The 114023-nt window shown below is 65.8% G+C and carries 98 protein-coding genes, 1 tRNA gene and 1 pseudogene (1 of these 100 only partly in view); 69 read left to right on the top strand and 31 right to left on the bottom strand.

Annotation, left to right across the window (positions count from 1 at the left end; all coding sequences use genetic code 11):
• Positions 1-3868, bottom strand: partial view of an MBG domain-containing protein gene (locus AC6RV7_RS04785; RefSeq protein WP_500092764.1) — the 5' portion only. Its footprint begins 701 nt before the window's first position; the window shows 3868 of its 4569 coding nt (coding positions 1-3868); it begins with the start codon at positions 3866-3868; its stop codon lies beyond the left edge, outside the window.
• Between the two features lie 148 nt (positions 3869-4016).
• Between AC6RV7_RS04785 and AC6RV7_RS04780 the strand changes: the two genes are divergently transcribed.
• The 7 genes from AC6RV7_RS04780 (at position 4017) to AC6RV7_RS04750 (ending at position 19654) form a co-directional block, all read left to right on the top strand.
• Complete coding sequence (locus tag AC6RV7_RS04780) at positions 4017-7919, top strand: ATP-binding protein (protein WP_500092763.1); 3903 nt, start codon at positions 4017-4019, stop codon at positions 7917-7919.
• Positions 7916-8821, top strand: coding sequence for a response regulator (locus AC6RV7_RS04775; RefSeq protein WP_500092762.1), 906 nt, complete (start codon positions 7916-7918; stop codon positions 8819-8821). The genes AC6RV7_RS04780 and AC6RV7_RS04775 overlap by 4 nt, the downstream gene beginning before the upstream one ends.
• Positions 8822-9346: 525 nt before the next feature.
• Positions 9347-13357 (top strand): immunoglobulin domain-containing protein, encoded by a 4011-nt coding sequence (locus tag AC6RV7_RS04770; RefSeq protein WP_500092761.1) that lies wholly within the window; start codon positions 9347-9349, stop codon positions 13355-13357.
• Positions 13358-13485: 128 nt separating this feature from the next.
• Positions 13486-14832, top strand: a complete 1347-nt coding sequence (locus AC6RV7_RS04765; protein WP_500092760.1) for an FAD-dependent thymidylate synthase — start codon at positions 13486-13488, stop codon at positions 14830-14832.
• Positions 14833-14997: 165 nt separating this feature from the next.
• Positions 14998-15810: an endonuclease/exonuclease/phosphatase family protein gene (locus AC6RV7_RS04760; protein ID WP_500092759.1), complete on the top strand. Its 813-nt coding sequence runs from the start codon at positions 14998-15000 to the stop codon at positions 15808-15810.
• A 26-nt stretch (positions 15811-15836) separates the two neighbouring features.
• A complete protein-coding gene (locus AC6RV7_RS04755) occupies positions 15837-18029 on the top strand; it encodes a cyclic nucleotide-binding domain-containing protein (protein ID WP_500092758.1) in 2193 nt (730 codons plus the stop codon).
• On the top strand, positions 18026-19654 hold the full coding sequence (locus AC6RV7_RS04750) for an FAD-dependent oxidoreductase (RefSeq protein WP_500092757.1): 1629 nt from the start codon (positions 18026-18028) through the stop codon (positions 19652-19654). Before AC6RV7_RS04755 ends, AC6RV7_RS04750 begins: the two co-directional genes overlap by 4 nt.
• A gap of 17 nt (positions 19655-19671) precedes the next feature.
• Here the strand turns inward: AC6RV7_RS04750 and AC6RV7_RS04745 are convergent, their stop codons facing one another.
• The gene (locus AC6RV7_RS04745) at positions 19672-19953 is read right to left on the bottom strand and encodes a hypothetical protein (RefSeq protein WP_500092756.1); all 282 of its coding nucleotides are present in this window, start codon (positions 19951-19953) and stop codon (positions 19672-19674) included.
• Between the two features lie 55 nt (positions 19954-20008).
• On the bottom strand, positions 20009-21649 hold the full coding sequence (locus tag AC6RV7_RS04740; RefSeq protein WP_500092755.1) for a ComEC/Rec2 family competence protein: 1641 nt from the start codon (positions 21647-21649) through the stop codon (positions 20009-20011).
• 140 nt (positions 21650-21789) lie between these two features.
• On the opposite strand from AC6RV7_RS04740, the gene AC6RV7_RS04735 reads away from it, so the two are divergent.
• A complete protein-coding gene (locus AC6RV7_RS04735; protein WP_500092754.1) occupies positions 21790-23142 on the top strand; it encodes a replication-associated recombination protein A in 1353 nt (450 codons plus the stop codon).
• 187 nt (positions 23143-23329) lie between these two features.
• Positions 23330-24355: a YihY/virulence factor BrkB family protein gene (locus AC6RV7_RS04730; protein ID WP_500092753.1), complete on the top strand. Its 1026-nt coding sequence runs from the start codon at positions 23330-23332 to the stop codon at positions 24353-24355.
• Between the two features lie 21 nt (positions 24356-24376).
• On the opposite strand, the gene AC6RV7_RS04725 is transcribed toward AC6RV7_RS04730, so the two are convergent.
• Positions 24377-26173 carry an OPT/YSL family transporter gene (locus AC6RV7_RS04725; protein WP_500092752.1) on the bottom strand — a complete coding sequence of 599 codons (1797 nt, stop codon included), beginning with the start codon at positions 26171-26173 and terminating at the stop codon, positions 24377-24379.
• A 127-nt stretch (positions 26174-26300) separates the two neighbouring features.
• Between AC6RV7_RS04725 and AC6RV7_RS04720 the strand changes: the two genes are divergently transcribed.
• The 5 genes from AC6RV7_RS04720 (at position 26301) to ftsY (ending at position 29925) form a co-directional block, all read left to right on the top strand.
• Positions 26301-26732 (top strand): hypothetical protein, encoded by a 432-nt coding sequence (locus tag AC6RV7_RS04720; protein WP_500092751.1) that lies wholly within the window; start codon positions 26301-26303, stop codon positions 26730-26732.
• Positions 26733-26803: 71 nt separating this feature from the next.
• Complete coding sequence (gene ribB / locus AC6RV7_RS04715; RefSeq protein ID WP_500092750.1) at positions 26804-27907, top strand: 3,4-dihydroxy-2-butanone-4-phosphate synthase; 1104 nt, start codon at positions 26804-26806, stop codon at positions 27905-27907.
• Positions 27908-27986: 79 nt separating this feature from the next.
• The gene (gene ribH, locus AC6RV7_RS04710; RefSeq protein ID WP_500092749.1) at positions 27987-28457 is read left to right on the top strand and encodes a 6,7-dimethyl-8-ribityllumazine synthase; all 471 of its coding nucleotides are present in this window, start codon (positions 27987-27989) and stop codon (positions 28455-28457) included.
• Positions 28454-28897, top strand: a complete 444-nt coding sequence (nusB, locus tag AC6RV7_RS04705) for a transcription antitermination factor NusB (RefSeq protein ID WP_500092748.1) — start codon at positions 28454-28456, stop codon at positions 28895-28897. Before ribH ends, nusB begins: the two co-directional genes overlap by 4 nt.
• A 65-nt stretch (positions 28898-28962) precedes the next feature.
• Positions 28963-29925 carry a signal recognition particle-docking protein FtsY gene (ftsY, locus tag AC6RV7_RS04700; protein WP_500092747.1) on the top strand — a complete coding sequence of 321 codons (963 nt, stop codon included), beginning with the start codon at positions 28963-28965 and terminating at the stop codon, positions 29923-29925.
• Positions 29926-29938: 13 nt separating this feature from the next.
• On the opposite strand, the gene AC6RV7_RS04695 is transcribed toward ftsY, so the two are convergent.
• The 4 genes from AC6RV7_RS04695 to modA all read right to left on the bottom strand — a co-directional run bounded on the left by AC6RV7_RS04695 (position 29939) and on the right by modA (position 34057).
• Positions 29939-31996, bottom strand: a complete 2058-nt coding sequence (locus AC6RV7_RS04695; protein WP_500092746.1) for a TonB-dependent receptor — start codon at positions 31994-31996, stop codon at positions 29939-29941.
• Positions 31997-32125: 129 nt separating this feature from the next.
• Positions 32126-32458, bottom strand: a complete 333-nt coding sequence (locus AC6RV7_RS04690; RefSeq protein ID WP_500092745.1) for a hypothetical protein — start codon at positions 32456-32458, stop codon at positions 32126-32128.
• A 49-nt stretch (positions 32459-32507) separates the two neighbouring features.
• Positions 32508-33209 carry a molybdate ABC transporter permease subunit gene (modB, locus tag AC6RV7_RS04685; protein ID WP_500092744.1) on the bottom strand — a complete coding sequence of 234 codons (702 nt, stop codon included), beginning with the start codon at positions 33207-33209 and terminating at the stop codon, positions 32508-32510.
• A gap of 65 nt (positions 33210-33274) precedes the next feature.
• Complete coding sequence (gene modA, locus AC6RV7_RS04680; RefSeq protein ID WP_500092743.1) at positions 33275-34057, bottom strand: molybdate ABC transporter substrate-binding protein; 783 nt, start codon at positions 34055-34057, stop codon at positions 33275-33277.
• A gap of 293 nt (positions 34058-34350) precedes the next feature.
• Between modA and AC6RV7_RS04675 the strand changes: the two genes are divergently transcribed.
• Positions 34351-35433, top strand: coding sequence for a DUF481 domain-containing protein (locus AC6RV7_RS04675; RefSeq protein ID WP_500092742.1), 1083 nt, complete (start codon positions 34351-34353; stop codon positions 35431-35433).
• Between the two features lie 22 nt (positions 35434-35455).
• Here the strand turns inward: AC6RV7_RS04675 and AC6RV7_RS04670 are convergent, their stop codons facing one another.
• The 4 genes from AC6RV7_RS04670 to AC6RV7_RS04655 form a co-directional block, all read right to left on the bottom strand.
• Positions 35456-36520, bottom strand: coding sequence for a WD40 repeat domain-containing protein (locus tag AC6RV7_RS04670; protein ID WP_500092741.1), 1065 nt, complete (start codon positions 36518-36520; stop codon positions 35456-35458).
• A 63-nt stretch (positions 36521-36583) separates the two neighbouring features.
• On the bottom strand, positions 36584-37540 hold the full coding sequence (locus AC6RV7_RS04665; RefSeq protein WP_500092740.1) for a DNA/RNA non-specific endonuclease: 957 nt from the start codon (positions 37538-37540) through the stop codon (positions 36584-36586).
• A gap of 89 nt (positions 37541-37629) precedes the next feature.
• Positions 37630-38841 (bottom strand): glycosyltransferase family 61 protein, encoded by a 1212-nt coding sequence (locus AC6RV7_RS04660; RefSeq protein WP_500092739.1) that lies wholly within the window; start codon positions 38839-38841, stop codon positions 37630-37632.
• Positions 38842-38928: 87 nt separating this feature from the next.
• Positions 38929-39231: a hypothetical protein gene (locus AC6RV7_RS04655; protein WP_500092738.1), complete on the bottom strand. Its 303-nt coding sequence runs from the start codon at positions 39229-39231 to the stop codon at positions 38929-38931.
• Between the two features lie 105 nt (positions 39232-39336).
• Here AC6RV7_RS04655 and AC6RV7_RS04650 point away from each other — a divergent pair, with 105 nt between their 5' ends.
• Positions 39337-41472, top strand: coding sequence for a prolyl oligopeptidase family serine peptidase (locus tag AC6RV7_RS04650; protein ID WP_500092737.1), 2136 nt, complete (start codon positions 39337-39339; stop codon positions 41470-41472).
• Positions 41473-41518: 46 nt separating this feature from the next.
• Here the strand turns inward: AC6RV7_RS04650 and ppnP are convergent, their stop codons facing one another.
• Positions 41519-41845, bottom strand: a complete 327-nt coding sequence (gene ppnP, locus AC6RV7_RS04645) for a pyrimidine/purine nucleoside phosphorylase (protein WP_500092736.1) — start codon at positions 41843-41845, stop codon at positions 41519-41521.
• 274 nt (positions 41846-42119) lie between these two features.
• Complete coding sequence (gene holA / locus AC6RV7_RS04640) at positions 42120-43238, bottom strand: DNA polymerase III subunit delta (RefSeq protein WP_500092735.1); 1119 nt, start codon at positions 43236-43238, stop codon at positions 42120-42122.
• 144 nt (positions 43239-43382) lie between these two features.
• On the opposite strand from holA, the gene AC6RV7_RS04635 reads away from it, so the two are divergent.
• From AC6RV7_RS04635 to AC6RV7_RS04555, 17 genes are all read left to right on the top strand, one after another.
• Positions 43383-45413, top strand: a complete 2031-nt coding sequence (locus AC6RV7_RS04635; RefSeq protein ID WP_500092734.1) for an LTA synthase family protein — start codon at positions 43383-43385, stop codon at positions 45411-45413.
• A gap of 38 nt (positions 45414-45451) precedes the next feature.
• Entirely contained in the window at positions 45452-46003 is a 552-nt protein-coding gene (locus tag AC6RV7_RS04630; protein ID WP_500092733.1) for a YceI family protein, read from the top strand.
• Positions 46004-46016: 13 nt separating this feature from the next.
• A complete protein-coding gene (locus AC6RV7_RS04625; RefSeq protein ID WP_500092732.1) occupies positions 46017-46913 on the top strand; it encodes a polyprenyl synthetase family protein in 897 nt (298 codons plus the stop codon).
• Between the two features lie 78 nt (positions 46914-46991).
• Positions 46992-48131 carry an ABC transporter permease gene (locus AC6RV7_RS04620; protein ID WP_500092731.1) on the top strand — a complete coding sequence of 380 codons (1140 nt, stop codon included), beginning with the start codon at positions 46992-46994 and terminating at the stop codon, positions 48129-48131.
• Positions 48124-48801, top strand: a complete 678-nt coding sequence (locus AC6RV7_RS04615; protein ID WP_500092730.1) for an ABC transporter ATP-binding protein — start codon at positions 48124-48126, stop codon at positions 48799-48801. The genes AC6RV7_RS04620 and AC6RV7_RS04615 overlap by 8 nt, the downstream gene beginning before the upstream one ends.
• Complete coding sequence (locus AC6RV7_RS04610; RefSeq protein WP_500092729.1) at positions 48798-50027, top strand: hypothetical protein; 1230 nt, start codon at positions 48798-48800, stop codon at positions 50025-50027. The genes AC6RV7_RS04615 and AC6RV7_RS04610 overlap by 4 nt, the downstream gene beginning before the upstream one ends.
• Positions 50024-50419: a hypothetical protein gene (locus AC6RV7_RS04605; RefSeq protein ID WP_500092728.1), complete on the top strand. Its 396-nt coding sequence runs from the start codon at positions 50024-50026 to the stop codon at positions 50417-50419. The genes AC6RV7_RS04610 and AC6RV7_RS04605 overlap by 4 nt, the downstream gene beginning before the upstream one ends.
• Positions 50412-52235 carry a cbb3-type cytochrome c oxidase subunit II gene (locus tag AC6RV7_RS04600; protein WP_500092727.1) on the top strand — a complete coding sequence of 608 codons (1824 nt, stop codon included), beginning with the start codon at positions 50412-50414 and terminating at the stop codon, positions 52233-52235. The genes AC6RV7_RS04605 and AC6RV7_RS04600 overlap by 8 nt, the downstream gene beginning before the upstream one ends.
• On the top strand, positions 52232-52897 hold the full coding sequence (locus AC6RV7_RS04595) for a response regulator transcription factor (RefSeq protein WP_500092726.1): 666 nt from the start codon (positions 52232-52234) through the stop codon (positions 52895-52897). The genes AC6RV7_RS04600 and AC6RV7_RS04595 overlap by 4 nt, the downstream gene beginning before the upstream one ends.
• A gap of 2 nt (positions 52898-52899) precedes the next feature.
• Entirely contained in the window at positions 52900-54288 is a 1389-nt protein-coding gene (locus AC6RV7_RS04590; RefSeq protein WP_500092725.1) for a sensor histidine kinase, read from the top strand.
• A 4-nt stretch (positions 54289-54292) separates the two neighbouring features.
• A complete protein-coding gene (locus AC6RV7_RS04585) occupies positions 54293-56041 on the top strand; it encodes an ArnT family glycosyltransferase (RefSeq protein WP_500092724.1) in 1749 nt (582 codons plus the stop codon).
• The gene (locus AC6RV7_RS04580) at positions 56038-57207 is read left to right on the top strand and encodes a DegT/DnrJ/EryC1/StrS family aminotransferase (protein ID WP_500092723.1); all 1170 of its coding nucleotides are present in this window, start codon (positions 56038-56040) and stop codon (positions 57205-57207) included. Before AC6RV7_RS04585 ends, AC6RV7_RS04580 begins: the two co-directional genes overlap by 4 nt.
• Before the next feature lie 58 nt (positions 57208-57265).
• Entirely contained in the window at positions 57266-58207 is a 942-nt protein-coding gene (locus AC6RV7_RS04575; RefSeq protein ID WP_500092722.1) for a glycosyltransferase, read from the top strand.
• Positions 58207-58869 (top strand): CHASE3 domain-containing protein, encoded by a 663-nt coding sequence (locus tag AC6RV7_RS04570; protein WP_500092721.1) that lies wholly within the window; start codon positions 58207-58209, stop codon positions 58867-58869. Before AC6RV7_RS04575 ends, AC6RV7_RS04570 begins: the two co-directional genes overlap by 1 nt.
• Positions 58866-59795 carry a formyltransferase gene (locus tag AC6RV7_RS04565; RefSeq protein WP_500092720.1) on the top strand — a complete coding sequence of 310 codons (930 nt, stop codon included), beginning with the start codon at positions 58866-58868 and terminating at the stop codon, positions 59793-59795. The genes AC6RV7_RS04570 and AC6RV7_RS04565 overlap by 4 nt, the downstream gene beginning before the upstream one ends.
• 83 nt (positions 59796-59878) lie before the next feature.
• Positions 59879-60916, top strand: coding sequence for a bifunctional UDP-4-keto-pentose/UDP-xylose synthase (locus AC6RV7_RS04560; protein ID WP_500092719.1), 1038 nt, complete (start codon positions 59879-59881; stop codon positions 60914-60916).
• Positions 60917-61002: 86 nt separating this feature from the next.
• Positions 61003-61902 carry a polysaccharide deacetylase family protein gene (locus tag AC6RV7_RS04555; RefSeq protein WP_500092718.1) on the top strand — a complete coding sequence of 300 codons (900 nt, stop codon included), beginning with the start codon at positions 61003-61005 and terminating at the stop codon, positions 61900-61902.
• 87 nt (positions 61903-61989) lie between these two features.
• Here AC6RV7_RS04555 and AC6RV7_RS04550 read toward each other — a convergent pair whose 3' ends face one another.
• On the bottom strand, positions 61990-62802 hold the full coding sequence (locus tag AC6RV7_RS04550; RefSeq protein ID WP_500092717.1) for a hypothetical protein: 813 nt from the start codon (positions 62800-62802) through the stop codon (positions 61990-61992).
• 108 nt (positions 62803-62910) lie between these two features.
• On the opposite strand from AC6RV7_RS04550, the gene AC6RV7_RS04545 reads away from it, so the two are divergent.
• Complete coding sequence (locus AC6RV7_RS04545) at positions 62911-63219, top strand: hypothetical protein (RefSeq protein WP_500092716.1); 309 nt, start codon at positions 62911-62913, stop codon at positions 63217-63219.
• A 167-nt stretch (positions 63220-63386) separates the two neighbouring features.
• Here the strand turns inward: AC6RV7_RS04545 and AC6RV7_RS04540 are convergent, their stop codons facing one another.
• The 5 genes from AC6RV7_RS04540 to AC6RV7_RS04520 form a co-directional block, all read right to left on the bottom strand.
• Complete coding sequence (locus AC6RV7_RS04540; protein WP_500092715.1) at positions 63387-64124, bottom strand: SDR family NAD(P)-dependent oxidoreductase; 738 nt, start codon at positions 64122-64124, stop codon at positions 63387-63389.
• On the bottom strand, positions 64121-65440 hold the full coding sequence (locus AC6RV7_RS04535; RefSeq protein ID WP_500092714.1) for a family 1 glycosylhydrolase: 1320 nt from the start codon (positions 65438-65440) through the stop codon (positions 64121-64123). Before AC6RV7_RS04535 ends, AC6RV7_RS04540 begins: the two co-directional genes overlap by 4 nt.
• A 161-nt stretch (positions 65441-65601) precedes the next feature.
• Positions 65602-66084 carry a GNAT family N-acetyltransferase gene (locus AC6RV7_RS04530; RefSeq protein WP_500092713.1) on the bottom strand — a complete coding sequence of 161 codons (483 nt, stop codon included), beginning with the start codon at positions 66082-66084 and terminating at the stop codon, positions 65602-65604.
• A gap of 85 nt (positions 66085-66169) precedes the next feature.
• Positions 66170-67246: a type IV pilus twitching motility protein PilT gene (locus AC6RV7_RS04525; protein WP_500092712.1), complete on the bottom strand. Its 1077-nt coding sequence runs from the start codon at positions 67244-67246 to the stop codon at positions 66170-66172.
• Positions 67247-67310: 64 nt separating this feature from the next.
• On the bottom strand, positions 67311-68720 hold the full coding sequence (locus AC6RV7_RS04520) for a type IV pilus twitching motility protein PilT (protein ID WP_500092711.1): 1410 nt from the start codon (positions 68718-68720) through the stop codon (positions 67311-67313).
• A gap of 109 nt (positions 68721-68829) precedes the next feature.
• Between AC6RV7_RS04520 and AC6RV7_RS04515 the strand changes: the two genes are divergently transcribed.
• The gene (locus AC6RV7_RS04515) at positions 68830-69237 is read left to right on the top strand and encodes a DUF3568 family protein (RefSeq protein ID WP_500092710.1); all 408 of its coding nucleotides are present in this window, start codon (positions 68830-68832) and stop codon (positions 69235-69237) included.
• A gap of 35 nt (positions 69238-69272) precedes the next feature.
• On the opposite strand, the gene AC6RV7_RS04510 is transcribed toward AC6RV7_RS04515, so the two are convergent.
• A complete protein-coding gene (locus AC6RV7_RS04510; RefSeq protein ID WP_500092709.1) occupies positions 69273-70052 on the bottom strand; it encodes a VOC family protein in 780 nt (259 codons plus the stop codon).
• A gap of 81 nt (positions 70053-70133) precedes the next feature.
• Complete coding sequence (locus AC6RV7_RS04505) at positions 70134-70568, bottom strand: Rrf2 family transcriptional regulator (protein WP_500092708.1); 435 nt, start codon at positions 70566-70568, stop codon at positions 70134-70136.
• 531 nt (positions 70569-71099) lie between these two features.
• On the opposite strand from AC6RV7_RS04505, the gene AC6RV7_RS04500 reads away from it, so the two are divergent.
• Complete coding sequence (locus tag AC6RV7_RS04500) at positions 71100-72314, top strand: DEAD/DEAH box helicase (RefSeq protein WP_500093008.1); 1215 nt, start codon at positions 71100-71102, stop codon at positions 72312-72314.
• Positions 72315-72358: 44 nt separating this feature from the next.
• Here AC6RV7_RS04500 and AC6RV7_RS04495 read toward each other — a convergent pair whose 3' ends face one another.
• Positions 72359-72982, bottom strand: coding sequence for an aquaporin (locus AC6RV7_RS04495; RefSeq protein ID WP_500092707.1), 624 nt, complete (start codon positions 72980-72982; stop codon positions 72359-72361).
• A gap of 126 nt (positions 72983-73108) precedes the next feature.
• On the opposite strand from AC6RV7_RS04495, the gene AC6RV7_RS04490 reads away from it, so the two are divergent.
• The 11 genes from AC6RV7_RS04490 (at position 73109) to AC6RV7_RS04440 (ending at position 83156) form a co-directional block, all read left to right on the top strand.
• Positions 73109-73915: an arsenite methyltransferase gene (locus AC6RV7_RS04490; RefSeq protein ID WP_500092706.1), complete on the top strand. Its 807-nt coding sequence runs from the start codon at positions 73109-73111 to the stop codon at positions 73913-73915.
• 7 nt (positions 73916-73922) lie between these two features.
• Entirely contained in the window at positions 73923-74387 is a 465-nt protein-coding gene (gene arsN2, locus AC6RV7_RS04485) for an arsenic resistance N-acetyltransferase ArsN2 (protein WP_500092705.1), read from the top strand.
• On the top strand, positions 74339-74950 hold the full coding sequence (locus tag AC6RV7_RS04480; RefSeq protein WP_500092704.1) for a sigma-70 family RNA polymerase sigma factor: 612 nt from the start codon (positions 74339-74341) through the stop codon (positions 74948-74950). Before arsN2 ends, AC6RV7_RS04480 begins: the two co-directional genes overlap by 49 nt.
• Positions 74951-74993: 43 nt before the next feature.
• Positions 74994-75404, top strand: a complete 411-nt coding sequence (locus tag AC6RV7_RS04475) for an ArsR/SmtB family transcription factor (RefSeq protein ID WP_500092703.1) — start codon at positions 74994-74996, stop codon at positions 75402-75404.
• Positions 75401-75910, top strand: coding sequence for an arsenate reductase ArsC (locus tag AC6RV7_RS04470; protein WP_500092702.1), 510 nt, complete (start codon positions 75401-75403; stop codon positions 75908-75910). The genes AC6RV7_RS04475 and AC6RV7_RS04470 overlap by 4 nt, the downstream gene beginning before the upstream one ends.
• A 3-nt stretch (positions 75911-75913) precedes the next feature.
• On the top strand, positions 75914-76963 hold the full coding sequence (gene arsB / locus AC6RV7_RS04465; protein ID WP_500092701.1) for an ACR3 family arsenite efflux transporter: 1050 nt from the start codon (positions 75914-75916) through the stop codon (positions 76961-76963).
• A 103-nt stretch (positions 76964-77066) separates the two neighbouring features.
• Positions 77067-77663, top strand: a complete 597-nt coding sequence (locus AC6RV7_RS04460) for an HAD family hydrolase (protein ID WP_500092700.1) — start codon at positions 77067-77069, stop codon at positions 77661-77663.
• 40 nt (positions 77664-77703) lie between these two features.
• On the top strand, positions 77704-78792 hold the full coding sequence (hisC, locus tag AC6RV7_RS04455; RefSeq protein WP_500092699.1) for a histidinol-phosphate transaminase: 1089 nt from the start codon (positions 77704-77706) through the stop codon (positions 78790-78792).
• Between the two features lie 291 nt (positions 78793-79083).
• The gene (locus AC6RV7_RS04450) at positions 79084-80262 is read left to right on the top strand and encodes an outer membrane beta-barrel protein (RefSeq protein WP_500092698.1); all 1179 of its coding nucleotides are present in this window, start codon (positions 79084-79086) and stop codon (positions 80260-80262) included.
• Positions 80263-80331: 69 nt separating this feature from the next.
• The gene (locus tag AC6RV7_RS04445) at positions 80332-80937 is read left to right on the top strand and encodes a polysaccharide biosynthesis/export family protein (protein WP_500092697.1); all 606 of its coding nucleotides are present in this window, start codon (positions 80332-80334) and stop codon (positions 80935-80937) included.
• Positions 80938-80954: 17 nt separating this feature from the next.
• Positions 80955-83156 (top strand): GumC family protein, encoded by a 2202-nt coding sequence (locus AC6RV7_RS04440; protein WP_500092696.1) that lies wholly within the window; start codon positions 80955-80957, stop codon positions 83154-83156.
• Positions 83157-83191: 35 nt separating this feature from the next.
• Here AC6RV7_RS04440 and AC6RV7_RS04435 read toward each other — a convergent pair whose 3' ends face one another.
• Positions 83192-84190, bottom strand: coding sequence for an L-threonylcarbamoyladenylate synthase (locus AC6RV7_RS04435; RefSeq protein WP_500092695.1), 999 nt, complete (start codon positions 84188-84190; stop codon positions 83192-83194).
• A 60-nt stretch (positions 84191-84250) separates the two neighbouring features.
• Positions 84251-84445: a 30S ribosomal protein S18 gene (gene rpsR / locus AC6RV7_RS04430; RefSeq protein ID WP_500092694.1), complete on the bottom strand. Its 195-nt coding sequence runs from the start codon at positions 84443-84445 to the stop codon at positions 84251-84253.
• Positions 84446-84546: 101 nt separating this feature from the next.
• On the opposite strand from rpsR, the gene AC6RV7_RS04425 reads away from it, so the two are divergent.
• From AC6RV7_RS04425 to AC6RV7_RS04345, 17 genes and pseudogenes are all read left to right on the top strand, one after another.
• Positions 84547-84622, top strand: a tRNA-Arg gene (locus tag AC6RV7_RS04425).
• An 88-nt stretch (positions 84623-84710) separates the two neighbouring features.
• The gene (gspG, locus tag AC6RV7_RS04420) at positions 84711-85169 is read left to right on the top strand and encodes a type II secretion system major pseudopilin GspG (protein WP_500092693.1); all 459 of its coding nucleotides are present in this window, start codon (positions 84711-84713) and stop codon (positions 85167-85169) included.
• Positions 85170-85172: 3 nt separating this feature from the next.
• Complete coding sequence (locus AC6RV7_RS04415; RefSeq protein ID WP_500092692.1) at positions 85173-85682, top strand: prepilin-type N-terminal cleavage/methylation domain-containing protein; 510 nt, start codon at positions 85173-85175, stop codon at positions 85680-85682.
• Entirely contained in the window at positions 85679-86140 is a 462-nt protein-coding gene (locus tag AC6RV7_RS04410) for a prepilin-type N-terminal cleavage/methylation domain-containing protein (RefSeq protein WP_500092691.1), read from the top strand. The genes AC6RV7_RS04415 and AC6RV7_RS04410 overlap by 4 nt, the downstream gene beginning before the upstream one ends.
• A gap of 8 nt (positions 86141-86148) precedes the next feature.
• Positions 86149-86832 carry a prepilin-type N-terminal cleavage/methylation domain-containing protein gene (locus tag AC6RV7_RS04405; protein WP_500092690.1) on the top strand — a complete coding sequence of 228 codons (684 nt, stop codon included), beginning with the start codon at positions 86149-86151 and terminating at the stop codon, positions 86830-86832.
• On the top strand, positions 86832-87983 hold the full coding sequence (locus tag AC6RV7_RS04400) for a type II secretion system minor pseudopilin (RefSeq protein WP_500092689.1): 1152 nt from the start codon (positions 86832-86834) through the stop codon (positions 87981-87983). The genes AC6RV7_RS04405 and AC6RV7_RS04400 overlap by 1 nt, the downstream gene beginning before the upstream one ends.
• On the top strand, positions 87980-89122 hold the full coding sequence (locus AC6RV7_RS04395; RefSeq protein WP_500092688.1) for a hypothetical protein: 1143 nt from the start codon (positions 87980-87982) through the stop codon (positions 89120-89122). The genes AC6RV7_RS04400 and AC6RV7_RS04395 overlap by 4 nt, the downstream gene beginning before the upstream one ends.
• On the top strand, positions 89119-89649 hold the full coding sequence (locus AC6RV7_RS04390) for a GspMb/PilO family protein (protein ID WP_500092687.1): 531 nt from the start codon (positions 89119-89121) through the stop codon (positions 89647-89649). The genes AC6RV7_RS04395 and AC6RV7_RS04390 overlap by 4 nt, the downstream gene beginning before the upstream one ends.
• Before the next feature lie 122 nt (positions 89650-89771).
• Positions 89772-90950 (top strand): DUF3570 domain-containing protein, encoded by a 1179-nt coding sequence (locus AC6RV7_RS04385; RefSeq protein WP_500092686.1) that lies wholly within the window; start codon positions 89772-89774, stop codon positions 90948-90950.
• Between the two features lie 6 nt (positions 90951-90956).
• Positions 90957-91928 (top strand): FAD:protein FMN transferase, encoded by a 972-nt coding sequence (locus tag AC6RV7_RS04380; protein ID WP_500092685.1) that lies wholly within the window; start codon positions 90957-90959, stop codon positions 91926-91928.
• Complete coding sequence (locus AC6RV7_RS04375) at positions 91915-92421, top strand: TlpA family protein disulfide reductase (protein ID WP_500092684.1); 507 nt, start codon at positions 91915-91917, stop codon at positions 92419-92421. The genes AC6RV7_RS04380 and AC6RV7_RS04375 overlap by 14 nt, the downstream gene beginning before the upstream one ends.
• A 4-nt stretch (positions 92422-92425) precedes the next feature.
• On the top strand, positions 92426-92665 hold the full coding sequence (locus AC6RV7_RS04370) for a DUF4266 domain-containing protein (protein WP_500092683.1): 240 nt from the start codon (positions 92426-92428) through the stop codon (positions 92663-92665).
• A gap of 57 nt (positions 92666-92722) precedes the next feature.
• Entirely contained in the window at positions 92723-93403 is a 681-nt protein-coding gene (locus AC6RV7_RS04365) for a response regulator transcription factor (RefSeq protein WP_500092682.1), read from the top strand.
• On the top strand, positions 93400-94053 hold the full coding sequence (locus tag AC6RV7_RS04360) for a carboxypeptidase regulatory-like domain-containing protein (protein ID WP_500092681.1): 654 nt from the start codon (positions 93400-93402) through the stop codon (positions 94051-94053). Before AC6RV7_RS04365 ends, AC6RV7_RS04360 begins: the two co-directional genes overlap by 4 nt.
• A gap of 30 nt (positions 94054-94083) precedes the next feature.
• The gene (locus tag AC6RV7_RS04355; RefSeq protein WP_500092680.1) at positions 94084-95877 is read left to right on the top strand and encodes a sensor histidine kinase; all 1794 of its coding nucleotides are present in this window, start codon (positions 94084-94086) and stop codon (positions 95875-95877) included.
• Positions 95878-95890: 13 nt separating this feature from the next.
• Positions 95891-97138 (top strand): hypothetical protein, encoded by a 1248-nt coding sequence (locus tag AC6RV7_RS04350; RefSeq protein WP_500092679.1) that lies wholly within the window; start codon positions 95891-95893, stop codon positions 97136-97138.
• Between the two features lie 127 nt (positions 97139-97265).
• Positions 97266-97973, top strand: a pseudogene (locus AC6RV7_RS04345) (immunoglobulin domain-containing protein); the annotation flags it as partial.
• A gap of 990 nt (positions 97974-98963) precedes the next feature.
• Here the strand turns inward: AC6RV7_RS04345 and AC6RV7_RS04340 are convergent.
• From AC6RV7_RS04340 to AC6RV7_RS04330, 3 genes are read right to left on the bottom strand one after another with little or no spacing between them, the layout of a single operon-like run.
• A complete protein-coding gene (locus AC6RV7_RS04340) occupies positions 98964-100229 on the bottom strand; it encodes a type II secretion system F family protein (RefSeq protein ID WP_500092678.1) in 1266 nt (421 codons plus the stop codon).
• A 22-nt stretch (positions 100230-100251) separates the two neighbouring features.
• Positions 100252-101988 (bottom strand): GspE/PulE family protein, encoded by a 1737-nt coding sequence (locus AC6RV7_RS04335; protein WP_500092677.1) that lies wholly within the window; start codon positions 101986-101988, stop codon positions 100252-100254.
• A 31-nt stretch (positions 101989-102019) separates the two neighbouring features.
• Complete coding sequence (locus AC6RV7_RS04330) at positions 102020-104011, bottom strand: secretin GspD/PilQ domain-containing protein (protein ID WP_500092676.1); 1992 nt, start codon at positions 104009-104011, stop codon at positions 102020-102022.
• A 194-nt stretch (positions 104012-104205) separates the two neighbouring features.
• Between AC6RV7_RS04330 and aroC the strand changes: the two genes are divergently transcribed.
• From aroC to AC6RV7_RS04315, 3 genes are all read left to right on the top strand, one after another.
• Complete coding sequence (aroC, locus tag AC6RV7_RS04325) at positions 104206-105312, top strand: chorismate synthase (RefSeq protein ID WP_500092675.1); 1107 nt, start codon at positions 104206-104208, stop codon at positions 105310-105312.
• Between the two features lie 73 nt (positions 105313-105385).
• Positions 105386-106171 carry a hypothetical protein gene (locus tag AC6RV7_RS04320; protein WP_500092674.1) on the top strand — a complete coding sequence of 262 codons (786 nt, stop codon included), beginning with the start codon at positions 105386-105388 and terminating at the stop codon, positions 106169-106171.
• Positions 106172-106236: 65 nt separating this feature from the next.
• Positions 106237-107553 carry a thymidine phosphorylase gene (locus tag AC6RV7_RS04315; RefSeq protein ID WP_500092673.1) on the top strand — a complete coding sequence of 439 codons (1317 nt, stop codon included), beginning with the start codon at positions 106237-106239 and terminating at the stop codon, positions 107551-107553.
• A gap of 52 nt (positions 107554-107605) precedes the next feature.
• Here AC6RV7_RS04315 and AC6RV7_RS04310 read toward each other — a convergent pair whose 3' ends face one another.
• Together AC6RV7_RS04310 and AC6RV7_RS04305 are read right to left on the bottom strand one after the other, a co-directional pair.
• A complete protein-coding gene (locus AC6RV7_RS04310; protein WP_500092672.1) occupies positions 107606-109483 on the bottom strand; it encodes an ABC transporter ATP-binding protein in 1878 nt (625 codons plus the stop codon).
• Between the two features lie 201 nt (positions 109484-109684).
• The gene (locus AC6RV7_RS04305) at positions 109685-110584 is read right to left on the bottom strand and encodes a DMT family transporter (RefSeq protein ID WP_500092671.1); all 900 of its coding nucleotides are present in this window, start codon (positions 110582-110584) and stop codon (positions 109685-109687) included.
• 98 nt (positions 110585-110682) lie between these two features.
• On the opposite strand from AC6RV7_RS04305, the gene AC6RV7_RS04300 reads away from it, so the two are divergent.
• Entirely contained in the window at positions 110683-111729 is a 1047-nt protein-coding gene (locus tag AC6RV7_RS04300; protein ID WP_500092670.1) for a deoxyhypusine synthase family protein, read from the top strand.
• Positions 111730-111757: 28 nt separating this feature from the next.
• Positions 111758-112648, top strand: coding sequence for a DNA-formamidopyrimidine glycosylase family protein (locus tag AC6RV7_RS04295; RefSeq protein ID WP_500092669.1), 891 nt, complete (start codon positions 111758-111760; stop codon positions 112646-112648).
• Between the two features lie 64 nt (positions 112649-112712).
• Here AC6RV7_RS04295 and AC6RV7_RS04290 read toward each other — a convergent pair whose 3' ends face one another.
• Entirely contained in the window at positions 112713-113954 is a 1242-nt protein-coding gene (locus tag AC6RV7_RS04290) for a pyrophosphate--fructose-6-phosphate 1-phosphotransferase (protein ID WP_500092668.1), read from the bottom strand.
• Positions 113955-114023: the final 69 nt, after the last annotated feature.

Here is a 114023-nt window from a genome sequence, read left to right as displayed (position 1 = left end):
GCGATGAGTTGAGCCTGAGCGTGCCGTCCACCAGCGAAATATCATAGACCGCCTGCGGATGGCCGGAGGTGAGGGGGTCGAATTCGAGGACGGGGCGGATCACATAATCGCCGGCGGGGGTGCGCGACGAGAGGCTCACGGGCGTGAGCGTGGGGATGCCGTCCTTCATCGATTTCTGATAAACCTGATATCGGATCTCGAATGGGGGACCGCCCGCCACCGTGCTGCCGGTCAACGTGCTCGTGAATGGCGGGATGACTCCCGTCAGGGTCGCGAGATCGTTCGCGGTGATGGTGAGCGGCCGGCGCGTAACGGTCACGGAGCCGTTGACGACCTCCGTCACCACGTAGTTCTGGGCGGTCCCGGTGCTGATGAAGCCGATCTCGTAATTGCCCGGCGACGGACTGGGGGGAAATTCGCGCCCGAGTCTGACGCCGCTCAGCACCGCTGCCGTATCCGTGCCGACCAAGCCACTGACGGAGTAGCTCAAGGTCGGGAGGGGATCGCCATAGTAGAGGGTCACGTGTTCGCCGTGCAACGTGAGCGGGGCGGGGGCGATGGTGAGTTGGCCCGGCACGGTGCGAGTGATCTCGTAATTCTGCGCGGTGCCGGCGGCGGTGACGTCGAAAGAATAAGTGCCCGCGGGGGTTCCCGTGAAGAAGGCCTCGCCGAACGCGATGGTAATGCCCGCGAGCTCCGCCGCCGCTGGGGCTCCGTTGGGACCCGTCACCGTATAGCCCAAGGCGGGAATGGGACTGCCATAGACCGCGGTGAGGTTGCGGCCTTCCAGCGTGAGCGGCGCGCGACCCACCGTAAGCGCCGTGGCATTGGTCGGCGCCTGCGCGAACACGTAGTTGCCACGATTGACCGACAATCCGGAGCCGTTGATGGCGTAGGCGCCGACATTGCTGGTGGTGGTGGCGGGTGAGGCCCACACCAGCGTGCCGCTTGTGGCACTGGCGAGCGTTTCGCCGTTGACGAAGCCGGTCACGCTGCCGCTGAAGAGCGGATTCGTGAGGCCGTAAATCCGCGAAGCTGCGTCGGCGACGTAGGTGAGCGTTGCCGGCGTGATCGTGAGGGTCGCGGGAACGGTCGTGATCGCGTAGTTCGGCACGCCGCTCGCGCCGCTGGCGCCAATCTCGTAGTCGCCGACCGGCGAGGTGGCGGTTGCAGTGGTGCCCCAGGCATAACCGGTCAGCACCGCGGGCGTATCGCCGTTGCGAAACCCGGTGAACGTCGGGATGAACTCCGGGTTCGCGGCGCCGTAAGTGCGCGTGGCGTTGACGAAGGCGACGGTGAGCGGGGCCCGGTCGATCGTGAGTCTGGAGTAGTTGGCCAGCGCATCCTGGAAAACGTAATTGCCGAAGTTCGCGGTCAGGCCGCCGCCGAGGATGGCATATTCTCCTGCGTTGCTGGCGGTCGTGGCGGAAGACGTGAAGGTCAGCGTGCCATTCGTCGCGGTGGCCAGCGTGTCGCCGGCGACGAAGCCCGTCACCGTGCCGCTGAACGCTGGATTGGCGTCACCGTAGAGGCGGCTCGCGGGATTCGCGACGTAGGTCAACGTCACCGGGTCGATGCGCAGCGTGCCGTTAACGTAGACGAGGGAGTGCGTCGCGGACGCCGCCCCCGACGGCACGATGGTGTAGGTGCCGACATTCGTGTGCCCGCCTTCCTGAATGCTGAACGTCGGCAGCATCGTGAGATCGGAAGCCGTGCCGCCGGCATAGGAAGCGGTGAAGGTCGGATCGGCTTCGCCGTAGAGCTTGATAAAATCGTTGGCCGAGATCGTGAGCGTGAGCGTCGGTCCGCCGCCGGTGGCATGGTAGAGCACCAGCGTGACCGCGGCGTTCGGGTCGTTCGGATAGCCCACCCCGTCGACTTGCGTGTAGCCGGTCAGGCCGCCGAGCGTGAAGGCGCCGTCGACGGCCGAAGTATAGAGCAGCTTGCGGCCCGTCCCCGCGAGCAGGTCGGCGCCCGCTTCGTTGATGAGCACGCCTCCAGTCGAAGCGAGTTTCGTGCTGCCGGAAGCGGTGATGACGCTGACATCGGTGTTGTCGTTGCGCATCGTCAGGTCGCCGGCGGAGGAGAACGTGACCTCGTTCGCGGCGCCGATCATCGCGGAAACCGCCATCGCGGTCCCGCTGTGCACGGCGACGTTGCCCGTGAAGTCGATCGCCTGTGGATCGGCCGAGTCCGTGTTGAGGACGAACTGGGCGATGGCGTTGGCTGGATTCGTGGCCGTGAACGACGTCTTCGGGCCGAAGCCATCGAAAACCAACGCCGCGGTTGAAACCGGACCGCTCAAGGTGGTGATGGGGAAGCTCGCAACGCGGATGCGCGACGCGGCGATCGTGGCGCCCGCCGCGGTGGTCAGGCTCGTGCCGGCGGCGCTGCCCCCGTGGAAAAATGTCAGCGTGCCGTTCGCCACGTTGGCGAGGGAGACGGTCGCGTTGATCGCGATCGTGCTGGCGGAGAAACTCAGTCCGACGCCCGGCGTGCCACCGGCGGCCACCACGACCGGTGCGTTCACCGTGAGGGTGTCCGCCGCGCTCAGATGGACGCTGTTGTTCGCCAACAAAGCGACGAGATTGTCGGCGCCAAAGTCATGATCTCCCGGGTCGGCGGCCTCGGACCAGGTGACCGGCGGGCCGTTCACGAGTCCTGGAGGTTCCGCCGTGGTGCCGGCGACGATCGTGATATTGTCCGGATCGAGCAGCAAGGTCCCGCGTCGGCCGGCGGCCGCGGAAAGATCGGACGTGCCGGCGAAGGCGAGGGTGCGTTTGCCCGAGACCTCCGCGAAACCGCCATCGCCGCCCGCCCCGCCGCCGCGCGCCGACAATGCGCCGGAATACCGCGTCGTGTGGTCGGCCCATACAATCACGCGGCCGCCGTTGGCGGAGGCTGCGGCGGCATCGGCATCGAGTGACGCCGTGGCGGCGATCCGCGTGTTGGCGGCATTCGCGACCGCGGTGTTTTTTCCCTGATAATCGCCCCCGACGAGAATCTCGCCCCCTGCGCCGTCGGCGTCGCGGGCGATGGCGGAACCGGCGACCGCAACATTGCCGCCCGCCGCGGTGAGCAGGATGCGACCGTCGGGCCGGCGCTCGATGCCCGTGGCCTTGATCACCCCGGAGTGGTTGACCGCGAGATCGTAGAGACTGCCACCGGCGGCCTCGAGCTGCGCCTGCGCCGCGGCGATGACGCCGGAATTATCGACGCCCACGTTCGCGGCGGCCTCGGCGGATGCGCGGGACAGATTCGTCTTGATCACGAAGGTCGGTGCGTCCGGCGAAGCGAGATAAACGTCCGTGCCCGCGCCGAGGCCCGCCGTGCCGTTGGCCGCGGAGATATCGCCGGCGTTTTTCACGGTGTGCGCGAGCAGCAGCACGTTGCCTTCGCGGGCGGTGATCTGGCCGAGGTTGACGATGCCCGCGGTGGAATCGCCCTTGAGCGTCAGCGCGCCAGCTTTCAGGAAGTCCGCGTCCGCGACATCGAGCGTCGACGCGAGAAACGCCGCCGTGTCGATCGTCGCGCCGGCGCCGACGAGGATGCCGTTGCGGTTGATGAGAAAGAGCCCTCCGTCGGCCTTCAGCGCGCCGAGCAACCGGGACGGATCATTGCCGACCACACGCGCGAGCATCGCGGCGTCGGCGCCGTTTTGCGCGATGTGCAGTAGCTCGCCGCGGCCGAGGTTGAAGGACTCCCAGTTCATGATCGCGTGGCGGGACGCCTGCGTGAGCGTCATCGCGCCGCCGGCTTGCGCGACGGAGACCTCGCCCGCGATCACCCGGCCTCCGGTCGGCAGGGCGTAGCCATGAGGCAGCACCGCGAGAAAACAAGCAGCCGAAAACGCCGTCGGAAATGCCACGGCGTCGCAAAGACGCCGGAGAGAGCAACGCGGGACCATGGCCCGTTTTAACAGCTGGTGGCAAAACCCGCCATCGCCCTAACGGGTGAGGCCGCGCACCGCGCGGTTGCATCCCGTCCCCGGAACGCTCTGCTCGCAACGCTCCGCCATGCTGCGCCTCTCCCGCCCGCTCCGTGTCGTTCGTGCGCTTGCGCTGCTCTCGCTCGCATGGTCCGCCGTCGCGCAAGCGGCCACGCGAGACGAAGTCGGCCGGCCGATCCTGCGCGAACTTACCGCGGCGGAGTTTCCGACCTCGCAGCCGGTTTACCACGGAGCGCGCGGACCCGATGGTGTCCTTTATTTCGCGTCGTCGAGCCGCATCCTCGAATACGATGGCCATCGTGTGCGCGAGATTGACGTGCCCGACACGATGCGCGGCGGATTGCTCAACAGCATCGCCGTCGACGCCGCGGGCCGGGTGTTCTTTGTCACCAGCAATCACATCGGCCTGGCCGAGCGCGATGCTCGCGGCGAATGGGCGACGCGCGTGGTGAGCGGCACTCTCCAGATTCCGGCTCGCGAATTCGGCGGCATCGAAGGACCGGCGATCAGCGACCGCGGCGTTTGTTTTGCCAGCACCCGGCACGTCGCGCGCTGGGATGCGGGGCAATGGACCGTTCTCGCGATGCCCGAGGGCCGCGACGCGAAAGCCTGCCTCAGCGATGGCCGCGTGGCGCTTGTTCAAAGCAACGACCACCAGCTCTTCCGCGTCGACGCCGACACCCTGGTCCCCGTCGCTGAACTCCGCGGGGTCTCCGCGCGCGCAAAAATGATTTTCCTCGATCGCCTGCCCGACGGCCGGCTCCGCGTGGTGCTCAACGACGGATCGGTCCTCGCGATCGAAGGCGATTCCACGTTGAAACTCGCGCAAACGCCGCGCGCGCTCTCGGCGGCAGGGTTGCCCAACGGCGCGCTCGCCGTCGCCACGGCGAATGAAGGACTGTTCTTTTACGATGCCGGCGGCGACGCGTGGGCCACGCTCGGCCTGGAGGAGGGATTGCCTTCCTCCCGCTCGCCGCGGCTCCTCGCCGGAGAAGACGGTCGACTCTGGGTGGCGAGCGCATCGGCCCTCGCATTGATCGACGGGCTGCCCGCGGCCACCCGCTTCGATCGGACAACGGGACTGCGCGGCGCGCCGATCGGCGCAGTCGTCCGCTACGACGGCGTGATGCATGTCGCCAGCGACGACGGCATTTATCGCAGCGAGTTCACCGCCAACGGCGGCGTTCGCTTTCGCCGGATCGCCGGACTCGAAGGCGGCTCCAGGAGCCTCCTGCGCGCCGGTGGCGCCCTTCTCGCCGGCGGCCGTGACGGCATCTACGCGTTGCGCGGCGAAGCGTTCGTCCGCATCGCGAGCACCTCCCAACCGGTGAACATCCTTGCCGCCGCACCGGACGACCCGCGCTACGTTTATTATGGCACGAATCAAGGAGTCGGCCGTCTCCGCCACGCCGATGAAACCTGGGAAGATGACGGCCTCCACGACCAGCTCGCCGAAGCGTGGTCGCTCGCACCGCTCGCCGGCGATGTCCTTTGGATCGGGCGGGCGCGACGAACTCTGCTCCGCGCCGTCCCGGCCTCTCAAAACCAGACGCCACCCGCTCCCGACGGCACGGAGATGAGCATGACCAGCCTCCTCACCAGCCGGCGGGCGAACGCATTCTCGCGGGCCTTTTCGTTGCAGGAATTTGAAAGTGGCATCGCGCTCCCCTCCGGGATCAATCGCCTGCAGATCGTTCGCTGGGGGCAGGACGCCTTGCTCGTTTCTGAAGCGGGACTGCACCGTTTCGATCCCGTTGCCCAAAACTTCAGCGCGCTGCCCCAGCAGGATTGGGCGCACGGATATCACGCGGCGCACCTGACCCCGATTTCTCCCGACCGTGCGTGGGTGGCGTTACGGCTAGCCGCCGGCGATGACTCCGACGCCTGGCCGTGGCGGGTGGTGGAGATCTCGCGGGAGGGCGCGCTCATCCGCCAGCTTCCGGCGAGTGTCCTCTCCGGCATCGAAGGGATCGCCGCCCTTTTTTATGAACGCACCGCCGCGGATGAGGTGCTCTGGGTCGGCGGACGCGAGGGTTTGCTCCGCGTCGATCTCACCCGGCTGCCGTTGCCGGCTCCGGCACCCCACGTCGTGCTTCATCCCGGGCCGAGCGACTTCTTTGTCCACGATGGCAGTTCGTTTCCGGCCGACGCGCGAACGCTGCGTTTCGAGTTCAGCGTGCCAGCGGCCGCGGGCCGGCGCATCGCGTATCAAACGCGGCTCGGCGCGTCCGACGCGCCCTGGTCCGAGTTCTCCGGTCAACACGCGGTCGAGCTGCCGCGGCCGCCGCCCGGCGGGCATGTGTTCACGGTGCGCGCGCGCAATGCCGACGGAGTCATCGGGCCGGAAACATCGTTGGCGTTCACGATCCCGCCGCCGTGGTGGCGGACGCCTTGGGCGTGGCTCGGCTATGCCGCCGCCGCCGCCGCCGCGATCGCCGGGCTGCTCCGCTGGCGCCTGCGGGCGATTCGCCGGCGCAATGTCGTTCTCGAGCATCTGGTCACCGAGCGGACGGAGAAACTCCGCGCGAGCGAGCAGGGCCTCCTGCAGGCGAAGGAGTCCGCCGAGGCCGCGAATCGCGCGAAGAGCACGTTTCTGGCAAACATGAGCCACGAGCTGCGCACGCCGTTGAACGCGATCCTCGGATACGCGCAGATCATGCACCGCGAGAGCGCCGGCGACCCGCGCAATGCGCGCCGGCTCGAACTCGTGACGCGCAGCGGCGAACACCTGCTCCAGCTCATCAACGACCTGCTGGACCTCTCCCGCATCGAGGCCGGTCGCATCGATCTGCAATTGAGACCTTGCGCCCTGCGTCGCCTGGTGGCGGAACTCGCCGAACAATTCCAGGCGCGGGCCGCGCAAAAGGGGCTCGGTTTCGATCATCACCAACCCACCCCGCTGCCCGAGTGGGTGCTCGCCGACGAGCACCGGCTCCGCCAGGTCCTCACGAACCTCCTCGGCAACGCGATCAAGTTCACCGAGACCGGCGAAGTGGCGCTGGCGGCCGCCGCGCAGCCGTCGAACGGCGCGGTCCGTTTCGAGGTGCGCGACACCGGGATCGGGATCGCCGGCGAGGATCTGCCGAGAATCTTTGCGCCTTTCCAGCAGGCGGCGTCGGCGGCGCTCGCTGCCCAGGGCGCCGGCCTGGGCCTCGCGATCAGCGAGCGGCTCGTCAACCTCATGGGCGGCCGGCTCCACGTTGAAAGCCAGCCCGGCGCCGGCACGCGTTTCTGGTTCGAGGTGCAGTTGCCGCCGAGCGATCCGCCCGCGCTCGCGTCCGACGCGCCGCGCATCGTCACCGGATATCGCGGACCGCGCCGACGCGTGCTCGTCGTCGATGACGAAGCGAACAATCGCGAACTCCTGCGCGACCTGCTGGGCGGGCTCGGCTTCGGCGTGGTCGAGGCCGACGGCGGCCTCCAGGCCCTCGCAGCGTGCGAGCATGAGTCGTTCGATCTTGCGCTCGTCGATCTGCGCATGCCCGCGATCGACGGGCTCACGCTGATCCCGCGACTCGCTGCCGCGGCGCATCCGCCCCAGCGCGTGGTCGCGCTCTCCGCGAGTGTGTTTCCCATCGATCGCACCCAGGCGGTCGCCGCCGGCGCGGACGATTTTCTGCCGAAGCCGATTCACGAACCGACGCTCTTCGCGGCGCTCGAGCGTTTGTTGGGCCTCGAATGGACACACGCCAGCGGGAGGCCAGAGCCTGCGCCGCGCGGCTCGAACGCGCCCTGGGAACAGCTGCCGCTTCCTTCGCGCCCGGCGTTGACGGAACTGCTCGCGCTCATTGACGGTGGCGACGTCCTCGGACTCGAGGAAAAGCTCCGCGCGCTGCGGGCCAGCGATCCGGCGAGCGCGCCTTTCCTCGACCGCCTCGCCGCGCTGGCGGCCAATTATCAGATGGCGACGTTAAGCGAAGTTGTTCGCCATGCCACCGCGCGCGAATCTGTTTCGAGCTCCACGAAATGAAAACGATTCTGCTCGTCGATGACAACCCGGCCAACCTCGGCGTGCTGATCGAGCTGTTGCGGAATTCCGGTTACCAGCTGCGCGTGGCGGAGAGCGGCGAGCGGGCGCTGGTGCAGTTGCGGCACACGCCGGTCGACATCGTGCTGCTCGACGTGATGATGCCCGGTATCGACGGATTGGAGACATGCCGGCGCCTGAAGGCCGATCCGGCGTGGGCGGATCTGCCGGTGATCTTCATGACGGCGCTCGACGACGTGGTCGACAAAGTCGCGGGCTTCGCCGCCGGCGCGGTCGACTACATTCCGAAGCCGCTCCAGCCGGAGGAGGTGCTCGCGCGTGTGCGGACGCACCTGCGTCTGCGCGAGTTGCAGACGGAGCTCGAGGAGCGCAATGAGCAACTCGACGCCGCGATCCGTCTGCGACTCTCCGCCGAACAGGCATTGTCCGATTCGCTTGATCGCGCCGTGATCGTGGTCGATCGCCATGACGGGGTGGTCTTCTGCACGAAGGCGGCGTCGCGACTGCTGGCCCGCCATTTTCCCGGTGCCTCCGTGGATCGCGTGCCCGCGGGCCTGCGCCTCGCGCCCGCGAACGGCATCCCGCTGCGTGTGGTCCCGGTGCTACCGTCGAACGGCAGCGACTTCCAGCTCCTCGCGCTCGAGCCGACCCGGCCGGCGCCGCGCGCCGCCGATCTCGAGTCGCTCGGGCTGACGCCGCGCGAGGCGGAGGTGCTGTTCTGGATCGCACAAGGGAAGAGCAACCCGGAAGTCGCGGTGATCCTCGAAACATCGATCAACACCATCAAGTCGCATTCCCAGCGGATTTTCGAAAAACTCGGCGTCGAAACGCGGACGGCCGCAGCGCTGACCGCGGCGAAACGGCTCGGCCAGCCGCTGGGTTGAATGTGATGCGCAGCGCGTATCACCGAAGGCAGGCAGGCTCGGAGGCCTGCCGCCGCTACGCGAGCCCGACGGACGAACGTCCGGCTCAACCAAAGGTTGGCCCCGGGCTATTCCCGTCTTGCGACTTCGGCGGGTCTTTGCGGCCATGACGTCGCATGAGAGGCGGAAAGTCCGTCGAGGGGGACATCGGTTTAAGAATTTGAAGCCAATGTCGGGCCGCAAAGAGGCACAAACGACGCAAGAGCAGAAGATACAGCCAGTTATTTTGGGCGCTTTATGCCTTTTTGCAGCTATAGCTTGATTGATCTGCTCTGGAAACTGATCTGCCCGGAAAGATGCGGGGGGGGAATTGTCGCCGGTCAGGCTGCCGCCGCAATCAGTGAACTGCCAGCCGTAGGCCGCGCAGATGGCAGCGGCGGTGGTGGCGGCATAAGTGGAGCCGCTTCGCCGTTTGTGCAGATTTGATGCCCTCGGCGGATCGAGGTCATTGCTTGCAGTAAGGTGGCGATAGCGTTGGATTCTCGCATGTTCGCAGCCTTTGTTCGTTCGTGCCGGTTGTTCCGGTTCTATTACGGGTTATGCGCTGCGGCGCTCCCTTTGTCGGCGCAGACAGGACTCGATCTATGGACCGCGCGCAGCGGCCCGGGACCTGAGAGCGCACTCCGTGATGTCGTCGGCAGCGGCCAACTTTTTGTTGCCGTGGGTGAGAGAGGGACGATTTTGACGAGTTCCGATGCAGTAAGTTGGACCCTGCGCGATTCCGGTGTGATACAGTCGCTGGACGGTGTAGCTTGGAGCGGCAGTCTTTTCGCTGCCGTTGGAGCGGGAGGCTCGATCGTGACAAGTCCCGATGGTGTCGCGTGGACGAAGCGTGTTTCGGGCACGATTACGGACGATTTCCATGATCTCGCGTGGGGAGGGGGGCAATTTGTGGCGGTTGGACGCTCTTCGGGCGCGGTCTATCCGCATGCAGCGAAGATCATGACGAGCGAGGATGGCGTGAATTGGGTGAACCGCACCGTCGCTTCCACGAGCTATCTGACAGGCGTCGCATGGAACGGCTCATTGTTTGTCGCCGTAGGCCCGATGGGCACGATCTTGACGAGCCCCGATGGTGCGGTTTGGACGGCTCAAGCGTCGCCGGTGCAAAGTCTCGTGGACGTCTTCGCCGGCGGGAGCCGGATGGTGGCGGTCAGCGGCTTCGGCGAGTCCCTGACGAGCACTGACGGCGTGAACTGGACGCGAAGCACGGAGTTTCGCGAGCAGAACCTTCTCGGAGTGGCGTGGACTGGAAGCTATTTTGTCGGAGTTGGCTCGGGTGGTTTGATCCTGTCCAGTGCCGATGGGCTGACGTGGCTTAAAAGGGCATCGGGGACCCAAGAGATGCTTTCCAGCGTCGTGTGGAGCGGCGGGCAGTTGGTTGCTGTTGGGAGCAAGAGCACGATCTTGACGTCTGTTCCGTCGATGGTTGCTCCAACCATCACGCTTCAGCCGCAGAACCAGACCGTGGTGGCGGGCACCGCGGCGAATTTCTCCATCGACGCCAGCGGTCCGGATCGACTCCGCTATCAATGGCAGAAAAACGGCCAGGATATCCCGGGGGCGACAGGCGCCACGCTTACGTTGAACGGAGTTTCTAGCGCGGATATTGCCGGGTATCGCGTCTGGGTCATCAATGGGGCCCACGGTGTTGTCTCACAGTCTGCGACGCTCGCGCTGCAATTCACCGCCGCTCCTATGCCCGCGCCCACCGAGGACTCCCACGTGGTCCAAGGCCTCTCGCTCTACGACATGGTGTGGAACGGCCGGCAGTTTTTGGCGGTGGGCGAGAAAGGGGCGATCATAACCAGTGCAAATGGGATCGCGTGGGACCGACGCCGGTTGAGTGTCGACCACGACCTACGCGGCGTGGCGTGGAGTGGAAGTCTCTTTGTCGTCGTCAGCGAACGAGGACTCCTGCTGACGAGTTCCGACGGAGTCCTGTGGACCGCCCGATCGGTCGGAGGAATCGAACAGCTCCAGGATGTGATCTGGTCGGGCACCCGGTTCGTGGCCGTGGGAGCCGACAAGGACTACTTGGGTGGGGCGCTGGTGGCGACCAGTCCCGACGGATTCCAGTGGACATCTCGGACCGTCGGCGAGGTTGGCAGCTTGTTTTGCTCGGTGGCGCAGGTGGGAAGCCAGCTTGTCGCGGTGGGCTATCCTTATCTTGTGGCAACAAGCCCGGACGGCTTGACTTGGACCTCGCGCAACTTGAGCAGTTCGGGGTCGTTTTCAGCGGTCGCAACGAATGGGCAGGTCCACGTGCTCGCTGGCTCGAATGCAGATGGCTTGCCGAGCCTGTTCACGAGCACAGACGCGATCAATTGGACGGGACAGACTTCGACGCCGGGAGATTTTTACGACGTGGTTTGGGCAGGCTCCCAGTTCGTTGCTGCGGGAGATAACGGCGTTCTCGCCACCAGTTCAGACGGCACGACATGGGTGGCGCGTAGCTCCCGCACGGCGAATTTTCTCTCGGGTATCGCTTGGAACGGATCGCTCTACGTCGCCGTCGGCGGCAGAGGCGCGATTGCAACGAGCCGCGACGGAGCCACATGGATCAGCCAGAGCTCCGCCACTTGGAAAAATCTGGTGTCCGTCGCAACGGGCATGGGAACCATCGTGGCGGTGGGAGAGAACTCGATTGTGACGAGTTCCAACCGCACGCGTTGGAGTAGTCGCGCTGCCGATCCAGCGGCTCGGCTGACGAGCGTCGCACGAAGCAACTGCCTCTTTGTGGCGGTAGGAAAATACGGGACGATCAAGACTAGCGCGGATGGCGAGACATGGACGACCCGGCTTTCGGCCGGGAACTATGATCTCACCGACGTCGTGTGGAGCGGCACTCAGTTTGTCGCGGTCGGCACGACATTTGGGGGACCGGCGCGGATTCTGACCAGTTCGGACGGCCTTACGTGGACGAGCCGGGATGCCCACTCCACCGCGCCGCTCCAAGCCGTCGCCTGGGGTAACGATCGCTTCGTCGCCTTTGGAACGGACGGTGAGGTGCTGACCAGCTCCGATGGGGTCACATGGGTCAGGGAAGCTGCGAGCGTGTATGTTACGAACGCGGCTTGGAGCGGGACCGTGTTTGTCGGCGTGGGGGGCTACGGAAGTGTTGTTACCAGCGCCGATGGAGTTGCTTGGACGAAACAGTCTCTCGCGGAGACCGGCTATTTGAACGACGTGGTGTGGACCGGTTCGCAGTTTGTCGCGGTGGGGGACGTGGGGCGCATCTTCACGAGTCCGGACGGCAGCGTGTGGACGGAGTGTTTTGCAGGCGCGATTCAGGAGACGCTCGACGGAGTTGCCTGGACAGGCACGCACATCGTCGCAGTCGGCGAACGGGGCGGGATCTTCAGCGCGAAGCTTGCCGGGACCGCCCCGGTGATCCTGCAACAGCCGGTTTCGGTCGCCGTGGTATCGGGAGCAAGGATTCAATTGTCGGTGACGGCCTCCAGCCTGGCTGCCCTCTCTTATCAATGGCGGCGAAATGGCATCCCCATCGAAGGCGCGACCGCTGCGAGTTTCGTGATCAACGCCGCCGCGCCGTCCGATATTGGACGTTACGACGTGATCGTCGCCGATGCCCAGGCAAGCCTGCTCTCCCGGGCCGCTACGCTCGGGGTTTCCTCGGACACAAAAGCCATTGGTAGCGGGACCGAGGTGGGGCCGGATATCTTGCATCCGAACGGCAAAACTTTCGACCAAGTCCTGCTCACCGGCGCGACCGGAGCGATCACGGCGGACTGGACCTCGGGCCAGGTAACACGCACGTCGTTCATCGATCTCGACGACGATATTGTTCAGGTGGAGTTCAGTGGCCCCGGCACGCTGTCGCTCGTGCTCGACGCGGCGACGGCGCCGGCGCGACCGGCGAACTACAATCAAACCATCGACTACGTGAAGGGTCACGCGGGCATCATCATCACGGGTGCGGACGAGCGCACGAATGTCTCGGTATTCACCGTCGGCCGAGCCACGGCGTTCGATCCGACGGGCGCGTTCAATTTTCTGCTGCCGATCAGCGCGACCAACGATCCGGCCCAAAACGGCTCGCCGCTTTTCCTGGGGCATGACGCAACGGTTTACGATGGCATCGCTGACATTGCGTATATCGCGATCACGAGCACCAACGGCAAATTTGGCGGTGTCCGCACCGCCAACACGCACTATTTCGCGAACAGAGGGCTCGCGGGCGTTTACGCGCCGAGCGTCGCGTTTACCGGTCCGATTTTTATCGGTGACCTCACCGCATTCGACACCGCTCTGCCGGTGATCGTCACGGGCTCGGTCGCCGACGTGCGCATCACGGGCGGCGACTTGTTACAGGACAATGGCCAGCCAGTCGAGGTGAGTGGCCTGTTGAAATTGAAGTTCACCGATGGCTTGACCTCAGGTGGCGAACATCTGCCGGCGCGGGCGAATCAAGCGAGGTTGGAGGAGGCCGCCGTCGACGTGACGGACGCCATTGTCGAGAACCCCGCGCCTTGATGGTCAGGACCGGCTCGCGGGCGCAGTAAACCCCGATCCAATACGGCCGTGGCAAATGCCGCCTGCCGCCGCCCAATCGATTCCCTTCTTGCGCCTTTGGCGCGGGTTTGCGGCCATGACGTCGCCGCATGAGAATCACCGGACTTGCCCTCGTCCCGCCGCCGACCGCCGCCGATTTGCCCAAAGTCACGCCGGAACTCCTCGCGTCCGTGCTCGCGCGCTATTCGCGCAGCAACGAGGGGATCGAGACGATTCTCTCGAAGGTCGATCTCGCTAACCCCGACGCCTCCATCGATCGCATCCTCAAGTTCGTCGATTACGGTCACGCCTCGATCGGCGGACTGACCGGCGGCCTCGCGATCGCCCTCGACGGCGTCTCGATGTGGCTCGCCTACAAGATCTTTGAAATCGCGACGATGGCCGACGGACAGGAGTCGAGCACCCGCTACATCGCGATGGACGCCTCGAGCCTGCCGACGCCGGCGGAACTCGGCGTCCCTGAAGACCTCGCCGGTCGCTGGCACGAGGTCATGACCGCGGCGTTCGCGTCCTACCATTCCGAATACGCGCGACTCGATGCGCTCGCGACGGCCGACCCGTCGCTCGTGCGCCTGCCGCCGGACGCGAAGCCCGCCGTCGTCACCCGCCTGCGCAAGAACTATGCGCTCGATCGCGCCCGTTACTTCATCCCGTTCGCGACGCGCACCAATCTCGGTCTCGTCCAGTCCTCGCGGATGTGGGCGACGACGGTGAAGCAACTCGACTCGCTGCCGCACCCCGAGGCGCGCGCCGCGGCGAAACTGATCCGCGACGAGCTTCTCAAACAGTCGCCACGGCTCATGCGCCACAGTTTCGCGGAAAAATCCTACACCGCCCAAGCCGAGCAGGAGCTGGCGACGAGCGTGCAGCTCGGGCTCGAGCGTCTGTCCGCCTCGCCGCTCGCGGACGATTGCTGGGTGCATGTCGATCGCGCGACGCCGCCGTGGCTGCCTGAGACGCAGCCGGTCGCCGAGTCGCTGCGCCACCGCACGAATCGCTACGGCTACCAAGGCAGCGCGACGCGTCGCATGCGGGTGGCGTTCGCCTGGAACAATCTCGCCCTCGCCGAGCTTCGCGATCTCAACCGCCATCGCACCGGCCACCGTTACACGCCTGTGATCCAGGCTGGCTTTTACCTGCCGCCCGAGATCCAGCACGCGAGCCACGCCGCGCTGCTGAATTCGCAGCTGGAGCTGACGCGCGAGCTGTTGCGGCGCGGTTCGCCGGCCTACGTCTACTCGCTCCTGCTCGGGGCGCAGACGCCGTTCGAGCACAGCACGCACGCCGACAAGTTCATCTACGAAGCCGAGCTGCGCACGGGTATGGGCGCGCATTTCCGCTACGCCGAACATTTGAGCGCCGCGTTGAAAGGTTTCTTCGCGCAAGTGCCCGAAGCGCGCGACTGGGTCGTCGAGGGCACCGCGGAGCCGGAGTAAGACGGGGCGGAACGCGCGACTTTACACGTCGCTGACAGGAATGAGGTTGCGGCACGTTCCGGCAGGGGCTTGCTTCGGCCTCACGCGCATGAAGTTGTCCGGTTCAATCCTTCCCGCCGTTCCTGACCGTGGCAATTCCCTCCGCGGCGGCTCCGTGGATCGTCCATGGCATCGTGTCGTGAGACCGGCATGAGCACGTTTCGCGTCCTGCAACTCAACATGCAATTCGGCCAGCGGTGGGATGCCGCCGACCCCGATCGCGCGCCGATCGATCTCGAGGCCACGATCGCGGAGATCCAGCGGCACCGGGCCGACATCGTGCTGCTGCAGGAGGTCGAGCAGGCGCAGCCGGGGGGCGCGCAGGTGCATCCGCCTTTCAACTACACGCGGCTCGCCGCCGCCCTGTCCGGCTACGACAGCTGGTTTTCCTATCCGAAGGCGGATCCGCGCGAACTGCCGTTCGGGATCGGCCTCGCGATCTTTTCGCGCACGCCGCTGCGCGATCGCACGCGGCGCGACCTGCCGTCGCCGCCGATCGAGTTCACCTTCGACGGTCGCCGCACCACCCCGACGGATCGCCTGTTGATCGGCGCGCGCACGACGGTGGGTGGCCGCGATATCCAGCTTTTCAATACTCACCTGCTGGCGTTCTTCATGCTCGGAGCCTCGAGCGAGGAGCATCGGGGCCAGCGCGACCTGCTCGCGACGGAGCTTGGGGCGTCGCGGCTGCCGACCTTGCTGACCGGCGATTTCAACGTCAGCCGGCACGGATCGCTCGTCGCGCAGTTGGCGCGGAGCGGTTTCTCGACCGTGCAGGAGCGCGCGGTCACGTGGCGGCGGCGGCCCTACGTGCTCGACCACATCTTCTACAATGCGCCCCTGCGGCCGGTGTGGCATGCGGTCGAGCCCACGCTGGCGAGCGATCATCACGCGCTCGTGGCGGATTTCGAATTTGCGGTTGCTGCCGGGGGCGTTTGAGTCGCGGGCTCTCCAGCCCCGCTCACATGTCCCTTGTTCACGATCCGGTTTCGTCAGCCGGGCTCAGGTCCGGCCGCGTCGCAAAATGGATGGCGCTCGGCACGGCGCTTGCGCTCGTTTCGGCGCCGGTCTTCTGGCAGTTCGGCCATCGGCCGGAGACTCCCGTCGCGGCGGGCACGTGGGCGCTGGTGGTGGTCTCGGCGCTGGCCAACGTCGTCGTCATCGCCTATCACTACACGATCCCGGCGCATCCGAAATTCCTGATGCTGCCGTGGCGGCGGTGGGTGCTCCGCGCGCACATCGTTTCGGGCACGGTGGAGTTGGTCTGCGGATTGATCGCCTGCTTCGGGGACTCGCCCATGGCGGCGCGCGCGATGGCGGTGGCGGCGCTGGGTTTCCATGTTCCCTCCGCGCTCGTGCAGACGGGCATCGTTTTCGGGAGCAGGGCCATCATGGTGCCCTCCTATGTGCTGTGCATCCTGACCCACGCGTTTTGCGCCGGCATGTTGCTGGCGCAGCCCGACTCCCGGATGTGGGCGGTGAATACGTTTCTCGTGTTCAACGTCTACGTCTGGTGCCGCGTTTACTATTATCTTTTCGATCTGCTCAACCTCTTCAGCGCGGAAAAGTATACCATCGCGATCCTCGCCGCCGGCGCGACGATGATCCCCGCGTTGTTCGGGCCGCTCGGCTTTCTGCTGCTGGCCGGCTTCGTCGGAACTTACATCGTCCTTTACCGCGCATTGTTCGCGCGCTCGCCGGCAGCGTATGGGGACTTCGTGCGGGAGCGCCCCCGCGACCGCGCGATTCCGGACGAGACGGCGCCGCGCTGGGAGACCGACGTCGATGAGGAAGGCCGCGCCGGGGAATACTTCGAACTTCTCGATCGCGATGCGGACGGACAGTTGAATCGCGACGAACTCCGGCGGGCGCTCGCGCCGTGGGGGCTTTCCGCGGCGGCCACGGATCTTTTTGCGGATCGCCTGCTCGCGGCCGGCGCGGTGGATCGCGCGGGTTTCGAGACCCAGGTCTGGTCGATCGGCGCCGTGCGCAATCACGGACTGCGGGTGCTCGCGACCGAGCGGGCGGTTTCGGAGCGGGATCAGGCGGAGCTGGTGTTTCGCCATCTCGATGTGAACCGCGACGGCGTGTTGTCGTCGCACGATCTCGATCTGCTGCTCGGAGAATGGGGACTGCCGGCGGCGGAGACGCGACGCTATCTGCGGCGAGCGGCGCCCGGAGCGACGGAGATGGCGTTCGATGGTTTTTTCAAGGGCATGCGTCCGGTCTGGCGCTTCATTTATTACGAGGTGTTTCGCGCGGACTACGCGACGAGTCGCGGCGACATGATCCGGCGATCGGTCTCGGCGCTGGTGGCTTCGCGCAAAACGGATCTGCTGCGCGAAAAGGTGAAGCGGGAGTTGCTGGCGCAGGTCTCGTTCCTGCAATCCGCGAGCGACGAACTGGTGGCGGACCTCGCGGCCTCGCTCGTCACTGAAACACACGACGCGGGCGCGTGCGTGTTTGCCGAGGGTAGCGTGGGGCAGAAATTTTATCTGATCGCGGGCGGGGTCGTTCGCGTGGTCCGCGCCGGCGACACCGTGGCGGAGCTGGGTGTCGGCGGCTGCATGGGCGAGGGGGCGCTGCTGACCGACGAACCGCGGGCGGCGAGCGTCTGGGCGGCGACGGAGACAGTGCTGTTCTCGCTGAGCCGCGGCTCGTTTCTGTATTTGACGGAGAAATACCCGACCGTGCGGGCCGATCTCGAGCGACTCCATCGCGAGCGCTCGACCGCGAACAACCGACTCGCGCTGCAGCGGCGTCTGATCGGCCAGGTGCCGTTTCTGCGCGCGGCGGACGCGGCGCTGCTGGATGAGCTCGCGTCGGCGCTCGTGCCGCTGCGACGTCCGGCGGGCGAGGTGATCGTGCGGGAAGGGGAGCCTGGCGACCGGCTGTTCATCATCGAGGAAGGGACGGTGCGGATCAGCCGCCAGGGCGAGACGCTCGCGCATCTGACGGGTGGCGGATGTTTCGGCGAAGGGGCGCTGCTGTCGGGGGAACGGCGGGGAGCGACCGCGCGCGCCCAGTCGTCGACGCGTTTGCTGGCGCTCGATCGCGACGACTTCGAGCGGATTGCGGCGAAGCATCCGCAGGTGCGAACGCAGCTGCTCGAGCTGCATCGCACCCGCACGCCTTTCAACCCGGCGGAGGTGTCATGAGCCGGCGCATTCCCCGTGTGTTGGTGCTCGGCGGCGGTTATGTGGCGATCCGGCTGGCCCGGCGGTTGCGGACGGCGGTGCGCCGCGGAGAAGTCGAGCTGGTGGTGGTGGACAAACACAATTTCCACACGTTTCACGGCCTCGTGCCCGAGATGCTGGTGGGCAAGATTCAGGCGGCCCAGATCGTGTCGCCGGCGCGCCGGCTGTTTTCGCCAGGACGATTCATCTGCGGCGAAATCGACGCGATCGATCTCGAGCGCAAAACCGTGCAGGTGAGCCGCGCGCTGGACGGTCAGCCGTTGCAGCTATCCTACGATCACCTCGTGTTGAATCTCGGCTCGGTCGACGATCTCACGCGCTACCGCGGAGTGGGCGAGCATACGCTGCGGTTGAAGGATTACGGGGACTGCGTGCGCGTGAGAAATCACCTGCTGCGCATGCTCGAGTTGGCGGAGGCGGAGCCGGATCCGGCGGAGCGCCGTCGCTTGCTGCATTTCGTGGTGGCGGGCGGAAACTACGCGGGCGTGGAAGTGGCGGCTGAGCTGGCGGAGTTTTTGCGTCAGCTGCTGCGGCGCGATTATCCGGCGATTCCGCCGGAGGACGCGCGCGTGTCGCTGGTCCACAGTGGAGCGGATATCCTGCCGGAGCTGGGCCGGCGTTTTCCCGCACTTTCGCGGCATGCGGCGGGCGTGCTGCGGCGGCGAGGTTGCCATCTGGAGCTGGGCCTGCGGCTGACCGCGGCCACGCCGCTTGAAGCCGTGTTGTCGGACGGTCGCCGGCTGCCCACGCGCACGATCATTTCCTGCACCGGGGCGGCGCAGCATCCGCTGCTCGACCGCCTGCCGTTTCCGCGCGATGCGCACGGCCGGCTGGTGGCGGATGCGTTTGGCCGCGTGAGCGTGGAGCAGCAGGTGTGGTCGGCCGGCGATTGCGCAAGCGTGCCGATGAAAACCGGCGGCACCGCCCCGCCGCTCGCGCTGTATGCGATGCAGGGCGGCGCGACGATCGGCGAGAATCTCCTGCGGACGCTGCGCGGTGCGCCGCTGCGGCCGTATGCGTTTACGGGCATGGGCGATTGTTGCGTGCTCGGTTTCGGCCGGGCGGTGGGGCAGCTGTGGGGCGTGCCGTTGAAAGGCCCGCTGGCCTGGCTCGTGTGGCGCGCCTGCATGATCGTGTATCTGCCGGCCTGGTCGAAGCGGGTGCGCACGATGCTCGACTGGCTGACGGTGCCGCTGTTCGGCCGGGATAGCACGAGTGCGGAAGAGGGCGGAAACGTCGGAGTCGCGCGCGAACTCTACGAGACCGGTCAAACGATCGTGCGTCAGGGCGACGTGGGCCGTGCGATGTATCTCATCCAGTCGGGCACGGTCGAGGTGGTGGTGTCGTCAGCCGACGGCGAGCAGCGTCTCGCGGTGCTCGGTCCGGGCGATCACTTCGGCGAGGTTGCCGTTCTGCAGGACGTGCGGCGCACGGCGACCGTCCGCGCGCTCGAACCCGTGGCGGTGCTGCGGATCGCGCGCGACCAATCGCGCCAGTTGTCGTCCGCGTTCAAACCCCTCGCCGAGACCACCCGCGCGCGCATCGCAGTGGTCGCGACCAATCCCGGCGACTCGTCCGGGGCGTGAGCGAGCCGGCGCGTTCGTCAGCCGCGGCGCGCGCGCTCTTTTTCCTCCTCGCGCTCTTCTTCCAGCCGCGCGCGCTCGCTGGCGATTTGCTGCTGGATCTGCTGATATTCGTCGGCCTTCCCGGCGACGAGCGCGTCGTTGAGCTGCTTCTTGAGGAAGATTTCCCGTTCGGCGATTTTGCCCTGATAGATGCGGTCGATCTCGGCGAGTCGCGACTTCTGTGCGTCGGTGAGCTTGCGGCCGCTGTCGGGATCGGACTTGGCGAGGCGTTCCATCGCGAGTTCGTAGGCGCTTTTCATGAGACCGGAGAAAACCATGCGCCGTCCGAAAGACACGAAAGAAAAAGCGCAGCGTTCAGGCGAACTTCACGCCGGCTGCCAGAGCCACTGCCACGATGACGAAGGGCGTCCAGTAGCCGCGGTTCCAGCCTCGCCAGTGCCGCGCGTAACCCAGCGCCATCGCGGCGAGCAAGGCGACCAATGCCACGCTGCCGAGCGCCGGCGGTTGAAACGCGCCCTCGAACCACGCGCCGGGCAAGTCCGCGAACATGCGCACGCCCCCGTCGATCAGCCACAACACGAGGACCGCGGCATGATTGGCGATCACGCTGCCGGCCGTGAATCCCACCAGGCCGCAGACCAGCGAGACGAAACCCGCGAGCAGCGCCAGCGACGTGCCCGGAATCAGCCACAGGTTCACCACGAGTCCGGCCGGCGTGAACAGATTGAAAAACATCAGTCCGGTCACGGCGCTGACGAGCGACGCCGCCATACCGAGCGCGGTCGCGGTGAGCATCGCGCGCCATCCCGCGTCACGGAGGCGGTGGTGCCAGCGCCACGACACCGGGGGCAGATCGCGGAACAGCGCCAGTCGCGCCTGCCAGGTTTCCGCGAGCGGAAGTCCGAGCAGCAGCAGCGCGGCCACGATGCCATAACTCATCTGGAAACTGGCGCTGAAGAGCTGCAGCGGCGCGACCAGCAGCACGAGCAGCGCCGAGGTCGCGAGCGCCGAAAGCGGATTGCGCGGCGTGCGCCAGAGCAGTGACGACTGCACCAGCGCCACCATCCAAAACGCCCGCACGGCCGACGGCACCGTGCCCGTGATATCCACATAAAGCCACAACGCACCGAGCCCGATCGCGAACTGCCCGATGCGCGGCAGGCGCAGCAAGAGCAACAACGCGTGCAGCCCGCCCGCGATCACGGCGATGTGCAGTCCGCTGATCGAAAACACATGCATCGTCCCGCTGCGTCGGAAAAGCGTCTCCTGCTCGTCGGTCAACTCGCTCTGCCGCCCCAGCATCATCGCGCGCAACACGCCGACGAGTTCCGGCTGCTTCTGCTCCACGCCCGCGCCGAGGATTGCCGCGAGCCGGTCCGCCTGGCGCGCGCAGAAGCGTCGATACACGGTGGGCGCCTCCTGTTCCGCCAGCAGGCGTCCGCGGCCGAAGCGGAAGTTGACGCCGGAGTCGGCCAGATAACCATCGAAACTGTTGGCTGGCGGATCCGCCGGCAGCAGTGCGAGCACGCCGATCGCCGAAATCAGCGACGACCGGAGGACGAGCGCGGGCGAATCGGAGGTTCGCTGCAGCGAGAAATAAACCCGTTGTCCCACGAGGTCGCGCAGATGCGCTTCGGTTTGCTCGACTCGCGCGATGCCGCTGACGCGTCCGGCTTCCACCGACGCAAACGTCCGCAGGACCCGCAAACCCAGGCGCGCCTCGCGCGGCGGCAGGCGCTTCCACGCTTCGAGTTTCGGCCGGTGCAGCGCATAACTCGCCCAGCCGGCAAGGAACATGGCCAGCGCGATCAGCGAAACGAAGCCGCGCGGCCGCCACAAACCGGCTCGCAGCGCACCAGCGGCCGCGAGGCCTGCTCCTGTCAGAAGCCAGCCCGCCTGACCGATTCCGATCCGATGCGCGAAGGCCAACCCCGCCATCATCGGCAGCACGAGCCACAGTAGAGGCGCGCGATGGCCAAGACAGCGGGGTTTCATGCAATTCTTTAACCATTTCCTGCGGCAGCTGAACACTGCTTTTTCGCGTTCGCCCTCGCGGGTGTGGGTGGTGTGAAGCGCGGGGCGAACGGCGGTTTGCGTTCCCGAACCGTCGGGTTCATTCGTGCCTGCTCCACCCGATGCCTTCCGCGGATCAACCCGATTTGTTTGCCGACGAAATGCCTCTGCCGTCGGCGTCGACGTCCAGAAAGCCGGCGCACCAGCCGCTCGCCGCACGCATGCGGCCGCGACGGCTGAGCGAGGTCGTAGGCCAGGACCACATTTTGAAGCCGGGCAGCCTGCTGCCGCGCCTCGTGGCGCAGAATCGTTTCGGCTCGCTGATTTTTTACGGGCCGCCGGGTTGTGGAAAAACGAGCATCGCCGAGGCGATTGCCCGCGAAACCAACAGCCGCTTCGTGCGCATCAACGCAGTGATGTCCAACGTCGCCGAGTTGCGCGACATCCTTGCGACCGCGCGGAAGTTGCCGGAGTCCGCCACGATCCTGTTCATCGACGAACTGCATCGCTTCAACAAATCACAGCAGGATCTGCTGCTGCCGGATGTCGAGGAAGGCACCGTCCGGCTGATCGGCGCGACCACGCACAATCCGGGTTTTTACGTAAACCCGCCGCTGCTCTCGCGCAGTCATCTCTTCCGGCTCGAACCGCTGGCGACGAGCGCGGTCGCCGGCGTGTTGAAGCAGGCGCTCGCCGACACCGAGCGGGGGTTGGGGGCCCGTGGCGTCACGGCCGACGACAAAATTCTCGCGGATCTCGCGGTGCTGTGCGGCGGCGACCTGCGTCGCGCGCTCAATGCGCTCGAAGTTCTGGTGCTGGGACTGCCGGAAGGCGCGGAGCTGACCGCGGACGAGCTTGAGATTTTCGCGCGCGAGCGGCGGATTCGTTACGATGCCGACGAGGACGAGCATTACGATACGATCTCGGCGTTCATCAAAAGCTGCCGCGGCAGCGATCCCGATGCGGCGATGTATTGGCTGGCGAAGATGCTCGAGGGCGGCGAGGACCCGCGCTTCATCGCGCGGCGGCTGGTGATTCTCGCAAGCGAGGATGTCGGTCTCGCCGACCCGCAGGCGTTGCCGCTCGCGGTCGCCGCGCATCACGCGGTCGATTTTGTCGGCCTGCCGGAAGCGGAGCTTACGCTCGCGCACGCCACGCTCTATATCGCGACCGCCCCGAAGAGCAACACGGCCACGCTCGCGCTGGGCGAGGCGCATGCGGCGCTGAAATCGCAACCGGTGCAGACGATTCCGTCGGCGCTCCGCAGCAAGAGCGGCCAGGCCAACAAGCGGCTCGGGCAGGGCCAGGGCTACAAGTATTCGCACGACTATCCGGAGAACATCTCGGGCGACGATTACCTCGAGAAACCGCTGACGCTCTACACGCCGAAGCCGGTCGGGTGGGAGGCGAAGATCGCGGACCGGCTCGCCCGCTGGCGGGAGTTGAAGGCGCAAATCCGTAGCGGCTCGGATTAGCGCCGGGCGCGCGGGCGCCGTTGCAGTTTGCCCGTTGCGGGCGGCGACCGCGGCACAATGCAACGGCGGTGTAGTGCCACCGCGGAGACAGACGCGTCGATTTCCGCCTCGCGTTGAGAGGCTTGCTGCGGCGGCGGGATGCCGGCGCCGCCGGGCACAGGCGGTGCTCGGAAGACGCCCAGCCCTAATGAAGAATCAAAACGACTCCGCCCCGCGCGCGAACCGTGAGTCCGGCCGCGGCCGCCACGCCGACAAACCGAGCGAGGTGCCGGCCCGGGGCTGGCTCGACATCCTGTCGCGCACCAAGCAGCAGCTGGCCGAGGACAACCTGTCGATCGTGGCCGCGGGCGTGGCGTTCTACGCGTTTTCCGCCGCGGTGCCGGCGCTGGCTGCGGTGGTTGCGATCTACGCGCTCGTGTCCGACCCACAGCGCGTCAGCGAACAAATCGCGTCCCTGGGGCAGATCGTGCCGGGCGAGGTGATGCCGCTGCTGGAGGAGCAGATGACGCGGCTGACCTCGGACAACCAAACGGCCGGCATCGGGCTCGCCATCAGTCTGGCGATCGCGCTCTACGGCAGTTCGCGCGCGATTCAGGCGATGATCATCGGGCTCAACATCGCGTATGGCGAGCGCGAGAAGCGCGGCTTTTTCAAGCTGAAGCTCGTCTCGCTCGGGCTGACGTTGTTTGCGATTGTCGGCGCGGTGCTGGCGATCGGCCTCGTGGCGGTGCTGCCGTCGTTGTTGAACTTCCTGCCCTTGAGCGGAGATACCTCGGCGCTGCTGGGCTGGCTGCGGTGGCCGGTGCTCGTCCTTGGTTTCATGATCGCGCTGGCCGTGTTGTATCGCTTCGCCCCGAGTCGCAATGAGCCGCAATGGCGCTGGGTGACGTGGGGCGCGGGCGTCGGCACACTGCTCTGGGTGCTCGGTTCGCTGGCGTTCTCGCTCTACGTGGGGAAGTTCGGCAGCTACGACAAAACCTACGGTTCGCTCGGAGCCGTGGTCGTGTTTCTCATGTGGCTGTTTCTCTCCGCGTATGCGATTCTGGTCGGCGCGGAGCTGAACGCCGAAATGGAGCGGCAGACGGTAAAGGATACCACGGATGCACCCCAGGAGCCGATGGGTCAGCGCGGAGCCGTCGCCGCTGACACCGTCGGCCCCTCGCGCGAAGAAAAGACCAAGCCCTCGGCCAAGCCGCAGCAGATCCGCGGCTGATGAGGTTCTCGTCCGGGAAATTTAGAGCACGGTCGAAAGCAATCCGTAGATGCCGACGGTCAAGGCCGCGAGCGAATCGCCGGCGATCAGGCCGCCGCCCACGAGGGACGTCGTGCTCATGTCGGCCGGCAGCTCCGCTTCGCCGGAGGGCGCGTGCACCGTCGCGAGTCGCCGGACGTGCCAGGTGGTGAAGAGCGATCCGATCACGCCGCCTGCCGTCCACCAGAGCACTGTCGGCAGCTCCACGAAACCGCCGAACGAGGACGCGTAAGGACTGCTGAGCAGCACCGCATCGAAGCAGAAATCGAAGGTCCGTCCGCCTTTGCCGCTGGTGACGAACGTCTGGTAGCGACGCGAGCGCTTGATCACCTTGCGCAGGATTTCGATCGCGAGACCGATGCCGATGCCGAGCCAGAGCGCCTGCATCACGTGCGGCTGCGAGTTCGTGATACCCTTGAGCGCGCCGACGATCTTGTAGGTCATCGCCGACTGCCATTGTTGCGCGCCCGGCACGTCCGGATTCGTGAACTGATCCTCGAGCAGCACCGGATACGCGCTCATGAACACCTTCGCGAGCACCACGGCCAGCACCGCGCCGCTCGCGATGCCGATCACCTGGTAGCGAAATTGCACGACGCGATTCGTGCCGAGCCGCCAGCCCGTCGAGCGGTCCTGCTGCATGTCGCCGCCCACACTGCACGCGATGAACAGGATCGCCGCGCACATCAATCCGACCGTCGGCTCCTTCAGCCCGAGCGCCGCGAGGATGAACACCGTCAGCACGAAGGCGCTCGAGATCGGATTCCAATCGGAGATGCCGAGCGAGATGCCGTTGATCAGCACGAACACAAACGACAGCGCGACCGAGATCGTGAGAAAATAAACCGGCTGGTGCAGCACCTGGCTGCCGACGAGCACCACGCCCGCGCCCCAAAACGCGATCCACAGCAACAGGCGGACGGAGTTCACGCGTTTCCATTCCTCGGTCGCCGCCACGGCCACGGCGGGTTGCGCGAAACGTTTCACCGCTTCGATCAGGATCAAAACGATGTCGACCGCCGCCGCGCCGAGGATCGTGCCGAGCGCGATGATGAAACCGATTTTGCGGAACGGTTCGCCCGCTTCGAGCCAGCCGGCCGCGATGAGGTTCGGCGTTTGCCAGATGCCGATCAACGCCACCACGAGCGCCGGCACCGCGATGCGCGCGCCGACGATCAGCCCGGCGCCGACCGTCGAAGCCGACACTCCGATCGCGCCCAGCGTCGCGATCTTCATCGCACCGAAACCCACGACGTAGCCGGAGAACATGCCGCCGCCCAGCTTCGCGACCGAACGGCGCAACAGCACCGGATCGGTGAGCGCACGCAGGATGTTCGCGACCGCGAAGCCCGAGGGATACGACAACTGCATCCGATCGACGAGCACCGGCGTATAGAGCATGCCCAGGCCGACGCCGAACATGCCGATGCACATGAAATACAACATCAGCTGCCATGCCGGCGGTTCCGCGAGTCCCATCCACGCCATCGCCTGCGCCAGCACGCCCATGCCGCACAAGCCCGCCACCGACGCCGCCATCGTCTGCATGTAGTTGGCGCCATGCTTCCCCTCGGGACCATACGGCAGCGTCACGACGCTTCCGAGAATCCCCGCGAGCACCTGGCCGCCGATGAAAAACCCGATGGAGAAATTCATGAACGCCGCCGAGATGCCACCGAGCGGACCCAGCACAAAGATCGCGACCGCCGACAGCATCAAATGGTAGGCCGGCGAGCCGATCGGCGGCAGCCAGCGACGGAAACCGGTATGAGAATTCATAGGCCGTTGTGCGCGGCAAAGCGTGCAGCCCGGCCGTGTCATAACGAGCCTAAATCCTCGTTCGGCGAAACCGCCGTGCGCCTGCGGGTGCTTGCGATCCGCCGGGCGGCCCGACAGGCTGCCGCCCATGAAACTCCTTCGCGCGGGAATGGCGGTCGCGGCGCTGCTGCTGGCCGGTGGTTTGCAGGCGGCGACTCCGAAAGCTCCGGGCAAATCCTCGCCGCCCGCCGCCGAGACGCCGAAGATCAAGGGCCTCGAAATCCCGCGGCCGCAAGGCACGTATCTCGGCCTCGAACTGGTGAACAGCACCTTCGTGCTCTCGTTCTACGACGCGGAGAAAAAGAAAACCGCACCCGACGTGGCGCGCGCGACCTTGCGCTGGCCCGTGAAGTATCAGCCGAGCGACGAGCGGCTCGTGCTCAATCCCGGCGCGGACGGCACCTCGCTGAGCTCCCCCCGCATCATCCGCCCGCCGCACAATTTCCGGCTCTCGATCACGCTCTTTGTCGAGGGCAACGACGACCCGGTCGAAGCTTACAACGTGTCCTACGCTCCGTGAATTTCCGGTCGCAACGCCGCGATTCCCGCAGCCGTTGACACCTTCCGCCGGCTCGCGATCTTCGAACCCCCATGTCCGCCTCTGAGACTTCGCCTTTCGACTCCGTCGAATCCGTCATTGCCGACATCGCGGCCGGCCGGCTCGTGATCGTGACGGATGACGAGAGTCGCGAAAACGAGGGCGACCTCATCATGGCCGCGTCGAAGGCCACCCCCGAAACGGTGAACATGATGATCCGCTACTGCAGCGGCATCGTGTGCGTGCCGACGATCGAGCCGCAACTGCGCCGCCTCGGGCTCGGGCCGATGGTGCAGCGCAACCGCGAGGTGCAGCGCACGGATTTCACGGTCAGCGTCGACGCCGCGGACGGTATCACCACCGGCATCAGCGCGCACGATCGCACGCAGACGATTCGCATCCTCGCCGATCCTGAGGCGCGCCCGGAGCAGCTGGTGCAGCCCGGACATGTCTTCCCGCTGCGTTCGCGCACGGGCGGCGTCCTCGAGCGCGCCGGCCACACGGAAGCCGCCGTCGATCTCGCGCAGATGGCCGGCCTGCATCCGAGCGGCGTGTTGTGCGAGCTGGTGAACGACGACGGCACCGTGCAGCGGCTGCCGCAGTTGATCGAGTTCAAGAATCGTTTCGGCCTGCGGATGATCTCGATCGCGCAGCTGATCGAATACCGCGCGAAACGAGAAAACCTCGTCGAGCTGGTCTGCACGCGACCGTTTGCCTCGGAATTCGGGGAATTTTCGCTGCATGTTTTTCGCAGCAAGCTCGACGGACGCCATCACCTGGCGTTGGTGATGGGCGCGTTGACGGCGGAGCCGACGCTCGTGCGGGTGCACAGTGAGAATTTGCTCGGCGACGTGTTTCGCATGCGCGGCGACGGCTCGCATCATTCGCTCACCGCGGCGCTGGAAGCGGTCGCTCGCGCCGGGCGTGGCGTGGTGCTTTATATGGAGCACGCGAATGGCGGCGCGGAATTGATCCGGCGGCTCGACGCCAAGCCCGGCGAGGCGCCGCCGCCGATGAGCATCCGCGATTACGGCACCGGCGCGCAGATCCTGGCGGCGCTCGGACTGCGCCGCATCCGCTTGATGTCGCGCAGCAATCGCAAGGTTGTGGGCCTCGACGGCTACGGCTTGGAGATTGTCGAGCAGGTGCCGCTTTGACCGTGGCCGGGACCCCGCCCGAAACCGGCGTGGGTTTTGAGTTGCCGAAAACCGCTTTGGCCTCGTCGATAGCCGGTCCATGAGTCTGGCTGCTCCGAGTGAAAAGGTGATCAAGGGTGACGCGTTTCGCGTCGGGATCGTCGCGGCGCGCTTCAACGGCGAGCTCGTCGACGCGCTGCTCGACCGTGTGGTCGCGAAATTGCGCGCCGCCGGCGTGAAGGAAAAAGCGATCGCGGTCGTCCGCGTGCCCGGTTCCCACGAGGTGCCTTGGGCGGCCAGCGAACTGGCGCGCGGTCGCCGCGATGTCGTGATCGGTCTCGGCGTGCTGATCGGCGGCGACACCTCGCATCACGAGATGGTGGGGCAGAGCGTTTCGCATGCTTTGCAGGGCGTGGCACTCGCCACGCGAATCCCGGTCATCAACGGCGTGATCGTGACCAACACCCGCGCCCAGGCCGAGGCCCGCTGCCGCGGCCGGATCGATCGCGGCGCGGAGTTTGCCGCGGCCGCGCTCGAAATGGCCGCGCTGAAGAAATCCCTTTCCCGATGAGCAAGGCCCAATTTGCCCAGCGCCGCGACGGCCGTGTCGCCGCGCTCCAATATCTTTTCGCGTGGAGCATGAACGCTCCGAAGAACCTGACCGAGGACCTGCGGTTGTTCTTCGAGAACATGGAGCATCCGCGCGACCACTACGCGTTCGGCGACGAGCTCATTCACGGCGTGATCGAGCACGTCGAGGAGATCGACGGACGCATCAAGACGCTCGCCCACAACTGGGAGTTCGACCGCATCGCCAAGATCGACCTCGCGATCCTGCGACTCGCGATGTTCGAGATGATCTACCGCAAGGACATCCCGCCGGTCGTCTCGATCAACGAGGCGATCGACCTTTCTAAACAATTCTCCAACGCCGACGCGAAGCGCTTCATCAACGGCATCCTCGACCGCCTGAAGGACCAGGTCGGTCGCGATGCCCGCAAGGCGGAGTAGAATCAGGCCCACGGAACACACGGAATACACGGAAGAAATTTGTTTCCGTGTGATCCGTGTATTCCGTGGGCACACGAGCAATGTTCGGTCTCTTCAAAAAGTTTAAGGAAGGTCTCTCGAAGACCGTCTCGGCGATTGCGACGAAGACGCGCGGCCTGTTCGGCGGGCGCAAGATCGACGCCGCGTCGCTCGAGGAACTCGAGGAAGCGCTCTACACCGCGGACTTCGGCGTCGAGACCACGACGGAAATTCTCGAGGAGATCCGCAAGGCCTACGGCAAGGACAAGGAACTCCAGGGCCAGCAGGCCGCCGAAATCGGCAGCGCCGTGCTCCAGCGCGTGCTCGCCGGCAGCGAAGGCGTGCTGAACGGGAGCGGTGCTGAATCGGCCGCGCCCGCCGCCGACAAAAAGCCCATCGTGATCGCGATGATCGGCGTGAACGGCTCGGGCAAAACCACCACCGCCGCGAAACTCGCCTGGCGGCTCAAGCAGGACGGCAGGTCGGTCACGCTCGCGGCGTGCGACACGTTTCGCGCCGCCGCCGTCGAGCAGCTCAAAACCTGGGGCACGCGCCTCGAACTCGATATCGTCGCGAGCCACACCGGCGCGGACGCCGCCGCGGTGGCGTTCGATGCCTGGAAAACGGCGCACGCGCGCGGACGCGATTATCTGATCGTCGACACCGCCGGCCGGCTGCACACGAAGAGCAACCTCATGGAGGAACTCGCGAAGATCCGCCGCGTGCTGCAGAAAAACGATCCCGACGCGCCGCAACATCGCTGGCTCGTCGTCGACGGTTCGCTCGGCTCCAACTCGATCGAGCAGGCGAGGATCTTTCACCAAAGCTTCGGCCTCACCGGCCTCGTCGTGACGAAGCTCGACGGCACCAGCCGCGGCGGTGCGATCGTGGGCATTTATCGTCAGCTGAAGATTCCGATCTATTTCCTCGGTCTCGGCGAACAGGCCGAAGACCTGCAGCCATTCTCCGCCGAGAACTACGCCAAGGCCGTGTTTGGCCTCGGCGAGTAATCGGCACCTTGGCTCAGAACCGCAGGCGCAAACCGGCGAGCGCCCCGCGTCCGGGCCGTGGCGCAAACTCTTTCAAGAACGACGCGTGCACGCGCGCGTCCGCATCCGTGAGATTGGTCCCGCGCAGAAACGCTTCGTAGCTCGCACCGCCACTCAACCAGCCATAGCTCACGTCGGCGTTGAGCAACGTGTAGCCCGGCGTGGTCGATTCCTCCAGCGCTACGCGTGTCTGCGCCTCGATGCGCCGCACTTCGAACCCGCCGCGAAAACGCCCGCTTTCGTAACGCAACGCCGCGCCGAACCGCCGGGGCGGAGTGCGCGGTAGCGGTTGACCATCGCTCGTTTGTTCGGCGCGCACGAAGTCCGACGTGAGCTGCAAATGAAGCGAGTCGCGGTCGCGTTCGATCAGATGGAAAACCAATTCCGCTTCGCCGCCGTAGAACTTCGCGTCTTTCGCGGTGAATTGATACGGCGTGAGACCTTCCGCATTCAGCTCCGGGGGAATCGCATCGTCGGCGAGGCGTTGTTCGAAAATGAAGCCGTCGAATCGATTCACGAACGCGCTGATCGCGCCGGTGAGAAAGCCGGCGCGCTTGCGCACGCTGAATTCGAGCCCGACGGAACGTTCGGCTGACAGATCGGCACGACCAACTTCCCACGCGCCGGTGCCGCCGTGCGGCCCGTTCGAGAAAAGCTCCTGCGCGGTCGGCAAGCGGTCGGAAACCGAAAGCGAAAGGCCCGCGGACCAATCCTTCGCCGGATAAATCACCACGCCGACCGAGCCGCTCGCGCGCGTACCGCGGCGGGTTTCGCCGGAGCGCGCCGCGTAGCCGTCAACCGGCGGCAAACCGTCGGGCACGTCGCCGAGCCGCAGCGATTGCCGCTCGAGGCGGCCGCCGAACTGCAGCGTCACCGCGCGTCGTTTCCATTCTTGGAGCAGGAAAATCGCCTGCGTCTCGGTGACGGAAGGCGGCGTGGCGACTTCCTCACCGATCGCGGCGAAGTCGCTGCCGCTCGCTTGCGCGCCGAACGTACCGCTCAATCCGTCGCGCCATTCGTGCGGCAGCTCGACGCGACCTTCCCAAGCCCGATTCTCGAACGTCGTGTTCACGGTCGTGTGCTCCGCGATTTCGCGGTGACGGTAATCGCCGAAGCCGAGCTGCGCTTTCATCCCGCGGAAAACGCCGAACGGCTGCGTGAGTTCGCCATGGAGATCGAGCCGCTCCTGGCGCAGTGCGAGGCTGATCGGCTCGCCGACGGGCACGCCGTAATTCGTCTCGTAACGACTCACCGCGAGCCCGACATGACCGGCCCGGCCAAACCACGTCGCGCCCAGCGAACCGCTGCGGGTGTCGACGTCGCTGTTGGGCAGGATTCCGCGCGGCTGATCCGGCGGCGCGTCGGCATCGATGCGGGCGACGCCCGGAATGCGCACGTCGCCGGCGTGTTGTTTCAACGCATTCACCTGCACGGCGAAGTCGCGCGAACCGGCGCTGAGCGCCGCGACGCCGGTCGCTTCATCGACCGCGCCGAAACCGCGCACCTCGAGCGCACCGGAAAACGGTGTCGTGGGCGGGCGTTCGGGGATGCGGTTGTCGACGACATTGACCACGCCACCGATCGCCGAACTGCCGTAAAGCAACGTGGCGGGGCCGCGCAGCACTTCGATGCGCTCGGCGAACAGCGGCTCGATCGCGACCGCGTGATCCGGACTGATGTTCGAGGCATCGAGCGCGCCGATTCCACTTTGGAGCACACGCACGCGATCGCCGCCGAGTCCGCGAATGATCGGCCGGCTCGCGCCTGGACCGTAGGAAGTTGCGTTCACGCCCGGCGTGCCGTCGAGCGTGTCGCCGAGCGTGCTCTGCGCGCGTCGCTGCAGATCGGCGCCGGCGAGGATCGACGAACCTTGGGCGAGATCGAAGGCGGTTTTGTCGTGGAAACCGGCGGAAACGACGAGCCGGTCGAGGCTGATCGCGTCGTCGTGAAACGGCGCCGGCGTGGTGGGCTGGGCTATAGCGAACGTCGCCGAGCCGAGAAGGAAACAGGAGGAACGAGGAAAAAGTGACATGCTGAATTGGGTTGCAGAACGGACGTGACCGCGCGGCGCCCAATCGGCGCACGCCACGGCTAAACGCTTCCGCGCACGCCGGTCGAAAACGGCCGCGGCGCTCACGCGCAAGCTTCGCAAACGATCGACTCAGCCAACCGGCGGCCCGCGTTCCGGCTGACGCAGGTAACGCGGCGGCGACAGAAAAAGTTTCGCCGCCGGCAACACGATCCGGTCGCGCCAGGCGATGGCGGGCGCGGCGATCGCGATCGTCGCGACGGCGCTCGTCATCCCGCTCGCAAACAACACCACCGCGCACGTGTGATTGGTTTCGCCCGCGTGCGCGCCGTCGTGCAGCCGGTCGTGCAGTCCCGGACTGACCGCCGCCGCGCTGAGGAGCAGAATCAGCGCAATGCCCCCGGCCGCGAGCAAGCGGTGGAAGAGCGAAAGCGGCTGAAGGTGATGAAGGGCGGAGGAGATCAAGCGATGGGAGTTGCCGCGAGTGTGCCAGACGCGTCAAGCGCCCGCGCGGTCAGCGCCGCCGGCGTTGCAGAAACGTGACCAGCAACAGCAGCAAAAAGGAGAGCACGAGGAGTGTCGCCGCGAACGCGTGCGCCTGCGCATAGTCGAGTTTCTGCACCTCGTCGTAGAGCGCGATGCTCGCCACGCGGGTGACGCCCGGGATCGATCCGCCGATCATGAGCACGACCCCGAACTCGCCGAGCGTGTGCGCGAACCCGAGCGTCAATCCGGCGGCGATCCCGCGCCACGCGAGCGGCAGGTGGAGGCGCAGCCACACGCGACGCGGCGTGGCGCCGAGTGCGGCGCCGGCGTCGAGCAACTCGGACGGCACGCTGCGCAACGCCGCTTGAAACGGCTGCACCGCGAACGGCAGCGAATAGAACACGGACGCGATCACCAGGCCGGTGAACGAAAATGCCAGCGGCCAGCCGGTCAGCGCGTTCCACCAGCTCCCGGGCGGATGCTGCGGCGAAAACGCCGCCAGCAGATAAAAGCCGATCACCGTGGGCGGCAGCACGATCGGGAGCGTGACGAGCGTTTCGATGAACGGTGCGAAGCGCCAGCGCGTCCGGTTCAGCCAGTGGGCGAGCGGCAGGCCGAGCAATCCGAGCACCAGCGTCGTGATCGCCGCGAGTCGCAGCGTGAGCGCGAGCGACTGCCAGAGCGGCGCGGAGAGACCGAGAAACGTGGAGGCGGGTTCGGACAAGCTCATGCAGCTAAATCGCCGGCGAGGTCCGCGGCCAGCCGGCAGTTGCGCATCGCTGGCGTGGCGCCGGTTCAGCGTGCCGACGGCACGTCGTAGCCGTAGCGTTGAAAAATCTCCCGCGCGCGCTCGCTTCCGAGAAACGCGAGGTAGCGCGCCGCCGCGGGATTATTGGCGCCGCGCGAGGTGAGGACGGCGCCATGCGCGAGCGGCTCGTGCCAGGCCGCCGGCACCTCGAGCCAGGCGCCGCGGTTTTTGAGTTTGGGCGAGAGCACGAGGGAGAGCGCGACGAAGCCCGCGTCGGCATTGCCCGTTTCGACGAATTGCGCGGTTTGCGAAATGCTTTCGCCGACGACGAGCTTGGGGTGGGCGGTTTCCCACAGGCCGAGCGCGACGAGAGTCTGTTTCGCCGCGCGACCGTAGGGGGCGGTGTCGATGTGGGCGATCGCGAGTTTGCGGACGGCCCGCGAACGGACGAGCGCAGCGATGCGCGTCGCCGGATCCGCGTCGGGCACGTCCGGGAGGAGAACGGGCCGCGTGGTCCAGAGCACCAGCCGGCCGATCGCGAAAATTTTGAAAGTCGCCGCCTCCGCGACGCCGGCGGCGATCAGCGACTGCGGGTAGTCGGTGTCGGCGGAGAGAAACACATCGAACGGCGCGCCGTGTGTGATCTGCGCGACCAGATTGCCCGATGCGCCGGTGGCAACGGTGAGGCGCGTGTCGGGCTCCTCCGCGCGAAACGCGGCGTTCAGGTCCTCGATGACGAAGACGAGATTGGCCGCGGCCGCGATCGAGACCGCGTCTTTCGCGCGGCTACCCGCGGGCGTCAGCGCGACGGCAAGAGCGAGCAGCGACATGAAAACGCGCATGCGCTCAGCGTGAGTTCGGCGATGCGCGGCTCAAGGGCATACGCATAAGTTCGGCGCACGGAGTCGCGATAAAGGGAAATAAAAATCCCCATTCCCAAAACGGAGACTTCCCTCGCTGGAGAAATTTCTGCACGGTGCCCGCTGCATCGCTTGCAACTGACGCGCGGGTCCCCGCGTCGCGGTTCGCGACCTCGACGTCGCTCCGCGGGAGGGAGGCGGTGCGGGCCTGCATGCTGCATAATTTCCTGAAACCGCTAACATTCTCCGACGTCGAACGGCGGGTGAGCTCCTGCCGAACGATCCGCAAGCTTCTCGGACTGTGGTTGATAGCAGGGATATGCGGCGCGGCGACGGTGACGCGCGCCGACGAGTCCTCGGATCCCTTGTTCGCGCCGGCGACCGATCACGCCTCGGCGCATGCGCCGAAACCGCCGCCCGCGCCGGCGTTCGATGAACTGGTCTTTGCGGACGGCGACCGGGTGCGCGGTCATTTCGTGGAAAAGATCGGCGACACCGTCGTGTTTCAATCCGAGCGCTTCGGGCTGCTGCACGTGTCGGCCGCCGACGCGGAAGTCATCCTCGCGAAAATGCCGGAGCCGGAGCTCGCGCCGGTCGTGGATGTGGAAGGCGGCACCGGCACGGTGACGGTCGAGCACGGACCGTTCTCGCCGCGCGAGATGGCACGCCAGTTGAAGCAGTTTTTCGGTTCGTGGCACGGGCGCTTCGCGGTGAGTGCCGAGGCGCTGCAGGATGCGCGCGATCGCAGCACGGTTTCGGTGGAGGCCCGGTTGCAGCGGAAGTGGAAGAGCGACGAGGTGCAGCTGAATGCACGCTACGATTATGGCTCGGTCGACGAGGTCGTGAGCACCGACATGATCCGCGGTGACGGCGTGTGGCGGCACGATTTCCCGGGCAAATTCTTTGGCGTTTACCGGCCCACGCTCGAGTGGAACCGCGCCTACTATCGCGGCGGCCTGCCGGCCGACTACCTGCTGCTCCAGCAGGAGGTCGGCGCGGGCATCAACGTCTTCAACAAGGAAACCCGCAAACTCCGCGCCGGCGTCTCGGAGAACATGTTCAACACCTGGGTCGTGAACGGCGGCGACCAGCTTTCGCAAACGGTCGAGTCGATGTTCGCGGAGTTCGAGGCGAAGCTGCCGTGGCGGATTTCGCTCACGAATCGCGGCGTGTGGTATTACTCGCTCTCCGACCAGTCGGACGGCTGGGAAAACCGTTTCGAGATCAACAAGAAGCTGACCGAGACACTGACCATCGGCGCGCGTCACGAGATCCGTTACAACAATCCCGACGTCCGCGTATCCGATTACCAACGACTGCGCGTGCTCTTCGGCTTCGACTTCTGACGTTGCCCGGCGCCCGCCACGGTCACGCCTCGCATTTCAGGACGAAGACGTGGCCCTTTTCGGTGCCGATCGCGAGCTGGGCGTCGTCGGGGGACCAGACCAGTTTCGTCGCGGCGGCCGGCATCCGCACGGTCGCGCGCAGCGGCTGTTTGCGGTCGGGACTCCAGAGCTGCACGACGCCGTCGTTGCTCGCGCTCGCGAGCAGTCCGTGCGTGCGCTGAAACGCCACCGCGCAGATCGGCGCGTCGTGCGGAAACATCTGCGGCTCGCGGCCCTCGGGGCCCTCGCCGCTGCAATCCCACACGCAGGCGTCACGCCCGCCGCCGGTCGCCAGCCAGCGCGACGTGTGATCGAAGGAGAGGTATTTCACCTTTCCTTCGTAGCCGCTCATGTGGAGCTCGATGTCGGTCTCGGGAATCCACAGGTGCACCGACGGATCCTGGTTGCCGGAAACGAGCCATTTGTTGTCGGGCGACCAGGCCAGCGCGGCGATGCCGTTGCTGTAGGGAAACTCCTTCTGCACGACGAAGTCGTCCGCGTCCCACAGGCAAACGCCGCCAAAATACGCCGCCGCGATACACCCGCCCGCCGGTTGCGCGGCGAGGGCGGAAATCGTTTTCGGCGCAGCCTTGAACGTGTGCGCGACCGACGCATCGGGCCGCAGCGCGACCAGGTCTTTGCCGGCGGAAGCGAAGAGGAGCTGAGAGCCGAGAGCCGAGAGCTGAGAGCCGGAGGGCTGCGGGCGCCAGGCGAGATGTTCGACCCAGGCGGAGCCGAGCGACGCGGACGCGGTGTGCTGGCCGGCGGCGGCGTCCCAGAATTTCACGGCGCCGTCTTGGCCGCCGGTGGCTAGGACGAGTCCAGAGCCGGGAGCCGAGAGCGAGGAGCTGGAAGCCGGCTGCCAGGCGAGGCAATTGGTGCCGTCGGTGTGGCCGGGCAGCTCGTGCTGACGCGCGCCTTCCCTGGCATCGAAAATCGCCACCGGTCCGGACGCGCTCGCGGCTGCGATCTCGGCGCCGGTCGGCGACCAGGCGAGATCGATCACGTAATCATCCAGTTGTGCGGCCCAGTGCTTGGTCAGGTTCATCGAAGAAAAGCGATCGTCTCACAAAGAGCGCGAAGCCGTCCGCCTGCAAGTGCAGGCGCCGCCTCACCACACGCGCGCGGCACGGACGCGCTCGATTTCGTTTTCCGACACATCGTCGAGCTCCGGCAGGAAATCGAGCTGTGTGCGGCGTTCGATCTCGTCGATCGTCGTCAGGAATCGCGCGACGTCGTTGCTTGGCGCCGCATCCTGGGGAATGAGCAGCGCGAACGTGCGCAGTTTCCCCTCATGTTCGTCGACGAGGATTGCGAAGAACGCTTCCGGCACCAACACGCCGCCAGGCAGGCGCGGCGGATTCGCGCCGAACACCGGCCCGACGATCGCCCAAACCTCCGCGTAACGCGCCGGGTAGCTGGTCGCGATTTTCATCTCGAGTTCCTTCCACAGACCCGCGTTGAGCGCGTGGAGCTGCGGCGTGATGTTGGACATCAGAAACGTTTCGGCCTGCGCGTCGGCCCCGTAATGGATCGCGATCGCGTAGTTCGGCGCCAGATGGCCGCGATCGTAACCGCTGTTCGTATAGGCGTCGGGCGACACGCGCGCCGTCGTGCGCCGATCGACCTCGAATTTCTCCGGTCGCGGGGGCGTCGCGGGAATGTTCTCCAGGTCCGCCACGCGATAGGCGACCCATGCCGGGTTCCCGCGCGCGTCGCTGTAGCCCACGACGTAGCCGCGATTCTTCAAAATCCGCAGTGCTCCGTTGGCGTCGGCCGAACGATCGAGCGGCACGCCGCCGTAGAGCAGCGATTTGTCGCCGGTGGCGATCCGCCCGGCCGCGGCGTCGCGGTAGTAAAGCTCCCAAAGGTCGCGCGCGAGATCGAGCGGCGAGATCTGCTTTTTGCGCTCGAACGTGTTTGCGACAAGCCGCCGGACGTCGGCCTGGCGCTCCGTGGGTTGCACCAGATACCAGCCGCCGATCGCGACGGCGAGGATCAGGTTGAGCCAGAGAAAAAAGGGGGCGAAGGAAGAGGAGCGACGGGAGCGCTTCGAGCGGCGGGCCATGTGCGGCTACGATTCGCATCGCGCGGCCACGAACAAGCCTCGGTTTGAAAAATGCTCCCGCCTCGCCGGCGCGACGATGAGCGGGGCGCTCAGCTCGCGCGCTCCAGCAGCGCGTCGAGTGCGCGATCGAGATCGCCAGGAGGCAGGTCGAAAAGCGCTTTCGGTTGCGGGCTGAAGGACGTCAACCGCTGTTTCCGCGAGCGGCCGATCAGCGCGCCATATGGCATGCCGCCGCCGACGCATTGCGTGAAGTAAAACCAGCGGTTGTAGTGCTCGGAAATCTCCGTCGGCATCAGCTCGAGCACGCGCGTGCCCGGCGCGCAGAAAACCAGATTCGCCAGGCTCGCGCCGTGCACGCCGACGACGTGACTCGCCTCGCCGAGCCGGCGCCGCAGATCCGGCGTCTTCACCGGATCGATCGTTTCGAAACCCAGTGCTGCCAGCTTCGCATCGAGCTCGGCCTCATTGCTCGGATGACGATTGCCTCGGCGTGGAAAATAGAGGCGCCGCGTTTTCGGGCCCGGCGGCGGCGGAAATAGCTGGCGGTAAAACTCCACGACCCACGACGGCGTGCAGGCGAGCGGCCCGGGGAACGACGGTTGGATCAATCGCTCGCAGCGAAACTGTTCGCGTCGGCCGATGCGCAGGATCTTGTCGCGCGGCACGCCGACGGCGTCGACGATCTCCTCCGTCATCGGACTGCTGAAGCGCGGAAACAGGATGCGGTCGAAATCGTCCCACGTGTAGCCCGCGCGACGCACCAGCTCGACGCGGCTGATCGAGTCGATGACGAAATGAAAGAAGTTCGTGACGGCGTGCGCGCTGCAAAGATTGAGCGTGCGACCGGGCAGCCGCTGCACCGGATGCAGCTTCACAATGTGATAGACGCGCGACTGGCGATTGTGACCGATGAAACAAAAATCGCCGAGAAACGTGTCGCCCGGACCGACGACCCACGCGTTTTCATCGAGCACGCGGCCGTCGGGGATTTCGGCGACGCCCGCTTCGGGCCAGGTGATTTCACGGCCTCGTGCGAGCGCGTTGGCGGGATCGTTGCAGAAAAACGGCGGCGGCAGCACCTGCACGCGCTCCGGAAAAACCCGGCGCCAAGCGACCCCGGGTCGCTGGCGAAACTCAGTCCAGCGCGCGGCGCGTCGGGGCGGACCGAACTGGGCGGAAGTTCCCGGCAGCAAGCGCAGCGCCGTGGGCGGCACGAGCGCCCACAGCAGCGGCATCGTCTGATAGCGCAAGCGGTTGATGCGCTCTCGGAGACGCGATCGGTTCGTAACGAGAGTGCTCATTCGGTGCCACAGGTCCTTCGGTGGCTGACATGGAGCGCCAGCCCGCCGTTTGGTTCCACCGGCATCGGCGGCGAAATTTCGCCCGGCTCAACCGCCGTCGTGTTCTTCGGGGTCGCACCCGCAGGTCGGTTCCGGGACATGCCGATCCGTCACGCCATGGCCCGTCGAGGCGGCAGCCTTGGCGAGCGATTCGCACCAGCGCTCCCACCAGGTCGCCCGCTGCCCGCCGCGCAGATCATGCGTGAGCGTGAAGAAGTTGCGCGCGACAAACTCGAGAAACGCGTCGGGATCCACCACTCGCAAGTCGCCGTTCGCGGACGCGAGCAAGGCGCGTTCCTCTATCTCAAAATGGAGTTTGCCGTTCTCGCGGCGGATCGAACCGGGCTGCATCTGCGAGATTACCCGGGACCGTGTCCGCGTGCAAACGCCGGCCGGCGAATCGTGCCTCTCGTGATTCGGCGTGCGCCCGGACGCCACGCAGGTATTTGTCCGCGCATGCCAATTTCAAGGGGAGTTCGTCGCGCCGCCGCCGTCTGGCTGTGGGTTTGGAGTGGAGCCTGGATGGAGGTTCAGGCTGCGACACCGGTGGAGTCGGACGATCGCTACCGCTGGTTGGAGCAGATCGACGGCGAACGAGCGCTCGCGTGGGTGCACGCGCGCAACGAACGCACCGCCGAGCGGCTCACGGCGCGGCCGGACTATGCGGGACTTTATCGCGACGCGCTGGCGGTCCTGAATTCCGCGTCACGAATCCCGGAGGTCGCGGCGCACGGCGGTCAGTTGTATCATTTGTGGCAGGACGAGGCGCATCCGCGCGGACTTTTCCGTCGCACCACGGCGGCGGAGCTCGCGAAGGCGGAGCCGCGTTGGGAAACGGTGCTCGACGTCGACGCCATCGCGGCGACCGAGGGCCGGCCGTGGGCGTTTGGCGAAACCGTGTGGCGGCAGCCGGACGAGACGCGCTGCCTGATCCAGCTCTCTCCGGGCGGAAGCGACGCCGCGGAGGTTCGCGAGTTCGACGTGACGAGGCGCGCCTTCGTGCCCGGTGGTTTCGTGCTGCCGGTGGCGAAGTCGCGGGTCGCCTGGTGCGACGCCGATTCGCTGTATGTCGGCACGGATTTCGGACCAGGCTCGCTCACGGAATCGGGTTATCCGCGCGTCTTGAAACGGTGGCGTCGCGGCACGCCGCTGGCGGATGCGAGGACGATTCATGAAGGCAGCGCGAAAAGCGTGTGGGTGCTGGCAAACCGCTTCGGCTCGGGCGATGACGCGGTGCACGTGCTGACGGAGGCGGAGACGTTTTGGACGGCGCGGTATTTTCAAATCGACGGCGACGCGGTGCGGCCGCTCGCCATTCCGGCGACGGCGAAAGTTGTGGATGCGTTTCGCGGCCGGCTCGTGATCGCGTTGCGCGAAGATTGGGCGGTTGCAGGGAAGACGTTTCCCGCCGGCGCCATCGTGCTCGCCGAGCCGGCGTTGCTTCGCGGCGACGAGGGTGCGATCGATCTGCTGGTCGCGAACACGGACAGCGTGATCGTGCAGGAAGCGCATGTGGGGAAGCGCGCGATCTTCGTGAGCATGCTCGATAACGTGCGCGGACGGCTGGATCGGTTGACGCCGACGGCGGAAGGATGGACACGCGAGACGATCGCGTTTCCCGAGAATGGCGCGTTGAGCGTGATCAGTCTGGACGACGCGACGGGCGACGCGTGGGTGAAATTCGAAACGTTCACGACGCCGCCGACTTTGTATCGGGTGCCGGCGGGGACGACGTCGCCGGTGGCGTTGAAGCAGCAGGCGCCGACGTTCGCGGGCGAGAACTTCGAGACGCGTCAGTTCTGGTGCACGTCCGCCGACGGCACGCGCGTGCCGTATTTTGTCGTCGCGCGAAAAGGAGTGCGTCACGACGGCCGCAATCCCGTGTGGATGTTCTCGTATGGCGGATTCGAAAACTCGCTCACGCCGTCCTATTCGGGGTCCTACGAAGACCTGCACGGCGTGTATGGGAAACTGTGGCTCGAGCGCGGCGGCGTGTTCGTGCTCGCGAATATCCGCGGCGGCGGCGAGTTCGGTCCGCAGTGGCATCTCGGCGCGTTGAAGGAAAACCACGTCAAATGCTTCGAAGATTTCGAGGCCGTCGCCCGCGACCTGGTTGCGCGAAAAATCACCTCGCCGACGCGGCTCGGTATCGAGGGCCGCAGCAACGGCGGACTGCTCGTTGCCGCAACGATGCTGCGGCATCCGGAACTTTACGGTGCGGTCGTTTGCGGGAATCCGCTGCTCGACATGCAGCGTTATCACCGGCTGCTGGCGGGGGCGAGTTGGATGGCGGAATACGGCGATCCCGACGTGCCCGCGGAGTGGGCGTATCTCAGCCGCTATTCACCGTATCAAAACGTGAGTCCCGGCCGGAAGCTGCCGCCGATCCTGTTTTATACGACGACGCGCGACGATCGCGTGCATCCGGGCCACGCGCGCAAGATGGCCGCGAAGATGGACGCGCTCGGCTACGACGTGGACTATTACGAAAACACCGAAGGCGGCCATCACGGCAGCGTGACGAGCGAGCAGCTCGCCACGCGCGTGGCGCTAACGTTCGCGTTTCTCTGGGAGAAACTTGGCGCGGACTGAGCGCGGTGCGCGGATGCAGCGGATGCTGCCGTGCGCCGAGGAAAACTTACAGGAACGAGCAGATGTATTCGCAGATGCCGCTCGTGACCTCGATGTCGAAGCCGGAATTGCCCGGGACATCGAAGTGCTGGCCAGCGGCGTAGTCGCGCGTTTCGGCGGAGCCGTCGATCTTCACGCGGCACGAGCCGGCGATGATCTCCATGCGCTCGGGCGCGCCGGTGCCGAAGTGAAACGCGCCCGGATAAATCAGGCCGAGCGTCTTCTTGGTGTTATCGGCGAGCAGCACCGTGTGGCTGACGACTTTGCCGTCAAAATAGATGTTGGCCTTCGTGACGACGGTGACGTTCGTGAACTGAGCGGGGAGGGAGGACATGCGAGCCCGAGCCTCGACGCCGGCGCTGCGTCCCGCAAGACCGGACCCACCCTCCGCACCACCGAGCGGACCGGACAGAGTGTCATACATTATATGACACTCTGCTTGGGACGCGACGTGGGGTGGGGTTGCGGAAAAAGGAGGCGATTGCGTTTGTGCGTCGCTTGCGGAATGGAGCAAGCGGATGCGGCGGGCGGTTTGGGCCGGGCGAAGGATGCGCCGAGCTTGTCGTCGAGCCCGCGCCGACGACCGCGGGCGGTGCGCCAAGCGCACGTCAGGCGGCCAGGCAGCGCGTCGCCATCTCGCGGAGGACTTCCTCCTGCTCTCCGGGACGCTGGATCAACTGCTCGAAGGCGGCGATGAACTCCTGCTGGTTGTCGATCAACCGGCGCAGCGGCGGCAGCTTTCCGCCGGTTGCCAGTTTGCCGACATACCAGGGATTTTGCGTGAAGAGGTTGAACGAGCTCTTCTCGGTCGCACCGGTGAACTTCGCGCCGTGGAGCGACGCCGCTTTCGGCAGGCCGTCGAGTCCGCGCGGGCCGAGGCGCACGGCGCCGGCGTCGATCAGGGCGCGGACCTGCAACAGGATGCGGTTGCGGTTCTGCAGCGCGGCGAGGATCGGACGGGCGGCGTTCGGCTCGGCGAAGAACTGCCGCTCGAGCGCAGCGAGGGTCCATTGCAGATTGCCACTGAAAAATGCCTCCGCCGCCTCGAAGAAATCGCCCTCGGCAACGTTCGGCGTGAGCTCGGCGACGTGCGCCTCCTCGATCGTGACGGCGGCAGCTTTGGCGTCGCCCGGCGGCAGCGCGTAGGTGGCGAGCTTGTGCACCTCTTCGACGAGCAGGCGGGTGTTCGCGCCTACTTTGGCGAGCAACATCCGGGTCGCGTCGGGTGTGATCGTGGCGCCAAGTTTTTTCGCTTCCGCGAGCACCACGCCTTCGAGCGCGGAGCCGTCGCCGTCGTCGGCGGCCACCAGCGTGAAATCGGCGTTTTTTTCGCACCATTTCGGAAACGCGCGGCGGCGGTCGACGGGCGCGGCGGTGATCAGGACCGCGGTTTCGGCCGGATCGATTTTCGCCAGGATTTCCTGCAGGTCTTCGACGAGCTTGAGCGTGCCCTCCGCGCGGCCGGTGACGGTGTCGGCGAGGAAATTGACGTCTTTCAGCCACACGACGCGCCGGCCGCCGAACATCGAGACGGTCTGGACGGCGTCGCGGAAGCGGTTCACCGCGTCGGCGACCTCGCTCATGTTGCCGGCGAAGCCGCTCAGGACCTCGCGCGAAAACTCGTCCGGCACCTCGGCGGCGAGCGCGGCGAATTTCTCCGCGCCGAGCCGGCCGACGAGGAAGTCGTCGGGGCCGCAGATGAACGTGAAGTTTTTCGCGGGCGCCATGGTCACGGCGATTTGGGGAAGAGCAGGCGGCGAGCGCGACAAAAATCTGGAGCGGCGCACGGGGTGGTTTGTGAACGTTTTTTCATCCCACGTTCATGAGCCGTTCATTCGCGGAGGGTAGCGTTGTCTCACGCTGTTCTCATCGTGAAACTTCCTCCCATCCTGACCCGGACGCTCGAGCGGCGTCACGGGGGCGTAGTGTTGTTCGTCGCTCTGTTTGTCGGCGTGGCATTTCTGCTGCGGGTCGCGTTGCTGCTCAAGGCGCGCTGGCTGGTCTCCATCGACGCGAGTTTGCTGGCGGCCTTCGGCTGGGGCCTCGTGTTCGATCTGGGCGCGGCGCTGCTGTGGTCGCTGCCGTTGATCGTGCTGCTGACGATTCTGCCGCAGCGGTTCTTTCGCTGGCGCATCGGGCGTGGACTCGCGTATGCGGGGTTCTTTGCGGTGCTTTACGTGCTGCTCTTTGGCACGATGGCGGAGTGGCTGTTTTGGGATGAGTATGGTGTCCGCTTCAATTTCATCGCGGTGGACTACCTCGTCTACACGAAGGAGGTGATCGGCAACATTCGCGAATCGTATCCCTTGCCGGCGATTTTCGCGGGCTTGTTTGTCGCGACGGCGGTGGGCTTCGCCGGCTTGTTGCGCACGGGATGGATCGGGCGCTGGCTCGAGAGCGAACACGAGCCGTTCTGGCCGCGGCTGCGCGCGGGCGGCGCCGGACTGGCAGTCGTGGCGATCGCGATGCTCGGGCTCGAGGCCCGGCAGTTGCCGGCGTTTGCCAACAACTACAACCGCGAGCTGGCGAAGGACGGCGTGTGGTCGCTCTTCGCCGCGTTTCGCGACAACGAGCTCGATTACGATCAGTTCTATCCGACGCTGCCGGTCGACGAAGCGTTTCACCGCGTGCGCCAGGAACTGGCGGAGCACGGCGGGCGCGAGGCGACGTCTGCGTCGGTGGCGAACTCGCCCGCGCCTCGCGACACGCTGCATTTCGTTTCCAATGACGGCCCCGAGCTGCACCCGAATGTCATTCAAATCACGGTCGAGAGCCTGAGCGCGGATTTCGTGAGCGTCTTCAATCGCGCGTCGCACCTCACGCCGAACCTGCAGGCACTCACGGAGAAGAGCCTCGTCTTCGACAACCTTTACGCGACCGGCACGCGCACGGATCGCGGGATGGAAGCGCTGACGCTTGCGCTGCCGCCGACGCCGGGCCGCTCACTCATCAAACGGCCGCGCAACGAGCATCTGTTCACGCTCGGCTCGGTGTTTCGCAGCCGCGGCTACGACACGGCGTTCCTTTACGGAGGCTTCGGCTACTTCGACAACATGAACTATTTCTTCGGCAACAACGGCTATCGTGTGATCGACCGCGCGGCCGTCGGGCGCGAAGACGTGACGTTCGCCAATGTCTGGGGCGCGTGCGACGAGGATCTGTATCGCTGGACGATGCGCGAGGCGGATCGCGAGCACGCCGCGGGCAAGCCGTTTCATTTCTTCGTGATGACGACGTCGAATCACCGGCCCTACACGTATCCGGAGGGCCGCATCGACCTGCCGCCAAAGATCAGCGGACGCGCCGGCGCGGTGAAATACACCGACTTCGCGATCGGCCAGTTTCTGCGCGAGGCGGAGACGAAGCCGTGGTTCAAGAACACCGTGTTTGTGATCGTCGCGGATCACTGCGCGTCGGTCGCCGGCCGGACGACGCTGCCGGTGGAGAATTATCACATCCCGCTGTTCATCTACGCGCCCGGCGGACAGATCGCGCCGGGTCACGTGCGCGAGCTGATGAGCCAGGTCGATTACGCGCCGACGTTGCTCGGCTTGCTGAACTGGAGCTACGCGAGCCGCTTCTTTGGCTGGGACGTGCGCAAAGCCGGCGGCGATCGGCGCGCGCTGATCGGCAATTACCAGAAACTCGGACTCTACGAGCCCGGCGTGCTCAGCATGCTCATGCCGGTGCGCGAGTCGGCGGAGTTCGACTACGATGACACCACGCACGCGCTGAAGAATCGCCCGGCGACGTTCACGTCCGAGGCGATCGCCTATTATCAGACCGCCAGCTATCTCTATCAGCACGGGCTGTATCGCGAACTCTCTGCCGGCGAGCAGGCGGACTATCGGCGCGGCGCGCTGTTCACCCAACCTTCCGAGGCGGTGGCCGCGGCGCAATGAATCCGGTCCGTGCGGTCACCTTCTCTCGTCCCAATTCCGTGAAAACATTCCTTCTCCTCGTTCCGCTGCTGGCGCTGGCCGGCGGGCGTCTGGCCGCCGAACCGCAGCCACTCACGATCGACTACGTCCGTTCGCAGGTGCAGGTCGCCGTCAAGGCGACGGTCGACTCTTTCGTCGCGCAACTCGATCACTACGACGCGCAACTCGTCGTCGACTCGGGCGGCAGCGAGGTCAAATCCGCCACCTTCCGTTTCAAATTCGCCGACGTGAAAACGGGCAAGACGGCGCGCGATCGGCAGATGAACGAATGGGAGGAGAGCGAGCGCTTCCCCGACGGGGAATTCGTGCTTGCGACGCTCACGCCGCGACCCGATGGCCGTTTCACGGCGCGCGGTCAGTTGCGTTTCCACGGCACGATGCGGGAGATCGAATTTCCGATCGACGTGACGTCGGACGGACGGATTTTTGCGATCGATGGGGAGGCCGCGCTCGACACGCGCGACTTCGGGCTGCCGGTCATCCGCAAGTTTGCGATTCTGAAAGTCGATCCGCTCGTGACCGTGCGGTTTCATCTCCAGGGCACGCGCTGAACGCTTCGCCGCCATGACGCTGCCCGATGATGTTTCGTTCGAACAGGCGCTCGTGCGTCACGCGCCGCCGCTGAGCGGCGTCGTGTCGCCGTTGCGCGAGGCGCTGGCGCTGGCCGTCGGGCGCACGGGCCGGATGGTGCGCGCGTCGCTGGTGCTCGAATCGGCCGCAGCCAGCGGCATGCCGGCGGCGGCGGCGGAGCAGGTCGCGTGCGCGGTGGAATACTGGCACCTCGCGTCGCTGCTCTTCGACGATCTGCCCTGCATGGACGATGCGGACGAGCGGCGTGGCGGACTTTGTTTGCACCGAACCTTTGGCGAGGCGACGGCGATCCTTGCCGCGCTCGCGCTGATCAACCGCGCGTATGCGCTGGTGGGCGAGGCGTTCGCGACGCGGCCGCTCGCCGTGCGACGTCGTGCGACCGCGTTGGTGGACGCGGCGCTCGGCCCGGCGGGATTGATCGGCGGACAGGCGCGCGATCTCGCGTTTGCGCCCGAAGCGTCGTCGCCGCGCGACATCGGTCGCATTGCCTGGCAGAAAACCGGCACGCTCCTGTGGCTATGTGTCGCCTTGCCCGCGCTGTGGGCGCGTCCCGGCCGGGGCGCGCAGCGCGCGCTGCGGCGGCTCTGCGTGTATTGGGGATTGGCCTACCAGGCCGTCGACGATTTGCGCGACGTGCTCGCAACGAGCATCGCGACCGGAAAAACCGTGCAGCGCGACGCCGCGCTGCGGCGGCCGAATCTCGCGCTCGCGCTCGGCGTGCCGGCGGCGCGCCGACGCGTGGAGCGACTCCTCTCGCAAGCGGGCCGGACGGTCACGGCACTCGCCCGGCGCGACGGCCGCCGGGCGTTTCTCGCGCGCTGGCATGAGGACGTGTTTGTCGCGCGCGGCGCGATGCTGCGAGCGGCGTGAGGAGCAGCCAATGAACGAAAACGACAGGAATATCTCAGAGGTCGGCCGGCGGGGCGCCGGGTTGTATTCAGGGCCTGGATGCGGGCGAGGAACGACGTCGAAGCGATGCGCAGTCTGAGCCTGGTTTTTACGAATCTCCGCCGGCACAAGCTGCGGGCGTCGATCGGCGTGGCGGGCATCGCCTTTGGGGTCGCCGCGATGCTGACGATCCTCGCGATCGTGAACGGCGCGATCGGGATGTTCGAACACATCCTCGTCACCGACAGCGAGTATCTCGTTTTTGAGAAGAACGTCTCCGACCTGTTTTTCAGTTCCGTGCGCGACGAGGATGTTGTCGCCGTGAAAACGCGGCCGGAAGTCGCTGCGGCGCACGCGATGCTCTTCGGCATCGTGTCGTCGCCGGGATATCCGGTGATCACATGTTTCGGGATCGCGGCGGACGATCCACGGCTGGAGAAGGCAGAGTGGCGCGCCGGGCGGCGCGAGGATTTCGGCGCGCGCAGCGGCGAGATTTTTCTGGGCGAACGCGCGGCGGAATTTCTGCACGCGAAGCCGGGCGAAACGATCGCGATCGGGCCGACGACGTTTCGCGTGGGCGGAATTTTCAAAGCGGCCAACGGCTTCGAGGATGGCGGCGTATTTCTGCCGCTGGCGGAGGCGCAGGCGTATTTTCATCGTCCGGGTGTCGCGTCGGTGGTCGCAGTCAAGCTGCGCGATCGCAGCGAAGGCGCGGCGTTCAAGCGCGCGGTGGAGGCGGAGCATCCGACGCTCGTCGCGCTCGAGGACCGCGAGTTTAGCCAGAGCTACAATTCGTTTCGCATCCTGCGCGCGACCTCGTGGGCGGTGGGCGTGTGCGCATTTCTGCTCGGCGGCTTGGGCGTGGCGAACACGATGCTGATGTCGGTTTTCGGCCGCATCCGTGAACTGGCGGTGCTGCGGGTATGCGGATTTTCCGAACGACAGCTCGGAGCGTTGATTCTGGGCGAAGCCGTGGCGATCGCCGCCGCAGGGCTGGTGCTCGGCACGGCGCTCGGTGCGGCGGTGCTCGCGCTCCTGCCGCACATCCCGCAACTGCAGGGCTACGTCCAGGCGCAGGTGCATCCGGGTGTCGCGCTCGGGATCGTCGGCATGGCGCTCGTGACGGCGGTGGCGGGGGCAATCTATCCGGCGCGATTCGCGTCGCGGATCCAGCCGGTGGAGGCGCTGCGCTATGAGTGAACCCTACGGAATCCTGGTGAGCGCGCGGCGCGTCTCGAAAGCCTACGACGGCGGCCGCGTGCCGGTGTTGCGCGATGTGTCGCTCGCAGTGCGCGCGGGCGAGATGCTGGCGCTGTGGGGCGCGTCGGGCTCGGGCAAGAGCACGCTGCTGCATCTGCTCGGTGGACTTGACATACCGGATACGGGCGAGCTGTCGGTGGCGGGTTTCGATCCGCGGCGCGAACGCGACCGGCTGGAGCTGCGACGGCGCCAGGTGGGTTTCGTGTTTCAACTGCACAACCTGATCCCCGATCTCACCATCGCGGAAAATTTGAGCGTGCCGGCGCTGGCGGTGAACTGCGGCGCGGCGGCAACGCGCGCGCGGGTTCGCGAGGTGGCGGAACAACTCGGGATCGCGCACCGGCTCGGGCATCGTGTGCAGGATCTTTCGGGCGGCGAACGGCAGCGCACGGCGATTGGCCGGGCGTTGATGAATTCGCCGCGGATCGTTCTCGCGGACGAGCCGACGGGATCGCTGGACGAAAGAACAGGCGAGACGGTGTTCGCGCTGCTGCGGACGCTGGTCGAACAGGATGGAATCACGCTGATCCTCGCGACCCACGAGCGGCGTTTTGCCGAGGCTTGTCACCGCTGGGTGCACGTGCGGGACGGCCGTTTGACGGAAACGTGAACCCCGCGCTGGCAACCTCAGTAAGCCGACATGCGCTCGGCTGGCTCGTCGCGGCCAACGTCGTCGGCGTGTGGCTCGCTGCGCTGCTGGTCTGGCCGGAGCTGAACGGCCTGACCGGTGCGCTCAGTTATGGCCGGTGGATGCCGCTGCATCTGGACTGGCAGCTTTATGGCTGGTGCACGCTGCCGCTGCTGGGCGCGTTGGCGGCGTGGATGATTCCGGCTGGCGATTTGGCAGGCGTGCGGCAGGCACGGTGGGCGCTGGCGGCGTGGTCGCTGGCGCTGGCGCTTGGCGGCGTGAGCTGGCTCGCGGGCAACGTGAGCGGGAAGCTGTTTCTCGATTGGAGCGGCTGGGCGCGTCCCCTGCTGCCGCTGGCGATGCTGCTGTGGTGGAGCGCACTCGGCGCGGCGGTGTGGGCGCGGCGGGGAACGCTCACGCGGAGCGAACTGGCGGTGCGCGCGATCGTGCTGGCGCTGCTTGTGAGCGTGCCGCCGCTCCTTTACTGGTCGGAAGGTCGCGAGGTGTATCCGAGCGTCAATCCGGACAGCGGCGGGGCGACGGGTGCATCGCTGCTGGGCTCGACGCTTTCGCTGGTGCTGCTGATCGGGTGGATTCCGCGCGCGCTGGGATTGGCGCGAAAGGAACGCGGCACGCGAGGGGCGCGGTTCTGGGGCGCGCTGGTGGTGTCGGCCGTGATCTTCGTGGCGATCGATCGGGGCAACGCGTCGCATCATGCGTGGGCGCAGATCGCGGCACTGGGAACGCTGCTCGCGTGGGCGCCGCTGACGTGGGGTTATCTGCGAGGATTTGTCTGGCCGGCGGCGGCGGGACGCTGGCTCGGGGCGGCGTTCGCGTGGTGGACGCTGCTGCTGGCGTCGGGCTGGCTGACGTTCTGGCCCGGGCTGTCGGAACGTTTCAAATTTTCCAACGTGCTCGTCGCCCACGCACATCTTGCGATGGCGGGGGCAGTGACGAGTTTCGGCGTCGCCCTGCTGGCGGCGCTGGGGCGTGCGCCCGGCGGGGGCGCCGTGGCGTTCTGGGGCTGGCAACTCGCCACGCTGGCGCACGTGGCGGTGCTGGTGTGTCTCGGGATTTTGGAGACAGCGCGGGCGGGCGAGTTTTTTGTCGGCGCGCCGTGGGTCACGGGACTGCTGGTGGCCCGGCTGATGGCGGGAAGCGCGATGCTCGCGGCGTCGGCGGCGTGGTGCCGGGAGGCGAAAGCATGAGAGCGACGAAAATGGCGGTGGCGCTGGCGTGGGCGGCGGGAGCGATGGACCTCGCGACCGGACTCGGCCTGGTGGGGCTGCCGGCGTGGACCCTGACGGCGATGCGCGTGCCGGTGCCGGGGGCGGAGGCGCTCGTGTTCGTGCGGTTTGTCGGCGCGTTCGTCGGCGCCGTGGGCGCGACGTATCTCTGGGCGGCCCGGCGGCCGGCGGAGCGGCTGCGTATCGTATTTTTGGCGACAATGTGGTTTCGCGGCAGCGCGGCTGGCTACGTGGCGGCGGCGGTGCTGGCCGGATGGCTGACGAGCGGATGGGTGACGGTGTCGGCGACGGACGGGGCGCTGGTGGCGGCGCAGGCGTGGCTGCTGGCGAAAGGAGCGGGGCGCCGTGAATAACACCCCGCGGACGACGACGGCGCGGCTGGCGGGCGTGGGCGCGATTGCGGCGACCTACGTCTACTTTCTGTTGTTCGCGGAGTTCGCGTTTCTCTCGCTGGCGGAGCGGTTCGCGGATGATGGATTCGGACTGCGCGCGATCATGGCGGTTCTGGGGGCGGGTGGCGTGGCGGGCAGCATCGCGGCGGCGCGCTGGTTTCGGCCGACGCATTTGAAGCGGACGCTGACGCTTGCGTTTTTCGGGTGCGGATGGGCGGCGGCGTTCGCCGCGTTCGCCGGTTCGCGGGCCGCGATGATGCTGGCGGGCGGGTTTACGGGCTTTTCGTTGGGCGTAGTGACGGTGACGCTGGCCTCGGGATTGAAAGCGGTGCTCGGAGCGGAGCGGCTGGGGTGGTGGTGCGGGATGGGCACCGGCGCGGCTTACGCAGTGTGCAACCTCCCGTTCGTGTTTGCGGCGCCGGCGTTGGTGCAGGCGTGGTTGGCGGCGGGGGTGGCGTTGGCGGGCGGGCTGATGACGCGCGCGTTCGACGTTCGAGGTATTGAAGAAGTGGTGACGGGAGAGCACGCACCGAAATCGCTCGCCGCGTGGGTGGCGATCCTGCTGGTGCTGGTGTGGCTGGATTCGGCGGCGTTTTACGTGATTCAGCATGCGCGGGTGTGGAAGGCGGGCACGTGGGCCGGGGCGTGGACGCTGGGCGGAAACGCGCTGGTGCATTTCGCGGCGGCGATGGCGACGGGGTGGGCGCTGGATCGCGGCCGGTGGGGCGGGCTGGCGGCGCTGGCCGCGACGGCGTTGCTGGCGGCGTGCACGGTGTTGGGCGAGCGGGGCGCGTCGGGCGTGGTGTCGGTGCTCTATACGGCGGGCGTGTCCGTTTACTCGACAATGTTGGTCTTTTATCCGGCGAAGTCGGGTCGCGCGGCGGTGGCGGGTTGGGTTTACGCTGTCGCGGGCTGGGTCGGGTCGGCGTTGGGCATCGGGCTGGCGCAGGACCTCCACGGAATTCCCGGCTGGTTTCTGGCGCTGGCGGGGGCCGGACTCGCGCTGGCGTTTGCCATCCGGTGGCGGGTGCTGGCGATGACAGTGGCGGCGACGGTGCTGGTGGCAGGAGTTCGGGCCGGCGACTCGGCGCAGATCGCGTTGGGTCGGGAAGTCTACATCGCGGAAGGCTGCATTCATTGCCATTCGCAATACGTGCGGCCGCGGATGGTGGCCGATGAGGAGAACTGGGGACCGGCGCGATCGTTGCAGGCGGTGCTGGCGGAGACGCCGCCACTGCTCGGGAATCGCCGACAGGGACCGGATTTGGCGGAGATCGGCAACCGGCGTTCGGCCGAATGGCAGCGGCTGCATTTGCGGAATCCGCGGGCGGTGATGCCGGGGTCACGGATGCCCGCCTATGACTATTTGTTCGGGACTGACGCAGGGCGCGGGGAGGCTTTGGTGGCATATCTGGCGTCGCTGGGGGGAGCCGACTTGGCCAAGCGGCTCGAGGCGAATGCCGCGTGGCAACCGCGGCGCGAACGCGTGGACGAAGGACGCGGCGGCGTCCTTTTCGGCCAGCTCTGCGGGGTGTGTCACGGGCTGACAGGCCGCGGCGATGGTCCGCTGGCGGGGCGCCTGAGCGTGCGGCCGCCGGATTTTGCGCACGACGCCTGGCGGCGCGTTGAACCCGCGGAACGCTGGGCGGTGGAACGCGTGGTGAAGTTCGGCCTTCCGGGGTCGCCGATGGCGGGTCACGAGTATTTGAGCGATGAGGACGTTCTTGCGCTCGCCGCGCATGTCCGCGCGCTTCATGCTGGAGGTTCCCTTCAATGAAAATCCTGGTCGTTGAAGACGAACGCCGCGTGGGGCAATTCGTCGAAAAAGCGCTGTCCGAGCAGAACTATGCGACGAAATGGGTGGCGACCTGCGCGGCGGCCCGGGACGCGCTGGCGGAATCGCCCTACGACGCGGTGGTGTTGGACCTGGGATTGCCCGACGGCGACGGGTTGGACTTGCTGCGCGAGTGGCGTGCGAGCGGGTTCAACGAACCCGTGCTTGTGCTGAGTGCGCGGGATGCGGTCGGGGACCGGATTCGCGGATTGAATCTTGGCGCGGACGATTATCTGCCGAAGCCCTTCAGTGTGGATGAAGTGGTCGCACGCGTGCGCTCGCTGTTGCGGCGGCATGCGGGCGCGAAGCAGACGGTGCTGACGCACGGGCCGGTGCGCATCGATCTGCTGGCGCATGCCGTCACCTGCGGCGGCAAGCCGGTGGACCTCACGGCGCGAGAGTTCGCGTTGCTGGAACTTTTCCTCCAGAATCCGAATCGGGTGCTCACGCGCACGCTGATCGCGGAAAAAATCTGGGAGGCGAGCTATGATCTGGAAACGAACCTGATCGACGTCTACGTGCGGCGGCTGCGGCGCAAGCTCGAGGGGCCGGCGGGCCAGCCCTTGATCAAGACGGTGCGCGGAACGGGTTACCAGTTGTTGTGAGCATGCGATCGCTCTTCGCCACAAATTCATTCACGACGCGGGTGACGCTCCAGTTTGCGGCGCTGGTGACGGCGACGACCGCGGTCGTGCTGCTGGTGGGTGGCTGGCTGCAGTCGCGCCAGGCGGTCGCGGGTCTGGATTTTCTGAACGCGGCGGAGTATCAGGAAATCCGCCAACGGCTCGGGGTCGATCCGCGCGGACTCTCGCCGGCGAGCGTGGAGGCGCTGGTGCGCGAGCATGTGCAGATCGACGCGGCGCAGTATTTTTTCCAGGTCCGCAGCCGGACGGGCCAGCTGTTGTTTCGCTCGCCGAATCTCGGCGAGACGGTGCTGCCGGGCGGCCCGCAGACGGATGGCGACCGGACGGTCCAGGTGCCGGGACTCGGCCGCATGCGGCTTTCAGAGTTCGTGACGGGAGACCTGCACGTGCTGGTCGCCAGTTCGCTCGAGCCGGCGGAGCGGCTGTTGCGCGATTATGCGCAGACGAGCGTGGTGTTGTTGTTCGGAGTGGGGCTGGCGAGCCTGGGGCTCGGCTGGTATTTCGCGCGGCTGACGCTGCGGCCGGTGAAGGCGATCCGCGAAACGGCCAGTCGCATCGGGCCCGACACGCTCGGCGAACGCATCCCGATTCCGGAAGGGCAGGACGAACTCAGCGCGCTGGCGCGGTTGTTGAACGACATGTTCGACCGGCTGGAAGCGTCGTTCACGCAAGTGCGGCGCTTCACGGCCGACGCCTCGCACGAATTGAAGACGCCGCTCGCGCTGCTGCGGCTGAACGCGGAGAAACTGCAGCGCCGGGTGGCGACCGATCCGGAGGCGGCCGAGGCGGTGGGGCAGATGCTGGAGGACCTCGACGCGCTGCGGCGGATGATCGAGAGCCTGCTGTTTCTCGCGAAGGCGGAGAGCGGCACGCTCGCGCCCGCGCTGGCGGAGGTCGAAGTGGGCGAGTTCGTGCGCAGCTTCGGCGAGGACGCGGCGGCGATCGCCGAGGATCGGGGCGTGATCTTCAATATTGAAAAAGCGGATACGGGAATGGTCCGTTGCGAAAAGACGCTGATGCGCCAGGTGCTGTTCAACCTGCTCGACAACGCCCGACGGGCGACGCCGCCGGGCGGCCGGATCGCGCTCGATTCGACGCTGGGCGGCGGTCGCTGGCGGTTGGCGCTGGAGGACGAAGGCCCCGGTCTGTCGGACGCGCAGTTGACGCGGATCTTCGAGCGTTTCGTGCGTTTCGGCGCGGGAGAGGAGACCGGCGCGAACGGCAGCGGGCACGGCCTGGGACTGGCGATCTGTCGCAGCATTGTCGCGCTGCACGGCGGCGTCATCGAGGCGCGCAACCGATCCGACCGGAGCGGGCTGCGGGTGACGATCGAGTTGCCCGCCAAATCTTGAAACCATGAGCACCCTGGACGAACAGACCTCGCCGGCGATCGGCCGATTTGGCGCCACGCCCGCGAAAACCGCGGAGGAAGCCGGAGCGGGCAAACCCTGGATGGATGTCGCGCTGCTGGCGCTTGTGTTCGGAGTGGTTTTCTTTTTCGACCTCGGGGAGGTGTCGCTGGTCAATCCGGACGAAGGGCGCTATGCGGAAGTGCCGCGGGAGATGGTGGCGACGGGGGATTACGTCACGCCGCGGCTGAACGGCGTGGTGTATTTCGAGAAGCCGCCGCTGGTTTATTGGGCGGTGGCGGGCGCCCTGCGGCTTTTTGGGCCGGGAGAGTTTGGGATTCGCCTGGTGCCGGCGCTGTTCGCGCTCGGCGGCGTGCTGTCGATCTATGCGGCGGGACGACGCCTGGCGGGGCGCGCGGAAGGAATCGGCGCCGCGGTGGTCCTGGGTTCCTCGCTGCTCTATTTTGCGCTCGGCCGGATCCTGCTCCTCGACATGGCGCTGACGGTGTTGATGAGCGCGACGCTGTTTTTTTTCATCCTGGGCGTGCGCGAGCCGGCGGGCGCGCGTCGCCGCTGGTATTTCCTGGGCCTGTATGCCAGCGCGGCGCTCGCGACCATGACCAAGGGCCTGATCGGATTCATGCTGCCGGGCGCGGTGATGTTTTTCTGGCTGTTGATCTTCAACCAATGGCGACGGCTGCTGCCGATGCACCTCGTCGCGGGCGCACTGTTGTTCCTGGCGATTGCGGCGCCGTGGCATGTGCTCGTGGCGCTGAGAAACGATGCCTGGTTGAATTTCTATTTTGTGCGCGAGCATTGGGACCGTTTCACGACGACCGAGCATGGACGCTATGAGCCTTGGTGGTATTTCCTGCCGGTCGTGGTCGCGGGTCTGTTCCCGTGGACCGGCTTTGTGGCGCCGGCGGTGCGCTCGGCGTTGCGCGGCGGATGGGCGGCGCGGCGGGCGAATGCGGACGCCTGGTTTTTCGTGACCTGGGCGGTGGTGGTGTTCCTGTTTTTCAGCAAGTCGCAGTCGAAACTCATTCCCTACATCCTGCCGGTGTTTCCGCCGCTGGCGTTGCTGACGGGAGGATGGCTGGCGCGGGTCTGGCATCAGCGAGAGGAGGAGCAGCGGGTGCGCGTGCCGTTTGGCGTGTTTGCCGTCATGGCGGTCGCGATTGGAGTGGCGCTTCTGACGGTGCTGTTCAAACCCGACCTCGTGCGCAATGCCTCGCGTCTGGAGGCGCTGCGACCGGACGGAATCGTCGCCGCCTGCGCGTTGCTGGCCGGTGCGGCGCTGGCTCCGGTCCTGGCATCCCGGGGCCGGCTGCGATCCGCCTCGCTGGCGCTGGCCGCGGCGGTAGCGGGTTTCTACCTCGTGCTGGGCGAGGCGCAGGACAAGGTGGCGCGTCCGGGCACCAAGGCCTTCGCGGAGCTGGTGAAGCAGCGGGCGGGGCCGGACGATCGCGTTTACCACTACCACGATTTCTTCCACGATTTCACGTTCTACGCCGAGCGGACCGTGGGCACGATCGCGGCGCCCAATACGGAACTGGAGATCTGGATCGATCCGGCGGCGCAGGCGAGCGGGCGCTTCATCGACGAGGCGGAGTTTCGCCGCCAGTGGAACGGTTCGCGCCGGCTCTGGGTCGTGGCGCGCCAGCGGGAGATCGGCGCGCTGTTCCGCGATCCGACGTTCCGATATCATTTGATCGCGGAGACCCGCGGTCATTGTCTCTTCAGCAACCAACCGTGAACGCACCCACCGTCCGCGTGAGCGACCCTGCGCCGCCGTTTCTGCCGCTGACCCGGCCCACCCTCGACGAAGAGACGATCGCCGGCGTGGCGGACGTCCTGCGCTCCGGCTGGATCACCTCCGGGCCGAAGGTGAAGGAGTTTGAGGCGAAGCTGTCGGAGTATTTCGGCGGACGCCCGGTGCGCGCCTTCAACTCCGGCACGTGCACGATGGAGATCGCGTTGCGAATTGCGGATATCGGCGCGGGGCACGAGGTGATCACCACCCCGCTGTCGTGGGTGGCGACCAGCAATGTGATCCTCGAGGTCGGCGCGCGACCGGTGTTTGTCGACATCGATCCGGTCACGCGGAATCTCGACTTGGAAAAGATCGAAGCGGCGATCACGCCGGCGACACGGGCGATCATGCCGGTCGATCTCGCCGGGTTGCCGGTGGACCGCGACCGGCTGTATGCGATCGCGCGGAAGCATCGGCTGCGGGTGATCGAGGATGCGGCGCAGTCGTTCGGCGCGACCTGGCGCGGGCGCAAGATCGGCTCCTTCGGCGATTTCGTGTCGTTCAGCTTTCATCCCAACAAGAACATCACGACGATCGAAGGCGGTTGTCTGGTGCTGAACGACGAGCGCGAGGCGCGGCTCGCGGAGCAATACCGGCTGCAGGGCGTGGTGCGCTCCGGCTTCGACGGGATGGAGGTGGAGGTGGTCGGCGGGAAGTTCAACCTCACGGACGTCGCGGCGCGAGTGGGGCTCGGGCAGCTGCCGCGTATCGACGAGTTTAATACAAAACGGCGCGAGCTCGTGCGGCACTATTTCGAGCTGCTCGATTCCGGCGGTGCCGCCGCCCGCGGACTCGGGCTGCCGCCGCGGGATTTTTCCCAGACGAACTGGCACATGTTTCAGGTCGTCCTGCCGGAGGCGCTCGGCGTGAAGCGGGCCGACGTGATGGCGGCGATGCAGGCAAAAGGCATCGGCACCGGCGTGCATTATCCGGCGATCCATCTCTTTCAGGTTTACCGCCGGCTGGGGTGGAAAGAGGGAGACTTCCCGATCGCGGAACGCATTTGCCGCCACATTCTCACGCTGCCGCTGTTCCCCACGATGACCCGCGACGACGTCCGCCGCGTGGTGGAGGCGCTGCTGCAGGTCGTGCCCGCGAGGGACGCGTGAACCGATGCCTCCGCGTATCCAACGAAGCGATTCGCAACCTTCCGATCAGCCGCCTACCATGAGCGCGTCTCCCCAGCTCTCCATTGTTATTCCCGTCTACAACGAGGAACTCAATCTGCCCACGCTCTTCGGTCGGCTCTATCCCGTGCTCGATGCGCTGGGGCGCAGCTACGAAATCCTCTTCACCAACGATGGCAGTGCGGATCGCTCGATCGAACTGCTGCGCGCGCAGTATGCGGCCCGGCCGGACGTCACGCGTGTGATCGATTTCAACGCCAACTACGGCCAGCACATGGCGATCATGGCGGCGTTCGAACGCGTGCGCGGCGAGATCGTCGTCACGCTCGATGCCGACCTGCAGAATCCGCCTGAGGAAATCCCGAAGCTGCTGGAAAAAATCGACGCCGGGCACGACTACGTCGGCGGTTACCGGCTCAATCGCCAGGATTCCATTTTTCGCACGTATGCGTCGCGGCTGGTGAATTTCGTGCGCGAGCAGACGACGAACATTGAGATGACGGATCAGGGCTGCATGCTGCGCGCGTATCGCCGGCCGATCATCGAGGCGATCGTGCGGAGCGGCGCGATCAACACGTTCATCCCGGCGCTGGCATATAGTTTCTCCGGCAATCCGGCGGAAGTGGGTGTGCGGCACGAGGAGCGGCATGCGGGCGCGTCGAACTACTCGCTCTACCGCCTGGTGCGGCTGAATTTCGATCTGGTGACCGGCTTCTCCCTGGCGCCGTTGCAGGCGTTCACGATGTTCGCGATGGCGGCGTCGGCAGGGAGTTTCGTGCTGGTGCTCGTGCTCGCGGGGCGCCGGCTCGTCATCGGACCGGAGGAAGGCGGGTTGTTCACGCTCTTCGGGATCCTGTTTTTTTTGATCAGCGTGACGATGGTCGGCATCGGTTTGATCGGCGAATACGTGGGCCGCACCTACCAGGTGGTGCGCGCGCGCCAGCGTTATTTCATCAAGGAAATCCACGAGCGGGCAAACTGATGGCCGGCGCCTACAAAACCATCCATCGGGGCCTGGCCGTGCTGTTCGTGCTGCTCGCCGCCATGGCGGTGGCGGTTGCGATCGGGGCGCGGGACCTCGCCGCCGCGTATCGACGCGTCGACGCCTCGCAGCGGTTGCTGCGCGAACTGGAAGCGACGTTGCAGCATGCGGTGAGCATTCAGTCCGGCGTGCGCGGCTTTTCGCTGACCGGGGACGAACGGTATCTGGCGCCGTATGACAGCGGACTCGTCGCCATCCAGCATGCGATCGTGCGGCTGCGGACGCTGACCGCGGACGATCCGGCCCAGGTTGCGGCGGTGCGGCGGCTGGCGGGGCTGGTGGACGAAGAGGTTGCCGTGATGCAGCAGCGGCTGGCGGCGCGGCGCAGCGGCGGCCTGCCGGCGGTGAGCGCGCTGTCCGCCGACGGGCGTGGCAAGCGCGTCATGGACGCGATTCGCGGCGCGGTCGGCGCGATGCGCGCGCAGGCGAAAAAGGAACTGGACGGCCGTATCCAGACGTTGAACACAAAAAGCCGCTGGCTTGGCGGGGGCTTGTTCGCGGCCCTGGCGGTGACCGCCGGCGTGGTCGCCTGGCTGGGTCGACTTGCGCGGCGCGTCGGGACGGCGGAAACGGCCGCCCGACCCGCGGAGACGGTTTCATGAGTGCGCCCCGCATTCTTTTTTTTGGCTACAGCGAAGTCGGCTACGACTGCCTCTCGCTGCTGCTCGAGCGCGGCGACAACGTGGTCGGCCTGATCACGCATGCGGACAATCCGCACGAGAAAATCTGGTTCAAGACGCCGGCGCAGGCGGCGCGGGAAAAAGGCGTGCCGGTGTTCGAGCCGGAGAACGTGAACACGCCGGAGTGGCGCGAGCGGATCGCGGCGCTGCGACCCGATTTGATCCTGTCGGTTTATTACCGGCACATGATCGGAACGAAGATCCTGGCGCTGCCGCGGTTGGGGGCGTTCAACCTGCACGGCTCGCTGCTGCCGAAATATCGCGGCCGGGCGCCGATCAATTGGGCCGTGTTGCACGGCGAAACCCGCATCGGCATGACGCTGCACCGGATGGTGAAAAGCGCCGACGCGGGGGCGATCGTCGATCAGGAGGGCGTGGAGATCGGTCCGCGCGACACGGCGGAGCAGGCGTTCCGGAAGGTGCTGCCCTGCGCGCGACGCGTGCTCGCCCGGCAGATCGATGCGCTGCTCGCGGGCACGGCTCAGGAGACCCCGCAGGACGAGGCGCAGGTGACGTATTTCGGCGGACGGACGCCGGAGGACGGACGGATCGATTGGACGCAGACGAGCGGGCAGATTTTCAATCTGATCCGCGCGGTCACGGACCCGTATCCGGGGGCATTTAGCGACGTGAATGGCGCGCGCCTGATGGTCTGGTGGGCCGAGCCGGATTCGGCCGCAGCGCGCGCGGCGAAAGGACGGCCGGGCGAGGTCCTGTCGACCGCGCCACTGGTGATTGCCACCGGCGACGGCGCGCTGGAGCTGACCAAAATCGAGTGGCGCGGCGACGTCGTCCCTGAGCTTCGCGTCGGCCAGATCCTGGCGATCCCGCCAGCGTCCGAAACGTAATCCACCCACAGTATCTCTTAGCGCATCTTCGCCTCTCTTCGCGTCGTCGCGCTTCACCGCCGCATCTCTCAGCCCACTTCATCATGTCGCTCAAAATTCTGATTCTCGGGGTCAACGGTTTCATCGGGAGCTCGCTCACGCGCGCCATCCTTCAGCAGAAGGACTGGCAGGTTTACGGGATGGATATCGGGAACCACAAACTCGACGACAGCCTTGGCGATCCGCGTTTCAAATTCGTCGAAGGCGACATCACGATCAATCGCGAGTATATCGAGTATCACGTGAAGAAATGCGACGTGGTCATCCCGCTCGTCGCGATCGCCAATCCGATCCAATACGTGAAGGATCCGCTGCGGGTCTTCGAACTCGATTTCGAGGCCAACCTCGACGTCGTCCGCAAGTGCGTGAAATACAAAAAACGCGTGCTCTTCCCGTCGACTTCGGAGGTTTACGGGATGTGTCCGGACGCGAAGCTGGACGAGGCGACGAGTCCGCTCGTCTACGGGCCGATCGAGCGTCAGCGCTGGATCTACGCGTGTTCGAAGCAGCTGCTCGATCGCGTGATTTACGGCTATGGCGTCCGCGACGGCCTGGACTACACGCTGTTCCGTCCGTTCAACTGGATCGGGCCGAAGCTCGACGACGTCTTCGAGCCGAAGGAGGGCAGCTCGCGGCTGTTCACGCAGTTCATCTCCAACGTGATTTTCGAAAAACCGCTGCAGCTGGTGGACGGCGGCAGGCAAAGCCGGTCGTTCACCTACATCGACGACGGTATCGATGCGCTGCTGCGCATCATCGAAAACAAGGACGGGCGGGCGTCGCGGCAGATCTTCAACATCGGCAATCCGAAGAACAATGTGAGCGTGGCGCAGCTGGCGAAACTGATCATCGCGGCCTGCCGCGAGTATCCGGAATTCAAGGACCATGCGCAGCGCGCGCGGACGGTCGTGGTGTCGTCGGGCACGTATTTCGGGAAATATTACCAGGATATCCAGAAGCGCGTGCCGTCGATCGCGGCGATCGGGAAGCAGCTCGGCTGGAAACCGAAGGTGAACCTCGAGCAGGCGATCCGGTTGACGCTGGATTATCACCTCGCGAACCGGGAGTATAAGCTGGAGTGAGCCGGCGCGGCGGTCCGCGGAATTCCCGCTGCATCTCGGATTCGAGCCTTTTCGCGAACTGCTGCTTTTGATCTCTCGTTGCGGCCATGCCTCTTCGTCTCGCTCTCAAGGTCGACGTCGACACCGATCGCGGCACCCGCGTCGGGGTGCCGAATCTGGTGGCCGATTGCCGGGAGTTTGGGCTTCCCGCGTGTTTCTTGTTTTCGCTCGGTCCGGATCAGACGGGGCGTGCGATCACGCGGGTGTTGCGGCCGGGCTTTCTGCAGAAAGTCAGCCGCACCAGCGTGGTGGAGATTTACGGCCTGCGGACGCTGTTGAACGGCACGCTGCTCCCGGCGCCGCATATCGGGCGGCGCAACGCGTCGGTGCTCCGCGCGGTGCGTGACGCGGGGTTCGAGGTGGGCATCCATTGTTTCAACCATTACCGCTGGCAGGATCATCTGTCGCGGATGTCGCTCGCGCAGGTGCGGGCGGAGTTCGCGGCCGCGCGCGCGGAGTTTCGGCGGATCTTCGGCAGCGATGCGCGCACCGCGGGCGCGCCGGGCTGGCAGAGCGATGCGCACAGCCGGCTCGTCTACGACGAGGCGGCTCTGCTTTACGCGAGCGACACGCGCGACGGCACGCCGTTTTTTCCGCGGATTGAAGGACGGGTGTTCGAGACGCTGGAGATTCCGAGCACGCTGCCGACATTCGACGAGTTGATGGGACGGCCGGAGTTTCCGGACGATGCGATCACCGCGCATTATCTTTCGCTGCTGCGCGACGATCGCGTCAACGTGCTCACGATCCACGCGGAGATCGAAGGCCTGGGGCGCCGCGAGCTGTTTCGCGAGTTGATCGACGCCTGCGTTGCGGTTGGCGTGCAATTCGTGCGGCTCGAGGATTATGCGCGCGAGCTGCTGGCGGATCGGGCGGCGATTCCGGTGCGCGACCAAGTCATGAAGGCGATCGACGGCCGTTCGGGTCGGGTGGCGGCGAGCGCGTAACGGGCGCCGGCGGGAAGGGCGGGGACAAGAAAAAGCCCCGCGAAAATCGCGGGGCGAAAAGCAGGTGGGATCGCGAGGCGGCGACCGTTATTTCTGCGGCGCCTGTTGCTGCAGCTCCGAGAGGCGGCGATCGATCTCGCCCATTTTGGCGACGAGCTGTTCCTCGACCTTCTTGCGATCGCTACTGGAGACGATGCTCAGGCTGGCGGCGTCCTTCACGACGTTCGCGGGCAGCGTGAGGAGGCGGGTGATGAGGCCCTGGTCCTTGAACGAGCTCAGATACAACGCGGTGATTTCGTGCGAGAGCTTGAGCGAGTCCTGCGCGACGGCCTGGGTGGCCTGGAGATTGTTGTTGAGCTGCTGGTTTCGCGCCATCTCGGCGGTGAGGACGTTGCCGACCTGATCGGAGATGCGCTGGCTGTATTGGGCGATGGATTCGCGGGTGAGGTTCTGATCCTTCGACATTTCGGAGAGGATCGGCTGGATGCGCTCGGCCATGCGGGCGGAGACCTTGTCGACCTGCTCGTTTTGCATCTGCTCGGCCTCTTCGGGGCTCTTCGGCAGCGGATTGTAGGGCTGCACTTTCTTGGCGATCGCCTCGGCGAGGGCGTCCATGCGTTCGGTGTTGAGCTGCTGGATTTCCTCGTCCGTGCGGAACATGTCGGCCTCGCGGCGGGCGATGGCGTCGCGGAGGAGCTTGTTGGTGGCTTCGATCTGCTGACGATTTTCCTCGGCGGATGCGCGAAGGGCCTCGTTTTGCTCGCGGAGCGGCAGGAGCTCGGCCTGTTGCCGCACGGTCATGTCGGTGACCGTCTTGTGATGGAGCCAGAAACCCGCGCCCGTGATGATGATCGCGGTGAGCAGGATGGCGGGAAACTGTTCCTTAAGTTTTTGCCACATGTGGGTCGGGGGTTTTTCGGATGCTACTGGTTGAAGGTCAGAAAGCAATGACAGCGTTCGGGTGCGGTTTGCATTTGTTTTTCGAACTCAAGCCCGCAGGTTGCCGGCATGAGTCTCAACTCCACCGAGCAGATGGTTTTCGACTACGTTCAGTCCCATCCCGAGGAAAGACATTACTGGATGGAGAAGGTTCGGTCGACTTTGCGGCAGGCCGACGACGAGCATCTCGCGGCGGCGCGGCTGGATGTGGAGCTGTGGCGCTATGTGGAGGAGCGCAGCGCGGTGGCCTCGCCGTTCCGGGAACAGGCGCACCGGCACGGGTTGCGGCGGACGAGCATGAAGAACCTGGCTGAATATCTCCTGCGATTGTGGACGCCGCCGCGGCCGAAAAAACGCCGCGTCGAGCCGCTGGAGTAGGCGAGCGGGGCCGCCGGGAATTTTGGCGGAACCTTTTTTGCGGCGGCGCCGTCACACCGCACGACCACTTGGTCCCGCTTAGCGGGACATGGGGTAAGCAAGAAAGCAACGGGCGGGCCGTCTAGGGGTAGGCGGCCCGCCTCCTTCTTTTGAACCGTTCGCGCGGCTCACAAGCGGCTGAGCCGTCCGCCGTCGATGCGTATTGCCGCGCCTTGGACAAAGCGGGCGGCGTCCGACGCGAGGAACACGATCACCTCGGCGACGTCCTCGGGTTTGCCGACGGTCGCGGGATCGATTCGCTCGGCGCCCGATTTCACGTTCGGGTTGTTCCACAGCATCGGCGTGTCGATGGCGCCGGGCAGGACGGCGTTGACGCGGAGGCCGCGCGGAGTGCCCTCGATGGCGGCGGAGCGGGTGAGGGAGAGCAGGGCGGCTTTCGCGGTCGCGTAGGGCGCCACGAGAGGCGTTGTCTCCACGGCGTGAATACTCGAGACGTTCACGATCGAGCCGCCGGGTTGCATGTGGCGGAACGCCTGCTGGATGAAAAAGAAGGCGCCGAGCAGGTCCACGCCGAGGAGGCGCGTCCAGTCCTCCGCGGTGATCTCCGGAAGCGGCCTGAAGATCATCAATCCCGCGTTGTTCACGACGACGTCGAGCCGGCCGAAACGTTCGAGAGTGCGGGCGACGGTCGCTTCGACGTCGGACTGCTTCGACACGTCGCAGGCGAGTCCCAGGGCCTCCGGGGCGCCGGCGCGTTGTGCGTCCGCGGCGGCGGATTCCGCGGCTGCCGCGTGCAGGTCGGCGATGACGACGATGGCGCCGTCCCGGGCGAAGCGGCGCGCGGTAGCCAGCCCGATGCCGCCGGCGCCGCCGGTGATGATGACGACCTTGGAGTTGGTTTTCATCCGGCGAGGTTGGCGTGGGACGGCTCGGTGGGCGGGGCGCGGCGTTTGGCGCGCGCCTCGGTGCGTTCGCGCTGTGCCCAGGCGTCGTCGTATTCGTCGGGCGGGACGAGCGGCAGGCGCAGGCACACGCTCTGAGTTGGCAGCAGTTCGCGCCAGTCGGCGATGAGCTGCCGGTAGGCGCGCCCGACGGCGCGCGGGCGGCGGTCGAGATCGTAGAGGCCGAGCGGGTTGACGCGGCCGTGATTTTCGCGGAGCGCGGTGTCCCAATCCACCTGGTCCGTGAGCGAATACCAGGTGAAGCCCATGATCGGCACGCCGGTGTTGCGGACGCGGAGCACGTTGGCCCATTCCTTCCAGAGCCAGTAGACGGCTTCGTCGCCGCGCGGCCCTTCGCTGAAGTTCGTCTCCGTGTGCATCACGGGCAGCTTGTAGCGGTCGTAGTATTGGCGCGTGATTTCGTCGTAGCCGAAGACCTCGCCGGACGGGCTCGTGGTGCCGTCGTCGTGCACGCGATGCTCGTTCGTGACGTAGTAGTCGTTGCCCATGATGCAGCGGTGCTTCACGTCGCGCTGGAGAAAGAGGTGGTATTCCTCGCGGGTGAGCCCGTGGTCCATGAGGTATTCATACATCTCGGAGTCGACGCGGCGCCCGTAGTTGAGATCCAACGACAGGAAGCGGCGGGCGTTCATGATTTCCGCGCGCTTGATCGCCCGGGGGTTGCCGGCGTGAAAATACTCGGACGATTCGCTTTGGATGAAGAGCGCGTCCGGACGCACGTCGAGGATGGCGTGCATCGCGAGGACGTTGGCTTTGACGATGTGCTTGAGCGCGGTCACGAAGGCGCGGTCGCTGGCGAGCTGTTCGTTCCACCAGCCGTAGAGCGCGGAGAACGTGGCGCAGATGAACATCTCGTTCACCGGCGTGTAGAGCTGCACCCAGGGAAAACGCCGGGCAAACTCGCCGGCATAAGTGGCAAAGAGCTCCGGGAAATCGGGGTTCTGGAAATTTCCGATCCAGTCGGGGACGCCGAAGTGGCACAGGTCGACGATCGGAATGATCTCGCGCCGGCGAAGCTCGGGGAAGGTTTCGTCGGCGAAATCCCAATCGTAGCGATCGGGGCCGGGCCAGGAGCGGTGCAGGGGCGGACCGTAGCGGAGGAACCGAAGGCCGAGATCCTGCACGAGATCGAAATCGGTCCGCCATTTCGCGTAGTGGCCGCATTTCTCCATCTCGTCGACGCGAGTGCGGCCGTGGTCGGTGGTGGGGATGCTGTTCTCGATCCCGGTCGCGAACATGAACGCAGGCAGTCTCGTCATCGTGTGAATTTCCCTTCGTGATCCGGCGATTCGCCGGATCGGGGAAACTGGCACGAGTATCGCCGCGCTGCCATCGAGGTGCGCCCCGCCTGGTAGGTGGGACAAGTTCCTGCCGGTCGCGTGCGCGAGCGGCGGAAACGGCGTTCGCAGGCGAACGCCTGCTAGGCGTAACGGGCAAGCGCGTCGCCGGTGAGCCGGCAAATTTGCCAGGCGCGTTTGCGTTCGGCGCCGAGCGATTCGTAGAACGCGATCGCCGGCTCATTCCAGTCGAGCACGCTCCACTCCATGCGCCCGCAGCCGCGTTGATTCGCGAGCTTGGCGAGGTGCAGCAGCAGGGTCTTGCCGAAACCGCGGCCGCGGAATTCGGGTTTTACGAACAGGTCTTCCAGATAAAGACCGGGCTTTGCGAGAAACGTGGAGTAGTTCGTAAAGAAGATCGCGAAGCCGGCGGGCGTCCGCGCGGTGTCGTCGGCAAACGCGAGGACGCATTCCGCCGCGGGGCGTTCGCCGAAAAGCGTGCCGCGCAGTTTCTCCTCGGTCGCTTCAACCTCGTGCGAGAGTTGCTCGTAGTCGGCCAACCCGCGGATGAACTCCAGGATCAATGGGACGTCGGTGGGAGCGGCGGGGCGAATGAACGCGGGCATGGGGACGAAGTTGTGACGCGCCGGCGTTCAATGTCGCGACCGGAAAACGCGCGGGCGTGTGCAGGGCTGCGATTTCGCGGCCGGCTCAGTGGCCGCCGTCGAGGTCGCCCGGTTTCAGGAGCGGCGCGAAGAGGGCTTTGTTGGCCGCCTTCATATAAGCTTCCTTCGCCTCGATCGTGCCGTCCTTCACGCGCGCCATGAGGCTGTGATCCATCGTCACCATGCCGTCGGCGCCGCCGCTTTCGATGATGGATTTGATGTTGGCGATCTGGCCGCTGCGAATCGTGTTGGGCAACGCTTCGTGCGAGAGCAGGATTTCGTGCACGGCGCAGCGGCCCTTGGGGACGCGTTTGCAGAGGAGCTGGGCGACGACGCCGGCGAGGCAGCCCGCGAGCATGACGCGGACCTGGTTCTGCTCGTCGGCCGGGAAGGCGTTGATGATGCGGTCGACGGTTTTCGGGGCGTTGTTCGTGTGCAGCGTGCCGAACACGAGCATGCCCATCGAGGCGCAGCCGAGCGCGAGCTTGATGGTTTCGAGCTCGCGCATCTCGCCGAGCAGCAGGATGTCGGGGTCGTGACGCATCGCGCCCTTCAGCGCCGCGGCGAACGATTCCGTGTGCTCGCCGACCTCGCGGTGCACGATCACGGACTTCTTCACCGGATGCACGAACTCGATCGGATCCTCGATCGTGATGATGTGCTTCGAGAGGTGCGTATTGATGTAGTCGACCATCGCCGCGAGCGTCGTGGATTTTCCACTACCGGTCGGGCCGGTGACGACGACGAGGCCTTCGTTGAGATGGCAGAGCTTCTTCAGCGCCTCGGGCAGCTTCAGATCGTCGAACGACAGGATCTTCGCGGGGATCTGGCGAAACACGGCCGCCTGTCCCCAGTGATTGTAGAGGTAGTTGCCGCGAAACCGGGCGAAGCCCGGAATCTCGTGTGCGAGATCGAGGTCCTTGCGCTCGAGGAAATCCTGCCAGCGGCGCTCCGGCACGAGCTCCTTGAGCAGCGTTTCCATTTGCGCGGCCGTGAGCGGCGCGTCGCCGATCGGCGTGAGCGAGCCGGAGATGCGCGCTTTCGGTGGCAGGCCGACCGTGAGGTGCAGGTCGGAGCCGCCTTTTTCGAGCATCGTGCGGAGGAGCGGGTCGATGGCGGGCATGGAATTCTTGATGAATGGCTGCGTCGGCCCGCGGGGGCGGGGCTCCTCGCAACGACTAGGCGGGTCAGGTGATCTTCGCGCGGAGGACGCGATTGAGGACGTTGGCGAGCGCGGTATCGGCGGAGATGGCGCCGTCCTGGTAGAGGCCGTAAACGACGTTGTCCATGAGGCACATGCCTTCACGCACGCCGGTTTCCATCGTGTTGCGCAGACCGGCGGATTTGCCTTCGCGGATCAGGTTGGCGACGGCGGTGTTGTTGACGAGGATCTCGCAGGCGAGCGTCAGGCCGCCATTCGCGGCGGGCAGCAGCCGCTGGCAAACGACACCGCGCAGACTTTCGGCGACGCTCGCGCGGATCTGCGTTTGTTGTGCGGGCGGGAAGACGTCGAGGAGCCGGTTGAGCGTCGTCGCGGCGTCGCTCGTGTGCATCGTTCCGATGACGAGGTGGCCGGTTTCGCTGGCGCTGATGGCCATCTCAATCGTCTCGAGGTCGCGGAGCTCGCCGATGACGATCACGTCGGGATCTTCGCGGAGCGCGCCTTTGAGGGCGGTGAAAAACGATTTGGTGTGCGGACCGACCTCGCGCTGGGTGACGTTGCAGCCTTTCGCCGGCTGCACGACCTCGATCGGATCCTCGACGGTGATGATGTGGTCCTGGCGGGTCTCGTTCAGATACGCGACCATGGAGGCAAGCGTGGTCGTTTTGCCGGAGCCGACCGGACCGGTGATCAGGATGAGGCCGTTATGATAGGAGAGCAGTTTTTGCAGCGTGGCCAGATGCGCGGCGAAGCCGAGGTCCGCGAGCGAGCGGACTTTTTCCGGCACCATGCGATAGGAGCCGGCCGGGCCATTTTTGTGAAACATCAGGTTCACGCGGTAGCGCTCGGAACCGCTCAGCGCGAGGGCGCAATCGTAGTCTTTGCGCTCGAGGAAAATGGTTTTCTGCGCGTCCGACAGCAGCGCGGTATTCAGGCGCAGCGCGTCGGCCGCGGACAGCGGTTGGTCGCTGAGAAACGCCAGCGTGCGGTGCTTGCGAAGAAACGGCCGCGCGCCGGTCGAAAGATGGAGATCGCTCGCGCCATGGCGACCGGCGGCACGCAGCAAGTCGCGCAACGCGGTGCGGAGCGCCGCGTCGTCCAGCGTGGCGACGCGATCGAACGGAAAGCGCGGAGCCTCGGCCGGCGCGGTCGCCGCCGGCGTGGCGGGGCTGCGGGCGGTCTCGTTGGCGGAGGCGGACTCGTCGGCCAACGGATCCGCGGCCGGCGGGCCGCTGCGGCCTTTGGTGAACGCCAGGTTCGCGAGTTGTTCGAGCTGCTCGAGCTGGTCGACCACGCCGTCGTCGATCAGCTTCTGCGCAAAATCCATCAGCTCCGCGGAACGGCCGAGCGCATCGAGAACGCGGATACATTGGTCGCGCGTGAGCAGTCCCTGATCGATGCCCAGACGGGCGAGCCACAAGACGTCGGGTTTCATCACGGCAGCGGGAAAAGGCCGCGACCATGGCGTGCGGAAATAGGCGTGCCAAGCGCTAAGGATTGAACTATTTGTCAACCTCACGGTCGAACTGGTATTCCGCAACAACATGAACACACGAATCTTTCCGCAGTTCTCCCCGGTGGTGCTCGCGCTCGCGCTCCTCGCCGCCGTTCTCGGCACCTCCGGTTGCATCGCGGTGGCCGCGGGAGCCGGCGCCGGCGCGGCCGCGGTCGCATATGTCAGCGGGCAGCTCGAAACCACGCTCAACAACGATTATGAGTCGGTAGTGACCGCGACGAATCGCGCGATCGAGCAGCTCGGTTTTGCCAAGATCAGCGAAAAGAAGGACGCGCTCGTCGCGGTGATCACCGTGCGCAATGCAACCGACAAGAAGATCGAAGTCCGCCTCGATAATGCGGCGCGCAAGTTGACGAAGGTGCGCATCCGGGTCGGCGTGTTTGGCGACGAAGCCCTGTCGATCGCGATTCTCGACAAGATCAAGGCGAACCTCTGATTCCCGCCGCCGGCGCGACCGCAAGGTTCGGCGCCTCAACGGGGAAGGGCGCGAAACGAGAGCCCGTCCGGCGCGACGAGTGACATCGGGCGCGCGATGGCCGTCGAGGCGATGGTGGCTTCGGCAAAGCCAAGCGCGCCGGGCGGCTGCGGACGACGGACACCGCCCCACGTGTTGAGTCCGAAGTGGTGATGATAGTTGTCGGCGCTGAGAAAGCGCGCCTGCGGACCGAAGGACTGGGTGCGCTTCAATGCGAACGTGGTGGCGTAGAAAGATTCAGCCTCGTCGAGGTGGGTGACGCGCAGATGGAGATGGCCCCACCCGCTGCGCGCCAGCAGCGGCTCGAGTGGCGGGGTGGCCTGGGCCAGCAGGCCGGCCACATCGAGCGGGCGGGTGAACATGGCGAGATGGCCGTCGGCGTGCGGCCAGATTTCCCGCGGCCGATCGACATAGAATTCGAGGCCGTTGCCGTCCGGATCTGCCAGATAGACCGCCTCGCTCACGCCATGGTCGGAAAAGCCGTCGAATCTCACGCCGGCGTTTACGGCGTGGCGCAGCCAGCGGGCGAGCGCCGCGCGATCCGGCAGCAGCAGGGCGGCGTGAAACAAGCCTGCGGCGTCGGGTGGCGGGATCGAGGATTCCTCGTTCTCCGACAGGAACAGGATCGCAGGGGAGTCCGGAGTTACGCCGAGGGCGGCCGAGCGTTCCGTGCGCGAGAGCACCTCGAAACTGAGTCGATCGCTGTAAAATTCGATGCTCCGGGCGAGGTCCGCAACGCGTAGATGGATCGATTGAATGACGAGCGAAGGGATCATGGCCGGAACGACCGCGGCGGGAGGGAATCCGAGGGACGCCAGCTAAGCGTAACCAACGGCGTTACGATACAAGGCGGCGCGCTACTTTTTGCCCGGACAAACGGATCGCAGCTGGTCGGCGACGTGGCTGAGAGTAACGCGCCCGAGCTCGGCTTCCATGCCGGCTTGCGCGCGGAAAAAAACCGCCTCGAGCACGGACTCGATTTTTGCGCCCACCGGACACTTGTGGTTTGGCGTGAAGCGCTTGAGGCCGTGGTTCGGAGAGGGCTGAACCGCGCGATAGATGTCGAGCAGCGAGATGTTCTCGGGGGTGCTGGCGAGAGAGAATCCGCCGGCGGCGCCCTTGTGGGCGCGGACCAGGCGCGCCTTGACGAGTGCGGACAACAGCCGCCGGATCACGACCGGATTGGTGTCCACGCTTTCGGCGATTTCCGACGACGGCGCCGACCCGACCTCCTGGCACGCGAGGTAGCTCAGGATGTGGACGCTGACGGCGAAACGGGTGTTACCGGTCATGGGATTGTAACCACTAGGGTTACGCTTGGGTTAGAGTCAAGGCGCAGGTGCAGCCGATTCGCTGCGGTCTCGGCGAGGGGGTTCGTGGATAAGGTGATTGCAAATACGGACGATTCGAAGAGCGTCACCGGTTTCCCATCAGTCATGCTTAAGAAAATCTTTGCGAAGCTGCGCGAGAAGATCGCCCCTTCGCCTTCCGGTAAAGCCGCGAGCGGCGGCAAGTCCCATTCTTCTTCCAAGTCCAGTTCTGCCGGTCGTTCCGAACGATCCGGCCACAAGGCCGGTCCGGCCCGCGGCGAAAGCCAGGCGCGAGGAGAAGGCCGCGCGCGAGGCGAAGGACGGCCGCGGTCGGAGTCCCGGGGAGAACCGGGTGAATCACGCGGCAACCGTTCGCGTCGCGGTGGCCGCGGCGGGCGGAGCAGCGGCGCGCAGGGCGGCCCGGAGCGCCGTGAGCGCCCGCGCAAGGACGATCAATTCGAACATCCGCGCCGCGAGCCCACGAAGCCGGTCGTGCCGGTCGACGTGCCGAAGATGGACACGGCGTTTTCGCAGCTGGGGCTCTCGGACGCGCTCGCGTTTGCGGTGCAGGAGATGGGTTATGTCGAGCCCACGCCGATTCAGGCGCAGGCAATCCCGGTGGTGCTCAAGGGCGGCGATGTGATCGGCTCGGCGCAGACCGGCACCGGCAAGACGGCGGCGTTTGCGCTGCCGATCATCCAGCGGCTCGGCAGTCACGGCCGGTTGCGCTGCCTGATTCTCGAGCCCACGCGCGAACTCGCGCTGCAGGTGGAGGAGGCGTTCCACAAATTCACCAAGTTCACCGACCTGCGCGTCACCATCGTGTATGGCGGCGTCGGATACGGGAAACAGACGGAGGACCTGCGTCGCGGAGTCGACATCCTCGCGGCCACGCCGGGCCGGCTGCTCGATCATCTCGAACAGGGCAACTGCTCGCTCGACCAGGTCGACATCCTCGTCCTCGACGAGGTCGACCGGATGCTCGACATGGGCTTCCTGCCGGACGTCCGCCGGATCGTGCAGAAATGCCCGAAGACGCGGCAGACGCTGTTCTTCACCGCGACGCTGCCGCCCGAGCTGGAACAACTCGCGGGCTGGGCGCTGCACAACCCGGTGACGGTCGAGATCGGCCGCCAGCGTTCGCCGGCGGAGACGGTCGCGCACGCCTTCTACCCGGTGGTCGCCTCGCAGAAATTCGAATTGCTGCAACTCCTGCTGGAGAAGACAGAATTCAAGAGCGTGATCATCTTCTGCCGGACGCGCATGGGCGCCGACCGGATCGCGCACAAACTGAAACAGAAAGGCCACACGGTCGGCGTGCTGCATTCCGACCGCAGCCAGCGCGAGCGCATCGAGGCGCTCGAGGGTTTCAAATCCGGCCGCTACGAGGTGCTGGTGGCGACCGATATCGCGGCGCGCGGCCTCGATATCGCCGGCGTGTCTCACGTGATCAACTACGACGTGCCCGAGAACGCGGAGGATTACGTCCACCGCATCGGCCGCACCGGCCGCGCGCACAACACGGGCGACGCGTTCACGCTCGTGACCGAGGAGGACGTGCGGGACGCGCGGTCGATCGAGCGCTACATGGGCATGGCCGTCGAGCGGAAGCGCATCGAAGACTTTCCTTACATCTACTCGGCGCTCTTCGACGAGAAAGCCCTCGCCGAGTCGACGGCCGCCGCCGCCAAGCCGGCGAGCCGGCTGCACCGCGGCATGCGCCGCTGAGGCGCAGGCGGAACCGGCGGCGCGGGTCCGCGCCGCCGCGAGCGTCAGTCCATCCCGTTGATCCGGCGGTAGGCGAAGGCGGCCACGGCCGCTCCAGCGAATTCAGAAACCAGATACACCGCGAACTGCCGCGCGGACTCGAGTCCCATGACGAAAACGCCGAGTCCGACCGCCGGATTGAAGGCGCCGCCGGAGATTCCGCCGACGGTGACGGCGCCGACCAGGACGGTGAAACCGATCGCGAGTCCGTAAAACGAGTTTCCCATGGTCGCCTTGGAAGTGGCGACGTTCAGCACGACCCAGCAGAGGGCAAACGTGAAGAGGAACTCGACAATGAAGGAGCTGAGCTGCGGGTGCTGGGCGACGACCGCCGGATCGATCCGGCCCTGGAGCACGACGTTGACGAGCAGCGCGGCCGCGGCGCCGGCGAGAAACTGGGCCGCCCAGTAAGGCAGGACGTCGCGGCGTTCGCACCGGCCGCGGAGATACGCGGCGAGCGTCACGGCGGGATTGAAGTGACCGCCGGAGACATGGCCGCCGGCGAAGATCATCACCATCAGCACCGATCCGATGGCAAGCGGCGCGAGCGGTGCACCCTGGCGCACGGCGAGTCCGACGGTGAGAACGAGGAAGAACGTGCCGATGAATTCGACGATGGCTTTTTTCATGGGGTGATGGGGGGCAGCGAAAGACCAGATCCAAGTAGCGCAACGATAAGCGGATTGGAAGCGGGCAACGAAAAGTTTGCGTCCGTTTTTCCCTGATCGCGTCAGCAGAAATGAATCCATCGAACCATGACGAATGATCCCTCTTTGAATCACGATCAGGTGCGCGACTACGTCCGCGAGCGCTACGGCGCGATTGCCGAGGAGGCGGACAACGCCTGCGGCTGCGTGAGCACCGGATGCTGTGGCGGCAACTCCGCGGCTTACGGCGAACGGCTCGGCTACACGGCCGAACAACTGGCGGCGGCGCCCGAGGGCTCGGATCTTGGACTCGGTTGCGGCAATCCGCTCGCGCTCGCGAGCATCACGGCGGGCGAGACGGTGCTGGATCTGGGCAGCGGGGCGGGGTTCGATTGTTTTCTGGCCGCCCGGCAGACCGGGCCGACGGGCCGCGTCATCGGCATCGACATGACGCCTGCCATGATCACGAAAGCACGCGCGAATGCGGCGAAGGGGGGCTATGCGAATGTGGAATTTCGTCTGGGCGAAATCGAAGCGCTGCCGGCGGGGGACGGAACGGTCGATCTCGTGTTGTCCAATTGCGTGATCAATCTTTCTCCCGAGAAGGCACGGGTATTTCACGAGGCGTTTCGGGTGCTCAAAGCGGGCGGGCGGCTCGCGATTTCAGACGTGGTGGCAACACGGCCGCTGCCGCCGGAGTTGAAGGCGAAGCTGGCGGCGATCGGCGCCTGCGTAGGCGGAGCGACGCCGGTGGACGAGCTGCGGACGCTGCTTGAGACGGCCGGCTTTGTCCGGGTCGCCATCGTGCCGAGGGAAAGTTCGCGCGAGTATATCCGTCATTGGACCGAGGACCCGGCGGCGGCGGATTGTGTCGTCAGCGCGGCGATCACGGCGTATAAACCGGACACTCGGTGAAAGGCTCATGACGCACGCGGTGGAGACAGATTCGATGGAGATCAGGCCGGCCCGGACGGAAGACCGGATGGCGATTGCGCGGTTGCTGCGCGAGGCAGGTTTGCCGAACGAGGATTTCGCGTCGCACCTCGAGCGATTTTTCGTCGTGACCGGCGGCGGCCAAGTGCTGGCCGCGATCGGGGCCGAAGTTGCAGGCGAAGATGCGTTGTTGCGTTCGCTCGTCGTGGCGCCGGAGTTGCGCGGGCGCGGCTGGGGCGACCGGCTGCTGGCGGCGATCGACGCCGCCGCGGAGAATGGGGAGGTGCGGCGTTGGTGGCTGCTGACCACGACCGCCGAGGCGTTTTTCCGTAAGCGAGGTTTCCGGCGCGCGGCCCGCGACGAGGCGCCTCCGGCGATCGCCGCGACGCGCGAGTTCCGTGAATTGTGTCCGTCGCTGGCGGCGTGTCTGGTGCGGGAAAGGCGGCGCGCGTGAGCGTGGCGGAGTTTGACGCGTCGGTGGTCGAGTTTGCGCGCAAGCTAAAGGCGTTCGTGCGGCGGCGGGTGCGCGACGATGCGACGGCCGACGACCTCACGCAGGAGATCTTGCTGAAGGTGTTTCGCTCGCGGGCGACCCTGCGCGACGGCCAGCGGCTGGAGGCGTGGCTCTATCGGATCGCGCGTAGAACATTGGTCGATCATTACCGCCGGCAGCGTCCCAGCGAAGCGCTCGGCGGGGAACTCATCGACCTACCCGGCGCAGGCGAGTCGGAGGGTTGGCGGGAGGCGGTGCTGGTTTCGACCAGGCGCTTCCTCGACGACCTGCCCGATATCTATCGTGAGCCGGTGCGGCTGGCAGAAATCGAAGGAATGCCGCTCGCGAAAATCGCGCTGCGACTCGACCTTTCGCTGACGGCGGTGAAGTCGCGCGTGCGTCGCGGCCGCGCGCTGCTGCGAAAAAAACTGCAGCGCTGCTGCCGGTTCGAGTTCGACCGTCGCGGCAAGATGATCGCCTGTGAACGCCGCGCGCCGGCGCCATGCAGCTGTCTGCCCGCGTGAAGGCGGCGGGCTTGTGACAATTGGATGACGTCGCAAACCGGGCTTGATCCATATTCCGAAACGGGAATATAAATTGCGCGTGGAACTGGTGAGGATCTACGAGTGCCTCTGCGATGCGACGCGGCTGCGGATCTTGCATCTCCTGACGGAGGGGCCGCTGTGCGTCTGCCATTTCCAGGCGGTGTTGCGCGAACCGCAGGTGAAGATTTCGAAGCATCTCGCGTATTTGCGAACCCGCGGATTGGTGACCTGCGAGCGGCAGGGCAACTGGATGATCTACCGGCTGCCGGCGCGACCGTCGCGCGAACTCCGGCGGAATCTCGCCTGCCTGCAGGACTGCGTGGCGGAGCAGTCGGTCTTTCGCCGGGACTTGGCACGGCGACGCGCCCTGGCGCCGAAGTGGGCCGATAGCGGTCCGGGTGGTTGTGTCACGGCGGCGAAGGAAAATTTATGAGCGAACGGGCCTTCAAAATCCTCATCCTCTGCACCGGTAATTCCGCGCGCTCGATCCTGGGCGAGTATCTGTTGCGCGCGAAAGGTCGCGGGCGTTTCGAGGTGCACAGCGCGGGCTCGAGGCCGGCCGGGCGGGTGAACCCGCTCGCGGTCCGCACGCTGCGCGAAAAATACGGGATCGACGCCAGCGATGCGCGCTCGAAGTCGTGGGACGAGTTCAAGGGCGTGGCCTTCGACTTCGTGATCACCGTGTGCGATCACGCGAGAGAATCATGTCCGGTCTGGCCGGGGCAGCCGGTGATCGCGCACTGGAGTTCGCCGGATCCGGCCGGAGTTGAAGGCAGCGACGAGGAGAAGTTTCGGGCGTTTGTGAATGTCGCTTCCCAGATCGCGGCGCGGGCGGAGTTGTTTTGCGCGTTCTCCGACGAAAAATTGCGTGACGCGGCGGCGGTGCGCAGCGTCGGCGAACAATTCCGTCTCGAAGGCGAAGCGGGCATGCGGAGGTGAGCGATGAATCCGCTCGCGGCCCGACTCTCGTTTCTGGATCGCTATCTCACGCTGTGGATTTTCCTCGCGATGGGCGCCGGCTTGCTGGCCGGGCGTTTTGTGCCGCAGCTCGCGGAGGCGTTGACGGCGTGGAGCGTGGGCACCACCTCCGTGCCGATCGCGGCGGGATTGATCCTGATGATGTATCCGCCGCTGGCGAAGGTGCACTACGAGGAGCTCGGCGACGTCTTTCGCGATGGCAAGGTCCTGCGGCTTTCCCTGCTGCAAAACTGGTTGGTGGGTCCGGTGCTGATGTTTGCGCTGGCGGCGATCTTCCTGCGCGACCGGCCGGAGTATTTCGCCGGGCTCGTGCTGATCGGACTCGCACGCTGCATCGCGATGGTGATCGTGTGGAACGACCTCGCGGGGGGCAGTCGCGAATACTGCGCGGGATTGGTGGCGTTCAATGCGATCTTTCAGGTGCTCTGTTTCGCGCCGATGGCGTGGTTTTTCCTGAAGGTGTTGCCGCCGCTGGTCGGCGTGAGCGTGGGGGAGCTCGATTTGTCGGGTGTGACGATCGGGAGCGTGGCGCAGAGCGTCGCGATCTATCTTGGGATTCCGTTTTTCGCGGGCTGGCTCACGCGCCGGACGCTCCGCTCCGGGAAGCGCGTGCGTTGGTATGACGAGACGTTTGTGCCCGCCATCGGTCCGCTGACGCTGACGGCGTTGTTGTTCACGATTTTCGTGATGTTCAGCCTCAAAGGCGATGCGGTGCTGCGGATCCCGCTCGATGTGGTGCGGATCGCGGTGCCGCTGCTCGCGTATTTCGCGATCATGTTTTTCGCCACGTTCTGGATGAGCGTGCGGGCGGGCACGGATTACGAGCGCGCGGCGACGCTGGCGTTCACGGCGGCGGGAAACAATTTCGAGCTGGCGATCGCGGTGGCGGTGGGCGTGTTCGGACTGGCATCGGGAGCGGCCTTCGCGGCCGTGGTGGGACCGCTGGTGGAGGTTCCGGCGCTGATCGCGCTCGTGACGGTGGCGCTCGCGTGGCGGCGACGTCTGGCGCGGTAGACGGGCGGTGGCGGCCGTCGGTCCGGGAAAGCGAGAGCGCCGGCGAGGGGCGCCGAGAATGCCGTTGCGCCGCGGCGGGTTTCGGCGTCCTTTGGCGGGCTTCATGAAGCTCGACATCCCGCCAGGCGATTTCGCCGGCTACATCTTCGATCTCGACGGCACGCTCATCGATACAATGCCGTTGCATTATCGGGCATGGGACGCCGCGATGAGAAATGCCGGCCTTCAGGTCCGGCTCGACGAGGAGCTTTTCTATTCGCTGGGCGGGGTGCCGACGCGGCAGGTCGCCGAGCGGATCGCGAAACATTACGGGCTCACCGTGGACGTGGAACGCGTTTTCCACGACAAGGAGTCGCTCTTCACGGCGCTGCAGAAAGACGCCCGCGTGATCGGTCCCACGGTGGAGTTTGCGCGGGAAGCCGCGAAAACGCATCCGATGGCGATCGCGTCCGGCGGGCCGCGTGACGTGGTGCTGCGCTCGCTCGAACTCGCCGGACTGCGGCCGCTGTTCAAGGCCGTTGTGAGTGCGGACGACGTCGTCCACGGCAAGCCGGCGCCCGACATGTTTTTGCTCGCGGCGAAGCTGATCGGCGTCGAGCCGGCGCGCTGCCTGGTGTTTGAAGATGCGGAGCCGGGCATCAAGGCGGCGCTCGCAGCCGGAATGCAGGTGGTGCGGGTGCCGAGCCGGAAACGCAGTTGAGGGTTGAGCGCCGCGCGCCGGCCCGACAAGCGTGGAGAGGATGAACTTTCGCGATCTCGTCAGGCCCGGGGTGCTGTCGCAGCCGGTGTATGAGCCGGGCAAGCCGATCGATTATGTCGCGCGCGAACTCGGACTCGATCCCGCGACGATCGTCAAACTCGCCTCGAACGAAAATCCGCTCGGCCCCTCGCCGGCAGCGGTGGCGGCGGCCACGGCGGCGCTGCGGCATGGCGCATTGTATCCGGATGGCGGATGTTTCGCGCTGCGCGAGAAACTCGCCGCGGTGCGCGGGTTGGCGCCGGACCAGTTCGTGATCGGCAACGGCTCGAACGAGCTCATCGAGCTGCTCGGTCATGTGTTTCTCGGGCCGGGCGACGAGGTGGTGATGGCGACGCCGGCGTTCGTGGTTTACAAGCTGGTGGCATTGCTTTTCGGCGCGACGCCGGTCGAGGTGCCGTTGCGCGAGTTCCGGCACGACCTGCCGGCGATCGCCGCCGCCATCACGCCGCGCACGAAACTTGTTTTCGTGTGCAGTCCCAACAATCCCACCGGCACGGCGAACACCGAGGCGGAGCTGCTGGCGTTCGCGCGGGCGCTGCCGGACCACGTGGTGCTGGTGCTGGACGAGGCTTACGCGGAATACGTCGAGGGGGCGCCCGATCTCCGTCCGTTGCTCGCGGAAGGGCGGCGGGTGATCTGCCTGCGGACGTTTTCCAAGATCCACGGACTGGCGTCGCTGAGAGTTGGATACGGCTATGCGGCGCCGGAGCTGGCGGGGCTGCTGAATCGCGTCCGGCAGCCGTTCAACGTCAACGCGATCGCCCAGGCCGCGGCGGTCGCGGCGCTGGACGACCGGGCGTTTGCGGAACAGTGTGCGCGGCAAAATCGGGCCGGCCTTGCCCAGCTTGAGGAAGGATTCCGGCGGCTGTCGCTGCCGTTCGTGCCGAGTGTGGCGAATTTCATCCTCGTGCGGGTGGGCGAGGGCGGCCGCATTTTCGACGCGCTGCAGCGCCGGGGAGTGATCGTGCGCCCGATGGCGCCGTATCAATTAGGAGAATGGATCCGCGTGACGGTCGGGACCGGCGAACAAAACGCCCGCTTCCTCGAAAGCCTCGCGGCGGTGCTTTAGCGCGACGTTTCGACCGGGGCGCCGGTCATGCCGATCGCCGGTGACCAGGCCCTGACCGGGGCAGTTTGGGGTGAGCGGCGCGAGGCATATCCAGGTTCAGGATGCGGCCGGGAACAAAATGCCTTGCGTTAATCAGTAGCTTAATGGTTTAACGTGGGCTCGGCTGCCAACGCAGCTGGTCCTTCTTCAACGCCGGTGGTTTGGCTGCGGGTGATCGTGTGCCGACCGACTTTGCAGCCGGGGCCATGCCGCGGCTGCCGTCCACCAGCAGTTCAACTTCGACTACACAGAATGAAGAACAATCACCGCCTTTTGGCCGCGACGGTCATGTTCGCGTCGGCTTCTTACGCTGCGCCGTTTCTCGCCATCGACGACAATGCCGAGATCTTCCTGACCGGCACCGTCGGCATGCGTGCCGACACCAACGTTTTCCTGGCAGAGAAAACGCCCGGCCGCGACCTCGACGACGTGATCTTCGATTTCAACCCGGGCGCCCAGCTCGTGTTCGGAAAGTCGGCCCTGGTGCAGGGATCGCTTAACTTCACCGAAAGCTTCACGCGTTACGCCGAGCACGACGAGTTGGACGACGAACTGATGTCGACCTCGTTCAATGCCACCTACGGCAACGGCAAGTCGAAGGCTAGTTTCAACGCGAGCTACAACGAGTTGAACCAGAACACGGTCGACGTGCTGCCGGTCGCCGGTTCCCCGCTCAACCTGATCCGCCGCGACGTTTACGCCGTTGGCTCGAACGGCGAGATTTCGCTCACCGACAAATCCAGCGTCGCTGCCGGTGTGCAGTATCAGAAGAGCAGCTACGAGCGCTCCGCCTATAGCGATTCGCAGGTGCTGACGATTCCGGTGAACTATTACTACGAGCTCACCCCGAAGGTGGACACCGGTTTCGGTTACCGCTTCCGCCAGCGCTGGGAGTCGATCCGTCTCGATTCGAAAGATCATTTCTTCAGTGCCAACGCCCGCGGTGAATTCACCCCGAAGCTGAGCGGCCAGGTGGCGATCGGTGTGACCCGCCGCGAATTCATCAAGCCCCGCAGCGCTCCCGCCACGGCTTACCCGAATCTCAAGGACAAGACGCTGTTGGGCATTGATACGAACCTGAGCTACCTCGCCTCGCCCAAAACCACCGTTCAGTTCGGCGTCAGCAACGATTTCGACACGAACTCGCAGGGCGACCAGCAGAAGAACCTCGCCTTCCGCCTCGCCGGGGTGACGAACCTCTCGCCGGAATGGAGCATCACGACGACGGTCAGCTACCGCCGCATCGACTACTACCAAGCCACCGTAAAGCGAATTGACGATTATTTCGAAGGTCAGCTCGGCGCGACCTACATCTTCAGCGAGCAAGTGAATCTGACCGCGGCATATGCCTACCGGACAAACGATTCCGATCTCGCGACGGCGAACTTCGATTCCAACGTCTTCAGCCTCGCCGCCAATTTCCGGTTCTAAGCCGGGACAGGAGTCGCATTCTTTGATTGCGGGAGAAGATCGTTCCGGTCTTCTTCCGCTTTTTTTTCCATGGTTTCTCGGCTGACGATTTGGGGCCTCTTTCTGATGGTGACCACCGGGCTTCTCGGTGCTGAAGGTCCGCGCAGTCGGGAGGACGCCGCAGCCGCGGAGAAGCCCGATTACGTGATCCAGGCCCTGGACCTGCTCCGCGTGCAGGTTTTCCAGGAGGACGATCTCACGCGCGAGGTCCGGGTCTCGCAGGAATATCGGATCGTGCTCCCGCTGATCGGGACGATCGACGTGCGCGGCAAGACGGTCAGCCAGCTGCAGGCCACGATTCGCGAGCTCTTCGACCGCGACTTTCTGGTCAACCCGCAGGTCAACGTCTTCGTCATCGAATACGCCCAGCGCAGCGTGAACGTGCTCGGATCCGTGAATACGCCCGGCGCCGTGATGTTTCCCCAGGAGCAGGGGCTGACGCTCCTCGACGCGATCGCCCGCGTGGGCGGCTTCAGCCGCCTGGCGGACCGCCGCAAGATCAAGCTCACCCGCAAGGTCGATGGGCGCACCGCCTCTTACATTATCAACGCCGACGAAATCATCGAAGGCTCATCCAAGGATTCGTGGCCGTTGCTGCAGGACGATGTGATCTTCGTGCCGGAGCGAATCCTCTAAACCCGGCAGGACGGAACATGGAGCAAGACACGAAACAGCCGCCGCAGGAAGGCTACGGCTACAGCTACGGCGGCAACTACGCAGGCTACTCCGCCGTCGGATACGGCGAGGGCGGGGCGCCCCAACGGACGTTTCAGGACTACCTCCTCGTTCTCCGCGAACGCATCTGGTATATCGTCGTCGTCTTCCTCGTCGTTTTCTCCTCGGCGCTGGTTTACACCCTCAGCCGCACGAAGATTTATCAGGCGTCCGCCACGGTGCAGATCTTCCGCCGCGATCCGGTCGTGATGCAGGTGCAGTCCGTGACGGACAATGAGATCCGCTCCGCCGAGGACCTGAACACCCAGGTGAAGATTCTCGAAAGCGCCGCCATCATCCAGAAGGTCGCCGAGCGCATCACCGGCGAGGACCTGCGCAAGTTCATGGCGCCCTACGAGCAGGATGCCGGCGAGGAGCCTGTATCCGTCCCCGCCATACTGGCACTCAACCGCAAGGTTGTGCCGCAGCGGCTGACGCTGATCCTGCTCGTCCAATACCAGCACCCCGACAAGTTCGTGGCCGCCAAGGTCGCCAATCTTTTCGTCGACGAGTTCATCTCCTACAACGCCCGCGTCCGCATCGAGGAGTCGATGAAGGCGGTCGAGGACCTGAAGGTCCGCGTCGAGCAACAGCGCAAGAAGGTCGATGAGCTCGCCAACAACCTCCAGGCCTACCGCGCCCGAAACAACCTGATCTCGCTCGACGAGCGCAAGGACATCGTCACGGAAAAGTTGAAGGCGCTGAACATGCAGGTGACGCAGACGACGTCGCGGCTCAGCGACGCCGAGATCCGTCTCCGGCAGGTGCAGGAGCGCCGCGCCGCCGGTGGCGACCTCACCGAGCTCACGTTCATCGCCAACCAGCCGTTGATCGCGCAGCTGATCCAGCAGTTGTCCGCCCAGAAGATCTCGATGGCCCAGCTCCGCGAACGCTATCGCGACCGGCACCCGCGGATGATCGAGGCCGTCAATTCGGCCACGCAGACCCAGCGCGAGCTCGAGCGCGCGCTGCAGTCGTCCGAGGCGCTGATCGAGTCCGAATACCAGACGGCGCTGCGCAACGACAAGGAAGCCCGCGCCCAGCTCGCGGCGCAGGAAGCCGAATCGCTGCAGATCGATCGTTACGCCGTCGAATACGACAACATGGCGCGCGATCTGCGCATCAACGAACAGATTCTCCAGTCCATCATCGGCCGCACCCGCGAGACCTCGATGACGAGCGACCTCGGCACGCAGAACGCCCGCCTCGTGGATCCCGCGCGCCCGACCGACGAACCCGTTTCCCCCAAGGTCGCGCTCAATCTCGGCCTCGGCTTCATCGGCGGCCTCGGCCTCGGCCTCGCATTCGCCTTCTTCGTCGCCTACATCGACGATCGCGTGAAGAGCTCCTTCGACATCGAGGGCGTGATCGGACTGCCGCTCGTCGGCATCATTCCGCAGATCAAACGCATGGAGCAGCCGGACAAGGCCCAGATCGTCGTCAACAACGCCGATCGCCAGGTGGCCGAATCCTTCCTGACGCTGCATTCCGCGCTGCGCCTGAAGGACGAAAGCAAAAACGCCTCCTGTATCCTCACCACCAGCACGGTGCCGGGCGAGGGCAAGTCCTTCGTCACGACGAATCTCGCGCTGACGTTCGCCGCGCACGGCGAAAAGGTCGTCATCATCGATTGCGACCTCCGCAAGCCGAACGTTCACAAATCCTTCCGGGTCGAGAATCTCAAGGGCGTCATCGACATCTGCAGCCACGGCGCGTCGATCGACGACGTCGTCATGCGCAACGTCCACCCGAACCTCGACGTGATCCCCGCCGGCGGTCGCGCGAAGAACCCAACCCGCATCCTCAACAGCAAGAACTTCGAAGTCATGCTGTCGGACCTGCGGAAGCGCTATGACCGCGTGTTCATCGACACGCCGCCGCTCGCCGCGGTGAGCGACGCACTGATCATTCTTCCTCTCGTCGACGGTTCCATCTTCACGATCTTCTTCAACAAGGTCCGCCGCAAGGCCGCCCAGTTCAGCGCGAAGAAGCTCCTCGAGGCCAACGTGCCGTGCTTCGGCGCCGTGCTCAACGGCCTCAACCTCGCCGTCTCGGGTTATTACTACGCGCAGTATTACGACAAGTCCTACAAGGATTATTACGTCGTGATGTCGAAGGACGACGACGCGAGCGCGCGCTGACGCGCGGACGCGGGTGCGGCCTGGCGGTGCGAGCGTTAGGCGCGCGCCGCGGCGCGTTGCAGTCGGTCGTTGATCGCCTCGGCCAGTCCGTCGCCCCGGGCGCGCTCGAGATGCACGCGGGTAAATCCGCCTGCATCCACTTCCCGCAGCACGTGAAACAACCGCCGCGCTGCGCCGCGGAGATCGCCGCGCGGATCGAGCCAGAAAATGTTTTTCCCGCGCACGTCAGCCGGCCGGGTGATGAACACCCACGCTTCCGATTTTGGAGCGCGCTGGATCGCCGCGGGCCGGATCTCCTCGTGCAGGACGGCTGGCGTGCGCGGGCTGTAGTGTCGCGTGAGCAGGCCCGGCGAGACTTGCGCTCGATGTTCGTCCGAGCGCGATTTGCCCGCGGCCACGCGCCGGCGTAGCACGCCCTCGATCTGCGCGCGCGTGATGGCGCCCGGTCGGAGGATTCGCGGACGGCGCGGATCTCGCAAGTCGACGATCGTCGACTCGACGCCGATGCGGCACGGACCGCCGTCGAGCACGTGGCGAATTTTCGTTCCGAGTCCTGCGACCACGTGGGCGGCCGAGGTCGGGCTGACGTAGCCAAACGGGTTCGCGCTCGGCGCCGCGAGCGGAAGCGCGGTTTGTTTTAGCAGCCGGCGAAAGAGCGGATGGCTCGGCATGCGCACGGCCACCGTCGGCAATCCCGACGACACCACGTCGGGAATGATCGGCTGCTTTGGCAGCACGAGCGTCAATGGACCCGGCCAGAACGCTTGCGCGAGCGCGAGGGCGGCTTCGTTGGGCTGGGCGACCTCCGGCAGTTGCTTGAGGGAGTGAAGGTGAACGATCAGCGGATCGTTCGCCGGCCGACCTTTGGCCCGGAAAATTCTCCGACACGCCGCCGCATCGAGCGCGTTGCCCGCAAGGCCGTAAACGGTTTCGGTCGGGACGCCGACGACCTCACCGGCCTGCAACGCGCGGGCGAGCCGCACGAGGTTGCGAGGAGTGCCGCGATAGATGCGAGCGTGAGATGGGACCGGCATGGCACGAAAAAGGCCGGAGCCAGTGACGGCGCCGGCCGGGAAAGAAGCGAGCCTCGGCGCTTACTGCGCGAGGAGCATGTTGCGCGAGTGCTTGATCGTGCGGGTGATCGCGCGCTGATGCTTGGCGGAAAGGTGCGTATACTTGCGCGGCAGAATCTTGCCGGTGTCAGTCACGTAGTTCCTCATCACCTGCGGGGTGGTGAACGGAATTTCCGCGGGGGTGAGGCTGCGCTGCTGCTGTTCGTTGGTGCTCATGTCGGAAAAAGAGGCGAAATTTCATGGCCGGTGCGAGGGGTGTCAACCTGCATTTTTGAGATGCAAACGGCCGCCGGATGCGTCCAATCTCTGCGCGCACTGTCCCCGTAGCTCAACTGGATAGAGCAGCGGTTTCCTAAACCGCCTATCCCGGTTCAAGTCCGGGCGGGGGCACCAGCGCCGACGGCTCGGCGAATTTTGGGGAAACAACGCCCGGCGGAGGGCGTCTCGACATTCTCCTTCGCCGGTTCACTCTTTTGCCGCCATGTTTAGCTCCTCCTCCCCCCGCCGCGCGCGTCACCTCCTGCGCCGTGCGTTTACCCTGCTCGAAATCATGATCGCTCTCGCGATCCTCGGCCTGCTGGTCGGCCTGGCCGTTTCGAACCTCGATACGATTTTCGGCGGTGCCCAGGCCAAGACCGCACAGATTTTCGTCACCGAGTCGATCAAGCTGCCGCTCACCACCTATCGCATCCAGATGGGCGATTATCCGTCGACGGCGGAGGGCTTGCAGGCGCTGATCACGCCGCCGGCGAGTCGCGCGGAGCAATGGCACGGGCCTTATCTCCAGGACGGCAAGCTGCCGGTGGATCCGTGGGGCGAGCCTTACGGCTATCGTTATCCGGGCACGAAAAACAAGAACAGCTACGATGTCTTTTCCAAGGGACCCGATCGCACCGAGGGCACCAAGGACGACATTGGCAACTGGTCCGAGGAAAAGTAGCGGATGCCGTTTGGGGACGGTGATCGTTCGCGCGCGGCCTTCACGCTGCTCGAAATCCTCCTGGCGGTGGCGCTGCTGGGATTGCTGAGTGCCGTGCTCGTGGGCGGAGCCACTTACCTGCTCGACTCGCGTCCGCGCACGCCGACGGAAATCTTCTGGACCGCGGTCCGCGAAACGCGCCGCGAAGCGCTCACCGGCGAGCGCGAGGTTCGGCTGAGCTTCGACGAGAAGGAAAAGCAGTTCGTGGCCGACGATGGCCGCGCGCCGAAAACCTATCCTGTCGCCGGGCCGCGTTCGCTCACGATCAGTTTTCTTCCGGCCGTCACCTCGCCGAGCAGCGCCCGGTTGATCGGCGGTTCGCTCTTCGAGTCCGAGTCGATTCCCGCGGTGACGTTTTACCCGGACGGCACCTGCAGCCCGTTCCGCCTGCAGATCCGCAGCACCGGCGAGCCGACCGTTCTGGAGATCGATCCGTGGACCTGTGCGCCGGCGTTGAAGGAGAAGCAGCCATGATGTCGCGGCGCGGTTTCACGTTGCTCGAGGTGCTGATGGCGCTGGTGATCTTTGCGGTCGCCGCCGTGATGATGGGCGCCGCGTATGTGAACGTGCTGAACGCCTACGACATTGTCGGGCGCGGCAACTTCCGCAGCGAGGACGTGAGCTTCGCGCGCCAGCAATTGCTCGCGGAGTCCGACCGCGAGAAGGCGGAGGAAGGGAGCGACTTCGAAGGCGCTGACGGCGCGCGCGTGACCTGGCGAGCGACGATCGAGCAGACCCATCTGCCGGATTTGTTTCGCGTTGAATTCATCTGCGAGGTCGCGGCGACCACCGCGGGTCAGCCGCAGCCAGCGCCCGCGCGCGAAGTGTTTTTCCTGCTGCGGCCGAGCTGGTCGCAGGGACTCGACACCACGCAGCTAAAACAGGACGCGAAGGAACGCATCCTGGAATTGGGAAAGATGACGCCGCGATGAGACCGCCGATGCTTCTCAAGAAGACCGGATCGCGCCGCGGCGTCGGCGCGAGAGGGCGCGCGGGGTTCACGCTCCTGGAAATCCTGCTCGCGCTCTCGCTAGTCGGGCTCGTGCTCGTCGGATTGAACACGTTCGTCTTCTCGATGGGCGAGTTGTGGGGGAAGAACGCCGATCTCCGCCTGTTCGACCAGCACGTGCGGGCGGTCACGCGTTTTCTTGAGCGCGAATTGCGCACGGCGGCATTTCCGCCGGCGGCGACGGCAGGCGCGTCGCCGATCGTGCCCCGCGAGATCCGTCCGCAGTCGGGCGCGACGGAAAATCTGCTGACCTTCGAATTGCCGCAGGGCAGCCGGCTGCTGCGCTGGCCCGACCGGCCGCTGCCCGAAGTGGTGTGCGCGTTGATGGTGCGCGAGGGCGATGGACTAGAGTTGCTCTGGCACTCCCGCCTCGAAACGCGTTTCAACGACGATCCGCCGCGCGAGGCACTGATCTCGCCGCTCGTCACCGGGCTCGCCTACGAATATTACGATCCCAATTTCAAGAACTGGAAAAAAGAACCCCAGCTGCGGCGCGATTCGAACAACCAGCTCGAAGCGCCGCAGCGGCTGCGGTTGACCTTCACCTACGGCAAACTGTCGCGCGAGAGCGTGATCACGCTGCCGCAAACCCCGCAGGCGCTGCCAGATTTCTGATGAACGTGCGCACGTCGATTTTCCGTTTGGTCCGGCCCGCGCGATCCCGTCGCGCGCGCGGATCCGTGCTGGTGATCGTGTTGATCACGATCGTCTTTGCCGTGACCGCACTGGTGGCTTTCGTCGAGAAGGCGGGCGACGATCTCATCGTCGAATCGCGCGAGGTGACGGGCCATCGTTTGCGTCAGGATGCATATTCGGCCCTCGAGGTCACACTGGCCGTCCTCGAACAGTTTCGCAGCGTGAACAGCGGCCTGCACAGTCCGGCGGAAGGCTGGAGCGAGCCGCTGGAGTTTGCGGACTGGCAGCCGGAATCCGGGCGCATCGCCGAAGTGAGTTTCGAGGATGAAAGCGGCAAGCTGTCGCTGCCGAACGTCGATGCGGCGACGCTGCTGAATCTGTTCGAATCGTGGGAGCTGCTGCAGGCCGATGCCGAACGGCTCACGGATTCGTTGCTCAGCTGGATGCGCAAGGATTACGTGCCGGCGACCTCGCGCTACACGGATTACGATCAGGGAGCGACGCCCTACGGGCCGCCGCTGCGCTCGATGCGAAGTTACTCGGAATTGGCGGCGGTCGATTTTGCGCGCGAGGTGTTCTACGACGAAAACGGCCGGCCGAATGAGCGGTGGCATCGCTTCGTCGACGCGGTGTCGTTGCTGGATTTCAAGCAGTCGAACATCAACTCCGGCCGGACCGACGTCGCGGCGGCGTTTGGCGTGGAGAGCCTGACGCAGCAGAGGCAATTGCGCGAGTTTCTCGAGGGCACGGGCGGTCAGGCGCGACAGGGGCCGGGCTATTTTCGCGATGTGGCGGAAGCGGCGGCGCTGATGGGCACGGGCAAATTGCCGCAAGCCTATGGGACCACGATCAGCGCGCTGCGGATCAACGTCACCATCCGCGAAGGCCGGACGGCGTTTCGCGTGTCGGCGGTCGTCGCTCCGTCGTCCGGCGGCGCCAAGGTCGTCGATCAGGTCGCGGAGACGCCGAAGAGCTCCGTCTCAGAGGCGAAGGAACGCGGGAAATCCCCGAGTCCGGCGTCGAGCACGACCAGCACCCCGACGAAAAAATTGAACTATCCCTTTACGCTCTTGGAAATTCGGGAGAATGATGAGATTCCACCTGTCCCTGTAGCCGAGACCGAGGCATGACGAAGTCGTTGATCAAATCCCTGAAGGCCGGCCCGCCGCCGCCGCATGTCGTGCTCCTGTCGGATGCGATGTTTTTCGTTCGCGCGATCCCGGTCCCGCCCGGTTCGACGCCGGCGGAGGTGGCGACGCAGGTGGAGTTGGCGCTCGAGACGCTGTCTCCGTTTCCTCCCGCGCAGCTGTATCATGGTCATTTCTGGCCGGCAGGCGCATCCCGGGCGCTGGTGTTTGCGGCGTATCGGCGGCGTTTCAGCAGCGAGCAGACGGAGGTCTGGGCCGGCGCGGAGCTGGTAACTCCCGCCTTTGCCGCGCTGCTCGGAACGGTGGGGCAGCCGAATACGACGGTGATCGTGCCCTCGGCTGAAGGCCTGACGGCGATTTTTTGGGACACGCAACCGGTCCCGGCGAGGGTCGCGTTTCGCGCCGTGCCGCCGGACGCGACCGAAATGGAGGTGAACCGGCTGCGCGACGAATTGCTCGCGCTCGCGCCCGCCAACCGGCCGGTGGTGTTGACCGCGGGCCCGACCGTCGACGCGGCGCGTAGCGATGGCGAAATCGGCTTCCGGTCCGACGCGTTCGAATCGCGACTGCCCCTTGCGGAAACGACGGCGATGGATGTGCGGGACAAGGAGGCACTGGCCGCGCTCCGCCGTTCGCGCGCGCGCGACCTGGCGTTGTGGCGTGCGTTCCTCGGCTTGGTGGGCGTGCTGGTGTTGCTCGGACTCGGCGAACTCGCGCTGATCGGTTCGGACTTCTGGCTGAAGACGCAGCAGACGCGCGCGAACCTGCAGCGGCCCACGGTCGAGAAGATCATGACCGCGCAGAGCCTCACCACGCGCATCAACGAGCTTTCGACGAAGCGGCTGCTCCCGTTCGAAATGATCTCGACGGTGGTGGCGAAAAAACCGGGTGACGTGACCTTCCAGCGCACGGCCACGAGCGGTCTCTACGGGCTGAATGTCGAGGCCTACACCGCATCGCCGGGATCCGTTTCCGCATTCCAATCGGCGCTCAGTCAGGATCCCGCCGTCGAGCGCGTGGAGGTGCGGGATCAGCGCACGCGCGACAATGTGATGACGTTCACGCTGGCGGTGACGTTCCGGACGGATGCGATCAAGCCGGCCGCGGCTTCCAACCCATGAGAACCTTGCGTGCATTCTTTCTGAGCCGGCTTTTCCGCGAGAAGGCGTTGCTGGTGGCTTTCGTGCTGATCGGCGCGGCGATGTGGGCGTCGAGTTTTTCGAAACGAGCCGCGCGCGAGTGGCGCGCCGTAAGATCCGTGTCGACCGAACTGGAGACGCAGGCGCAGTGGCTCGCCAATCGGGCGGCGATCGAGGAAGCGTCCGTTCGCGCGGTGCAGAATCTCGATCCGTCCCGGACCTTCGACGACACCCGGCTCGTCGGCGAGCTGAGCGCGTTGGCCCGCGAGCACGATTTGCGCTTCACGAACGACACCCCGCAGACGGTGCGCAGCGGCGGCTTCGCCGTGCACACGGTGCAGATCCAGCTGCCGCGCGCCGATTGGGAATCGCTGAAACGTTTTTATCTGAAGCTCGCGAGCCGTTCGCCTTATCTCGGCATCGAGCAGTTCGCGCTCGCCGCCGATCGGGCGAATCCGGCCCAGCTCAATGCCTCGCTGCGCGTGTCGTCGGTCGAGATCCTGCGCTGAAGCCGCGGCGCAATCTTTCCAAAGCGTTACGGTTTGCCGGTTGAGCGGAAGCGGGTGGGAGCGGGATCGTAGCGCCGCGATCCGCCTCCGGCCGGCGACCGGAGGCATGATCCGCGTGCGTCATGCTCGTTATCTCTTTTTTCCGTTGGCGCTCGATCCGGCTCCACGCCCGGAGCTGGATCGTCGTGGGCAGCAGCCTGCTGCTGTCGCCGCGACTGGTCCGCGCGGAAAACGCGATCAGCTACAAGTATCACGATTATCGCGAGGCGGACGGCCGGATCACCGTCGAGTCGCATTACGGCCTCGTCGAGGCGGACGTGGGGACGGACACGCATCTGAAAGTTCAAGGCGTGATCGACGCGATCGCCGGCGCGACTCCGACCGGCGAGCCGGCCGCGACTCCCGGCGGCCCGGTGCCGCTTTCGCAGATCGAGGACCGACGCAAGGCCTGGAGCGCGGACCTCACGCATCAGTTTCCCCGCGTGCAGGTGACCGCGGGTTTCGCCAACAGTCGTGAATCGGACTACGTTTCGAACGGCTGGTCGTTCAACACGCTCGCCGATTTCAATCAAAAGAACACGACCGTGCTGCTCGGCGCCGCCGGCACGGACGACGACATCCGGGTGTTCTTTCAGCGCGATTGGGAGAAAAAGCGGACGCTCGATTTCATCGCGGGCCTGACCCAGCTGCTGGATCCGAACACGTCGGTCACGATCAGTGCCGGCCTCGGGCATTCGTCGGGTTTTCACGCCGATCCGTATCGGCTCGTGTTCAAACGCGTCGAGATCGCGCCGGGCGTTTTCCTGCCGCGGACTTTTGCGGAAAACCGGCCGGACTCCCGCGACAAGCAGACGGTGTTCGTCGCGCTCAATCGGGCGTTTCCTTCGGCGCAGGGCGCGGTCGAGGGAAGTTATCGTTGGTTCCACGATTCCTTTGGCATCAACGCGCACACGCTGGAGCTCGCCTGGTTCCAGAAGCTCGGCGCAAGGTTCACGCTGCGACCCTCGGCGCGTTTCTACGATCAGTCGGCCGCCGACTTCTATCGCGTGGATCTGACAGGCACGAACCTCACGCCCACCGGGCGACCGAATCCGGCCGGGCCGTTCTTTTCCGCGGATTACCGCATCTCCGCGTTGCGCAGCTACACGGTCGGCTTGAAAGCCGTGTGGGACGTCAGCACGTCGTGGCGCATCGATGCCGCGATCGAACACTACGAGATGCGGGGCAAGGATCGCGTGACGTCGCCGGCGGCCTATCCGCGCGCGGCGATCGTCACCCTCGGCGCGCGTTTTGGATGGTAAACGATCATGACGCTGACCGTGCAAACGACCGGGAAGACCGCAGGCGCCGCGATGGAATTGCGACGGGTGCAGTTCGCGGCGCTCGGCACGCATTGCGAGCTCCAGCTGGCCACGGCGGACGAGTCTGCGGCGCGGGCGTTCGTGACGCGGGCGATCGGCTGGGTGGAGGCGTTCGAGGCGAAGTATTCACGATTTCGATGCGACAGCTGGCTGAGCCGCGTGAACGCCGCCGCGGGTGCAAACTGGGTCGAGGCGGACGCCGAGGCGGAGCAACTGCTGGCGCTGTGCGACACGCTTTATTTTGTGACCGGCGGCGTGCTCGACCCGACGATACTCCCGCTGTTGCGGCTGTGGAATTATCACGATCCGCAGGCGCGCGCGCCAGGTGACGAGGCGATTGCGGCCGCCCGGCGCCTCGTGGGTTGGAGGAAGGTGCAACGCGAGCCCGGGCGGGTGTTCTTGCCGGAGCCGGGCATGAGTCTGGATTTCGGCGGCTTCGGCAAGGAATACGCGGTCGACATGGTGGCGCAGCTCGCGCTCGACCACGGCCTCGGGAATGTGCTGGTGGATTTCGGGCACGATCTGCGGGTGCTCGGCGCGCCGCCCGGCCGGGCAGCGTGGCACATCGGCCTGGAGAATCCGCGCGCGCCGGGCACGACCAGCGGCAGCGTGGCCCTGGCGGGAAACCGCGGCGTGGCCTCGTCCGGCGATTATGCGAGGCGCGTGCTGATCGGCGGAAAACGTTTCGGTCACATCGTGGATCCGCGGACCGGCCGCCCGGTCGCAAACGGCTGCGTGCAGGCGACGGCGATCGCCGGCACGTGTTTGCAGGCGGGCGTGCTGTCGACGACGGCGTTCGTGCTCGGGGTGCCGGCGGGGATCGAGTTCATCCATTCGTTTCCGGGCGCCGAGGGATTGCTCGTGACCGAGCAGGTGCGGGCGCAAACGCGCGGATTTTTTCGCCATGTGGTTTCCTGAAAAATTCTTCACTTTTGCCGCGGCCCTCGCGGCGCTCGCGGCCGGCCCGTTGCACGGGCAAGTCGCCGCCGGCGATCCATTCCCTTCGCTGGCGCACGCCGGATTGGCGAATGCCGAACTGCCGGAGTTGCACGGCCGGGTGGTGCTCGTCGACTTCTGGGCATCGTGGTGTGCGCCCTGCAAGGCGTCGTTTCCCGCGATGGCGCGGCTGCAGGCGGAATTTGCGCAACGCGGGCTCGTGATCGTGGCGGTGAGCGTCGACGAGGTGGAACGGGCTTATGCGGCCTTCCTGCGGAAAATGGCGCCGCCGTTCGCGGCGCCACGCGATGCGAGTCAGGCACTTGTCCGCGCCGTGAAAGTGCCGGCGATGCCGACGTCGTATTTGTTGGATCGCTCGGGACGCGTGCGCTTCGTGCATGCGGGCTTTCACGGTCGCGCGACCGAGGACGAGTTGCGCGCCCAGATCGATGCGTTGTTGAAGGAAACCGGGTGAGCTCATGAAAAATCGACCGGCATGGAAAAGGATCGGCCTGGCTGCCTTCGTCGCGGCGTTGCTGGGCATGACCGGCTGCGCGACGACACGCGTGCAGCCTTGGGAGCGGACCATGTTGACGGACTATACGATGAGACCCGACCGCGATCCGCTGGCGAGCGCGACGGCGGATCACACGTATTACTCGCGCGAAGCGGCGCACGGTGGCCGGGGCGTCGGTGGCAGCGGCTGTGGATGCAACTGAACCGAATCGAATGGCTCCCGCGGTAAAACCTGCCAAGCTCCCGTCGCAGCCCGAGCGATGCGCATCCTCGTGATTGAAGACGAAGCCCAGCTGGCACGACATATCGCGCGTGCGCTGGAACGGCATGGTCACGTGGCCGGCACACGGCAGGATGGCGAGGAGGGCCTGCGATTCGCCCTGGCCGACCCGCCGGATCTGATCGTGCTGGATTTGAATCTGCCGGGGATCGACGGCATGTCCGTGCTGGCCGGCCTGCGTCAGGCGAACAATCCCGCGCGCGTGCTCATCCTCACGGCGCGCGGCGAAGTCGAGCATCGGGTGAAGGGCCTCAAGGCGGGCGCGGACGACTATCTCGCGAAACCGTTCTCGCTCGATGAACTCGTGGCGCGCGTCGAGGCGCTCGGCCGTCGCGGAGCGACGCCGACGGCGGTGGACTTTTTGAAAGTGGCGGACCTGCAGATGGACGTGCTGCACCGGCGCGTCAGCCGGGCGGCGCGCCCGGTGGCGCTTTCGCCGCGGGAGTTCGACGTCCTGCAGGTGCTGATGCAGGAGCCGGGGCGGGTGTTTTCGCGGACCGAGCTCTGCGAACGCGTCTGGCAGCGCGATCACGAATACGACACGCGCACGGTGGAGATCTTCATCGCGCGGCTGCGCAAGAAAATCGACAGCGGTTTCCCGGCGCCGCTGATTCACACGGTCCGTTCCATCGGTTACGCCATTCGCTCTCCCGCTGCATGAGTGCCTCGATCGTTCGGCTCGCGTGGATCTGCGCGCTGGTGACGGCGGCATCGCCGGAGCGGGCCGCGGCCGAGTCGGTCATCGAAGGGCGCGTGACGTTGCCGGAGACGCGGTCCGCTCCGGTGGTGAAGCGGCGCTACGAGATCGTGAGCAAAGGAGGAGTCGTGGCCGTGAGCCCGCCGCTGGCAGTGGTGTATCTCGAGGGGGTGTTCCCGCGTCCGGAGCAGCCGCGAGTCGTGCAGCTGCCGCAGAAGGATCTGGCGTTCGCGACGGCGTTGCTGCCGATCCAGGTGGGGACGCGCGTCGAGTTTCCGAACCTCGACGATACCTACCACAACATCTTTTCCTATTCCGCGCCGAAACGTTTCGATCTCGGCCGTTACCGGGGCGACGAGCGGCCGATTCCGTCGGAAACGTTCGACACGCCGGGGCTGGTCACGCTGCGCTGCGACATCCACGAACACATGCGCGCGATCGTGCTGGTGCTGGAGACGCCGTATTTCGTGGTGACGGATCCCGAGGGAAACTTCCGACTCTCGGGAGTGCCGGCGGGGCGCTACACCTTGAGCGCGTGGATCGACAGCAAGACGACGCTGCGTCAGCCGGTCGAGATCGCGCCGGACGGGACGCTGCGCGTAAACTTCCCGTGACCCGCGGCCTGCCGGCTCCGGGCTTGTCCCATGGCGCTCACCGAATTGTCCCAGCGTTCCTCCAGCCGGCCGGAGGTGGCGCAGTTGGATGAGGCACGGCGCTTCCGAAAAAATCTGCTGCTCGCGATGATGGTGGTGGTCGCCGCCGCGACCGCGCTGTCGCTTTATCTGGCGCAGCAGAACATCGAACGGACCTTCGAGGCGGAACGGCAACGCGAGTTTCAGGGCGAACTCGCCGCGCTGGCGAGCGTGCAGGAGTTGAGGCATGCGGCGCTGGTGGAGCGCTGCCGGCTGCTGGTGCGGCGCGCGCGGATTCACGCCGCGCTCGAGGACGATGCGCTCGACCTGCTGTATCCAAGCGCTCGCGACGAGCTGCGCGACGTGATGGAGCGGCCGGACGCGGCGGACGGCGGCGCGCGCTATGGACTGCATGCGCAGTTCTACCGGTTCCTCGACCGGACGGGAAACGTGATCCCCCCGGCCGGCGCGGCGGGCGTGGGGGCGCTTTCTCCGGCCGAGGAGGCGCGGCTCGCGCTTCGTTCCGGCATCGACGAGAGGCAGCTCGGCTATCTGGTCCGGCGGGCGCCGGACGGCGCGACGACCGTGGCGGAGATCCTCGCGTTGCCGATCGTCTCCACCGAGACCGGCGAAGCGATCGCCGCCATCGTGTTTGGCTTCCTTCCGGCGGAATATGCCGGTGCGCGCGGCGGCGGCGAGATCAGGCGCGGCATCTGGCTGGACCACGAACTGCATCTCGACGGGATCCCGGCGGCCGAACGGCAGGACCTCGGCCGCGAATTGTCGGATGCGATCGCCCACGGCACCGGAACATCGAACAGCTTCGGCCGGGTGCTCGAAGGCGTGCGGCAGATCGTTTTCTACAAGCAGCTGAACCCGGCTTCGGATTATCCGCCGGCCTTCGAGGTTTGCGTTTATCCGCTCGCGGAACTGCGGGCGCGGCAGCGGCACGCGCTCGTGCAGGTGCTGGGCGTGGGCGCACTGTTGCTCCTGGGCGGATGGGCGGCGAGTCGCGTCGTGGCGGGACGACTCTCGCGGCCGGTCGAAAAGCTGGAGCTGGAATCGGCGGAGGACCGCGCGCAGCGCCGGCGGGCGGAAGCGGCTTTGGAAACCACCAATGAAGAGCTGCAGCGCGCGGCGCGGTTTTCGGCGGACGCGTCGCATCAGCTGAAAACTCCGGTCACGGTGCTGCGCGCCGGATTGGAGGAGTTGCTGGCGCGGGAGCATTTCACGCCGGAGGAATGCCGCGAGATCTCCGCCCTGATCCATCAGACCTATCGGCTCTCAAGCGTCATCGAGGACCTGTTGCTTCTGTCGCGCATGGACGCCGGACGCCTCAAAATCGAGTTCGGTGAGATCGACCTGATTCAGCTGATCGACGCGGCGGTCGACGATCTGAGCGCGCAGCCGGATGCCTTGGCGGTGGAGGTCTCCGTCGCGGGACCGCGGCCGTTGCACGTGGCCGGCGAGCGGCGCTACCTCGCGTTGATCCTCCAGAACCTTCTGGAGAACGCGCGAAAATACAACCGGCCCGGCGGCCGCATTCGCATCGACGTGCGCGCGAGCGAGGCGACGGCGGTGCTTGTCGTGGCGAACACCGGACCGGCGATCGCGGCCGCCGCGCGCGAGCATATTTTCGAGCGGTTTCACCGCGGGACGATGGGAGAAAACGTCCCTGGTTACGGCCTGGGTCTGAACCTCGCGCGCGAGTTGGCGCGGCTGCATGGCGGCGACGTGCAACTGCTCCGCTCCGACGGAACGTGGACGGAGTTCGAGGTGACGTTTCGCCTCACGCGAGTTACGTGAAACCGACCGCAGCATGAAACGGTTCGCGGCAACGGCGATGTGGGCGATGAGCGCGCTGACCGGCGCGGCGGAGGACGACGTGTTCGATGCGCTCCACGCGGCGCTCTCCTGGAACGATTCGCGCGGCACGGTGCGCGCGCAATTGAGCGGAACGATGGACGCGGAGCTGTATCGGTTTGCCCAACCGGCGCCCGGCTTGATCGAGGCCGACGGCAGCACGTTGTTCGCTCCCCGCCTGACGACCTTCCTCGACGTGGAGGTGGGCCCGAAGCTTTATGCGTTTGCCCAGGCGCGGGTCGACCGCGGCTTCGATCCGGAAAGCGAGCCGTTGACCGCGCGGTGGGAGGAATATGCCGTGCGCTTCACGCCGTGGACCGACGGGCGGTTCAATCTGCAGGTGGGCCGCTTCGCGAGTGTCGTGGGAAACTGGATTCAACGGCACGGCTCGTGGGAGAATCCGTTCGTGCTTGCTCCGCTGCCCTATGAGCACCTGACCGGACTTTGGGACCGCGCGGCGGCGCCATCGTCGTCGATCTTGTTGAGCTGGGCGCACGTCGCGCCGCCCGCGCCGGCGGGCGTTCCGGCGGACGACAAGTATCTGCGCCTGCCGCTGATCTGGGGCCCGAGCTATGCGCATGGGGTGGCGTTGTCCGGAACGGTGGGCCATTTCGGCTATGCCGCGGAGGTGAAGAACGCGCCGCTTTCTTCGCGCCCGGATACCTGGACCCGCACCGATTTCAGCTGGTCGCAGGCGACGGTGAGCGGCCGGATTTCCTATCGACCGAGCCTCCGGTGGCAATTCGGCTTGAGCGCGAGCCGCGGCAGCTATCTGCAGAAAGAGGCCAGGCCAACGCTCGCGCCGGGACGCACGCTCAGCGACTATCGCGCCGTGCTGCTGGGGCAGGATGCGAGTTTCGCGTGGCACCACGTGCAGGTGTGGGCGGAGGTATTCTACGCCCGTTTCGAGGTGCCGGAGGTCGGTACGCCCGAGGTTTTCGCGTATTACGTGGAGGCGAAATACAAGCTCACGCCGCAGCTGTTCGTGGCGGCGCGGTGGAACGAGGAGCGTTTCGGCCGGATCGACGATCCCGCGCTGGGCCGCGTCCGCTGGGGCGGAGATGTATGGCGATTCGACGTGGCTCCGACGTATCGAATTTCGCCCTACATTCAGACGAAGCTGCAGTATTCGCTCCAGCAGGAGCGGGGCGGGGCGCGCGATCTCGAGCACCTCTTCGCCGCGCAGATAACCGTCCGGTTCTGACGACGAACGCGCCCGCGGCCGAGGCGGCGAGGTAACAGGCCCGTTACGATCGCCGGCTTTCGCCAGGACCGGTTCGGCGCAGCTTGCATGACGAGACCGACCGGGGTGTGCCGGCTCGCCGCTTGCCATGAAAACGAACCATTCCCTTCGTTCCACCGCGGTGTGGATCAACCTTCCCACGTTGTCTCTGCTCGCGGTGCTGCAACGCACGCCCGCGGTGCGTGTGGCGAATGCCCTCGCGAACTACGTCGTGGCTTCTCCGCTGGGCGCCGTTTTGAAGTCCGCCTTCGCGGCGATCGGATCGCTCGGCGCGGTGCATTCGCTGGCGGGTGCAACGCAGCTGGCGACGACTCAGGCGAGCCCCGTTACCGTCGCCGCCGGCGCGGCGCTGACGATCGGGTTTAGCATCACCGGCACGTTGTCCGAACCGGAGACCTGGACAGTCGGCGGGGCGATCCCGCCGGGGCTGGCGTTCAACGGCGGCGCCACCTCGGGCACGATCGCGGCGGCGACCTTGGTATTGAGCGGCACGCCCACGACGGCCGGCACCTACGCGTTCAGAGTGCGGGCGAACGATGTGATTGGCGGATCGACGCCCGACTACAGCTTCACGGTCACCGTCACCGGTGGGACCGCGACCGGGCCGACCATCACCACGCCGCCGCAGTCGCAGAGCGTCACGACCGGAGGAAACGCGATGCTGTCCGTGGCCGTGAGTGGCACGCCGGCGCCCACGCTGCAGTGGTTGCGCAATGGCGCCACCGTCGCCGGCGCGACCAGCCTGACGCTCGCACTCAACGGCGTGCAGCCAGCCACGACCGGCTTGTATGCCGCGCGGGCGACGAACTCCGCCGGTTCCACGACGAGCGAAACTGCCATCGTCGGCCTCAGTGCGGACCCGGCGATGCGCGTCACGGGGGCCGGAATGGTGGTGGGGACCAACATTCTTCATCCGAACGGAAATCGTTTCGACCAGGTGCTCGTGACCGGCGCCGCCGAGGCGGTGACCGCGGACTTCGCCGTGAATCGAATCACCCGCACGTCCTACATCGATCTCGACGACGATATCGTGCAGGTGGAATTCAGCGGACCCGGCACGCTGTCGCTCGTGCTCGACGGCGCGGCCGCCCCCGCGGCTCCCGTGAACTACAATCAGCCGAACGTATCCTATATTAAAGGACACGCCGGCATCGTGATCGCTGGGGCGAACGAGAATACGAACATCTCGGTGTTCACCGTCGGTCGCGCCACGGCCGTCGATCCGACCGGCCGCTACAGCGTTCTCCAGCCGCCGAGCGCGACGAACAATCCGGCGAACAACGGCAGTTCATTATTCGTCGGGCACGAGACCACGAACTACGATGGCGTCGCGGACATCGCGTTCATCGCGATCTCGTCGGCGAACGGGAAATTCGGCGGCCTGCGAACGGGTAACGCCAGCTACTTCGCGTCCAAGGGGCTCACGGGCGTTTATGCGCCGGGAGTCAATTTTGTCGGGCCTGTGGTCATCGGTGACATTTCGGCGTTCGACGAAGCGATCCCGGTCATCGTGCTCGGCTCGGCGAGCGACACCCGCATCGCGGGCGGCGACATGCTGCAGGAAAACGGGAAGGCGGTCGTGGTCAGCGGCATTGTCCAGCTGAAGTTCGTCGGTGGCGGCGATTCGACGGGGCGCACTCTCGCCGCGCAGAACAACCGCGCCACGTATCGCAACGGTAGCGGTGCGGACGTGACGGCACAAATTGTGGTGAACCCGTGAGCGCTCGCGAGCGGAGGGATCGTCGGTCCACTCTCGCGCCGGCGCCGCGTGCGCGTCCGAGCGAGCTCAGCCGAGTTTGAAGCTGCCGCTGACCTTGAAGACGGCGGCGACGATCGCGAAGGCGATGAAGCCGACGAGCACGAACACCAGCAGCAGCACGCCGCTCGCGATCACCTTGGTGAAGATGTTGAGCTGGCCGGTGACGATCTTCTGGTAGCTGCGCGCGATGTCGCGGAGGCTCGGCACCACGTTGCCGGTGTTTTCGCCAACGGCGAGGCGGTCGAGCACGAGATCCGGGAAGCACCCGGTGCGGCCGAGCGCGATCGAGAGCGATTCGCCCTCGAGCACGCGGCCCGTGGCTTCGTCGAAGGCGCGCCGGTGCACGCGATTCGCGATCTGCCGCTCGGTCATCCGCAGCGCCTCGGCGGCGGTGATGCCGTTGGCGAGCAGAACGGAAAGCGTCTGGCTGAACGAGAGGACGGTTTGAGCAATCGCGAACGGGCCGATCAACGGCAGCCGTAGTATCCACGCATCGGTGACGGCACGGCCGGCCTCGCTCTGGCGCCACCGCCAGAACGCCGCGAAACCGAACACAAGTCCGACGGCGATGAAGACGCCGTAGTGCAGCGCAAACTGGGAGACGCCGATCAGGATTTTGGTGGAAAAGGGCAGCTCGCCGCCGAGCGAGGTGAGCAGCGTCTGCAGCCGCGGCAGCAGGAAGAAGAGGAAGAACAGGATCACGCCGCTCGCGACGAAGACCATAAAGATCGGGTAGGCGAGGGCGGCGGTGAGCTGGCGGCGCAGCTCGCGCTGCTCGTGCAAATGCGCGATGAGCCGGGCAAGCGTTTCGTTCAGCGAACCGGTCGCTTCGCCCGCCTGGATCAGGTTGATCGTTTCGCTCGCGAATACCGCCGGCAAATCCGCCATGGCACGCGACAGCGGCGCGCCTTCGCTGATGCGGTCCCACAACGTGCGGCAAAGCAGCCGCAGCCGCGGTTCCTTGATGCGAATCGAAAGCAGGCGGATCGCTTCACCCGCGGACAAGCCACTCGTGGTGAGATCGGAGAGCGCTTCGAGGAACGGCAGCTGCTGCTTGCGATTGAGCTGACCGGAGCCCTCGCCGGTGTTCGCGGCGGTTTTCGCGATCGGCGCGGCGCCGTTCTTTTTTGCCGCCGACCCGCGCTTTTGCGTCGTCGTGGCCTCGGTGGCCGAGATCACTTGCAGGCCGCGCGCGGTCAGCAAACGCAGCGCATCACGCCGCGTGGGCGCTTCCAGCGTGTCGGAGACGTTGGCACCGGAACGGTCGCGGGCCGTGTAGGCGAAGCGGGGCATGATCGGCGCGACAGGCAGCGGTTTACTTTTCCGCGACCGTGATGACGCGCAGCACCTCGTCGAGCGTGGTGTGGCCGGCTTTGACCTTTTCCCAACCGCTCTGGCCGAGCGTGCGCATGCCGTGACGGCGCGCGCATTCGGTGAGCGTGCGCGTGCTTTCGCGCTTCAACACCAGTTCGTGCATCTCGTCGTTGAGGCGGAAGATTTCGAAGATGCCGATGCGGCCACGATAACCGGTGCCGCGGCAGCGGTCGCAGCCCACGGGCGATTTCAACGCGTCGACCAGATCGGCTTCCGCTTCGGTCACCCCGAGGATCGCGAGGTTTTCGCGCAGCTTGATCTTGTTGATCGGCTCGGGCCGCGCGCATTCGGAACAGAGGCGGCGCACGAGGCGCTGGGCGATGACGAGCTCGATCGCGGACGCGACGAGGAACGGTTCGATGCCCATGTCGACGAGACGCGTGATCGCTCCGGGTGCGTCGTTGGTGTGCAGCGTCGAGAAAACCAGGTGACCCGTGAGCGAGGCGCGGATCGCGATCTCGGCGGTGTCCTTGTCGCGGATTTCGCCGACCATGATCACGTCGGGATCCTGGCGCAGCACGTGGCGCAGCGCGTCGGCAAACGTGAGCCCGATCTCGGGGCGGACCTGCATCTGGTTCACGCCCGGCACTTCGTATTCGATCGGGTCCTCGATCGTGATGATGCGCAGGTCGGTGGAATTGATTTTCCGCAGAAACGCGTTGAGCGACGTGCTCTTGCCGGAACCGGTCGGACCGGTGACGAGGATGATGCCGTGCGGATAATCGAGGATCTGCGTGATCTGCGCCTGCTCCTCGGCGCTCATGCCGAGGCGGTCCATCGTGTAGGCTTCCTTCTTCTGATTGAGGAGGCGCAGCGAAATCGACTCGGCGTAAATCGTCGGAATCGTGGAGACGCGGATATCGAGGACGGTGTTGTCGGCGCGGAAATTGATGCGTCCGTCCTGCGGGAGGCGGCGTTCGGAAATGTTGAGCCGCGCCATGATCTTCAGGCGCGAGATGATCGCGTCCTGAAAACGCAGGAGATTTTCCGGCACGGGCACGGGCACGAGCAGGCCGTCAACGCGATAGCGGATGCGAAGCTGACCTTCCTGCGGTTCGAAATGGATGTCGGTCGCCTGGTCCTCGACGGCTTGGGAAATGACATCGCTGACGAAACGGACGACGGCGGCTTCCTCGTCGACCTCGGCCTCGGTCTGCTGCTGCACCTCGGGTGCGACGTAGCTGTCGTCGTCTTCGAGCGAGCCGGAGCCGACGCCGTAGTTTTCGATGATCAGCTGGCGCACGCGTTCCGGGACCGCGAGATGCCAGACGGGCGGACGCGGCGTGAAGGTGCGCAACCAGTCTTCCATCGTCTCGTCGGGCAGCCAGGCGGTGGCGAGATGGAGAGGTTGAGAGTTGAGCGTTGAGAGTTGAGGGTCGGAGTCTTGCTCCGGGCCCTCGGCTTTGAACTTGATCGGGATGATCTGGTAGTCGTGGACGAGGCGGGCGGGGAGCAGCGCGCGCGCGGCGGGATCGGCTTCGAGATTGCTGGCGATCTGCAGGCGGGCAGTGTCGGCGAGCTGCGTGAGCGCGGCGGCTTCGGAGAGATTCAGCGCGGTGGCGAGCGCGAGCAGACGCTTGTCGCGTTCGGTCTCGGCGAGCGTCTGGAGTTGCGCGTCGTCGAGCTGCGCGGCGACGGAGGCGGGAACGAGCGGCGGATTCGTGGACAAAAGGGACATGCGGGGCACGCGGCGCGAGGCAGCGCCGGGCTTACTTGAGTTTCTCGATCAGCGGTTCCTTCGCCTGCTTGGACGGGTCGCTGAGGTATTGGTTGATCTGGTCGCGGTTCGACTGCGAGTTGATGCGGTCGGCCGCGTCGGCCGTCGAGTTCTCGATCGGAATGACCTTCGGACGGATGAAGAGCAGCAGTTCGGTGCGCTCATCGGAGTTGTTACGCGCGCCGAAGAGGTGGCTGAGAATCGGGATCTCGGCAAAGAAGCCGATCTTGCCGCGGGAGCGGCTGTCCTTGTTGCGCTGCAAGCCGCCGAGGACGATCATCTCGCCATCGCGCACGTTAACGAACGAGGTCGCTTCGCGGCGGCCGATGACCGGCTGCGAGTTTCCGTCGATCGTGATGTTGTCGATGATGTCGTCGACCTTCTGCGCGATCTTCAACTGGATCGAGCCGTCGTCGCCGATGAGCGGCGTGACCTTCAGGTCGATCGCGATGTCCTTGTAGGTGACCTGGGACGTCTGGGCGAAGCCGCTGTCCGTGGTGCTGGCAACAGGCGTGCGTGTGCTGCCCGTGATGATGGGGCGCGATTCGCCGACGAGGATCTGCGCCTCCTTGTTGTGGACCGTCGTGATATTCGGCGTGGAGAGGACTTTGAGATTGGACTTTTGGCCGGCGTCGGAAAGCGAGGCGACAAACGAGAGCGGATCGACTTGGCCTCCCTCGATTTTCACGCCGCTGAACTCGCCGCCGAACTTGGTGACCTTCGTGACACCATTATGCTGACCGACGGTGATATCTAGTGCACTGATGCCGGTCTTCACGCGGTCGTTGAGCGTAACCTCGGCGATGACGACTTCGATGCGCACCTGAGCGAGTACGATGTCGAGCTTGTTGATCAGGTCGCGCACGAGTCGCAGGTCGTCGACCGTGCCGGACACGACGATCGCGTTGCTGCGATCGTCGGCGAGAATCGTGACGAGAGTGCTGAACTCGTTCGTGCCCTCGTTGCCCAAAACGGCGGGAGCCCCTTCGGGTGGCGCCGGTTGGTCGGGTTGTGCGGGCAGCGTGCGATTCGCGCCACCGCCGGCCTTTTGCGCGGCACTGGTCTGGCCGGAGACGAGCTGGCTGAGCAGCGGCGCGACCTCCTTGGCGGACGCGTGTTTCAGATAAACGACTTCGTTGCGCGTGTTGGGATCGGAACGGACGTCGAGTTTGTCGATGAGTTCGTCGAACAGCGGCACTTGGCGCTCGTCGGCGAGCAGGATGATCTGATTCGTGCGGTCGTCGGCGCTGTAGGAAATGGAGGTGCCGAGCTGGTTCTGCAGCGGGCCCTGGAACATCGCGCGCAGCTTGTTCACGATGTCGCTCGCCTTGGCGCCGTTGCGCAGCGTGTAGAATTTTGGCGTGAGGCCGGTCATCACGGGGCGGTCGAGCTCGCGGATGAGCAGTTCGACGCGCTGGAGATTGCTGATCGAGTCGGTGATCAGCGCGGCATTGGCCTTGTCGAGCGGCACGACGCCGTTGGCAACGCCGGGCGAGAGAAGCGGCGTGATCTGCGGGATGAATTCGTTGACGCGGAGGAAATCGAGCGTGAAGAGCTTCGTCGCGATCCGGCCGCTGGGGGGGAGGTTGAGCGTCGAGCCCGAAAGCATCTCCGGCGCTTCGGTTTTGACCTGCGAGAGCGCGACGACTTTCAGGAATTTGTCGCCGAGCGGCGCGACACCGACCTGGTTGAGGGCGAGCACGGTCTCGAGGGCGAGAATGGCTTCGGACTTCGGAATCTTCTTTTCGATGACAAGCCGGTAGGTTGCGGTCGGAAGCTGCTGCGGGCGCAGGATGCTGCGGCCCGTGTAGATCTCGAGCAGGCCGAGCACGGTGTCGATGTCGGCGTCGGGCAGCTTGATCGGGCCGACGAGCTCGTCGGCGGCGGGCGCGCTGGCGGAGGCTTCAGGCGGCGGGGTTTGCGCGCCGGCGGGCGCGACGAGAAGACCAGCGGCCAAGGCGAAACAGAGGGGACGCAGACTCATGCAAAAGGTGCAGGGAAAAGGGAGGCGCAAAACAGGAAAAAAATCTGAGGCGAAACCGCCTGCGATGTAAACGGAGATGTGTGTGACGGCAAACGCGCCGGAATGTTGCTGGCACGGGCGAAGTTTTACACCTGCGTGAGAACGGATTTGCCGCTTGCGGGGCGAAACCGCGGAGCCAACGCTCCCGCGCTGCGATGCCGAACAGCTTCGGAAAACTATTTCGGATTACGACTTGGGGCGAAAGCCACGGCCCGGCCGTCGGCGTGGTAATCGACGGCTGCCCGCCGCAACTGCCGCTCACGGTCGAGGAGATCCAGGCGGAACTCGACCGCCGCCGTCCAGGGCAAAGCGACATCGTTACTCCGCGCAAGGAGGAGGATCGCGTCGAAATCCTCTCCGGCGTGTTCGAGGGCCGCACGACCGGCGTGCCGATTTCGCTGCTGGTGCGCAACGCCGACCAGCGTCCGGGCGCTTACGACGAGATGCGGGAGAAATTCCGCCCGTCGCACGCCGACTACACCTACACGGCGAAATACGGTTTGCGCGACCATCGCGGCGGCGGCCGCAGCTCGGCGCGCGAGACGATCGGACGCGTCGCCGCGGGCGCGATCGCGAAGAAGATTCTGGCGTTGGGCGCGGGCGCGGCGCCGGTGGAGATCCGGGCGTTCGTGACGCAGATCCATGATATCGCGGTGCCCGCGGAGGCGTTGATGGAGTTTCCGACCCTCGCGCAAATCGAAGCCAACGCGGTGCGCTGCCCGCATGCCGCGACGGCGGCGGCGATGATCGAGCGCATCAAGGCCGTGCGCAGTGTCGGCGATTCCGTCGGCGGCGTAATCGAGTGCCGCGTGCGGGGCGTGCCGGCGGGACTCGGCGAACCGGTGTTCGACCGGCTCGAGGCGGACCTTGGAAAGGCGATGCTCTCTCTCCCGGCGACGAAAGGTTTCGAGATCGGCAGCGGCTTCGCCGGCACGCGTTTGAAAGGTTCGGAGCACAACGATCCGTTCGTCTCGCGCGAGGGCGCCGTGCACACGGCGACCAACCGTTCCGGCGGTGTGCAGGGTGGCATCAGCAACGGCGAGGAGATCGTGTTCCGCGTCGCCTTCAAACCCACCGCGACGATCCTGCAGCCGCAGAAAACCGTCGATGTTCACGGCGTCGAAACCGAGCTGGCCGCGCGGGGGCGTCACGATCCCTGCGTGCTGCCGCGGGCGGTGCCGATCGTCGAGGCGATGACCGCGCTCGTGCTCGTCGATCACTCGATGCGCCACGCGGCGCAGAACCGGCTCTTCCGCTTCTGAATGTAGCGAGCCTGCTTGCAGGCGATGCGGGGTTGGAGAAGGTCTCGTTCCGCCCGCGCGCGGATTTTTTTCCATGTCTTCCGACGAAAACGCCAAACCGCTCGTTTATCTGATCCTCGGCGCCGCCGGCTCGGGCCGCCGCGACGTCGTGGCCGATCTCATCGACGGCGGGCTCGCCGAAACCGATCGCGTGGCGGTCTTGGTGTCGGACACGGAAAAGGAGTCGACCGGCGCCGCGAGTTTGCCGCGCGTCGATTACTGGAAATGGACGGGCGAGTTCATCGAGGGCGCCCTGCCGGAGGAGGCAACGCATGTGTTTTTCATCACCGACGGACGCACGAATCCCGTCGACCAGATCGAAGTGTTCAAGGCCTGGGTCGAAGCTCAGGGCGGCGAACTCGCGCGCGTGATCTGCGTCGTGAACTGCCAGCTCGTGGAGAAAAATCCGTCGCTGGTCGCGTGGTATGACGCCTTGGTGCACTTTTCCGACGTTGTGCTGCTCAACCGTCGCGAAGGCGTGGAGAACAAGTGGATCAGCGATTTCCAGACCCACTACAAGAAGCAGTTCCTGCCGGTGCTCTTCGAATTTGTGAAGGACGGTCGCGTGAAAAATCCGCTGCTCGTACTGGAGCCGCAGGCGCGCCGCGTCTCGCAGGTGTTCGACGAGGAGCAGGACTTCGTTTTCACGAACGCGGACGGCGAGGAGATCGACGAAGACGAGGAGACGGCCGACGACGAGGAGATCGAAGCCGCGCCGGCCGAGGATCCGTATCTCGAACGCCGCGCGGGCGGCCAGCGCGTAAAGCAAATCCCCGACGTCACGAAGTTCCTCGATCAGCCCGCGCCGGACGCGTCGTAACCGCGCACGCAGAGACCGGCGCGAGGGGATTTGCCTCGGTCGCGGGACCCGGCTTCGCTGCGCACATGAGTGCGACCCTGTTTCCCCAACACATCATCGCGCGCAAGCGCGACGGCCACGCGCTGACCCGCGAAGAAATCGCGAGCTTCGTGCGCGGTGCGACCGACGGGTCGTGGGCGGACTATCAACTCTCCGCGTTGCTCATGGCGATCGTGCTGCGCGGGATGAACGCGGACGAAGTCGCGGCTTACACGGAAGCGATGATGCGTTCCGGCGTGGTCGCGGACCTGAGCAGCGTGAAACTGCCGAAGGCCGACAAGCACTCGACCGGCGGCGTGGGCGACAAGATCTCGCTTCACCTCGCGCCGATGGTCGCGGCCTGCGGCGTCGCCGTGCCGATGATCTCTGGACGCGGACTCGGCCACACCGGCGGCACGCTCGACAAACTCGAGTCGATCCCCGGATTTCGCGTGAGCCTCTCGCTCGCCGAATATCGCGCCGAGCTCGAGCAGATCGGACTTTCGCTGATCGGCCAGACCGCGGAACTCGCGCCTGCGGACAAGAAGCTCTACGCGCTGCGTGACGTGACGGCGACGGTGGAGAGCATTCCGCTGATCTGCGGCTCGATTCTGGCCAAGAAACTCGCCGAAGGGATCGACGTGCTCGTGCTCGACGTGAAGTTCGGCCGCGGCGCGTTCATGAAGGAGAAGGCGAAGGCGCGCGAGTTGGCGGAAGCGCTCGTGTCGGTCGCGAAAACGATGGGCAAACCGACGCGCGCTGTGATGACCGCGATGGATCAGCCGCTCGGCCGGGCGGTGGGCAACGCGCTCGAAGTCATCGAATCGATCGAGTGCCTGCGCGGCGAAGGACCGGCGGATACGATGGAAGTCACGTATGTCCTCGGCGAACAGATGCTGCTGCTCGCGAACGTCGCAAGGGACGCGCGTGACGCGCGAACGCAGTTGGAGGAAAGTGTGAAGAGCGGCGCAGCGTTGAAGAAATTCGGCGAGATGATCGCGGCGCAAGGCGGCGATGCGCGCGTGGTGGACGACGTGAACCGGCTGCCGCGGGCGCGATTGACAGAGCCGTTCGTCGCGGTGCGCGGCGGCTTCGTGACGGACGTCGACGCGATGGGCGTGGCGCTCGCGGCGCTGCGGCTCGGCGCCGGCCGCGCGCGGGCGGAGGATCGGATCGATCACGCCGTCGGCATCAACGAGCTCGTGAAAATCGGTGAGCGCGTGGCGAACGGCGCGCCGCTTGGCGTGATCCACGCGAACGACGAAGCGGCGCTTGCGGACGCGAAGGAGATGCTGGCCAAAGCGATCGCGGTCGGCGACGAACGCCGCGAGCCGGCGCGGTTGATCGACGAGGTGATCGGCTGACGCGAAGCGGTTGCGCGCGGCGCTTTTCGCGGCGCGAGGCGACCGTGCCTCGTTATGGTTTTTCCATTTCCGCCAGTTGCGTGGCGGCGGCTTCCCACTCGGCGGTCGCGGCGGTGATCTGGTCGACGATCGCCGACAGCTCGCGATTGAGGTGATGAAACTTGCCCTTGTCGGCGTAGGTCTCGGGATCCTCGAGCGCCGCGGTGATCTCGGCTTGTTTCGCCTCGAGTTGGACAACGGCTTTCTCGAGCTGGCCCACCTGTTCGCGAAATTTACGCAGCTGGTTGGGCGTGGGCTTGGCCGTTTTCGCCGGCGATTTCGAATTTGAAATCTGAGATTTGAGATTCGCAGGCGAAGCCTGCTTCGGGCGCGCGTCGGTGAAGCCGGCGGTAAGCGCAGCGCGGGCGTCGCTCGCGCGCGATTTCTCGAGATAGTAATCGTAGTCGCCGGCGTAAGGCGTGAGCCGGCCGCTGTGGACGTGGAGGACGTTGCCCGCGACCGCGCGGATGAAATGCACGTCGTGGCTGATGAAGATCAGCGTGCCCTCGTAGTTTTTCAGCGCGTTGATCAGCGCGTCGATCGACGGGATGTCGAGGTGCGTCGTCGGCTCGTCCATCAACAGGAGATTCGGCGGATGCACGAGGATGCGGGCGAGCGCGAGGCGGGATTTTTCGCCGCCGGACAGGACGCCGATCGGTTTGTGCACGTCGTCCTTGCGGAAAAGAAACGCGCCGAGAATCGCGCGGGCCTGCTGCTCCGTGAGCTGGTTCTCGTTCGTGCGCAGCTCCATCACATTTTCGAGGACGGTCAGCTTCGGGTTGAGGTTATCGAGCCGGTTCTGCGCGAAGTAACCGGGCACCACGTTCATCCCCAGCTCGCGCGTGCCGCCCTGGATCGGAATGGCGTCGGCGAGGATTTTCAGGAGCGTCGACTTGCCCGCGCCGTTGGGGCCCACGAGCACGATGCGCTGGCCGCGTTCGGCGGTGAAGTTGAGATCCCGATACACGACGTGCTCGCCGTAGGCCTGCTGCACGTTCTTCAGCTCGACGACTTTCAGGCCGGAGCGCGGCGGCTGCGGGAATTTGAAATTGATGCGTCGCAGTTCGTCTTCCGGTTCCTCGACGGCGACGGCCTTCAGGCGCTCGATTTGTTTCTCCTTCGATTTCGCGCGCGTGGCGAGCGACGCCTTGGCGCCGAAACGGTCGACGAAGGTCTGCAGATGCGCGATCTCGCGCTGCTGGTTCTTGTAGACCGCGGCCTGCTGGGTTTTGCGCGCCTCCTTCTCCTTGAGGAAGCTGTCGTAGTTGCCGTGGTAGTAATGCAGCGTGCCGGCGCGGAGCTCGAGCATCCCGGTGCAGAGGGCGTTGAGAAACGCGCGATCGTGGGAGATCACGACGAGACCGCCGGGGTAGCGCGTAAGGTAATCCTGAAACCACAACAGCGCCTCGAGATCGAGATGATTGGTCGGCTCGTCGAGCAGCAGCAACGCGGGCTCGGCGACGAGCAGTCGCGCGAGATGCGCACGCATCACCCAGCCGCCCGAAAACGTCTTCGCGAGTTTGTCGGCATCGCCTTCCTTGAACCCGAGACCCGCGAGGATTTTGCGCGCGCGCGGCTCGAGCGTGTAGTCGATGTCGTAGTCGTCCTCGTCGGGAATGAGTTTTTTGCCGCTCGTGGCGATCTCGAGCACGGTTTCGTCGCCGACGGGCGCGCTTTCCTGCGGAAGGAAACCAAAGTCCGCGCCGCGTTCCCACTCGATCGTGCCGGTGTCGGGCCGCTCCTCGCCGAGGATCAGGCTGAAGAGCGTGGATTTGCCCGCGCCGTTGGGGCCGACGAGCCCGAGCCGGTCCGTGCGCGCGATGAAAAGGGACACGTCCGAGAACAGCTCGCGGGTGCCATAGGACTTGGAAACGTCGGCGATCGTCAGCATCGAAACCGCGCACCACACCGCACCCGCTCCCGCTCGTCAATGGCAGGTTTCGCCTCCCGCGCCGGGCCCAAACCAGAGTGTCATACATTATATGACACTCTCGTTTGGGCCTTCGCCGGGTGGGTGAGTGCGAGAAAGGTGGAGACGAAAGGTGGAAACAGGAAGCGAAGCGCGGCGGCGAGCGGGGGATGAACGCGGGGTTCAGCGGACGAGTGTGAGGGCGACGCAACCGAGGACGGCGACGGCGCCGCCGAGGAGCGAGCGGCGCGTGGGGCGTTCGCCTTCGAGCCAGTAGCTCAACGGCACGATCACGAGCGGCGTGCACGCGACGATCGGCAGCACGATCCCGCTCGGCGTCGTCGCGAGCGCCCATTGATACGCGCTGACGCCGATCACTGCGCCGGCGAGCGCGTTGAGCGGAACCCATTTCCAGTCGCGAAGCGTTGGCGCGACGGGCGTTTCGGCAGGCCTCGGTGCGTGGACGACGAGCGCGCGGACCGCGAAGAACAGCAGCGTGACCGCGAGCCCGCCGGCGATGCGCTGATACGCGGCGGTGATGCCGTCGATCGGCTCGCCGGCAAGCGCGGCGAGGGCGTTGGCCTTGCGGCTGAGCACCGCGCCGAGGCCCTGGCCCGCGGCGGAGAGCGCGCCGAAAACGAAACCGGCTGGACGCAACCGCACGCGCGGCGGGTGGCGTCTCGAAGGCATGAGCGCGACGGCGACGCCGGCGAGAATCACGAAGCCCCATGCGAGTTGCGGCCCGGTGAGAGCGGTGCCGAGCCAGGCGCGTTCCGCGAGCATCGCGATCGGCGCGGCGAGGCACTGCGTCATGAGGACGGTGAGACGCGAACCCAGCAGCGGCAGCGCGGCGAAGACCGCGAGATCGCCGAGTCCCATGCCGATCACGCCGCTCAACAAAAACCAGTCGCGGCCCGCGCCTTGCAGACCCTGGCCGAAGATGTGCGCGTAGGCGCCGAGGCAGACGAGCGCGACGAGGAGCCGGCCGAGATTGGCACGCGTAGCGCCGACCGCACGAATGCTGCGCTGGGCGAAGATCGCCGAGAGCGAGAAGAACAGCGTGGTGAGGAACGCGCCGAGCATGAACCAGGAACGATCACCTCAGCGCAGCCGTCCGCACGGCGCGACGGTTTTTTGTGGCGGATCGCTGCAGCGCGACTCTATTTCTCGCCACACACATCATGAAAGCCAAACGCAGCAAGCAACGTCCGGAGGACATCAACGCGGCCCTCGCCAAAAACAAGGGCCCGGTGTCCAAGTTCATCGCGCAGAACTACCGTCATTTCAATGCGGCCTCGTTGCTGGATGCGGCGAAGGGCTACGAGACGCACCTCAAGGCCGGCGGCAAGATGGCCGTCACGCTCGCGGGCGCGATGTCCACGGCCGAACTCGGCATCTCGCTCGCCGAGATGATCCGCCGCGACAAGGTTCATCTCATCGTCTGCACCGGCGCGAATCTCGAGGAGGATATCTTCAATCTCGTCGCGCACGATTACTACGAGCGTGTGCCGCACTACCGCCACCTCACGGCCGAGGACGAGCAGAACCTGCTCGACCGGCACATGAACCGCGTGACCGATACCTGCATTCCCGAGATGGAAGCGATGCGCCGCATCGAGTCCGTCGTCCTCGAGGAATGGGTCGCCGCCGATCGCGCGGGCCAGCGCTTTTTCCCGCATGAGTTCATGTATAAAATCCTGCGCGGCGGGAAACTGAAGAAGCATTACCAGATCGACCCGAAGAACTCGTGGATGCTCGCCGCGTGTGAGAAGAACCTCCCGATCGTCGTGCCCGGCTGGGAAGACGCGACGCTGGGCAACATGTTTGCGGGCCACGTGATCAGCGGCGACGTGAAGAACGTCCACACCGTGCGCACCGGCATCGAATACATGACGTGGCTCGCCGATTACTACACGCGCAACGCGAAGAAGCTGAAGAACGGCGAAGGCTCGATCGGTTTCTTCCAGATCGGCGGCGGCATCGCGGGCGATTTCCCGATCTGCGTGGTGCCGATGCTCCACCAGGATCTGCAGCGCACGGGCGTGCCGCTCTGGGGTTATTTCTGCCAGATCAGCGACTCGACCACGAGCTACGGCAGCTACTCGGGCGCGGTGCCGAACGAGAAGATCACCTGGGGCAAGCTCGGGTCGTCGACGCCGAAGTTCATCGTCGAAAGCGATGCCACGATCTGTGCGCCGCTGATTTTCGCCTGGGTGCTCGGCCAGTAAACGACTGCGGCCTGCGCGCCGCGCCGCCATGCCAGAACTGCCCGACGTCACGGTTTATCTCGAGGCGATCGGGCGCCGGGCGATGGACCGTGTCCTCGCGAAGGTGCGGCTCGAGGATATGTTCGTGCTCCGCACGGCGCGTCCGCCGATCGAGTCGCTGGAAGGCCGGCGGCTGCGCGAGCTCCGCCGGCTCGGAAAACGGATCGCCTTCGGTTTCGAAGGCGATCGCTGGCTGGTGCTCCATTTGATGATCGCGGGCCGCCTGCAATGGGCGGCCGCCGGCGAGAAACCGACGGCGCGAAACGTTCTCGCGCATCTCGTGTTCGAAACCGGCACGCTGACGCTCACTGAAGCCGGCACGAAACGACGCGCGGCCTTGCATGTCGTCGATGGCGAAGCGGGATTGAGCGCGCACGATCCAGGCGGGATCGACGTGTTCGCGAGTTCGACCGAGGAATTCGGCGCCGCGCTCAGGCGCGAGAATCACACCTTGAAACGCGCGCTGACGGATCCGCGTTTGTTCAGCGGAATCGGCAATGCGTATTCGGACGAAATCCTGCACGCGGCGCGGCTTTCGCCCGTGACGCTGACGCAGAAGCTGAAGCCGGACGAGATCGCGCGATTGCACGAGGCGACGCGCCGCGGGCTGCGCGAGTGGACGGAGCGGTTGCGCGCGGAAGCGGGCGACGGGTTTCCGCAGAAGGTGACGGCGTTTCGGCCCGAAATGGCCGTGCACGGGAAATTCGGCCAGCCATGTCCCGTCTGCGGCACCACGGTGCAGCGGATCGTTTATGCGGAAAACGAAGTGAACTACTGCCCGCGCTGCCAGACCGGCGGCAAGGTACTGGCGGATCGTTCGCTCTCGCGGCTGTTGAAGGAAGACTGGCCGCGCACGATCGAGGAATTGGAGAAAAAATAGCGGCGGCCCTCGGGCCGCCGCGAAGTAGGGCAGGGCGGGGGAGCGTTTCCCGCTTTCGCCCTCGTCAGTGTTTTACGGATACGGTCGCGCCCTTGGGCTGGCCGATCGACTGGAGGAGCTCGCCGAACCACGGCGCGCCGAGGTTGAACGGCTTGCCGCCTTTGATGCGCGGAAACTCGATCGCGCGGAGAACGTTATTCTTGTCTTCGTCGTGACCGATCACGCCGCTCTCGCGGCGCAGCGCGCATTCGACGGCGAGGTCGACGCAGCTCTTGATCAGGCGCAGGTCCTCGGCGTTGGCGGCGGCGGCGCGGGCGAAGTAGCCGGATTTCTGCACGAGCACCTTTTCGGCGCCGAGCATCTTGGCGAACTGGTCGCCGAACCACTTGCCCGGGTTGACGGCGTCGAGCTTCACGTGGCCGAACGCGTCGCGCGGCACGTCCTGCCCGCGGGCCTGCATCTCGGCGACGATGGTTTCCACGCCGGCGCCCTCGCTGACGAAGATATTCACATTGTCGATACGGTCCATGATCGCGCGGAGGCGCGCGGCTTCGGCGGCGGTGTCGAACGCCATTTCGGGCACGTAGATGCCGTGGACGGAGATGCGTTCGCGGGAGAGGCCGAGGCCCGGAACGAAGTCCTCGGTGGCAATGAGTTTTTCGTAGGCGGCGGCGGTCGCGGCGGTGAGCCAGCCGCAGTTGCGGCCCATCACCTCGTGGATGATGAGCATGCGCGGATTGGCGCCGTGTTCGGCGACGACGTTGCGGAAATAGCGCGCGCCCTGTTCGGCGGCGGTCCAGGCGCCGAGCGACTGGCGGATCGGATAAACGTCGTTGTCGATTGTCTTCGGAAGGCCGATGACGGTGAGGCCGTAATCGTGTTTCGCGAGATAAGCCGCGAGGTCGGCTGCGGCGGTGTTGGTGTCGTCGCCGCCGATCGTGTGGAGAATGTCGACGCCGTCCTTCACGAGCTGGTCGGCGGCGACCTTTTGGGGATCCTGGCCTTCCTGCACGAGGCCGCGCTTCACGCAGTCCTTGACGTTGGTGAGCTTGACGCGGCTGTTGCCGATGGGGCTGCCGCCATGGCGGTGGAGGACGCCGGCGCTGGCGCGTTCTGCGGGGCCGATCTTGTAGCTGTCGCCAAGCAGCAGGCCCTTGTAGCCGCCCTTGTAGGCGATGATTTCGATGTCGGGCGCGATTTCGGTGTAGCGCTCGATCAATCCGCCGACGGCGGAGCTGAGGCACGGCGCGAGGCCGCCGGCGGTGAGCAACGCGACCTTTTTCGGACGGGCGGACGGAGTGTTCATGAGATGTCGGTGGCGAGCGTGAAAAACCGCCGGCATCAAGTCGAGCCGCGCCGTATTGCACGCGTTGGC

The organism is Opitutus sp. sgz309028 (assembly GCF_059821195.1).
The sequence above is the reverse complement of the archived record's forward strand: the minus strand, read 5'-3'. Positions and strand labels throughout refer to the sequence as shown.

Bases quoted from the DNA above. Each gene is read 5' to 3' on its own strand.
- AC6RV7_RS04780 (WP_500092763.1), top strand. From the start codon at position 4,017: ATGCTGCGCCTCTCCCGCCCGCTCCGTGTCGTTCGTGCGCTTGCGCTG.
- AC6RV7_RS04775 (WP_500092762.1), top strand. From the start codon at position 7,916: ATGAAAACGATTCTGCTCGTCGATGACAACCCGGCCAACCTCGGCGTG.
- AC6RV7_RS04770 (WP_500092761.1), top strand. From the start codon at position 9,347: ATGTTCGCAGCCTTTGTTCGTTCGTGCCGGTTGTTCCGGTTCTATTAC.
- AC6RV7_RS04765 (WP_500092760.1), top strand. From the start codon at position 13,486: ATGAGAATCACCGGACTTGCCCTCGTCCCGCCGCCGACCGCCGCCGAT.
- AC6RV7_RS04760 (WP_500092759.1), top strand. From the start codon at position 14,998: ATGGCATCGTGTCGTGAGACCGGCATGAGCACGTTTCGCGTCCTGCAA.
- AC6RV7_RS04755 (WP_500092758.1), top strand. From the start codon at position 15,837: ATGTCCCTTGTTCACGATCCGGTTTCGTCAGCCGGGCTCAGGTCCGGC.
- AC6RV7_RS04750 (WP_500092757.1), top strand. From the start codon at position 18,026: ATGAGCCGGCGCATTCCCCGTGTGTTGGTGCTCGGCGGCGGTTATGTG.
- AC6RV7_RS04745 (WP_500092756.1), bottom strand. From the start codon at position 19,953: ATGAAAAGCGCCTACGAACTCGCGATGGAACGCCTCGCCAAGTCCGAT.
- AC6RV7_RS04740 (WP_500092755.1), bottom strand. From the start codon at position 21,649: ATGAAACCCCGCTGTCTTGGCCATCGCGCGCCTCTACTGTGGCTCGTG.
- AC6RV7_RS04735 (WP_500092754.1), top strand. From the start codon at position 21,790: ATGCCTTCCGCGGATCAACCCGATTTGTTTGCCGACGAAATGCCTCTG.
- AC6RV7_RS04730 (WP_500092753.1), top strand. From the start codon at position 23,330: ATGAAGAATCAAAACGACTCCGCCCCGCGCGCGAACCGTGAGTCCGGC.
- AC6RV7_RS04725 (WP_500092752.1), bottom strand. From the start codon at position 26,173: ATGAATTCTCATACCGGTTTCCGTCGCTGGCTGCCGCCGATCGGCTCG.
- AC6RV7_RS04720 (WP_500092751.1), top strand. From the start codon at position 26,301: ATGAAACTCCTTCGCGCGGGAATGGCGGTCGCGGCGCTGCTGCTGGCC.
- ribB (WP_500092750.1), top strand. From the start codon at position 26,804: ATGTCCGCCTCTGAGACTTCGCCTTTCGACTCCGTCGAATCCGTCATT.
- ribH (WP_500092749.1), top strand. From the start codon at position 27,987: ATGAGTCTGGCTGCTCCGAGTGAAAAGGTGATCAAGGGTGACGCGTTT.
- nusB (WP_500092748.1), top strand. From the start codon at position 28,454: ATGAGCAAGGCCCAATTTGCCCAGCGCCGCGACGGCCGTGTCGCCGCG.
- AC6RV7_RS04695 (WP_500092746.1), bottom strand. From the start codon at position 31,996: ATGTCACTTTTTCCTCGTTCCTCCTGTTTCCTTCTCGGCTCGGCGACG.
- modB (WP_500092744.1), bottom strand. From the start codon at position 33,209: ATGAGCTTGTCCGAACCCGCCTCCACGTTTCTCGGTCTCTCCGCGCCG.
- modA (WP_500092743.1), bottom strand. From the start codon at position 34,057: ATGTCGCTGCTCGCTCTTGCCGTCGCGCTGACGCCCGCGGGTAGCCGC.
- AC6RV7_RS04670 (WP_500092741.1), bottom strand. From the start codon at position 36,520: ATGAACCTGACCAAGCACTGGGCCGCACAACTGGATGATTACGTGATC.
- AC6RV7_RS04665 (WP_500092740.1), bottom strand. From the start codon at position 37,540: ATGGCCCGCCGCTCGAAGCGCTCCCGTCGCTCCTCTTCCTTCGCCCCC.
- AC6RV7_RS04660 (WP_500092739.1), bottom strand. From the start codon at position 38,841: ATGAGCACTCTCGTTACGAACCGATCGCGTCTCCGAGAGCGCATCAAC.
- AC6RV7_RS04655 (WP_500092738.1), bottom strand. From the start codon at position 39,231: ATGCAGCCCGGTTCGATCCGCCGCGAGAACGGCAAACTCCATTTTGAG.
- AC6RV7_RS04650 (WP_500092737.1), top strand. From the start codon at position 39,337: ATGCCAATTTCAAGGGGAGTTCGTCGCGCCGCCGCCGTCTGGCTGTGG.
- ppnP (WP_500092736.1), bottom strand. From the start codon at position 41,845: ATGTCCTCCCTCCCCGCTCAGTTCACGAACGTCACCGTCGTCACGAAG.
- holA (WP_500092735.1), bottom strand. From the start codon at position 43,238: ATGGCGCCCGCGAAAAACTTCACGTTCATCTGCGGCCCCGACGACTTC.
- AC6RV7_RS04625 (WP_500092732.1), top strand. From the start codon at position 46,017: ATGACGCTGCCCGATGATGTTTCGTTCGAACAGGCGCTCGTGCGTCAC.
- AC6RV7_RS04620 (WP_500092731.1), top strand. From the start codon at position 46,992: ATGCGGGCGAGGAACGACGTCGAAGCGATGCGCAGTCTGAGCCTGGTT.
- AC6RV7_RS04615 (WP_500092730.1), top strand. From the start codon at position 48,124: ATGAGTGAACCCTACGGAATCCTGGTGAGCGCGCGGCGCGTCTCGAAA.
- AC6RV7_RS04605 (WP_500092728.1), top strand. From the start codon at position 50,024: ATGAGAGCGACGAAAATGGCGGTGGCGCTGGCGTGGGCGGCGGGAGCG.
- AC6RV7_RS04595 (WP_500092726.1), top strand. From the start codon at position 52,232: ATGAAAATCCTGGTCGTTGAAGACGAACGCCGCGTGGGGCAATTCGTC.
- AC6RV7_RS04590 (WP_500092725.1), top strand. From the start codon at position 52,900: ATGCGATCGCTCTTCGCCACAAATTCATTCACGACGCGGGTGACGCTC.
- AC6RV7_RS04585 (WP_500092724.1), top strand. From the start codon at position 54,293: ATGAGCACCCTGGACGAACAGACCTCGCCGGCGATCGGCCGATTTGGC.
- AC6RV7_RS04575 (WP_500092722.1), top strand. From the start codon at position 57,266: ATGAGCGCGTCTCCCCAGCTCTCCATTGTTATTCCCGTCTACAACGAG.
- AC6RV7_RS04570 (WP_500092721.1), top strand. From the start codon at position 58,207: ATGGCCGGCGCCTACAAAACCATCCATCGGGGCCTGGCCGTGCTGTTC.
- AC6RV7_RS04565 (WP_500092720.1), top strand. From the start codon at position 58,866: ATGAGTGCGCCCCGCATTCTTTTTTTTGGCTACAGCGAAGTCGGCTAC.
- AC6RV7_RS04560 (WP_500092719.1), top strand. From the start codon at position 59,879: ATGTCGCTCAAAATTCTGATTCTCGGGGTCAACGGTTTCATCGGGAGC.
- AC6RV7_RS04555 (WP_500092718.1), top strand. From the start codon at position 61,003: ATGCCTCTTCGTCTCGCTCTCAAGGTCGACGTCGACACCGATCGCGGC.
- AC6RV7_RS04550 (WP_500092717.1), bottom strand. From the start codon at position 62,802: ATGTGGCAAAAACTTAAGGAACAGTTTCCCGCCATCCTGCTCACCGCG.
- AC6RV7_RS04545 (WP_500092716.1), top strand. From the start codon at position 62,911: ATGAGTCTCAACTCCACCGAGCAGATGGTTTTCGACTACGTTCAGTCC.
- AC6RV7_RS04540 (WP_500092715.1), bottom strand. From the start codon at position 64,124: ATGAAAACCAACTCCAAGGTCGTCATCATCACCGGCGGCGCCGGCGGC.
- AC6RV7_RS04535 (WP_500092714.1), bottom strand. From the start codon at position 65,440: ATGACGAGACTGCCTGCGTTCATGTTCGCGACCGGGATCGAGAACAGC.
- AC6RV7_RS04530 (WP_500092713.1), bottom strand. From the start codon at position 66,084: ATGCCCGCGTTCATTCGCCCCGCCGCTCCCACCGACGTCCCATTGATC.
- AC6RV7_RS04525 (WP_500092712.1), bottom strand. From the start codon at position 67,246: ATGCCCGCCATCGACCCGCTCCTCCGCACGATGCTCGAAAAAGGCGGC.
- AC6RV7_RS04520 (WP_500092711.1), bottom strand. From the start codon at position 68,720: ATGAAACCCGACGTCTTGTGGCTCGCCCGTCTGGGCATCGATCAGGGA.
- AC6RV7_RS04515 (WP_500092710.1), top strand. From the start codon at position 68,830: ATGAACACACGAATCTTTCCGCAGTTCTCCCCGGTGGTGCTCGCGCTC.
- AC6RV7_RS04510 (WP_500092709.1), bottom strand. From the start codon at position 70,052: ATGATCCCTTCGCTCGTCATTCAATCGATCCATCTACGCGTTGCGGAC.
- AC6RV7_RS04505 (WP_500092708.1), bottom strand. From the start codon at position 70,568: ATGACCGGTAACACCCGTTTCGCCGTCAGCGTCCACATCCTGAGCTAC.
- AC6RV7_RS04500 (WP_500093008.1), top strand. From the start codon at position 71,100: ATGGACACGGCGTTTTCGCAGCTGGGGCTCTCGGACGCGCTCGCGTTT.
- AC6RV7_RS04495 (WP_500092707.1), bottom strand. From the start codon at position 72,982: ATGAAAAAAGCCATCGTCGAATTCATCGGCACGTTCTTCCTCGTTCTC.
- AC6RV7_RS04490 (WP_500092706.1), top strand. From the start codon at position 73,109: ATGACGAATGATCCCTCTTTGAATCACGATCAGGTGCGCGACTACGTC.
- arsN2 (WP_500092705.1), top strand. From the start codon at position 73,923: ATGACGCACGCGGTGGAGACAGATTCGATGGAGATCAGGCCGGCCCGG.
- AC6RV7_RS04470 (WP_500092702.1), top strand. From the start codon at position 75,401: ATGAGCGAACGGGCCTTCAAAATCCTCATCCTCTGCACCGGTAATTCC.
- arsB (WP_500092701.1), top strand. From the start codon at position 75,914: ATGAATCCGCTCGCGGCCCGACTCTCGTTTCTGGATCGCTATCTCACG.
- AC6RV7_RS04460 (WP_500092700.1), top strand. From the start codon at position 77,067: ATGAAGCTCGACATCCCGCCAGGCGATTTCGCCGGCTACATCTTCGAT.
- hisC (WP_500092699.1), top strand. From the start codon at position 77,704: ATGAACTTTCGCGATCTCGTCAGGCCCGGGGTGCTGTCGCAGCCGGTG.
- AC6RV7_RS04450 (WP_500092698.1), top strand. From the start codon at position 79,084: ATGAAGAACAATCACCGCCTTTTGGCCGCGACGGTCATGTTCGCGTCG.
- AC6RV7_RS04445 (WP_500092697.1), top strand. From the start codon at position 80,332: ATGGTTTCTCGGCTGACGATTTGGGGCCTCTTTCTGATGGTGACCACC.
- AC6RV7_RS04440 (WP_500092696.1), top strand. From the start codon at position 80,955: ATGGAGCAAGACACGAAACAGCCGCCGCAGGAAGGCTACGGCTACAGC.
- AC6RV7_RS04435 (WP_500092695.1), bottom strand. From the start codon at position 84,190: ATGCCGGTCCCATCTCACGCTCGCATCTATCGCGGCACTCCTCGCAAC.
- rpsR (WP_500092694.1), bottom strand. From the start codon at position 84,445: ATGAGCACCAACGAACAGCAGCAGCGCAGCCTCACCCCCGCGGAAATT.
- gspG (WP_500092693.1), top strand. From the start codon at position 84,711: ATGTTTAGCTCCTCCTCCCCCCGCCGCGCGCGTCACCTCCTGCGCCGT.
- AC6RV7_RS04415 (WP_500092692.1), top strand. From the start codon at position 85,173: ATGCCGTTTGGGGACGGTGATCGTTCGCGCGCGGCCTTCACGCTGCTC.
- AC6RV7_RS04410 (WP_500092691.1), top strand. From the start codon at position 85,679: ATGATGTCGCGGCGCGGTTTCACGTTGCTCGAGGTGCTGATGGCGCTG.
- AC6RV7_RS04405 (WP_500092690.1), top strand. From the start codon at position 86,149: ATGCTTCTCAAGAAGACCGGATCGCGCCGCGGCGTCGGCGCGAGAGGG.
- AC6RV7_RS04400 (WP_500092689.1), top strand. From the start codon at position 86,832: ATGAACGTGCGCACGTCGATTTTCCGTTTGGTCCGGCCCGCGCGATCC.
- AC6RV7_RS04395 (WP_500092688.1), top strand. From the start codon at position 87,980: ATGACGAAGTCGTTGATCAAATCCCTGAAGGCCGGCCCGCCGCCGCCG.
- AC6RV7_RS04390 (WP_500092687.1), top strand. From the start codon at position 89,119: ATGAGAACCTTGCGTGCATTCTTTCTGAGCCGGCTTTTCCGCGAGAAG.
- AC6RV7_RS04385 (WP_500092686.1), top strand. From the start codon at position 89,772: ATGCTCGTTATCTCTTTTTTCCGTTGGCGCTCGATCCGGCTCCACGCC.
- AC6RV7_RS04380 (WP_500092685.1), top strand. From the start codon at position 90,957: ATGACGCTGACCGTGCAAACGACCGGGAAGACCGCAGGCGCCGCGATG.
- AC6RV7_RS04375 (WP_500092684.1), top strand. From the start codon at position 91,915: ATGTGGTTTCCTGAAAAATTCTTCACTTTTGCCGCGGCCCTCGCGGCG.
- AC6RV7_RS04370 (WP_500092683.1), top strand. From the start codon at position 92,426: ATGAAAAATCGACCGGCATGGAAAAGGATCGGCCTGGCTGCCTTCGTC.
- AC6RV7_RS04365 (WP_500092682.1), top strand. From the start codon at position 92,723: ATGCGCATCCTCGTGATTGAAGACGAAGCCCAGCTGGCACGACATATC.
- AC6RV7_RS04360 (WP_500092681.1), top strand. From the start codon at position 93,400: ATGAGTGCCTCGATCGTTCGGCTCGCGTGGATCTGCGCGCTGGTGACG.
- AC6RV7_RS04355 (WP_500092680.1), top strand. From the start codon at position 94,084: ATGGCGCTCACCGAATTGTCCCAGCGTTCCTCCAGCCGGCCGGAGGTG.
- AC6RV7_RS04350 (WP_500092679.1), top strand. From the start codon at position 95,891: ATGAAACGGTTCGCGGCAACGGCGATGTGGGCGATGAGCGCGCTGACC.
- AC6RV7_RS04340 (WP_500092678.1), bottom strand. From the start codon at position 100,229: ATGCCCCGCTTCGCCTACACGGCCCGCGACCGTTCCGGTGCCAACGTC.
- AC6RV7_RS04335 (WP_500092677.1), bottom strand. From the start codon at position 101,988: ATGTCCCTTTTGTCCACGAATCCGCCGCTCGTTCCCGCCTCCGTCGCC.
- AC6RV7_RS04330 (WP_500092676.1), bottom strand. From the start codon at position 104,011: ATGAGTCTGCGTCCCCTCTGTTTCGCCTTGGCCGCTGGTCTTCTCGTC.
- aroC (WP_500092675.1), top strand. From the start codon at position 104,206: ATGCCGAACAGCTTCGGAAAACTATTTCGGATTACGACTTGGGGCGAA.
- AC6RV7_RS04320 (WP_500092674.1), top strand. From the start codon at position 105,386: ATGTCTTCCGACGAAAACGCCAAACCGCTCGTTTATCTGATCCTCGGC.
- AC6RV7_RS04315 (WP_500092673.1), top strand. From the start codon at position 106,237: ATGAGTGCGACCCTGTTTCCCCAACACATCATCGCGCGCAAGCGCGAC.
- AC6RV7_RS04310 (WP_500092672.1), bottom strand. From the start codon at position 109,483: ATGCTGACGATCGCCGACGTTTCCAAGTCCTATGGCACCCGCGAGCTG.
- AC6RV7_RS04305 (WP_500092671.1), bottom strand. From the start codon at position 110,584: ATGCTCGGCGCGTTCCTCACCACGCTGTTCTTCTCGCTCTCGGCGATC.
- AC6RV7_RS04300 (WP_500092670.1), top strand. From the start codon at position 110,683: ATGAAAGCCAAACGCAGCAAGCAACGTCCGGAGGACATCAACGCGGCC.
- AC6RV7_RS04295 (WP_500092669.1), top strand. From the start codon at position 111,758: ATGCCAGAACTGCCCGACGTCACGGTTTATCTCGAGGCGATCGGGCGC.
- AC6RV7_RS04290 (WP_500092668.1), bottom strand. From the start codon at position 113,954: ATGAACACTCCGTCCGCCCGTCCGAAAAAGGTCGCGTTGCTCACCGCC.